Raw genomic sequence first — 115,343 nt, 5'->3', positions numbered from 1 at the left:
CACGTCCCAGGGGAATGCGAGGTGAACGCGGCCGAGCGCGTCGGTGTCGATCTCCTCCGCCGGCGCGCCCGTCACGATCGCCGATTGCACGCCGTCGATGCGCGGCTTCGGCGTGATGCGCGGCAATCGGAAGGGGATATCCTTCGGAATGACCTCCACTGTGGATTCGAGGACGGGTTCGTCGGCGCTCCACGTGATCGATGTTGCCACGACGAACCACGCCCCCGCGACGCGTGCCCGACCGAACGCGCGATCCGATTCAACGAACGTGACCGCGCGGCCAGGCACGAGCGCGATCGCGTTCGTTCGAAGCGTGAGCGTCGAGGCGTCTGCACGCAGGGATTCGAGCCGCCGCTTCGAGGCCCGCTCGCCAGCCTCGGCCGAGCGGAATCCGCCCGGCGCCTCGTCGATCGTCGTCCGTTGCTCGAAGCTCGATCCGGCCATGGCCACGCCTTCAAGCCTGACCCCGGGCCGCTCCGGATCGTAATCGCGCAACGTGACCTTTCCCGGGCGGCGCTGCCGCGCGGCGAGGACGGGCGTGACGAACGGGCGAGGCTCGCTCGCCGTCGCACGCGCGACGATCGCAATCGGATCGGAATACGCGTCGTCGGCGTGCGTCGAATCGTCCGCGAGGACGAGCACCTCGGCCCCGTCTTTCTCCTCGAATCGGAAAAAGAGCCCGTGCTCCTCGCAGAGGCGGCGCACGAACGTCGCGTCCGTCTCGTCGTATTGAATCGCCCAATCGAGCGGCGGATACGTCGCCGCGAGCCGCACCTCGATCTGCTCGTATCCCGCGGCGCGCGCGAGCTCGGCGATGATCTCGGGCGCGCTGCGATCACGGATCACCCGCGGAAACCGCCGCAGCTCCAGCAAGGCGAGGTGCGGGCGCACGGTGGCGCGATAGATGCGCTCGTTCCCGTGATCGGTGGCGACGAGGACGAATCGCGTCACGATCCCCGCAAAACGTCGATCTCCCGCCTCGGTCTCGAACCGGAGCACGCACGGCCCGCGCAGCACGTGCGAGGGCAATACGACGGGGGAGGGGGGACCCGAAAAATCGAGCTCGTAGCTCCCGATTTCGCCGAGGCGCTCCTTCCCCGCGACCCGCACGAGGCGGAGCGGCGGATCCCCGGGGAGCGCGGCGGAGACGTTCGTCACGGGAGCTCCACGCGCGCCGCGAAAATGCGGACCAGCGCGGCCATATCGATGACGAGCTTGTCCCCTTCCAGGCGAAGCGCGCCGCCCGGCTCGAACGCGAGGGATCCGCCGGGCACTTCGATCACGATCGATTGATCGGCCCGCATGCGCAAGTGTTTTGCTTCGAGCGCGAGCGTGCCCCGCGCGTCCTTTTCGACGGCGCTCGTGACCTGGAGCGCGCCCGCGATCCGCGGCCCGTCCGGCCCGTCCACGAGCACGACCGTGCGCCCGCCTCGCAAGCACGCCTCGGCGAAATCAGGTGCGACGGCGCCGTCGAGGCGCGCCGTAAGGTGGCGGCCCGAGGCGAGGCGGACCCGATACACACGCTCCTCGCCGTCCGCGGACGCCGCCATGGCCATTTCGATGCGGCCGGGGTGAAGCCCCGGACCGAGGAGGGCGCTCGCCTTGTTGCGCCCGCGCCGCGCGCTTTTTCCTTCAGCCATAACGTGACACTCCCTCCTCGACGCTCGCGACCGCGCCCTGGAAGTCGCCCTGGATCTCGATCGTGCCCGGGGTCATCTTGATCGTCATTCCGCCCGCCTCGAGGACGAGCTTTGCCTTCGCCTCGATCGCGATCTCGGCACCCGCGATCGTCGCATTCCCTTTCACCTCGTGCGTGAGCGTCCCAAACGCCTCGGCCACGTTGCCGCCCGCCTTCACCTGGCGCGACGTGTAGCTCTCCGCATACACACCGAGCACGTCGAGCCCATATCCACTCGCGGTCACGTTCATCGGGCCGCTGACCTTCACGACGGCCGCCCCGCCCACCGCGATCGCTTCGGAGATCCCCGCGGTCATGTTCATCGAACCGCCGACGACGAGCGTCCCGGCGCCCTCCGTGTGCACGCTCTGGTGTTCGAGCGGCGCTTCGGTCTTTGCCCCGCCCACGATCCGCACGAGCCGCGGCGCCTTCGTGACGGAATCGCCGCCAATTGAAAAGAGGCGCGCCCCGGCCACCGAAATGCTCTCCGCGCTCGCCCACACGGCGAGATCCGCGTTCGTCGTGAGGGCGCGTTCGGCGCCGACCGAGAGGGAATGCGCGCCGTCCACGGCCGTGTTCAGGTTCTCCTTGACGAACAGCTCCCGCGACCCGCCCACCACGCGCCCGACATCCCCCTGCACCACCGAGACCTTGTCCTTCTCGGAGAGCTCTTGATAATCCCCGGAGGATTGAATCGAGAGTCGTTCCGCTCCCGCGGTGTCGCTGATGCGGATGAAATGGCCACGCTCGCCCGCCGGCGTGGTCTTCGTCCCGAGGTGCGTCTCCACCTTTTGCGCGGGGAGATGCAGCGGCGGCCGTTCGGCGCCGTTGTAGAGGCGGCCGAGCACGAGGGGCGACTCGCACGCGGCGTCGGAGAACGCAACGACCTGCTCCCAGCCGATACGTGGATGAAATGCCGCGCCCGCGAGGGCCGGCGCGACGACGCGGGCCGGCGTGGATGCTTCCTCGGCCCAGCGCAGGAGAAGCGAGGTGCGTCCGTACGCGTCCACCTCGATTTCCTGCCCCGATGGGCCCGTCGCAATCGCGGTCCCCATACCTCCGCGCGGCAGAACCTGCGTACGGGCAGGGCGATGGGTCGAAGAGGTGGGCACGGCGCGGAAGCGCGCGAGATAAACGTCGCCGACTTCGTGTGTCACGGCGAGCACGAGATGCCGGCCGTCCAGCCCCGCGGCGGGGCATCCTTCGACGGTCACGATCGATCCGGCGGCGACCATTGGTGCCGTCGCCTCGCCTTCGAGCACGGCAGCATCCGCCCGCCATTCGCCGAGCCGGATCGCCGCGAGCTCACGCGCCTCCGCGGGCGAACGCGCGTCCCGCGAGACCTCGTACCTTTCGAGCGAGCCTTCCCCGCTCTCGCCCTCGATGTCGAGCTCGGGCCGCTCGAAATCGTAACCTCGCAGGCGCGCGACGTCACTCGCCGCGCGGCGCACCCTGCGAGCGGCACAGAGCGCGGGGCCTCCTTCGAGCCCCGCGCCCTCGTGGTAGCGCAGCACCACCCCGAAATCGTCGAACGTGGCCGGCTCGTCAGCGATCCGCACGACGTTCCGCTCGCCCGTCGACGGATACCACGACAACCCTTCTTCCGCGAGGATCCGCGCCGCGAAGGCGAGGTCACTCTCGAACGACTGAATCCATTGCGCCCGCCGGGGCGGCGCGCGCCGCGCGTGGTTCTCGACACGGAGCCCGTGCGCTTCGAGGACCGTCCGCGCGACCTCGACGGCGCTCGCGGCCGGGAACACGCGCTCGTCACAGCCGTCTCCGGCCTCCGCCACGCGCGCCACGATCACGATCTCGCTGTGCCCCTCGTGATCCTCGAGGCGATCGACGATCCCCTCGAAGCGCCGCTCCACCCCGGCGATGCCGAGCACGAGCCAGGCAGGCTCCCCGAGGACATCGAGGCCTGCCACGGCGACGGGCTCGCCGTGCTCGAAGACGTCGCAATGGATGCGCGCGACGAATGGCGCCCCCACCCGTTCCTCGACGGTGCACGCGAGGCCGACGATCCGCGAGGAAACTCCCTGCACGCCGAGCTCGATCCACGGACGCTGCTTCATCCGCCCACCTCGCCGCCTTGGTCCCGCTTGACCGTTCCCTCGATCGACGTCGTGCCGCTTTTCGCCCGGAGCGCGCCGCCCGTGATCGAAAGGGCCCCGGCCGAGAGCGCGCCGGAGACGTCGATCTTGATCTGCGGCGCCGCAATGCTGAATTTGCCGCCCGCCCGGAGCTCGACCTCCCCCGACGCGAGCTTGCCCGTAGGCGCCGCGATCCCATGATCGGCGGCGGCGTTCTCCGTCACCACGCCCGCCGTGCTGCGCTTGCCGCCCTTCACCGACTCCGCATACGCACCCGCGCAGGTGACCACGCGCGCGCCCCGACAAACATATGTCCGCGCCCCCGCCACGCTCTCCGTCACCGAGAGCCCCGCCGAGACGAACTTCGACCCGCCCACGATCCGCGAAAACGTGCCCGTCGTCTTCGTGTTCGACTGGTTGCATTGCAGCACGTACGCGCCGCCGACGGACTCCTCGTATCCACCGCCGGCGAGCACCACCCGGTTCCCCGTCACCGCGACGATCTCGGCCGCCATCGACTCCGCATTCGCGCCGTCCACGGCGACGTGAATGGGGTTGCCCACGTCGAGGCGCTGGCTCCCGCCGATCGTCACGTCCTCCGCGCCGCCCACGTGCGCCGAGAGGCCGAGCCCGACCACGTGGGCCTCGTCGCCGTCCGTCGTCTGTGTATAATCGCCGCCCACACGCACGCTGAGATCGCGGCTCGCGTGCACGAAAAACGCCTCCGCGCCTGCGTCGTCTCCGAAGCGGATCTCCTGCGTCGTGCCGTCCCAGGGGCTCGTCCACGATTGCAAGGCCGTGACCGCGCGCCCCGAGGGCAGGACGTACGGATGCACCGCCGTCGCATTGTAGAGGCGGCCGAGCACGAAGGGCCGGTCGGGGAGGCCGTCGAGGAACGAGACCGCGACCTCGAAGCCGACGCGCGGGATCATCATCGCGCCGCCGAGCGGCCATTGCATCGCGCGGACCCACGAGGACGACCGATCGTCGGTGATGCCCGATCGATCCCATAAAAACCGCATCTTCACGCGGCCGAGCGGATCCGTGTGGATCTCCTCGCCCGGCGGCCCCGTGACGACCGCGCTCTCGACGTGATGAATCCGTGGCTCCTTCACGATCGCAGGCCGAAACGGCGGGCGCTCCTCACCGCCCTCGCCGCGCGTCGGCCGGAGGACGACCTCATTGCGATAAGGTGTCCCTTTCCCGCCGTCGCGGAGCGGCCGCGCGAACGTGTGACGCACCTCCGAGACGAGGAACCGTTGATCAAAAAGGTCCGCGCCGCCGCCCGCGACCTCGACCAGCCGACCCGGCCTTAGGCGCATGCAATCACTCGTCGCCGTAACCTTCACCTCGTCGCGCCGGAGCTGCTCCAGCCTGCGCCTCGCCCGCGCCGCAGCCGCGCGCGCGTCGGGCACGAGGGCTGGGTATTCCATCCATTCGAGCGCGCCCTCGCCGGCCTCGCCGTCGAGGTAGACGTCCGGGTGATCCACATCGAAATCACGAACGAACACCCGATCGTGGGACAACCCCGCCTCCCACGCGAGCGAGAGGAGCGCGCGCACGCCCCTCGCGCGCGTGGCGCCCGGTCCGGCGAAAGGGAGGCGCGGATCGCCGTCGATCCCCTCGTGCGAGGCCGTCCCGTCGCCGAAGAACACGCGCCACGCGCCGTCCTCGGCCGTCTCGGTCCAGAACGAGATGCCCTCGCGCGCGAGCAAGCGGCGCACGAAATCCCACTCGGCCTCCCCGTGCTGCGTGCAGAGCGGAACCAGCGGATATTCCCCCGAGAGCCTCGCCACGATCCCGTCGCGCGGCACACCCGCGCCCGCGAGGACCTCCGTGACGACCTCTTCGGACGTCTTGTCCTGAAAAACGCGATACCCTGCCCGGAGCGCGAGTGGCGCGAGTGGATCCGCGAGGCGGAGGGAGAGGGCACGATCGCGCCCCCGGCCCGCCTCCTCGGCCACCTCCATCACGACGAGCTGGATCGCGCGCGCCGTGCCCTCCTCGGGATCGGAGAGCACGACGACGCACGGGGCGCGGACGAGGGCCTCGAGATCGACCTCGCCCGCGGTCCCCACGACGATCTCGAACGACGCGCGATCGTCCATGATTTCGCGCCCGTCGAGCGAGAGGACCACGGTCTCGCCGAGCGGCTCGCAGGCGAAGGCGACGTCCTGGGTCGTCACGAAGAGCAATTCTACAGGAGCGTGCGTACGACCACAAGCGTCGCCGTGATGGCTCGGGGTCTGCATGCTCCCCCGCATGCCTGCGCTCGTGAAGATCGGCATTTCCGCGTGGACCGAGCGGACGCTCGTGTCCTCGGGGTTTTATCCGCCCGGCGCCCGGACGGCCGAGGCGAGGCTACGCCATTACGCGTCCTTGTTCCCCATCGTCGAGGTCGATTCCACGCATTACGCGTTGCTCGCCGAGAGAAACGCGGAACTCTGGAGCGAGCGCACGCCCGAGGGGTTCACGATGAACGTCAAGGTCACGGCGCCGCTCAGCGAGCATTACATCGAGCCGCGTGGCCTGCCGAAGGACATGCGCGACGCCCTGCCGCGGGAGGTCCGTGAGAAACGACGCATCTACCCGCAGGACCTCGGCGACGCCTTCCTCGACGAGCTCGCGGCGCGCTTCGTCTCGGCCCTCCGGCCCCTGAAAGCGAGCGGCAAGCTCGGGCTCGTGCTGGTCCAGGTGCCGGTGTGGTTCACGTTCTCCTCGGCCTCGCTCCGGCGCCTCGAACGAACACGCGCGCTCTTTCGTGGCCATCGCCTGGCGATCGAATTCCGCAACGCCGGCTGGCTCGGCGAGCGTCATCGGGACGAGACGCTCGCATTCCTCCGGGAGCAAGGGCTCGTGTACACATGCGTGGACGAGCCCCAAGGCTTTGCCTCGTCGGTCCCGCCGATCGCCGAGGCGACGACGGATCTCGCGCTCGTCCGTTTCCACGGCCGCAACGTCGAGACATGGGAGAAGAAATCGGCCAGCGCCGCCGAGCGTTTCGCCTACGAATACGAAAAGGCCGAGCTCGCGAGCTGGGTACCGAAAATCGTGGGCATGTCCCGACAGACGCGGGAGGTCCACGTCATCATGAACAACTGCTATCGAGATTGGTCCGTGCGGAGCGCGGTGGATCTGACGGAGCTGCTCCGGAGAGCGGGCGCCCGCATCGCCGAGCCGCGGGCGCCGCTCGCCGCGTGATCGTCACGGAGAAAGGACGACCGCCGATTTCGCGGGCACCGTGAGCGTCAGCATGCCGCCCGCCGGGACGGTGACGTTCGGACCGCCCATCGCGTCCTTCAAGACGGTCCCGGCCGCGAATCCGAGCGTGGCGGCGTCCACCGTCATCGGCGCCGGCGCGCCCGACCGCGTGAGCGCGACGATCGCCCCCGTCGCCCCCGCAAGCTTTCGCCCGATCACGAGCGTGTCCTCCGTCGCGCCGAGCGAGACGTACTCCCCCCGCCGGAGCGCCGGAATCGCCTGCCGCGCCGTACCGAGCTTGCGCACGAACGTGAGCGTCGCCTTCTCCTCGGTCGAGAGCCCGTTCTCCGGTCGCCACATGAGCCGGTTGTTCGGATCCGCTCCGCCCCACTGCCCATATTCGTCGCCGTAATACATGAGCGGCGCGCCCGGCAGCGCGAGCAGCCACGCCATCGCCACGCGCATCCGCTCGTAAGGCACGGCGTCCGACGGCGCGAGGGCCGTGTTGTCCCACTGGTTGCCCGGGATCCCCCGGTCGCCGTCCGCATAATCGGCGAGCGACACGAAGCGCGGCGTGTCGTGGCTGCCGATATAGGGCGTCATGATCGCGCTCTTCGGCCATTTCTGGAGCCCGTGCTGGGTCCAGTAATCGGCGTGCAGCATGCCCTTGTCGCCGTACGCGAACGTCCGGTACGACACGCCGTGGTAGAGCACGAAGTCGAACTGGCCGTCGAGGCCAAAGGGCCCGATGTACCGGGCGATCGTGCCATAGTTCTCGTCGTTGCAGGGGTCGCCGCAGTCGTTCCACCCCATCGCCGTCTCGCCCATCATGAAATAATGGGTCCCCGCCTTCTCGAACGTCTCGCGCACCTCGACGGAGAGGTTCCGCGTCGCGACCTCCTCGACGTGCTTGACCGCGTCGACACGCAGGCCGTCGAGATCGAACTCGTCGAGCCACCACACGGCGTCGTCGACGAACTGCGCGTTCGCCTCGGGGACCGAGTGGTTGATGTCGGGCATGTAATCCGCGAAGAGGCATTCGAGCGCCTTCGCCGTCCAGTCGCAGTTCGCCGTGCCGCAGACGCAGCCCGTGCGGAACCACTCCGGGTGTGACTTGAAATATTCGTGCTCGCTGTGCACGTGGTTCACCACGTAATCCTGCAGGATGCGGATCCCGTGCGCATGCGCGGCCTTCACGAGCGCCCGCAGCGCGTCCGGGCCGCCGAGGCGCGGATCGACCTCGCGCGCCTTGATCGGCCAGTAACCGTGGTACCCCGTGACCTTGTGCACGCCGTCGGCCGCGAGGAACGCGTCCGCGGGGTTCGTCTGGAACGGCGTGAGCCAGATGGCGCGAATGCCGAGCTTGTCGAGCTCGCCCTCCTCGATTGATTGCCGCAGGCCCACGAGATCGCCGCCCTTCCAATCGCCGCGCGCGTCGGCGCCGGGCGTCTGCGGGGCATTGTTCGAGGGGTCGCCGTCGCGATATCGATCCGTGAGGACCATGTAGACGACCGCGTCGTTCCAGGAGAACGGCTCGGCCTCGATCCAGAAGGGCAGGTGCACGGGCTCGCCCACGCGCCCGCTCTTGCTGCGCGGCCGGAGCGTGACGCGGTATTTGCCGTCGGCGAGGCCCGCGAGCGAGAGAAGAACGTTCCCCTCGGGCGAGACCGTGGCCATCGGCGCCGCGAGGGGCTTTTTCGTGCCGTCTTCGAGCAGCGTCACCTCGAAGCCCGTGGCGTCGGCCCCGCTCGCGTCGGCGCCGTCGACGTACCCGAGATCGGCCGTGAACGCGCCCTGACCCGGCGCCGTGCGCGTGGCCTTCGTCGTCTTCACCGCGAGCGTGGGCAGGTTGCAATCTCGCACCTTGACGGCGCTGTTCTCGATGCCGCCGAGGTATTTGCGGCGGCCCTGCGCCGGGTCGAGGATCCATTGCGTGCCGCCGCCCGCGTCCTGGTAGACGAGCTTGTACCCGTGGAGCCCCGGCGGGAGCAGGACCGTGGCCTTGTACGCGCCGTTCGCGTCGGGGCCGCTCATCACGGGCGCCGTGGCGAGGTCGAAGCCTTGCCATTCGCCGGGCACGCGCGGCGCGGTCGCGCCGGAGGGCGGGACGAACGTGAAGACCGTCGGGCAAAGCGCGTCGCCGCCGCCGCTGCCGCCCGCGCCGCTGCCGCCCACGCCGCCGCTGCCGCCTGCGCCCGCGCCGCCGTTGCCGCCTGCGCCTGCGCCGCCGCTGCCTGGGCCTGCGCCCCCGGGGCCGGTGCTACCGGGGCCCGTGCTGCCGATGCCTATCGTGCCCGAGGAGCCCCCCGCGCCGAGCTCGTTGCCGTCGCTGCACGCGACGAACGCGAAAGGAAGGGTCAGGAGTGCGAAAAGGGAGGAAGGGGTACCGCGCCACATGGGCGCAGACTAGAGCCCGGCCGGCCCGGCGTCACCCGCCGTTCGTCGCGTGCGCCTCGGGCGCGTCGCTCGTGGCCCACGGGGCCTTCGCGAGGCCGTCGAGCGTCCAGGGTTCCTCGAACCCCTTCCGCAGCACCTTCGCGAGCTGGCCGAGCTGCGCGCCGTCGATGAAGCGGTGATCCACCGTCGCCGTGATGGTCACGAGCGGCCGCGGGACGACCTTGCCCGCGACGACCGCAGGTTGCTCGCGCACCGCGCCGACGAGGATGAGCACCGGCACCCGCGCGAACGGCGTCGGCGGGGCATATCCCTCGTCCACGCCGAACGCGCCGACGTTCGTGATGATACACGAGCCGAACGGGAAGGGCTCGAGCCCGAACGCCGCGACCCCGAGCGAGCCCGTCAAAAACCCCGTCGTCCAGAGGATGGGCTTGAGCAGCCACGAGGGCAGCGCCCGCACGATGCCCTTGCTCTTCTCGAAATCGGCGTCCTTGCCGCCGCGCAGCTTGCCCACGCCCTCGGCCAACGCCTTCGCGATGTCCGCGACCGATTTCTCGTCGGCGCGCGGGATCTTCGTCTTCGCGAGGTCCCGCCCATCTTCCAGCGCCACGAGGAACGTGACGTCCACGGTCTCGTGCGGCACGTATTTGCCGAGGACGATGCGGCCGTTCAGCCCCGGCGCGGCCTTCATGGCCATCGCCGCGGCTTTGCCGACGATGTGGCCGACCGTGACCTTCTCCCCGGTGGTCTTTCGCAGGTGCTCGACGTAGGCGACCGCCTCGCCCGCGTCCATGACCAGCTTGCCGTAGATGTTGCCCTCGCGCGGCGAGGACCATGTGGCAATGGCGAGCTTGCGCCTCGTCGAGTTCATCTCGTCCCCCGGGGAAGTGGGTTACCGTCCTCTTCGATTACACCACGAAATCGAGCATCTGCACACGCGTCAAATGCTCGCTGAGCCTCTTCGCGTACTCGTCGATGAGCAGATCGAGCTCGACGAGCACCGCGCCCTCGCCCGCCTGCCGCACCTTGCCGCTCACCGGGATCTCGCCGTTCGGAATCACCAAAACGAAGCTCACCTCGTCGCCCACCTTCGCGTCGGGCAACGAGACGAGCTCGAGATACCGGTCCGACATCGCGCTCACGGGGATGAGCACGCCCGCGTCGAGGCGGACCGAGGTCGAGAGCGCGTAGGCCGGCGTGACCATGTAGTGGACGCGGCGGTTGTGCTCGATGAGCGTGTCGAGCGTCTCGCAGACCGCGCGGCTGATCGGCGTCTCTTCGGCTTCGAGCACGCGGTCGCGCAGCTCCTTCATGGCCTTCTGCGTGCGGATGATGTTCGCACGCATCTCGCCCTGCCGCATCGCATCGCGGTGGACCTTCTGCGCCACGATCTTGAGCAGGTTGTGATAAAAGGGGAACGCGACGTCGCCGTGGTTCTCGAAGAAGCGCAGGAGCGCGACGACGCCGATGCGGTAGAGCTCGGACGCCTCGGTCGCGACCGCGCGGGTGTTGCGGTAGAGCCCGGTCAGCGCCCCGAGCTCGCCGATGGGCGCGATGGGCGCGAGCCGGAAGCGGACCTCGCCGGCCTGCTCCAGGGCGATCTCGCCCGCGGCCAGGAGCCACAGGTGCTTCGGCTCGGTGCCGGCCTCGAAGAGCACGTCGCCGGGCGCGAGCGTGACGCGCTCGAGACCCTCGATGAGCTCGGCGAGGTGGGCCTCGGTGATGCCCTCGAAGAGGGGAATCGCGTGGAGATCGGCGGGTCGCATCGTCATGACTGGTCCTTGTCGCCGCGGACCCGAGGGCTCACCGCGGCGCGGGGGGGCGCATCCTCGCATGGATGTGCCGTCCGCGCGAGGGGCGTCAGCGCTTGCCGCGCGCGCGGAGCCCCGCGCAGAAGCGCAGCGCGTCTTTGAAGCTCTGGAGCGTGCGGATCTGCGCGAGGTCCACGTCGATCCCGACGAGCGTCTTGGCGACCGAGGGACGGATCCCGGTGATGATCCCCTCACAGCCGAGGAGGCGCACGGCAGAGGCTACGCGCACGAGGTGCTGCGCCGTCGCCGCGTCCACCGTCTCCACGCCCGTGAGATCGAGCAGCGCGAAGCTCGCCTGCTTGTCGACCACGGCTTCGAGCAGCGCCCCGAGCATCTGTTCGGCCCGCGCCGCGTCGAGCGTGCCCACGACGGGCACCGCGAGCACGTCCTGCCAGACCTCGAGGATCGGCGTGCCTAGCTCGGCGATCGCTTGTTTCTGCGACGCGATGAGCTCGAGTTGCGCCCGGAGCTGCGCCTCGAACCGGAGCTCTTCCGTCGCGTCCTCGGTCGACGCGCATGCGCCGATCACCTCGCCGAACGGATCCCGCAGCGGCGCGTACCGCATGCGGAGCTGGGTGTCGCGCAGGGGGCGCTCGACGACGTACGCCTCGCCCGAGAGCGCGCGCCGCATGTCGCCGACGAGGTCCGGCCTCTCGCGGTAGATCTCGAACAGGTTCTTGCCGACGAGGTCCGCCGCCGTGCGGCCCATCTGCCGCCCGAGCGCCCCTTCGAAGAGGGTGCACGTTCCCTTCTTGTCGAACGCCCAGATGCAGATCGGCAGGCGATCGACGCACTCCGTGATGGCCTTGGATTTCTTGGAGAGCTGAAGGTCCTCGCCGTCGTGCACCGCGAGCGACTGGAGCCCCTTCACGGCGCCGCTCGCGTCGACGAGCGGCGTGTAGACGTTCCGCCAGTGCGCCTTCTCGGTGACGTCCTCTTGGATGAACGTCTCGCCGGCGAGCGCGCGTTTGACGATCGCATGCACCTTCGAGTCCGTCGGGTAGAGCTCGAACACGCTCTTCCCCACGGCCGCCCCGGGGGCGAGGCCGAGCAGCGCGAGCCCCTTGCCGTCCGACACGAGGACCTTGCCCTCCGCGTCGCACGACCAGACGATCGCATCCATCTTGCGGAAGCAGTCGAGCAGGATCCGCGCCTTGCGCTCCTCCGCCTCGTCGCGCGTCACCTCCGCCGAGGCCCACAACGATCGCTCGTCCGCCCGCCAGAACGTGAGCCTCGCGCGCTCGCCTTCTCCTTGCCGCGCGAGGCGCACGTCGAGCGAGGTCGTCGCCTCCACGCCGAAGGCCGCGCGGCGCGCCTCCGCGAGCGCGGCGTGATCCTGTTCGTGGATACGCGCGTCGAGCGCGCCGCTGCCCACGCGCGCGTCCCACGCGGCGTTCGTCGCGAGCATCTCGCCGGAGATCGACACGAGCGCGAGAGGTGTCGGGCAGCCGTGAAGGAGCGTCTCTGCACGGGGGAAATCCATGCGCATCAAGCCTCCACCCTCCGGGACGCATGACGCGGCACCTCGAGCCGGTGCGATGCGCATGGCCCCCTCCATAGGCCATGGTGCCTGCCCTGCTCGTCCGCTCGCAATGAAGAATCGAGCGGTTTTCGTGCCCTCGTTACTTCCCCGCGAAGCGCGGCGGGCGCTTCTCCATGAACGACGCCATCGCCTCGCCGAGGTCCTCGGACGCGAGGAACGCCGCGTTCCAGGCCGCGACGTAGGCGAGCCCGTCGGCGACCGACTTGCCCTCGCCATGATCGAGCACCGCTTTGACGCCGCGCACCGTGAGCGGCGGATTGGCCGCGATCTCCAGCGCGAGCTTGCGCGCCCCCGCCTGCAGCGCCGCCGCGTCGTCGAAGAGCTCGTTCACGAGGCCGATCGAGAGCGCGCGCTCGGCCGAGAGATCCTTGCCCGTGAACGCGAGCTCCCGCACGAGCCCCTGGCCGAGCAGCCGCGGCAGCCGCTGCAGGCTCCCGAGATCCGCCACGATCGCGATCTTCGTCTCGCGCACGGAGAAGTACGCGTCGCGCGTCGAGAGGCGGATGTCACACGCCGCCGCGAGATCGAGCCCTCCGCCGATGCAAGGCCCCTGGATGGCCGCGATGACCGGCACGGGGCAAGCCGCGACGGCGTCGAAGCCGCGCTGGTAGCGCTGGATGAGCCCGAGCAGCTCCATCCGATCCGCCGCGCCCCCGCCCCCGAGGTGCGGGCCGAGATCCGCCATCGCCGCGCGCAGATCGAGCCCGAACGAGAACGCCTTCGCCGTCGACTGCACGACGACGGCGCGCAGCCCCTTCTCGGCCGCGAGGCGCCCGAACAGCGCTTCGAGCTCGACGAAAAGCGCGGGCGGCATCGTGGGCCGGAGGAGGGTGACGGTCGCGATCGCTTCGGAAATCTCCAGGGAGACGAACTCACTCATGCGGCGAAGCTAGCAGAGGAGGTCGGCTGTACGTCAGCCACGATCCGCTGCACGATCCACCGCCGATTCACCGCCAGAATTTCGGCGTGCTCCTCCCACTTCACCGCGCTGCCTCGGACGTCGTATGCTCGGCGCGATGGCCCAGGACGTCTTCGGGATCGCCGGCACGACGCAGGGCCCTTTCTCCATCGAAGAGGCGGTGGCCGAAGGGGGGTTCGGCGTCGTCTACCGCGCGCTCCACGGAGCGTTCCGCGCGCCCGTCGCGCTGAAGTGCCTCAAGATCCCCACGATCCCGGAGGACCTGCGCGCCGGCTTCCTCGAACGATTCCGCGAGGAGGCCGAGATGCTCTTCCGGCTCTCGGCCACGATCTCGGAGGTCGTGCGGCCGCTGCATTACGACGTCATCACGCTCGACAGCGGCCTCATCGTCCCGTTCATCGCGCTCGAGTGGCTGGAGGGGCGCACGCTCTGGTCGCTCATCGACCAGCGCGCCACGGACGGCCTGCCGCCGCTCGGCTACCTCGAAGCCGCGCGCCTGCTCACGCCCGTCGCCCGCGCCCTCGAGATCGCCCACAACTTCCCCGGGCCCCAGGGCGCGATCTGCGTCGTCCACCGCGACATCAAGCCCGCGAACATCTTCCTCGCCGAGGTCCACGGCACCGAGTACGTGAAGATCCTCGATTTCGGCATCGCCCGCGCCCGCGACGCGGCCTCCGTGATGGCCGGCGAGATGACGCAAGCGGACACGGCCACGCCGCTCGCCTTCACGCCGCGCTACGGCGCGCCGGAGCAGTGGGCGCCGAAGCGGTTCGGCACGACCGGCCCGTGGACCGACGTCTGGGGCCTCGCGCTCGCGTTCCTGGAGACCATCGCCGGCCGCGTGGTGATCGACGGCGACGCGGTGGCGATCATGGGGACCGTGCTCGACGAGAAACGAAGGCCCACGCCGCGGAACGAGGGCATCGCCGTGCCCGACGCGCTCGAAGCCGTCTTCCGCCGCGCGCTCGCGGTCGATCCGCGCGAGCGCCCCGGGAGCGCCGGCGCGTTTTGGGACGAGGTAGAGCAAGCCCTCGGCACAGGGCCGCGCCTCTCCGTGCCCACGGGGCATCGGTCCGGGATCACGCGGGCGCCGGCGATCGAGGCGCCTCAAGGCGATTCGCGCCGCTCGTCGGGCTCGATGCGCGCCGTCTCCGTGCCGCCCGCGAGCCTCGACGTCGCCTCCACGATGCTCGCCGACAGCCCGGCCGAGGGCGGGGGCCGCATCTCGCGCTTCCCCGAGCCGCCCGCGCCGTCGGTCCGCGCCCGGGACGCGGCGGCGATCGACGTCGACTGGGGCGCGAGCGGCCCGAGCGCGCCGCAGCGCCGATCGAGCACGTCGATGCCGGCCGTGCGCCTCGATCCGCCGGCGTCGCCGCCGAGCTCGCGCGTCTCCTCGGTGCCGAAGCCGCGCGTGTCGGCGGTCCCGCGCGAGCCGCTCCCGCGCGAGCCGCTCCCGCGCGAGCCTCTCCCGAGCGTGTCGAACGAGCCTGCGCCCGACGTCCGCAGCATGCTGGGCGGCCCGGTCGCGCTGGCCGGCGCGGGGGTCATCATCCGCGTGCTCGACCAGATCGCGGGATGGCTCTGGCTCGGAGGCGAGCGCGTGGGGCTCGGGCCGCTCCGGTTGTCCTACGTCGCCGCGATCCTCATCGGCGCCGGGGCGCTGCTCGCCCTCGCGCGCCTGCTGCGCCATTTGACCCGGTAGGTGTCCTGGAGGCGGGGGTCGTTGTCCTACACGCTCCGGGCGATCGGCGCGAGCGTGCCTTTCACCACCCGCACGTAATCGGTCGGCGCGAGGAGGATTTGCAGCCCCCGCATGCCTGCTGAGACGGACACCACGTCGTGCAGCTCGATCGTCTCGTCGACGACGACAAAATAGTCCTTTTTGCCGCCGATTGCCGTCACGCCGCCGCGCACGTAACCCGTGAGCGGCTGGACCTCCTTCAGCGACACCGTATCCACCTTGCGATCGCCCGTGGCCCGCGCGAGCGCTTTCAGATCGAGCTCCTCGTTCCCGGCGAGCACGGCCATGAGCACGCCCGTCCGATCCCCTCGACAAACCAGGGTCTTCCAGACCTGCTCCACGGGCAAGCCGATCTTCTCGGCCACGGTCCCGGCACGGAGATCCTCGGGATCGACCTCGTACGCGCGGAGCTCGTAGGCAATGCCGAGCGTATCGAGCAACCTCACCGCGTTCGTTTTCATCGCACGCTTTCAACGCTTGGGGGCTGCGCTCGGACGAGCCGAGCTACGCCCCCAAACCCCCGGCGGCCTCGGCCCCCGACAGGTCCCGGAACATATCGGTCGAGAAATAACGCTCCATTCGGTCGCAGAGCACGGTCGCGATGTCGTGCCCCGGCCCGAGTTTGCGCGCGAGCCTGCGCGCCCCGGCCAGGTTGAGCCCGCTCGACGGGCCCACCGGGAACCCTTGCGCCACGAGATCCCGCGCCGCGCGAATGGCCTCCGCGTCAGGGACCGGGAGCGAGACCACGCCACCCACGGCCTCCTCGTCGAGGATCTGCGAGAGCCCGTCCACGACGCCCGGGATCCCGCCGCAGATCTCCGGCTGCCCTTCGAAACACACGCCCCGCTCGGGCCGAGGCCTGCCGATGACCGCCTTTTGCCCCGACTCGAGGAGCGCCCGCGCGATGCCCATGAGCGTCCCGCCGGTCCCGACGCCGGCGACAAACCCGTGGATCGTGGTGCCGACCTGGGCGATGAGCTCGGGGCCCGTGGTGCGCTGGTGGGCGAGGGCATTCTGGGGATTCTCGAATTGCCGCGGCCAGAAGACACGCGTGTCCTCTTCGGCCATGCGGCGTGTCTCTTCGATCGCGCCGAGCACGCCGAGCTTCTGCGGCGTGAGGACGACCTCGCCGCCATAACGACGGATGATGAGCAAACGCTCGCCGCTCACGCCCTCGGGCATGACCGCGCGGAATCGCACGCCGATCATGGCGCAGGCCATGGCGAAGGAGATCGACGTCGAGCCGCTCGACGCCTCGACGACGATGCTGTCGTCCCGCAGCGCCCCGCGCTCGACCGCGCAGCCGAGGATGAAGCTCGCGATGCGGTCCTTCGTGGAGCCGCTCGGGAGCATGTACTCGAGCTTGATCCAGAGGGTACACCCCGTCTCCTCGTCCCGGAGCGGGACCGTGGGCGTGCCCGCCGCGAGCCGCGCGAGCCAGGCCTTCATCGAGCGTCGGACCATGGGGCGCAGGCTAGCCGAGGTCGCCGGAATTGTCCTACCCGAACGGGAAAACGAAGGCCGCGCCGCTCCTCACCGCGGCTCCGTCAGCTTGCTGTGCACGAGCACGTTCCGCCCCGACGCCTCGAACAAGATCGCGAGCCGCGTCGTCTTCGCGCCGAGCGCCTCCGTCAGCTTCGCTCGTTCTTTCTCGTGTTTGCAGCCCGCGAGCCGCTCGCGCAGCGCCGCGATGTCCCGCAAGAGCTCTACCTCCTCCGGCGCGCTCCCCGCGATGCGCTGGATCCGCGCGGCCATGCGGTCCTCCTCGGGCAGGCCGGCGAGGTCGTCCGCGGGCATCGGCTTGCCCTTGCCCGGCAGGTCCTCGAACGCGCCCCGCGCCTCCGCCTCCCGGATCCGCGCCTCCACGAGCACATGAAAATCCCTGGAACGCACGCCTCGTCTCCTTGTTCGGCCACCCCTCGCGCACGTCGTGGGGGCGCTTGCGCGCGGGTCAAGCCCCCCGTGGCCGTTCCGGACGCGCCCGCCGGGCGAGCCGAAGCGCAGACCTCCGAAGCGGCTGGTCAGCGCCCGTGATCCATGTATGCTCCGCCGCGATGCGCCACAGCGCTGGGGACGCTCCTCGTCCATCCTCGGGCAGGCGGCTCGGGCCACCTTGCCTCGTCCGGCTCGTTTGCTCGTTTGCCGCGGTCGCCCTCGGCGTCACCTCGAGCGTGGCGGCCTTGGCCGAAGAGCCCTCCACGGCTGCGCCCGCGCCTGAGCCCACCCCGAGCCGGGGGAACCTGCGCCAGGCCAAGAACTTCGTCGGCCTCGGGCCGCTCTTCGGCATCACGGGCCACACCGACGGCACCATCTCGGGTGCCCTCGGCTTCGAGCTCTCGTACGTGCGTTACCCCGTCGAGGCGTTCGCGTTTGGCCTCGGCGCCTTCGCGCAGGCGCAGTCCGTCGGGTTCACGCACGGCCGCTGGGCGTTCGGCCCGCAGATCAACTTCATGATGTTCGGCGCCGAGCTCGGCGCGTACCTCGAAGAAGGCTACGGCAACCGCGCCACCACGATCGGCCTCCACGCCTCGCCTTTCGTCTCCATTGGCTTCTTCTCCGCGGCCTTCCGGATCGGCGTCCCCGTCAGCGCCTTCTCCGAGGGGACGCCGTACGGCCTGGATCTCGGGCTCATCTGCGCCATCAAGGCGCCCATCCCTCTCGACGGCCAGCTCTTCGGCCTCGCATTCCATTGATGATCGACGATATCGCGGACGAACAGGACGAACAGGAAGACCACGAGCCGAAAGCCCCCGAGCAGGCTCCTTTTTCCGACGACGACCTCCGCGTCGCCCTCGACGTGCTCGAAGCCGTGGTGCGCGACCGGGCCGTGCTCGCGGACGTGCCTCGCGAGGCGCGCGTGCGGCTGCTCGAAGCGGCCGGGCGGGTCTCACGGCCCGATCGCGCCGAGCAACGCCGGCTCGCGAAGGCGCTCCGCCGCAAGGATCGCCTCGCCGTGAAGGCCGAGGATGCGGCGCTGCTCGACGCGACCGGCATTCGCGCGGGCCGCCGCGCGACCGTCTTCCAGACCCCGCCGCCGAGCTTCGGCGCCTTGCCGGGCCCCGCCGAGACGCCGCCGCCCGCCGAGCTCAGCGACGCGCGCAAGTGTTACGTCTGCAAAGCCGAGTTCCGGAAGATCCATTTCTTCTACGATCAGCTCTGCCCGCCCTGCGCCGAGCTCAATTATCAGAAACGCACGCAGGCGGCCGACCTCCGGGGCCGCGTCGCGCTCGTGACCGGCGCGCGCGTGAAGATCGGCTACCAGGCCGCGATCCTCCTCCTCCGCGCCGGCGCGCGGGTCGTCGTGACCACGCGGTTCCCCCACGACGCCGCGCTCCGGTACGCCCGCGAGAGCGATTACGAGGCCTGGGCCGAAAGGCTCGAAATTCACGGCCTCGACCTGCGCCTCACCCCGAGCGTCGAGCGGTTCGCGCGGTTCCTCGAAGGCCACCTGCCGCGGCTCGATTTCATCATCCACAATGCCTGCCAGACCGTGCGCAGGCCGCCGGGCTTTTACGAGCACCTGCTCGACACCGAGCTGCAATCCCCCGATCGATTGCCGCCCGAGGCGGCCCGCCTCGTCGCGAGCCACGAGGCCGAGCGCGCCGCGCAACGAGCGCTCGCCCAGGCCAACGAGGTCGCGCTCGCCCCGCGCGCGGGCTCGCTCGCCTTGTTCGAGGGCTCCGCCGCGCTCTCGCAGATCCCGCTGACGGCCGAGGATCACGCGCTGCGCGGCCGGGTCGATCTCTTCCCCCGCGGGGCGCTCGACGCGGATCTCCAGCAGATCGATCTGCGCGACAAGAATAGCTGGCGCCTCGCGCTCGCGGAGGTGCCCACGATCGAGCTCCTCGAAGTGCACCTCGTCAATGCCATTGCCCCGTTCGTGCTGAGCAGCAAGCTGAAGGGCCTCATGACGCGGCACCCCTCGCGCGACAAACACATCGTCAACGTCTCGGCGATGGAGGGGCAATTCTACCGCGAGCACAAGACCGACAAACACCCGCACACGAACATGGCCAAGGCGGCGCTGAACATGCTGACGCGCACCTCGGCGCAGGATTACGTGAACGACGGCATCCACATCAACAGCGTGGATACGGGGTGGGTGACGGACGAGGATCCCGCGGAGATCGCGGCGCGCAAGCAATCGATCCACGGCTTCCACCCGCCGCTCGACATCGTCGACGGGGCGGCCCGGATCGTGGACCCGATTTTCGAGGGGGTCGCCACGGGAACCCACGCATTCGGGCAATTCTTCAAGGATTACAAGCCGACGCCCTGGTGACGGCGCTTCTTACCGCGCCACAGCAAGCGTGTTCAAGGGCGCGCCGACCGCGCGGCCTCGCGGAGAGGTGCGAGCGTTCTGCCTGGTGATCGAGCTCATACGCCCTGGCCCGCCTGGCGTTGGGTGTGACACGACCGGCCGCGTGTGGAGGTGTCCTTCGCCACGAGGGCGTGCCAGGAGCGCTGGTTCCATGCTATGGGGATTCAGGGGGCTGCCGATCGCAAGTCATGGGTGGGCCCATTCCCTGCGCGCCCCTTGCCTGGCGCCCGCTCTGGGCGGCGAGCTTTCCCATGAAGGACGCGTCCCCGTTCGAGATCACCCAGACACTTCACGAGGGCAGGGGCACCCTCGTGCTCCGCGGGGTCCGGACGGCCGATCACCTTCCCGTGATCCTGAAGGTGCTCGACCCGAGGCGCAGCCGCCCGCGCGATCTCGAGCGCTTGAAGCGGGAATACGAGATTGGAAGGCAGCTCGACTTGCCGACCCTCGTCAGGCCGCTCGCGCTCGAGACGCACGAGGGAATGCCGGCGCTCGTGCTGGAGGATTTCGGCGGTCAGTCGCTCGACCACTTCCTCGGCGCGCCCTTGCCCATCGAGCGGTTCCTCGACCTCGCGGTCCATATCGCGGCGGCCGTCGGGGCGCTCCATCGGCGTGGCGTCATCCATAAAGATCTGAAACCCCAGAACATCCTCGTCAACACGTCCACCGGCCAGCTCAAGCTCGCCGGTTTCGGGCTCGCGGTATGCTCATCCCGCGAGCGCCAGGCAGCCCGGAGCCCGAGCCTCATCGAGGGCTCCCTGCCGTACCTCGCGCCGGAGCAAACGGGGCGGATGAACCGGGCGATCGACAGCCGCGCCGACCTCTATGCCCTGGGCGTGACATTTTACGAAATGCTCGCCGGGCGCCTGCCCTTCGAGGCCGCGGACCCGCTCGAATGGGTGCATTGCCATATCGCCCGTATCCCGCAGCCTCCCGGAACGTGGGTCCCGGAGTTGCCCGAGGCCCTCTCCGCGCTCGTCATGAAGCTCCTGGCCAAGATGGCGGACGATCGTTACCAGACCGCCCGCGGCCTCGCGCACGACCTCGAGCGGTGCCTTTCCGAATGGCGTGCCAAAGGCAGGCTCGAACCGTTTGTCCTGGCCGAGCACGACGTCTCCGGCCGCTTCGAGATCCCCCATAAGCTTTATGGCCGCGGGGAGGAGATCGCCGCGCTGCTGCGTGGGTTCGAGCGTGTGGTCGGCACGGGCTCCCCCGAGCTCGTCCTGGTCTCGGGTTACTCCGGCATCGGAAAATCGGCGCTGGTCCGGCAGCTCTGCAAGCCGATCGTTCGCGAGCGGGGCTTCTTCGTTTCAGGAAAGTTCGACCGGTACAAGCGCGACATCCCCTATTCCACGATCGTACAGGTCGTCCGGGAGCTCGTGCTCGAGATCCTCGCCGAAAGCGAGGAACGGATCGCTCCTTTCCGTGAGCGGCTCATGGGCGCCCTCGGGATCAACGCACAGCTCATCGTGGACGTGATCCCGCAGGTCGAGCTCGTCATCGGCAGGCAACCGCCGGTCGCCGAGCTTCCGCCGCTCGAGGCGCAGAACCGGTTCCGTATCGTGTTCCGGCATTTCATCGGAGTGTTTGCCCGCAAAGAGCACCCCCTTGCACTCTTCCTCGACGATCTCCAGTGGGCCGATCCGGCGAGCCTCGCGCTCCTCGAGGATCTGGTGGCCCACGCCGAAACGGGCCATCTCCTCGTGATCGGCGCATACCGTGACAACGAGGTGACCCCCTTGCACCCGCTCGTGCTGACGCTTCGCAACGTGCGGAATGCGGGCGCGCGTGTCTCGGACATCGTGCTCGGCCCGCTGTCCAGGGTGCACCTCGCCGCGCTCGTCAGCGACATGCTCCACTGCCGCCCCGAGGAAGCCGCGCCGCTTTTGGACCTCGTCCACGAGAAGACGGCGGGCAACCCCTTTTTCACGATCCAGTTCCTCACCGCGCTGCATGACGAGCGCCTGATCGAGTTCGACGAACGCGCGAGCGCGTGGCAATGGGACGTCGCGAAGATTCGAGCCAAGGGCTTCACCGACAACGTGGTCGAGCTGATGGTTGGCAAGCTCGCGCGGCTCCCTGCGCGCACCCAGGAAGCGCTGAAACAGCTCGCGTGTCTCGGGAGCACGACCGACGTCGCCGTCCTCTCGGCGGTGAGCGGCCGCTCGGAGCAGGCATCACACGAGGATCTCTGGGAGGCCGTCCGTGGGGGGCTCGTCCTCTGGATGGATGGGGCGTACAGTTTTCTTCACGATCGCGTCCAGGAGGCGGCCTATTCGCTCATCCCCGAGGAGCAGCGGCCCGAGGTGCACCTGCGGATCGGCCGGCTCCTTTTGGCGAAGTTGCCAGAAGAGGTGATCGCGGAGCGCGTCTTCGACATCGCGAACCAGCTCAACCATGGCGTCGCGCTCATAACCGATCCACGCGAAAAGGAGACGCTCTGCCGGCTCGACTTTCAGGCTGGAAGAAGGGCGAAGGCCTCGATTGCGTACGCGTCGGCGCAAAGCTATCTGGCCCAAGCGACGCCGCTCTTGGCGGCGGACGCCTGGCGCACGCAGTACGAAGAAACATTCGCCCTCTACATGGAGCGGTCCGAATGCGAGTACCTCGTCGGCAACTTCCAGCGGGCCGATGAGCTATTCGACCTGATATTCCAGAACGCGCGCTCCAATCTCGACCGAGCCAGGGTCTACCGGCTGCGCATCAGGTTGTACCAGGTCTCGGGGCGATATGCCGACGGGGTGACGGTCGCACTGGAAGCCCTGCGGCTCTTCTGCGTGACATTGCCCGCGTCGAACGAGGAGATCCAGGCCGCAGTCGAAGCCGAGAACCGGGGCATTTCGGCCAGCCTGCGCGGTCATCGGATCGCCGACCTCCTCGACGCGCCGGTGGTGAGCGACCCCGATGGGAGGGTGCTCATCGGCCTGCTCGTCGACTCGATCCCCTGCGCGTACAATGCGCGACCGGAGATGTTCGCTCTGCACGTCGTCCAAGCGCTGAGCTTCTCCCTGCGGTATGGGAACGCCGAGGAAACCTGCTTCGCCTACTGCGCCTACGGCATCATGTTGGCGTCGGTCTTCGGCGACATTCCGTCCGCCTACGAGTTCTCCGAGATGTCGCTGCGGCTGAACGAGAAGTTCAACGACGCCAAGCTCAAGGGCAGGCTGCTCTTCATGCATGGCGGCCACATCCACTCCTGGCGGAGGCCCATCGCGACCAGCGTTCCGATCATGGAGCAGGCTTTCCTGGCCTGCTTGGAGGTCGGTGATCTGGTTTTTGCCGGCCTCGCGACCGTTCTGACGGTATGGCTGGTTCTGGAGACCGGCAGCCCGCTCGACGAGGTCCTCAGAGTGGCGCAGAAATACCTCGCATTCGCCAGAGAGAGCCATAACGATGCGGTATTTCATACGATCCAGCTCGAACAGCAGTTCGTTGCGAGCCTGCAAGGACCGACGCTGGAGCCGGCAAACCTCGACGATCGAGCTTGCGACGAAGCTGAAAGTCTGGCCTTGATCACGGGGGCGACGTTCGGCTGCGGGATTGCCTTCTACCATGTCATGAAGCACGTCGCCGCTTTTACCGACGGACGGTATCGCGAGGCCCTCGATTCTGCGGCCCGAGCGGCGACAATGTTGGGGGCGGTCATGGCGCAGCCCATCGAGGCCACGCATCACTTCTACCATGCGCTCACTTTGACCGCGCTCTACCCGCAGGCGCCTGCCCCGCAGCAGCGGGAGTTCGCGTGCACCCTCGAACGGGGGCTGCAGAAGCTCAAGCTATGGGCGGACAACTGCCCCGAGAACTATCTGAACCGCTACGCTCTCGTGTCGGCCGAGGTGGCTCGCATCGAGGGCCGAGACCTCGACGCCGAGCGCCTCTATGAAGAGGCCACTCGCTCGGCGCGCGAGAACGGCTTCGTTCACATCGAAGCGCTCGCCTACGAGCTCGCATCTCGGTTCTACCGGGCGCGTGGGTTCGTCCTGTTCGCCGATACGTACCTCCGCGAGGCGCGCGCCTGCTACGCCCGCTGGGGCGCTGATGGCAAGGTGAGACAGATTGACCAGCAGCATTCCCGCCTCCTCGAACCGAGGTTGCCCGCGCCCACCGCCACCTTCGCAGTCCGGTCCGAGCAGTTCGACCTGCTATCGGTGACCAAGGCCTCGCAGACCATCTCGGGCGAGATCCTCTTCGACAAGCTGGTGCGCACGCTGCTCACGGTCGTGCTCGAGCAGGGCGGAGCGCAACGAGGCTGCCTGATTCTTTGCCGGAATGGTTGTTCTTCGATCGAGGCGGAGGCGTCCCTCGAGGAAAGAGGCGCGGCGACGAAGCTCCTGGAATCGCAGCAGATCTCGTCGTCGCTGGTGCCCGTCTCGATCGTCACCTACGCCCTGCGGACGAAGGAGCGCGTGCTCCTCGAGGACGCGGCCGAGGCGGCGAAATATGCATCGGATCCCTACGTCGCCCGCGTGAAGCCGAGGTCACTCCTGTGCTTGCCCATCCTCCAGCAGACCGAGGTGGTGGGGCTGCTCTATCTGGAGAATAACCTCCTCGCCGGCGCGTTCACGCCCGACAGGCTCGTCGCCCTCTCGCTCCTCGCCACGCAGGCCGCGATTTCCCTGGAGAAGGTGCAGCTCCTCCGGAAGGAGCAGGCGGCGCGGGCGGCAGCCGAGGCGGCGGAGCGCCGCGCCATGTTCCTCGCCGAGGCCGGCGCGGTCCTGTCGGAGTCGCTCGATTACCAGGAGACGCTCACGCGCCTCGCGGGGCTGTGCGTGCAATCGATTTCCGACTGGTGCGTGATCGACATCGTGGAAGGCGGAGAGATCCGACGCATCGCCGGCGCCCACAAGGACCCCACGAAGGCGTCGCTGCTCGAGGAGCTCCAGCGGCGGTATCCCCCTCGCTGGGATTCACCCCACGGGGCGTCCAGGGTCCTGCGGACGGGGGCGCCGCTCCTCGTGCCCGAGCTCTCCGACGACGTCATACGAGGCTTGGTCGTCAACGAAGAGCATCTGAAGGTCAGCCTCGCGCTCGGGGCACGGAGCTCCATGATTGTGCCACTCGTGGCGCACGGACAAACGCTCGGGGCGCTGAGCGTCGTCTCGGGCGCGCCGGGACGCCGCTACGTGCGCGCCGATCTCGCGCTGGTCGAGGAGGTCGCGCGCCGGGCCGCGATGGCGATCGACAACGCGCGGCTCTATTGCAAGGCCCGGGACGCCGTCCGCGTGCGGGACGAGTTCCTCACCGTGGCCTCGCACGAGCTGAATACGCCGGTAACGTCGCTCCGGCTCACGCTGCAATCGCTGGACCGGTCCATCCGGGGAAGCCGGTCGGGCGATATGCAGGCGATGGCCAAGCTGGTCGAGCGGGCCCTGCGTCAGGGGACACGCCTGGCCCGGCTGAACAAGGCCCTCGTGGACGTCTCGCAGCTCCACGGGGGCCGGCTCCCGCTCGAGCCCGAGAATGTCGACCTCGCGACCCTCTTCCGCCATGCGCTCGACCAGCTCAAGCCGGAGCTCTCGCAAGCGCGGTGCTCGGTCCACATCCAGGACGGCCCCCAGGTCGTCGGCCATTGGGATCCGGACCGCATCGAGCAGATCCTGACGAACCTCCTCTCGAATGCGATCAAGTTCGGGGCCGGCAAGCCCATCGAGGTTGTCTGGGGCGAGGAGGGCGGGCTCGCGCGGATCGTGGTCGAGGATCACGGGATCGGCATCGACCCGGCGCGGCAGGAGCGCATCTTCGAGTGCTTCGAGCGCGCGGCCTCCGAGAATTACGGCGGGCTGGGGCTCGGTCTGTACCTCAGCCGCCGGATCGCGGAAGCGCACGGAGGCTCGCTCCGGGTCCAGAGCCAGCCGGGGGTCGGATCGTCGTTCACCCTCGAGCTCCCTCGTGTCGGCCGCCCTGCGCCGTGGAGCGATGCGCCCAGGCACAACGACGAGGGCGGGGCGCCGGCGTAGCTCGCTTAGACCCGCGCCGCTCGGATGGCGTGGCGGAGGGCGGCGCGGAGCGAGCCGAACGTCTTGACGGAGAATGGCACGCCAAGCTCGACGAGCGTGCGCGCCATTCCCGGCCCGAGGCCCGAGACCAGGCATTCGCTGCCGATGAGGCCGGTCGCGCGGACCATGTCGCCGAGGTGCGAGGCAATCGAGGCGTCCATCGTCGACGCGCCCGTCAAATCGAGGATCGCAAAGCGCGCACTGCTCCGCACGATCGCATCGAGCAGGCTCTCCGTCATACGGGTCGCGCGCGTGGCGTCGATCCCGCCGACGACCGGCATCGCGAGCACGCCGTCCCAGAGATCGAGGACCGGCGCCGAGAGCTCCTCGATGGTGGCGGCCTGCGCGCGCGCTCGCTCGCGCATCTCCTCCTCCTCCTTCACGCGATCGGTCACGTCGTTCACGAGCGAGGCGACGCCGACGACCTGGCCCTCCTCGTCGACGAGCGACGTATTCGTCCATTCGCACGTGATGCGCCGGCCATCCTTGGTGATGTTCTCATTGCGGGCGCGTACCGGCCCCTTGGCCTGCTTGATCTGCTCCCAGACGTCGGCCACGTAGGGGCGGATCTCCGGGGGCACCATGAGCTCCTGGCCGTAACGGCCCATGGCCTCCTCGCGGTGCCAGCCGAAGATCGACTCCGCCGCCGGATTCCAGTCTGCGACGCGGAAATCGGTGTCCCACTCGATCATGCCGAGCGGCGCTTGATGAAAGTGGAGCGCGAGCCGCTGCTGCGAGCGGTAGAGCGCCTCGCGAATGCGCTTTTGCCCCGTGACGTCGATACCGACGCCATAAAAATACTTGAACGCGCCGTCGTCGTCGTAGACCGGCCTTCCATGCCACTCGACGAGCAGCTCGCGGCCGCTCCGGGTGATGACCCGGTTTTCATTGTACGTCGTCCCGCGCGACGACACGAGCTCCCCGAAGATCCTCCGGAGCACCTCGTGATCACGCACCGGGACGAACATCGTCGCGTAATCCTGGCCGATGACCTCGTCGCGTGTATACCCGAGCGCGCCGAGCATCGTGCCATTCATGTACACCGTACGACCGCTTGCATCGATTCCGACCACGAATGTCGGGGAGGTATCCAGGATCTCGTTCGCAAGCAGGGGTTCCGCGGCGTCCGGCATGGTGGTTCGTGCGCCGCCCGCGTTTCACCAGTACAGGCGGCCACGGTACGTTACAGGAGGGCTTCCAGCCACGCAAGGCTCGTCGCCGCCCCCGCGACACGGCATTCGTATCGCGGGACACGCGTTGTTTCATTGACGCATTTTGATGTGGGCCGTCGCGGCCGCCTGCTCGCTCGCCTTCGTTACGGGATGTCGTCGAGCCCACCCGGCATCGGGTAGGGCCACGTGCTCGCGTGCGTGCCGCCGTCGACCTCCAGGATTTTCCCCGTGATCCACGAGGACGCGGGCGAGGCCAGGAAAAGAACCGAAGCCGCGATGTCTTCGGGCGTGGCGAGGCGGCCCATGGGCGTTTTTGCCGTCATCTTCTCCAGCAGGTCGCCGGCCCCGACGAATGCTTCGAGCGCGTCCGTCATCGTCGCGCCCACGGCCAGCGCGTTGACGCGCACCCGCGGCGCCCATTCGTGGGCGAGCAGACGCGTCATGTGGTTCAGCGCGGCCTTCGCGGCCCCGTAGGCGACGAAGCCCGTGTCCACGCAGTGGCTCATCACGGACGAGATATTCACGATTGCGCCGCGCGTCCGCGCGAGGTGCGGCGCGGCGATGCGGGAGAGGTGCAACGCCGAGACGACGTTGAATTGGTACGACGCGAGCATCTCCTCGTTCGACAGCGCGATCGCGATCCTCGGCGGATACCCGCCCGCATTGTTGACGAGCACGTCGAGCCGGCCGAACTCCTCGAGCGCGCGGGCGAGCAGCCGGTCGAGCTCCGCGCCCGCTGTCACGTCCGTCGGCACCACGAGCGCGCGCCGCCCGCGCGCGCGGACCTCCCGCGCGGCCTCCTCCAGCACGTCCGCGCGCCGCGCCGCGAGCACCACGTCGGCCCCCGCCTCGGCCAGCGCAATCGCGGCGCCGCGCCCGATCCCACGGCTCGCGCCCGTGACGATCGCGACCTTGTCGTTCATCCGGAAAACATCGAGGATCATGGTCTCATCTACCCCTTGGCTTTCCGCGGCAGGCGCGGGAAGAGCGCCGGCACGCGGTTCATGTGATCGGCATATCCGGGCCTGCGCGCCACGGAGCGTTTGTCCATCAATGGGATGCTGACGAACACGAACAGGCAGGTGATCCAGGCGGGCCCGACGAGCGGATAACGGGCGCCCGGATCCGCGGCGAGGGCGAAGAGGAAAAGCCCCCACCAGAACGTGATTTCGCCGAGGTAGTTCGGGTGGCGGCAATACGCCCACACGCCCGTATCGAGGATCCGCCCCGGCCCGTTGTTCCGGAGCCGGAACGCGCGGAGCTCCGCGTCGGCGCGCGTCTCCAGCACGATCGCGAAGGTCGTCACCACGAAGGCCGCCGCGTCGAGCCACGAGAGCGGCTGCGTCCCCGTGCCGAGGGCCGGGAAGAGGGACAAACAGCCGAGGAACACGCAGACCGTCGGCATGAAGTGGAGGCCCAGGAAGCTCACGAGCCAGTACGCCCGCCCCATCGAGCGGCGCAGATCCACGTACCGAAAATCCTCATGGCCGAGCCCGTGCCAGCCGCGCGCCCAGTTCCACGTGAGCCGCGCGCCCCACGCGAGCACGAGCGCCGTGACCAAGATGCGCCGCGACATCGGCGCGCCCGCCGCCTCCGGCGACATCGCAATCGCCGGCGCGATCACCATCGGCGCGACGCTCCAGTACGCGTCGTACAGGCTCGAATTGTTGCACAGCACGCTCGCCACGAAGACCACGACCGTCGCCGCCGCGTCTGCCGCGGCAAAGGCCACGATCGACGAATGCCCCGGCGCGACCGCGCGGTACACCAGCCATCCCACGACGGTGCCCGCGACGTAGGCGAGCGTGACGATCCCGAAATCCCGGGCACGATTCCCGGCTTTGCTCATGTCGCTTCCTCCGGCAAACCCGCCCGGGCGAGCCGGGCGGTCCCCTATAGCGAGACCGCCGGCGCGGGACCAGAGGTCAGCAGGCTTCAGATCTCGAAATCGGCCGGATACTCGTCGTCCCCGGGCTGGCTGCCCGCGGCGATGACGCGGGTCTCCGGGGGTTTGACGGCGACACGCGAGCGCTTCGGGATGCCCCGCGTCAAAAAGACCGAGCCGCCGACGACGCTGCCTTGCCCCACCACGGTCTGGCCGCCGAGCACCGTCGCGTTCGCGTAGAGCGTGACGGCGTCCTCGACCGTCGGATGGCGCTTCGTGTCGCGAATGACGCGGCCTCGCTCGTCCTTCGGGTGCGACATCGCGCCGAGCGTCACGCCCTGGTAGATCTTCACGTGGCCGCCGATGTGGCTCGTCTCGCCGATCACGACGCCCGTCGCGTGATCGATGAAGAAGCTCTCGCCGACGGTCGCGCCGGGGTGGATGTCCGCGCCGCTGCGAGAATGGGCCCACTCGCTCATGATGCGCGGCATGAGCGGCACGCCGAGCACGTAGAGCTCGTGCGCCACGCGATGCACCGTGATGGCGAGCAGGCCCGGGTACGAAAGGATGACCTCGTCCAGGCTGCCCGCCGCCGGATCTCCGTCGTACGCCGCCTGCACGTCGAGCAGGAGCGTGTCGCGGATCTCGGACAGACGGCTGAGCAGCCGGCACGCGATGTGCCGGCCGTACTCGGCGCAGCCGCCGGCCTCTTTTTCCTCCGCGGGGTCGCGCTCCGACTCGCCGGCCCAGCAGAGGCATTTCTCGATTTGCGTCGCGAGCTTCTCACGCAGCGTCGAAACGAGCGTGACGACGTGGTAACGAAGGTTGCCCTCCGTCAGGTCCTGGCGCCCGTAATACCCGGGGTAGAAGACCTGGAAGAGGAGCTCGATGATCTCGAAGATCTCCTCGCGGGAGGGCAGGAATTTCTTGCCGATGTAGTGGCCGCGGCGATCGCGCTCGTAGCTCGCGATCAGCCCGTCCACCACTTTGCCGAGGCCGTTTTCCGGATCGCCCATCATGCAACGCTCAGGGGCTCTGCTCGGCCAGCCGAGCTACGCCCCCGAACCCTCTCTTTCACGTGGCCGTCGCCTTTTCCACGGCCTCGAACATGCCCTCGAAGAGCGCGGTCGAGAGGTAACGCTCGCCGGCGTCCGGCAGGACGGCCACGATCGTCTTGCCCTCGAACGCGGGATCACCCGCGAGCCGGAGCGCCGCGACCATCGCCGCCCCGCACGAGATACCGGCGAGGATGCCCTCCTCGCGCGCGAGCCTGCGCGCCATGGCGATCGACTCGTCGTTCGTCACCGTCTCCACCCGATCCACGAGCGAGAGATCGAGGTTTCGCGGGACGAACCCCGCGCCGATCCCCTGGATCTTGTGCGGCGACGGCTTGACCTCTTGCCCCGCGATCGTCTGCGTGATGACGGGCGAGTGCGTGGGCTCGACCGCGACGGTCACGATCTTCTTGCCCTTCGTTTGCTTGATGTACCGCGAGACGCCGGTGATCGTGCCGCCCGTGCCGACGCCGCTGACGAGGACGTCGACCTCGCCGTCGGTGTCCTCCCAGATCTCGGGGCCCGTGGTCTTCTCGTGGATGGCGGGGTTCGCCGGGTTCTCGAACTGCTTCATCAGCACGTACTTGTCGGGCTGCGTCGCGGCGAGCTCCTCGGCGCGGGCGATGGCGCCCTTCATGCCGAGCGGGCCGGGCGTCAGGATGATCTGCGCGCCGAGCGCGACCAGCACCTTGCGCCGCTCCATGCTCATCGTCTCGGGCATCGTCAGCACGCACGGATACCCGCGCGACGCCGCGGCGAACGCGAGCGCGATGCCGGTGTTGCCGCTCGTGGCCTCGACGATCGACATGCCGGGGCGGAGGGCGCCGCGCTCCTCGGCGTCCCACACCATCGCGGCGCCGATGCGGCATTTGACCGAGTAGGCGGGGTTTCGGCCTTCGACCTTGGCCAGCACGGTCGCGCGCACGCCCGCCGTGAGGCGGTTGATCTTGACGAGGGGCGTGCGCCCGATGCTGCGTGAGTTGTCTTCGTAGATACGCGCCATGGGGCGCGGACTCTACCACGCTCGTCGCGATCCGGGAGTTCTCTCCGCACGAAGGGTACGAAGGAAGCGGACGCGCGCCCCCCTCACTTGACGCGCGAAGGCGGCCGCCGTACGGCCCATAACCCAGAAAACCCATGCACAAGATACGCTTGCTCGTCCCGGTCTCCGCGCTCCTCCTCTCCGCCTGCGGAAAATCGTCGGATTCGGTGCCCGCGCCGGCAGGCTCGGCCGCGCCCGCGGCGACCTCGGCGGCCGCGCCCGCGCCCGCAGCGAGCGCCGCCGCTGCGCCTGCGGAGACGAGCGCGTATTCGATCGTGCTCGAAGCGCCGGACGCGATCGCGATCACGGCGATGAAGGGCGGCGCGCTCCTCTCCGTGTCGAATCTCCATCTCCCCCTCGGCGAGGGGCCGCTCGTGCAGGACCCTGCGTTCATGAAGGGCCTCAAGAAGGGCGAGCCCTCGTACGGCATCGGCGGCGAGTGGCCGAAGTCCGCCTGGATCGGGGCGGTCGACGAAGACGCCAAGGCCAAGGTCTACAAATGGTTCGACTCCCTCGGCGGCCGCTGGGAGCCACAATCGATCCTCCGCGAGGGCGAGATCGTGCACGGCATCGCGACGATCGGCGACAACGTCGTCCTCGCCATTGCAATGCCCTCGAACGACATTCGGATGGCCCTCGTCGGCGGCAAGGGCGGCGTGCTCCCGGCGCCCACGGCCGCGAAAAAAGCGGCGCCGGTCGGTGAGGGCGAGGGCGCCGAGGAGGCGCCGAGGGATACGCCGCCCGAGGACGACAAGAGCTGCAAGGTGAAGATGAGCTCGACCGAGCCCTACTTCTTCACGGGCACGCCCACGGGCGAAGCCTTCGCGGCGGGCTACGAGTGCCAGGACGGAGGCGGAAAGGGCGCGCCGATGGTCGAGCGCTGGGAAGCGAAGAAGGTGCGCGGCACGGTGGAGCCGCTCCCCGCGCCGGCCTCGGGCTCGCTCAAGATCAGCGGCCTCGTGGCCGTCTCCGCGACGGACGTATGGGTGTTCGGCAATGCGGGCGGAGCGCCGTACTTCGCGCACTGGGACGGCAAGGCGTGGGCGCTCGAAAAGGCGCCGTCCGAGAAGGAGATCAACGACTTCATCGTGATCGAGGGCGGCGCGTTCCTTGCCGCTTCGAAGGATGGTTTGTACACCAAGAAGCCCGGGGGTACGTGGGAGGCCGTGGCGCTGCCGAAGAAGCTGGAGGGCTTCGAGCCCGGGGCCGTGTACGCGCGCACCGCTAGCGACGTGTGGGTCTACGGCAGGGCGGGCAGCACGCGGTACCTGCTTCGTTCGACGAAGGTGGACAAACCCGTGGTCATGCCCTCCGAGAAGGAGGTCCAGGCCACGCTCACCTCGAACTTCCGTTACCCCGCGACGCCGCTTTGCGTAAAACCCTACGCCCACCTCTTCTCGATCGGGCCGAGCGCGGCGCCGATCCCGAAGGAATTCCCCGCGGTGAAAAAATCGTTCGAGGGCAAGAAGTTCGACGGGGCGAAGCTCGTGGTGGAGGACGACGGCCGGAGCCTCTTCGTGGGCGCGAAGGCCACGAACATCGAGCAGGCCGAGGCGATCGTGAAGGCGTTCGCCGAGGCGAACCCAAAGATGACGCCCCGCGTGTTCTGCCACGATCCGCTTGTCAAGAAGGACGTCGACTGGCCCTGAGGGGACCTGCGGAAGGGGGGGTCGCGCCGGGGCGGACAGCCCTGGGTGGGGCCTGGGGCAAAGCCCCAGCGCGGCGTCTCCGAGGCCTACGCGTCGTCCGGGTCCCCGCCGAATGCCCTGCATACCTGCAAGATCGCGATCACTCCCCACGGATGGCTGCCTGCTGCGCTGCACCTGGGTCCCCGTCCATGCGTCCGCCGACCTCGGGCGTTGTGAAATGCTGCTCCCTGGGCGCGTCCTCCGCCCTACGGCGCCGCAGGTGGCCCGCTGCGCTCACCTGCACCTGCTCGACGGCGCGGCAGGTCCCCGAGCGTGCTCCGGAGACGCCGCCCTGCGGCGCTGCAAGTCTCCCTCCGCGAGGCCGCCTCCCGTTCTACGAGACCGCAGATCCCCGCGTGCGCTCTGCGCCCCCCGTCCTGCAGCGCCGCGACCTTGGCTGGCAGGGCTCATCGCCCGTCTTGACCCTGACTGTTCGATGAACTGCGCATCGCGCAGTTCATCGACCCCGCGTCCAGCGCTTGCGCTGGTCGGGGCCCAGGGGCGGACAGCCCCGGTGGGGCCTGGGGCAAAGCCCCAGCGCAGCGCCCCCAAGAGGCGACCCACGGAATCCTTCTACTGGCAGAACTCCTGCGTGCACACGCCGCCGATGGGCGCGCAGATCCCGCAGCTCGCGTTGCAGCAATACTCGCCGGGGCCGCAAATGTTCTCCCGGCAGCGCACCCCGCCCGGCTCCGGGCGGCCCCACGCGCTCCTCAGGCAGCCGCAGCCACATTCGTCGTAGAAAGACCTGGAACCCGGCTCGCAGCGGAACAGAATGGCTGCGCATCGGTCAGGGTCTCGGGAGACGTAACGTCGCCGCGGGTTCGCGCAGCGGGCGCCCGTCGGTTGTCCCGGAACACATACGCCGATGCAATCCGCGCCGCCTCGGGCGGGATCACAATCGTCGCCCGGCAGATCGATGCACCGCAGGTTGCCGGGACACCGGAGCCCCGCGAATCCGCCGCAACGCGGGAGCCTCGCGAAATCCTGGATGGAGAGCGCGTCCTTCGCCGCTTCGAGGTCCTCTTCTCCATCCGCGGCCGTGACGGGGAGGCCCGCCTCGAGCTCGTCGTCCGTTGGTTCGCCGGCCACGCAGGCGCTCCCCATGATCGCGGCGCCGAGCGCGAGCCCGAGCAACGCAAATCCCTTGGTCCACATACGGTACCTCCCTTTCACGTGCGGGGGCAACCCTCGGACATGCCGAGCGACGCCCCCAAACCCCCTCGGGGCCCGCTCGGGGAGACGAGTGGATCCCCCCATTTCCTGGATCGAGCACGACGCGTACCGTTCCCCGTGCGTGCATTCGGCGCCCGCGTGTTCAGGAATGGCACAGCGCGCGCGACACGGTTGGCAAATCGGGCGACATGGGAGAGCCGATTCGAGGGCGCTTCCATTGACACGGCATTCCGTCACCCAAGGAAACGATCGAGGTGAACCATGAGAAAGCGCATGGGGGGGACGATGCTGGCCTGCATGATCGGAGCGGCGTGCGTGCTCGCGGGGGCCTCGGCGCGCGCGGAGGCGCGCGGGGCGCCGGGGAGCGAGGCGCGCGCGGGGACCTCGGAGGCGCGAGGCGCCCTCGCCGCCGAGCCGACCCTGTGCGCGCGCTGCATGCGCGGGTGTCTGCGCGGCGATTATCGATGGTGGCCGTTCAACTGCGAGACGCTCTGCGCGGTGCTCCTGTGCCGGCCCGAGCGGTGGGTCGGCCCCGACGGCGAGGGGACGACGCGCGTGGTTCAGCCCTGAGGGGGCCGTTTTTCGAGGGCAGAGGCCGTGCGCGCGAACGTGGCATTTCCCTGGAAACACGTGACCGAGGACCCGCGCGGATCCCACGGATGGTAACGTGATACGTCGACGGGCGCCTCGCGCACCGTGGTCCCCTCGGGGGTCGTGACGTACGCCGTCAGCGCGTGGGTCACGTCGTCGGCGAGCAGGCGGCTCGAAAGGACCTGGAAATGGGCGCTCCACGCGCTGTCCTCGGCGCGGTGGCACCATCCCTCGGCGATCGAGAGCGGGGCAATGACGTCACACACGGCGTCCGGCGGCGCTCGCATCTCGCAGGCCCGGCCCTCGGGGGTGATGTCGATGCAGGGTTTGCCGTCGAGGAAAAGCTCGATGTGGTGGGCGTTCTCGCCGCCGGGATTCGAGACGAGCGCGTCGAAGCGGACGACGAGGCTCGTGAAGCAGCCGTCGCCCGGCGCCTCCGCGTCGCGCGTGGGTTGGGCCTGCGAGCCGAGCGAGACGAGCAGAGCGACGGCCGCGGCGAATGACGTTCCATGTTCGTACATGTCCCCTGCGCATACCAATTTCCATGCCGGTTTCCGTCCGCTCCTTACCGTTTGACAGGCAGGCGCGCCGGCGCTTTCATGCCGCCGCTGGAAACACGACGATGCCCGATCCTGCCTCGCAGCTCCTCCCATACGACCAGATCAAGCAGCAGCTCGACGCCGGCGCCGTCGCTTGCCTCGCGTCCGCGAGCCCGGAGCTCGTCAACGCGCAGCTTCCTGCGATCTCCTACAAGAAGTCCACGATCACGATCGAGCTCTCGTTTCAGAGCCTGCCCAAGGAGGCGTTTTTCCCCATCGTGGACGTGCTCGCGCAGTACTTCCGGTACTTCACGGAGTTCCGCCGCAGCTATTTCGGGGTCGGGGTCGTCGCGGATCATCACAGCCCCTTCGAGCGCCGGATGTCCGACCGGAAGAAACCGGGCGAGGCCCCCGAGCTCCCGCCGCCGATGAAGGTGACGTTCCGGTTCGACCCGAAGGGGCACGGCGTGGTTTCGTTCGAGAAAGAGGCGCTCCTCCTGCAAGAGGAGATCAATTGTATCCTCGACGTGCTGCGCCGATATGCCTTTCACACGGGCGACGCGGCGAACGCGAGCTCGCCCAAGCAGAAGCTCGCCGAGCTCGGCGCCGTCGTGTTCGAGGCGAGCCCTGCATTTTCGGAGGATCGCATCGCCGGGTACGAGCGCACGAAGCGCGAGGTGCGCGAGACCATCGTCCTGCCGCTCCTGCACCCCGAGATCTTCATGGCCGTCGGCGAAATGGCCCGCACGCGGCCGGGCGCGAGCGTGCCGCGCGCCGTGCTTTTCGAAGGGCCGCCGGGCACGGGCAAGACCACGATGGCGCGGATCATCGCGAGCCAGAGCGGGATCCCGCTCGTCTACGTGCCCGTCGAGTCGATCATGAGCAAATGGTTCGGCGAGTCGGAGAAGCGGCTCGACCAGATCTTCGACCGGGCGGGCGCGCTCCCGCGGAGCATCGTGTTCCTCGACGAGATCGACGCCTTCGCCGGATCGCGCGATCGCGCGATGCACGAGGGGACGCGGCGGATCCTCTCGGTGCTCCTCCGCCAGATGCAAGGGCTCGTCGATACGAGCAATGTGGTGGTGATTGGTGCGACGAACCGCAAGGACGACCTGGATCCGGCGCTCCTCAGCCGCTTCAATCTTTTTGTCCATTTCCCGCTCCCGGACGCGGAGGAGCGGGCGGCCATCCTCGCTTATTATGCGAAGCACCTCGGCCCGGAGGAGCTTCGTTCGCTCGCGGAAAAGGCCGAGGGGCGATCGGGGCGGGAGCTCGAGGATGGGTGCGGCGTGGCCGAGCGGATGTGGGCCTCGCAGATCATCGCGACGAACGCGAGCGTGACGCCGCCTCCGGTGGAGACGTACGCCACGGCGTTCCGGTTGAAATTCCGGGGGTCGGAAAAAGGCGGGGCTACTTGACCTTCGGGCAGGCCTGGAGATCGGACTCTTTGAACTTCTTGCCGTTCTCGATCTCCTTTTTCGTCTCGTCCACGTTGATCTGCGTGGCGTCCTTGACGGTCGTCCAGGCGGCGTCCTTCGTGGCGAAATCGGTGAACATCGCGACGGCGCTCTGTTCGAGCTCGAGTTGCTTCTGGAGCACGGCGATGTAGCCGTCGTCGGCCTGCGTGAGCGCCCCGCAGCCGTTCTTGAGCTGCTCCAGCGTCACGCTGGCCGTGTCCTTCTTGTACTTGGCAACGAGCGCGTCGTATGCCTCGGCCGCCTGCGTGCGCGCGCCCATGGCGATGACGGCCGCGGCGAGGTGCTGGTTGCGCACGAGCTCGTACTGCGCGAACGCGATCGGGGGCGGGGCGCCCTGGAACAGGCCTTCGCGCGCGGAGCTCAGGAACATGAACGTGTAGGGCGCCGTGAGCTCGGTCGACGTCGTCTTCAGCGGGAGCGCGGCGACCTTCGGCTGCAAGCACGCGGCGACCTGCGTCCCGTTCGGGTCCGTCGGCGGCTCGATCGTCACGGCCGGCGAGGCGGTCTGCGTGAGCTTGACCTGGGCCTTCAGGAGGACCGGATCCGCGCTCTTCCAGGGCGCATAACAATCGCAGAAGCTGCCCTGCGCGAGCCGGATCGCGCCGGCCACGTCGGAGGCCTCGCTGACGCCCATCTTGACCGTGGGCATCACGCTGGCGATGTGTTTGTATTGCACTTCGGCCGTGACGCTGTTCGCGGCCGCGGCTTTTTTCTCCCACTCGGGGGCCGTGGCGGCGAACTTGTCGACGGCGGCCTTGATGCATTGCTCGCCGGCGGGCGTGACGTTCTGGCCGGTGATGGCGTGCGCGAGCTTGCCGCCCGAGAGGGTGGTCTTGAGGGCGAGGTTCGTCTCGTCCGCGGGGCCGCGGCTCTTGGGGTCGACGAGGCATTCCATGACGAACGGCCGGGCCGCGACGAGCACGCCGGTGAGCACCTCGCCGTTGATCTTCTCCGGCAGGGCGGGCGCTTGCTGGAAACAAACGCCGAGATCGACGGGGTTGATGTTCACGATGCGCTGCTGCGTGGAGACCGGGCCCGTCGGGCCCTGGGCCTCGCCGGTCTGCGATGCGCCACCACACCCGAGCCCGAGGCCGAGGGCGAGGAGCGGTAGAGCTTTGCGGAGGTGGATCATGGCTTCTTCCAGGTGGTTTTACCGGCGTCCTGCCGGCGGGCGCGGAGCTTAGCGGATGGGCTTGGCAGGGCACAAGCGCGGCGGGCACGATTCTGCCATCGTCCGCTCCGGCGGCCGGAGGGCTGGAAAGGCTCATTTTCCCGGAACCCGCGTGCCTCCTCGGACGTCTGAGCACTTCGGCCCGAGGGATCGCCGGGTGGATCGGACGGAGGTTTCGGGCATGGACGCTTCGAGGCGCGAGGGCAGGGGGCAGGGCGAGGGGCCGGCGGGCGAGGCCCGGAAGGCCCGCGGCGGGGCCGGTGTCGCGCGGGTCGCGCTCGTCCTCGGGGCGGCGCTCTCGGTCGTGGCGGGGCTCGAGTGCACGCCTTCGCATCGCTCGTCCTCGAAGAAGAACGCGCCGCTCATCACGGCCGAAGAACGCCCGCGGTTTCCGCGGAGCCCGCACGCGCACCCGCGCTGGTCCTGGCCGGGCATGGCGCAATTCCAGTCCGCCTACGAGCAGGCGGATCGCCAGGCCAAACCCATTCGCCTCGTCCATGGACGTATCGTCAAGGAGGTGGACGGTGGTCACGTGGAGGTCGACGACGTGGTGCTCTCCGTCGAGCGCGAGGCCGAGGGCGAGACGTACGCGCTGCGTGTCGAATTCGCGGCGACGGACGACGCCTCCAGTGAGGCGCGCCTCGGGAGCCGTTCTGGATGGACGCTCGCGACGGGCTCGATGGAGCGGGCCGAGGCGGGCGTGCCGTTCGTCTTCGAGAAAGGCGCGTCGCGGATCCGGATCGAGCCGGCGTACGTCTCGCCTGCGGGCCGCCTTTCGATGGAGGCGCTCGACGCCTGGGCATACGTGGCCGCGCTGCTCGCGACGGATCCGCCGGTGTACGACGACGAGCGGGCCACGGACGAGGAGGAGGCGGGGGCGAAGCTCGCGGCCGCGCGGGCCGCGGGCGACAAGGAAAAGGCGCTCTCGTATTATCGGATCTGGCGCCCGATGGGGCGCTGCTCGATGGATTCTCGGCCTGCGCAGGTCGCGCGCGAATACGCCGGGCTTTGTTACGACATGGGGAAGCTCGGCTGTTTCCTGCAGCTCCAGCTCCGGATCATGGGGGATCAGTTCGACCGGGTCGCCTATTCGAGTTATGGCGAGGCCGCGCACGCGACCGAGGCCGAGCGGCTCACCGAGACCGGGCTCGACGTGGATACGTTCCTGCTCGGCCTCGTGATCCGGTTCGGCGGGGTCTCGCGTGAGGGGGAGCTCGGCGGATACCGGCTCGTGCGATCGATCAAGGAGTCGGGGCGCGCGGCGCCGATCGCGGCGAGGCTCGCGGCCTGGGCGGAGGATGCCACGCTCGACGAGTACAATCGGCTCACGGCGACGCAGATCCTCGCGCTGCTCGAAGAGGACGCGGCGCTCGCGGACGAGGAGGAGCTGCCCCCGATCGCGCGGTTGTGGCTCGCGCGGCATCACGCGAAGAAGTAATCCAACCGCTATCGCCGCGCTGCGCGCACGGCGGCAGAGCTGGGGCTCGGGGAGGGCCGGCGCAGAACGGCGGGCGCTTGTGCGGGCCAGAGGTTCTCGGCGTGGTGGGCTCGGTGCGGCTGCCGCCCCAAAGGAGGTTCCGCGCCCCACCGTGGAAGAGCCGGAAGCGGAAGCGCTGCGCTCACCCACGTTCCCCTTGACGCACCACCTGCAATCTGCGCTCCTTCCGTGGTGACGGCGAATCCGAGGGGCGCGAGCGAACCGGCGCTTCGTCGCCCGTCACCGCCTCGTGCTCGGCATGGGGCGATGGTGGCGTTCCTGTCGTCGATCTGGAAGGACGTTGACGTCAGCATCCTTCGGGCTCCACAAAGGCTCGCCGTCACAGCGAGAAGCTGCGAGGATGCCCGGCCCGAGACAACGTCCGGCGCGCGCTCGGAGCCGTGCGCGGCAGCGCCGCCATCGAGGTGACCTCTGCATGAACGAGATCGAAAGCACCCTCCGGTCGGCGCTCGCCGACAAGCGCCTGAACGACATTGACGGGACGTACATCCTCACGGACAGGCTCGATTACCCCGCCATCGATCAGGTGTTCCCGCTCTTCGCCGAGCAGCAGTTCTTCCTGGATGAGCTCCTGCGCGACCGAGTCCAAGGCGCAGAGGTCCTGGAGATCGGCCTCGGATCGGGGGTCCTGTCGATAGGCGTTGCGCGCGCCGGAGCCAAGCGGGTGACAGCGCTGGAGATCAATCCTCGGGCGAAGATTTTTGCCGGCTTCAATGCGGTGATGAACGGGGTCGCGGACAGGATCGCGATCATCGACGGGAGCGAGCAGGTCTTCCTCCCCGTGAAGGGGCGCCGCTTCGATTACATCCTGTCAAACCCCCCGTTCGAGCCCACGCCGCCGGGCATGACGTACTTCTATCACTCGGCTGCGGGGCCTTACGGGCTCGATTTCCTGGAGAAGATCTTCCTCGGCCTCGACGCGCACCTCGTGGACGACGGGCACGCGCAGATCGTGACCGCCGCGCCGGGCGACGCGAAGGAGCCGACGCTCCTCGTCGAGCTTGCGCGGAAGATCCTCCCCGGAAAGACACGGATCGTGCGGAACGCCGTCACCATGACGTTCGACGCGATCATGGATCGTTTGGCCGACAAGAACATGGGCACGGTCGAGCAGGTCGACGCGCTGCGAGGGATGGCGCGCCGGGACGGCGTGACGCATCTCCATCTCTGCGTCATCCATTACGATAAGGGGCCGAAGGAGCTGCAGATCGAGACCTCGCAGAAGGTATTCGAGGATATCTGGGATCTCCCCGCCAAGGAAATCACGCTGTAAGGGTGGGCGAGCCTGGCAAACCCTCGTTCCTGGCGAGCCGGGCGGGCGCCTCTCGCGCTCCTCCAGGCGCGGAGCACCCTTTCTCGTCTAGATCCAGAGCTTGAAAGCAGGTAATAGACCGCCTGATGCCCCCGCTCTCGCAAAGCCGGCCCCTCCGTTCGCTCGTCCTGGGCGCACTCTACCTTGCCCAGGGGCTGCCGGCCGGGTTCATCTTCATCCTGTACGTCGTCTTCTTGACCGATCAGGGGCTCGACAATTCGGCCATCGCGGCGGCCATGGGCATCATGTTTGTCGCGTCGGCGCTCAAGATCGTCTGGGCGTCCTTGATGGACAGAATCGGCACGACGCGCTTCGGCCGGCGTCGGCCGTTCATCATCCTCGGCGAACTAGGGATGGGGGCCACGCTCCTATGCCTGCTCTTCCTGGATCCCAAGCGAGACTTCGATCTCGTCCGCGGGGTGCTTTTCCTGCATGCCACGTTCACGTCCATTCAGGACGCGGCCGCGGACGCGATGGCGATCGAGCTCCTCCAGCCGGGCGAGCGAGGGCGCGCGAACGGCGTGATGTGGGCGGCGAGGTGTGCGGGGGTCGCCATCAGCGGCGGCGTGGGGCCGATGATGGTGAAGCGCGTGGGATTCTCGGCGCTCATCGTGATCATCACGATCATCCTGGGGCTGATCATGCTCCTCATGATCCTGGTTCGCGAGCGGGCGTCCGACGAGGCCCCGCCTGCCCACGAGCAGCGCAAGCTGACGCTGGCCGAGCTCCGCGCCTCCTTCGCGTTCTCCGCGCCCCTCGTGGGCATCGCCATTGCCCTGCTCATGCCCTTCGGTCCTGCGCTCATCGGCACTGTGTTCACCCGCCTCCTGCGCGCGGATCTGAAGCTCTCGGTCGAGTTCATCGGCGTGCTCGCGGGCGTGATCGAGCCCGTCTCGGCCATCGTCGGCGGGCTCCTCGGCGGGTTCCTCGCCGATCGCTTCGGGATGCGCTGGGTCGCGGGCGGCACCTTGGTCCTGTTCAGCGCGACGCTCGGGGTCTTCGGCCTCATGCCCCACCTTTGGACCGCCGAGGTGTTCCTCGTGAGCGCTGCGATCGCCGTGCAGTTCTTCGGCTCCTCGGCGAGCGCCGTGATGGTCGGCATTTACATGCGGCTCACGAACCCGGCCGTCGGCGCCACCCAGCTCGCCCTCTTCACCGCCATGTCGAGCCTGACGGGCGCCGTCGCCGCGCCGCTGGGAGGCCGGATCGCCGATACCTGGGGCGCCCCGGCCGTGTTTTGCGTCGCGGCCGTCCTTCAGCTCTTCTTCACGGGCCTTTTGCCCTTCTGCGATCCGCGCGCGGCCGAGGCTCGCTTCCGCACCACCGTTGCATGAGGAACGCTTTCATCCGTCGATAGCCGGGAGCTTCGTTAATGAGAATTCTTTCCTGGACTGTGGGCATTGCCGTCGCCGGGGTTGTCGTCTCTTCCAATGCTCTCGCCGCGGGGAGCGGTGTGCTCACCGGGACGATCATCGACGCGCAGACGAAGCGCCCCGCCGAGGACGTGGTCGTCACGGTGGCGTCGCCGGCGCTCCAGCAGGAGCAGACGGTCGTCACGGACAAGGCCGGGAATTTTCGCATCCCCGAGCTGCCGCCCGGGATCTACACGCTTCGGCTCGACAAGGAGACGTACCGGCCCTCGAGCCGCCCCGGCATCGAGATCCGCATCAACACGACGATCCGGGTGAACAGCGAGATCCTGCCGGAGGAGCTGCAATCGGAGGAGATCGTCGTGGTCGCCGCGCCGCCGACGGTGGATGTCGGCTCGAGCACGACCGGGGTGCACGTCAACTCGGATTTCATCAATCGCCTCCCCGTCGTCTCCACCAGCTTCAAGGGCGCCGCGTCGCGCTCCTTCGAGTCGCTGGCCGAGGTGGCGCCGGGCGTGCAGGTGGACCGCTACGGCGCATCGATCAACGGGACCACTTCGCCCGAGAACCAGTACGTGATCGACGGCGTCTCGGTGAACAGCCCGTCCCTGGGCATCCTCTCGACGCCGCTCGCCGTCGATTTCGTCCGCGAGGCCAACGTGATCACGGGCGGCTATTTGCCGGAGTATGGCCGCGCCGGCGGCGGTCAGCTCGACGTGGTGACGAAGTCGGGCTCGAACGAGTTCCACGGTTCGTTCTTCCTGAGCACCACGCCGGGGATCTTCGGGGCCGCGCCGAAGCTCGTGGCGCGCGAGGGGAGCGCCATTGCCACCACGACGTCGCTCGCGTGGATCCAGAGCTACGGCGCCGAGCTCGGCGGCCCGATCCTGAAGGACAGGTTGTGGTTCTACGTCGGCTTCGTGCCCTCCTTTTCGCGTTATCAGCTCGACAGGCGCCTCCAGATCGTGCGCATGCAAAATGGCGCGCCCGTGGTCGACGAGCGCGGGGGCGTGCAGACGGACGTGCTCCCGGGCACGCAGAGGACGTATTACGCGACGAACACGAACGCGAGCTTCATCGGCAAGCTGACCTTCCAGGCGAGCCCCGATCACAACGTCACCCTTTCGGTCTACGGCACCCCCTCGACGTCGGGCGGCGACGGCACGTTCGGGCTCAAGCCGGCCGACGGCACGGTGGAGCTCAACAACCCCGTGAGCAACGGGATCATCAACGGTACCTTCGGGGCGCTCGCGCACACGTACGTCGCGAACGCGGTCGATACATCGTTGAAATGGTCGGCGGCGTTCAAGAACAAGTCGCTTTTGCTGGACACGACGCTCGGCTGGCACCACGAGGACAGCGCGGTGCGCGGCGCCGACGGCTCACGGCTCGGGAGCGGCGAGGGCCTGTCGAACACCCCGTACGTGCGCTGGCAGCGGACGAGCCCCGGTCCTCGCTCGCTCAACGATTTCGAGGCCTCCGCGGCGACGGCGGCGTGTGATCCCGCCGGCAGTCCCAACGCGATGCTGTGCCCCGTGCGCATCTACGGGAGCGGCGGCCCGGGGATCCTCAGCGAGGCGAGCCTCGATCGCTACCAGGCCAAGAGCGTCTTCACGAGTTTCTTTTCCGGCCTCGGCCATCACCTGGTCAAGGCGGGCGTCGACGTGGAGGGCTTGCGCTACCAGAACCGCCGCGGCGTGTCCGGCGGGAACATGTACCAGGAGACCGGCGCGGTCTATTCCGATTTCGTTCGTTATGGCGTCCTCACCGGCCCGGATCAGGCCGTGACCTGGCCCTACCAGGACGCGACCTCGTCCTCCATCACGGTCGGCGGCTTCGTGCAGGATAGCTGGAGCATCCTCGATCGCGTCACCCTGAACATGGGCATCCGGTATGACACCCAGCTCCTCTACGGGGCTGACGGCGCCCTCGTGATGCGCCTAAACAACCAGTGGTCGCCGCGCGCGGGCGTGGTCTACGATCCCACGCGCGCCGGGCGCGCCAAGCTCTTCGCCAGCTACGCGCGCTTCTACCAGAACGTCCCGCTCGAGATGGTCGATCGGACGCTCCCGGGCGAGCGCCGCATTCTTTCGGTCCACCTGAGTGGCCTCTGTGACCTGAAGGATCCTGCGAACGCAGCGTGCGACGCCGAGGATGGCCGCCTCCCGATCGGGACCGCCTCCAATCCCAACCAGAAATGGATTCCCCTCATCAGTGACAAGGCCATGGTGGATCCCGACATCCGGGCGCCGTCCTCGGACGAGATCGTCATCGGCGGGGAATACGAGGTCCTGTCCAAGCTCGTGGTCGGCGGCCAGTACGTCAAGCGCTACCAGAACCAGGTGATCGAGGACATGAGCCGCGATGAGGGGCAGAACTACTTCATCGGAAACCCGGGCTCCGGCATCGCCAAGGATATCCCCAGGGCCGAGCGCGATTACGATGCGTTCACGATCCACTTCCGAAAGGCCTTCGGCGATACCTGGCTCGCGCAGGGGAGCTACACGCTCTCCTATCTGCGCGGCAACTGGTCCGGCCTCTTCCGGCCGGAGAACGGGCAGCTCAGCCCCAACGTCTCCTCGGACTTCGATATCGTCTCGCTCCTGCCGAACCAGCTCGGCCCGCTGCCGGGCGACCATACCCACCAGATCAAGCTCTTCGCCGCCAAGGATTTCGTGCTCGGTCGTGGGTTCCTCCTCAACGTGGGCGCGTCCTACCGCGCCCGCTCGGGGGCGCCGACGACCTATTTCGGCGCGCATCCGCTCTACGGGATCGATCAGGTCTTCATCCTGCCGCGCGATAGCGGCGAGCGTCTCCCCTGGGTGCACGACACCGACGTCCACGCCTCGGTGGGGCTCCGGCTGGCCAAGGAGAGCACGCTGCTCGTCTCGCTCGATGTGTTCAACGTGCTCGATCTGCAGGCGCCGATCGCGGTGGATCAGCGCTACACGCAGAGCAGCGTCCGGCCGATCCTCGGCGGCACGGTGAAGGATCTCGACAAACTCGTCGACGCGGACGGGAACCCCTTCGATCCGAGCCTCGAGAACCCGAACTTCGGCAACCCCACCGCATACCAGCCCCCCCGCAGCTTCCGGATCTCGGCCAAAGTGACGTTCTGATCGGCCCTGCGCCCTTCAGCGCAGCTTACGCGCCTCCTCCAGCGCGGCGCCGTGCTCCGACGCGAGGAGCGGGTTTTCCCGGAACGCGGCGAGGAGCGCCTCGCCCGCGTCCTTCGCGGCCTCGACGCGCGCCGCCGCCTGCTGCTCCGCGCGCCCTCGAACGAGCAACAAACGCCCGCGCATGACCAGGGCGCGCGCGTGGCGAGGGTTCAGGGCGAGTGCACGGCCGGCCATCGCGAGGCCCTGCGTCACGTCATCCTCGGCCGGCTCGCCCAGGCCTGCGCGCCACTCGGCGGCGAGGGCGCGCGACTCGGCGAGGAGCGCGTGCACCTCCGGATCTACGACCGAATCGGAGATCCACGGCAAGAGCGGAGCGCGCGCGGCCTCGAACATCGCCCCCGCCCCGCGCCGGCGCGAGACGGCGAAACGCGCCGCGAGCAACTCCACCCTCGCGAGGCCGAGGGCATGCGACAACGTCCAGGGGACCGCCGCCACGGCAGCGCGGTAGCCCGACCGGGCCTCCACGAGCGCCGCGCTGGGATCGAGCTTCCTCTGGAGCCTGGACTGCGCCTCGAGCATGGCCCAGAGGCCCCGATACGTGTGCGCCTCGTCGCTCTCGCCGTCCTTTTTGCGTAGTTCCGAAAGGGCCAGCGCGCCCTTCTCGAGGGCGTCGCGCGGATCCGCCCCCGAGGCGAGCGCATACCGTGCCATGAGGCCGTGCGCGGCCACCCGCGCCTCGGCGAACCCTTGCCACGCGGGGTTCAGCGCCGCGCCGGCCTGCACGTCCGCGAGCAGCGCCTCCACGACGGCGGCCGGCGAGCGGCCCTGGTCGACGAGCTGCTCGGCGCGAGCGAGGCGCAGCACGCTGCGCTTGTGGTGTGTCATCGCGGTGGTTGCGCCGAGCGCATCCACGCGGTCGAGGATGCCGAGACCCTCGCGCACCGTGGCCTCGACGTCGACGCCGCGCCAGCGCTCCTGCTCGGCCTGCATTACGTACACGACCGCGGCGGAGTCGGGCATCACCTCGCTGCGCGGGAACTCGCGCGCTCCCTCCTGGTAAATGGTACTTGCGCGCTCGAGGGCCGCGCGAGCGTCCTGGCCGCGCGCCCCGAGGTAGAGGCACTTCGCGCGGAGCGCCGTGCCGAGCACCATGTACGCGCGGAGGTTCGCGCCGCTCGCATCGAGCGCCTCCTCCCCGTAACGGACGGCTTCCTCGATGGCCTCGGCTGGGCGCTCGTCCGCGCGCATCCGCGACGCCACGGCATACGCGTAAAGCGCGCGCAGCTCTGCGCCCACGAGCCGCGCCTTCGTGCTCCCGCCGTCCGCGAGCAGGAGCCGGTCGCACACGGCTCTCCCTCGCTCGAACCAGGGGCGCGGCGATTCCCCCTTGTAACTCGTCGCGAACATGGCGCGCGTGTGGACGCTGCAGGCCGCCTCGAGCACGCGTGGATCGCTGCGCGCGATGTCCTCCGCGACGCGATAGGCGTCCACCGCTCCATCGAGGTACCCGGTCATGGTCGTCCACCAGTCGGGCGCGCCGCCCGTCCACGCGCGCAAGGCGAGCTCCGCGAGCGCGTCGCCCTCGAGCTTCTTCGCCTCGTAAAGCAGCGGCGCTTCCGCGAACGCCGCGCGCGCCTTCGCGATCGTCTCCTCGTATCGCCCCTCGTAGAACGCCACGAGCCCTTCGGCGTAGGCCGGCGCCTCGATGCGCGCGGGTAAGACAGCGCGCAGATACGCGAGCGCAGGCTTCTTGTAACGCTCGATGATGTCCGCGCGTCGCGCGTCGCGCTCCGACTCGCTCGAGCTGCGGACGAGGCCGCCGTCGTGCATCACGTAGAGCTCGAGCAGACTGGTCCCCAGCACGTAATCGAGTTCGGGCGGCGCGTACCCGGCGGCCTTCGCGCGCTCGAGGTGCTGGTAGGCCGCTTCGGGCTCGCCGAGCGCAAGGTAGCCGCGGCCAAGCGCGTAGTGGCCGGGACCCGCGCTCATCGGGGAGGCCGCGGTCATGCGGCGCTCGATGGCCTCGATCTCACGGCGCACGAGCGCGCGCTCCCGCCCGACGTCGTGCAGGGGCATCTGATAGGCGCTGCGCATGAGCAGCTCCATGCCCATGGCGACGCGGCCCATCTCCTGCGTGAGCCGTACTTGCTCGGCGACCGCGCGCTCCTGCTTCACCCACGCGAAGGTCAGCGCGAACGCAACGACGAGCAACGCCGCGACGAGGCGCACGGCACTCCTGTTCTTGCGCAGCATCCAGCGCAGCCCCAAGCCGGGCGCCCGGCGCTGCGCCGCGATCGGCTCGCCTTCGAGAAACCGCCCCAGGTCCTCTGCGAGCGCGCCCGCAGATTCATATCGCTGCGAGGGCTCACGCGCGAGGCACCGCATCACGATGGCCGCGAGCTCGAGCGGCACGCCCTTCACGACGGCCCCGAGCGGCTCGGGATCCTCCTTGGCGAGCCGAAGGACGATGTTCCAAGGGTCGTCATCGACGTAGGGCGGCCGGCCTGCGAGCACGTCGTAGAGCGTCGCGCCCAGGCCGTAGACGTCGGTGCGTGGCTCGGCGGCGCGCGGGTCTCGGGTCACCTGCTCGGGCGCCATGTATGCGGGGGTGCCCATGGCTGCGCCTCGAGCAGCCGGGTCCCAGCTCGAGACCTCGTGCGCGAGGCCGAAGTCCACGACGTAGGGTTTGAACGAGCCGTCCGGCCGCGCCTCGACGAGGATGTTGCCTGGCTTGATGTCGCCGTGGACGAGCCCTTGCCTGTGCGCCTCGTGCACGGCGCTCGCCACGGCGCACATCACCTCGACCTTCTGCGCCGTCGTCATGCGCGCCTGCGCGCGCGAGAGCGGCTCGCCCGCGATGAACTGCATCGCGATGAATGGCTCACCGTCGGCTTCACCCACCTCGTAGACACGGCACACGTTCTCGTGCTCGATGCGCGCCTGCGCGCGTGCCTCCGAGAGGAACGAAACCCGCGCTGCCGGAGCGTCTTTTTTGAGCAGCTTGATCGCCACCATGCGCCCGAGGCGTTTGTCGCGAGCGCGGAAGACGTTGCCCATGCCCCCCGTGCCGACGAGCTCGATGTCCTCGTACTGGGCGTGCAGCGCGAAAGGCACGCCCCGCCGTGGGGGCGGCATGGCGACCGGAGACGTGGTCGTCGGCGCGGGCAGCGTATCGTCCACCAAGACGTCGAGGGTCTCGGCCAGCAGGACGCCGTCTGCGGCTCGTTGGCTCCTTCCGTTTCGTAACATCAGGTGTGAAACGATGCGTTACCAAATCGCTTCGTAGACGGAAAAGTGTATTTTAGCTGTCCCGCCCACGTAGGCTGAACCGCTCCACGCGCCGACGCATCATGATGCGCGTGATCCCGAGCAGCCGCGCCGCCTCGGCGATGTTGCCTCGTGCCGCGGCGAGGGCCTCTTCCACCAACGCCCGCTCCGTCGGCTCGAGCGCCGCGAAGCGCGACGCAAGGGAGCCGTCCGGGCGTTCGGTCGCAGGGGAGCCAAGCGACACGAGCGCTCGGCCGACCGCGACGCTCAGATCGTCCAGTTCGACCGACGGGCCTTCCGCATGGATGACCGCGCGCTCCACCTCGTTTTTCAGTTCGCGCACGTTGCCCGGCCAGGCGTAGGCCGTGAGGGCAGCGAGCGCGCCCGGTGAGAAGCCCGTGAGCCGCTTGCCCAAGTTGAGCGCCGCCGCCTCCAGGAACGTCTGCGCGAGCAGCGTGATGTCGGCGTCCCGCTCCCGCAGGGGCGGCACATCGATCTGGAGGACGTTCAGCCGATAGTAAAGATCCTCGCGGAACCGCCCTTCCGCGATCTCCCGCCGCAGGTCCTTGTGCGTCGCAGCGAGCACACGCACATCGACGTGCAGCGGCACCTCGGCGCCGAGCGGCAAGAGCTCGCCCTCCTGCAACACGCGCAGCACCTTGGCCTGGGCCGACAGGCTCAGATCGCCGATCTCGTCGAGCAACAGTGTCCCCTGGTGCGCGAGGACGAACTGGCCCCGCCTGCTCTGCACCGCGCCGGTGAACGCGCCTTTCTCGTACCCGAAGAGCGCGCCCTCGAGCATCGTGTCTGGGATGGCCGCGCAGTTGACGGCGATGAGGGGCCGCTGCGACCGCGGCGACGCGACGTGCAGCGCCCTGGCCACCAGCTCCTTGCCCGTCCCGCTCTCGCCCCGGATGAGCACGTGCGCTCCCTGGGCCGCGGCGCACCTCGCGACCTGCACCCGCAGCTTCTGGATGGCGGAGCTCTGGCCGACGATGTCGTGGAGCGGCCCATGCCCCGAGGTCGCCTCCGCCAGCACGCGCGCCCGCTGGTAGCGCTCCGCGGCGTCGAGCGCCGCTGCGAGCAGCCGCGCGAGGGCGTTGAGGAAGTCGAGGTCCTCGGTCCCGAAACGCTCCTCGCGGCTGCGATCGTCGACGTACAGGAAGCCCAGCACGCGGCCTGCGACCTCGAGCGGCGCGCCCATGGCGGACAGGATGCCCTGCCGTGCGAGCGTTCGCGGCGCGTCGCGGGTGCGGCCGTCGCGGACGATGACAGACTCGCGGCGCACGACCAGCGCGTGCATGATGGTGCGGCTCACGACGATCTCATCCGTGAGCGAGCTGTCGCTCCGGCCCCGCGTGAGCCGCCGATGGGGAGCGCCGTCGGCTCCGTCCCCGAGCGCCACCATGGCCCGTTCGCCGCCGGCGAGCTGGAGGATCGCCTCGAGCATGCGGCCGATGACGACATCCGGCTCGTCGAGGGCGCCGATCGTACGCGTCAGTGCGTAGAGCAAGGTGAGGCGCTTGTTGGGTGGACCGAGCTCGATCGTCGCCTCGCTCAGCGCGGGCTGGGCATAGATGATCTCCGGCGCTTCCTGCGCCTGGAAGACGAGCGTCACGGGGCCGATGTGGATGTGGTGGCCGTCGAGGAGCTTGCTCTCCTCGATGCGCACGCCGTTGACGAACGTGCCGTTGGCCGAGCCGAGATCGCGCACCGTGAAGCCGTCGGGGCCGTGCTCGAAATGCGCATGCTGGCGCGACACAGGCTGATGGCCAAGCAGCAAATCACATTGCGCGTCACGGCCGACGATGAGGCTTTCATCGAGAGGGACGGCGACGGGACCCTGTCCAGGCTCGTAAACGATCAGGTGCGGCATGACGCGCGTCCGCCGGACGATGGCAAAAGTGGCCGCGTGTGTCGAGGGCCACGCGATGCCGTGTCGTCAAGAAAATGCGCTCACGACCTCGATCTTGCCGGAGCACGCGGGGCCGCCGAGGCGAGCGACGGTCGAAGCGGCAACACGTTCGACGGCGAGCGCGCCCCGCTTGCCGAGCGGCGTGTTCGTCTGATCGGTGAGCAGCTTCGGCGGCCGCACGACGAGCCCGCTCACCATGCGATACTCGCCCACCGCTGTCCGGACGAGCGCCTCCGCCGCTGCCTTGGCCGCATTGTAATGGGGAAAGTCGGCGGGGAGAGCCTCGACGTACTGCGACGAGACGAGCGTGAGCCACCCCTTCGCTTGCTGGAGCATGGGAAGCAGCGCAGCCATGGGGCAGCTCACCATGGCCACGCTCTTCGTGATGAAGTCGTTCACGCGCGTGACGGCGGAGGTCTCGAGCCAGGAGGGCTGAATGGGCGGCGAGGCATTGCAGACGAGGATGTCCAGGCGCCCGTGATCACGCTGGATCGCTGCATGCGTCGCGCGCCAGAAATCCGGGTCGCCGGCATCTCCCTGCACGAAGCGCAAGCGGCCCGGAGCGCCCGCGAGCGCTTCTTGCAGACGCGTGGCCTCGTCGCTGCTGCGCAGATAGGTCGCGACGACCGTCGCTCCCTTGAGCGCGAGCCCTTGGACCAGCGCGGCGCCGAGCCCGCGGCTGCCGCCCGTCACGAGCGCCGTTTTTCCTGCCATCGTCTCGTCGCGCCCGACATACCGTTCGACGTCGGCGACGCTCGCGACCGGCGAGTCCTCGCGCACGACGACATCGAGCGTCACGTCGGCGATCCGGACGCCTCCAGCGTGGAGCGTCGCTGCGATCCGGTGCGCGCCGCGCGGCGTCGTCCCGGTGATGCGCGCCTCGTACGCAAAGGGCCCGGGTGCGACGGGAGCGCCCGTGTATTCGACGAGTAAGCCCGCGAAGAGCGCGCGCTCTCCCGGGAGCTCCATTCCGACCAGGTAGCTCGACCAGAGGAGCACGGCGAGGGTCATCGCATCGGCGAGCGGCGGGCGCAGGCCGAGGAGCGCCGAGAGGCGGTGCAGCGCTTCCCACGAGGGGGCGTACGTGCCTCGTACCGTCCTCCCCTGGTGCATGTCGCCCGCCCCGAGCCGCACCGGCTCGGCGCGCGCGGGTGAGCTGCTTGCGGGGGGATCGGCGTGGGGGAGCGCCGTCGCGGGTCTGGTCCGGATGCTCGCATTGAGCAGCGGGCGCCGCCCGTCGAGCACGAATGCCATCGCGCGCTCCGGGCCCGACTCCTCGGCACGCGCCGTGTAGGTGACGTCGAGGACCGCCGCGCTGACGAAATCGAGCTGAATGGAGGAGACAGCGCGATCCTCCCGCGCCGGCAGCTCGGCGAGCGCGGCCAGCCCCGAGAGCACCCCGAAGACGACGCGCTCGCCAAACGGCGCTTTTCGTGCGTGATCCTCCGAGAGATGGAGCGGGTTGCGATCGTGGCTCGCGTCGCTGAACGCGGCGAGATGCGCGGGGGTGAATCGAAGGGTCCTCATCGTGAGGCGCCCATCGTGCCGCGTAGCGCGCGCACGTCAATGGGAGGTGACAGCGTTTGCCCGGACACGCGCGGAGGATCAGTTGATCCTTTGCGCGGATGATCAACTGATCCATGTGGATCGATTGATCCATCCACCCCGCACCGAGGCAATCCTGCCCTTCATCGCTGCCTGGGTACGCATGCGTCTCGAACGCAGACGTGCGGCACATCCCTTGCTGGTATCCGACCAAGCGAGAAGGTGCACCCAGGTATGGGCGATACGGCAGTTCAGGTTCAGCCAGGCTCCACGGTCATCGTTGCTGGCACATTCACGAGCGAGCCGGTGGGCGACATCCTGGCCTTCTGGCTTTCGAAGCTCGGCGTCGCGGCCGAGATCCACTTCGCGCCGTACAACCAGATCTTCCAGGAGCTCCTCGACCCTACGAGCGCGTTTGCCCGGAATGGCCGAGGCGAGAACGTTGTCCTCCTGCGGCTCGAGGACTGGCTCGCCGAGGGCGGGTCCCCCGAGCCGCCCGAGGAACGCCTCGCCCGCACCGCTGAGGAGCTCAAGCACGCCCTGGAGACCCGACCGCACCGGGTTCCGCACCTGGTCATGTTTTGCCCGGGCAACCCCTCGGCCGACGCTGGAAGGCGCTCCCTGCTCGCGAAGGCGGAGTCGACGCTCGCCGCTGCCCTCGGCGCGATGGACGGCGTGCACGTCGTAACGAGCCACGAGCTCTTCGCGGCCTACCCCGTCGAGGACTGGTACGATCCCATCGGGGAGACGAACGGGCACGTCCCCTACACGCGGTCCTTCTACTGCGCGCTCGGGACGATGATCGCCCGCAAGCTCCGCGTGCTCGAGCGTCCGCCGCACAAGGTCATCGTGCTCGACTGCGATCAGACCTTGTGGCACGGCGTCGTGGGCGAGGACGGGCCGCTCGGCGTGGTCGTCGATGCCCCGCGACGCGCGCTCCAGGAGTTCGTCGTCGCACAGCAAGCCAGGGGCAAGCTCGTTTGCTTGTGCAGCAAGAACCAGGAAGAGGACGTCCTCGCCGTCTTCACCGAGCGTCGCGACATGCCGCTGGAGCGCCGCCACCTCGTGGCCTCCCGCATCAACTGGCGACCCAAGTCGGAGAACGTGCGCGACCTCGCGCGCGAGCTCGGCCTCGGCCTCGACAGCTTCATCTTCATTGACGACAACCCGGTCGAATGCATGGAGATGAGGGCGCACTGCCCCGAGGTGCTCACGCTCGAGCTTCCCTCGGACGCGAGCCGCATCCCGTCGTTCCTCGGGCAGGTATGGGCGTTCGATCAGCTCGCGGTCACGGAGGAGGACCGGCGGCGGACGGAGCTCTACCAGCAGGACATGCAGCGCTCGAGCTTTCGCGAGAGCGCGTTCACGTTTGCCGATTTCCTCGCCGGCCTCGAGCTCGAGATCGACATCGCCCTCCTCGATCCGGGGCAATTGCCGCGCGCAGCGCAGCTCACCCAGCGCACGAACCAGTTCAACACGACGACGATCCGGCGCAGCGAGGCCGAGATCCAGGCGCTTTGCAGTTCCGGCGCGCTCGAGGGCCGGACCATCACGGTCACGGACCGCTTCGGCGCGTACGGGCTGGTCGGCCTGCTTCTCTTCGGGCAGCAGGGCGAAACCATCGTGGTCGACACGTTCCTCCTGAGCTGCCGGGTGCTCGGTCGTGGCGTCGAGCACCATGTCCTCCGGCACCTGGGCGCGCTCGCCGCCGCGCGTGGGATCAACGGGATCGACGTCCGCTTCCAGCCCACGAAAAAGAACCAGCCCGCGCGCGATTTCGTGGAGAGCCTGCGCGGGGAGACGATCGACGGCGGCGATGGGTCGTGGACGTCGCGATGCCAGGCCTCGGCGCTCGCTGTCCTCGCCTTCGAGCCGGGCGCGTCGGACGATGGCTCCCCGCAAGCAGACGATCGTGGAGCGCCCGCCGCAGCGCCAGAGAGGGGAGGAGATTCCGCGCGCGTCCTCGAGGAGATCGCGCGTGAGCTGTCGTCGGTCGACGATATCCTCGCGGCCGTACGTCGCCGCAATCAGCCGCCTCCTTCGAGCGCCGCGGGCGAGGAGCCCCGCACGCGCCTCGAAGCCACGGTCGCCGAGCTGTTCGCCGAGGCGCTCGGCGTCGCGTATGTGGGCATGCACGACGACTTCTTCACGCTGGGCGGCAACTCCCTCGGCGCCGTCATCGTGTTGAACAGGCTCCAGCCGGAGATCGGAGACATCCTGGCCCTCGATGTCCTGTTCGAGCACAGGACGGCCGCCGCGCTGGCCGCGTACCTCGAGACCCTCCGCGACCGCGGCGACGCCGGCGCGAGGGCGCCCTCGACAGCGGACGATATCCTCGTGATCAAGCCCCAGGAGCGGCCGCGCGAGATCCCGCTCTCCTTGGCGCAGCAGCGCCTCTGGTTCCTGGACGAGCTCGGCGCCGCATCGGCCTACAACAACTTCTCTGCTTTACGGATCGCAGGCGACCTCGACATCGTGGCGCTGCGATCCGCGCTCGGCGAGATCGTCCGGCGCCATGAGAGCCTGCGGACGACGTTCGATGCCGCGAATGGACTGCCATACCAGCGCGTCGACGACGCGGCCGCGCTCTCCGTCCCCCTCGTCGATCTGCGTCACCTGCCCGGCGACGTGCAGGAGCGCGAGATCGATCGGCTCTCGCGAGAGGAGGCTACGCGCCTCTTCGATCTCCGCCGCGATCTCATGCTGCGCGCCACGCTGCTCGTGCTCGGCGAACCGGGAGCCGCGTCGCGCGATCATGTCCTGCTCCTGACGATGCACCATATCGTGTCGGACGGGTGGTCGTACCGCGTGCTGACGCGCGAGCTCGGCGCGCTCTATTCGACCTTCCTCGAGGGGGACGGCGTCAAGCTCCCGGCACTGCCCATTCAATATGCGGATTTCGCCGTCTGGCAGCGCAATTGGATGAACCTCGGCGCATTGACGGCGGAGGCGTCCTACTGGAAGAAGCAGCTCGAGGGCGCGCCCGGGCTCCTGCGGCTGCCGACGGATCGCCCGCGTCCTCCCATCCAGAGGTTCCGCGGGAGTCGCGCGGATTGCCATATCGACGCGGAGACCGTCCGAGGCCTCCGGGAGTTCGGCCGGGGAGCGGACGCGACCCTCTTCATGGCGCTGCTAGCGGCCTTCGAGATCCTCCTTCATCGCCATAGCGGTCAAGACGATCTGGTCGTCGGCGCGCCGATCGCGAACCGCTTCCGGCAGGAGCTGGAACCCCTGATCGGTTTCTTCGTCAACACGCTGGCGCTCCGGGCCGATTTTTCCAGGGATCCGACGTTCCTCGAGCTGCTCGTCCAGGTGAAGGCCACGACGCAGGACGCGTATGCCAACCAGCTCCTGCCGTTCGACTGGCTCGTCGACGAGCTGAAGCCGGAGCGCGTGCTGAGCCATAACCCGCTCGTTCAGGTCATCTTCGCGCTGCAACCCGCGTCGATGGGCGACCTCGCGCTGCCGGGACTCCACGTCCGTGAGCTCCCCATCGACGTGCACATCAATCGCGCGGATATCGAGGTGCACCTCTTCGAGCGCGGCGACGAGGTGGTCGGCTATTGGCTCTACGACGCCGATCTCTTCGACCACGACACGATCGAGCGGATGAACACGCAGTTTCGCACGCTCCTGCGCAGCATCGTCGCCCATCCCGAGGGGCGGGCCTCCGAACTCGCCTTGCTCACGGACGAGGAGCGACGCCAGATCCTCGTCGAATGGAACGACACGGCCGCCGATGTCCCGGAGGACCGCTGCATTCACGAGCTCTTCCAGGAGCAATGTCGGCGTGTCCCGGACCGCGTCGCGCTGGTCTTCGACGAGGGGCACGCCGAGACACGCCTCACCTACCGCGAGCTGAACGCGCGCGCCAATCGCGTCGCGCACCACCTGCGGAGCATGGGCATCACCTCCGGGACCATCGTCGGTTTGTGCCTGGAGCGCTCGGCGAACATGGTGATCGGGATGCTCGGGATCCTGAAGGCAGGGGGCGCCTACCTGCCGCTGGATCCGAATTACCCCCACGCCCGCCTCGCGTTCATGCTGTCGGACGCGCGGCCGCCCGTCATCCTCACCGAGGAGCGGTTCGCCCTGGGTCTGCCGCGCTCCGACGCCCGGAGCGTCTGCCTGGACCGCGATCATGCGGCCATTGCATCGGCGAACGCCGACGACCCGAAGAGCAACGTCGGCCCGGACGACCTCGCGTACGTCATCTACACGTCTGGATCCACCGGGACGCCGAAGGGAGCGCTCCTCGATCATCGTGGGCTCGTCAATTGCACCGAGGCGCAGGTCCGACAGTTCGGCCTGACGGAGCGCGACCGCGTCCTGCAGTTCGCATCCCCGAGCTTCGACGCGTCCACCTACGAGATCTGGATGGCCCTCCGCGTCGGCGCCTCGCTCCACACCGGCTCGGTCGACACGCTCGCGCCGGGGCAGGTCATGCTCGATTTCCTGTCCCGGCATCGCATCACGATGATGGCCATGACGCCCTCGACGCTCGCCGCCCTCCCTCCGGCCGAGCTGCCCGATGTCCACATGATCCAGGTCGCTGGCGAGACGTGCCCGCCGGAGCTGTTCCGGCAATGGGGAAAGGGGCGACGGTTCGTCAATCTCTACGGCGCCACGGAGGCGTCCGTGTGGTCGACGACGGCGTTCTGCGACGATCCCACGCGGACGCTGCCGGTGGGGCGACCCATCCCGAACATACGAATCTACGTCGTGGATCGACGGGGCAACCCGGCGCCGATCGGCGTCGCGGGGGAGGTATGGATCGGCGGCGTGGGCGTGGGGCGAGGTTACCTGAACCGGCCCGACCTCACGCGGGAGAAATTCATCGATAATCCCTTCGCGAAGGGGCGGGTATACAGGACGGGCGATCTCGGGCGCCTGCGCGCCGACGGCAATCTCGATTTCTTGGGTCGCATCGATCATCAGGTCAAGGTCCGCGGCTTCCGCATCGAGCTTGGCGAGATCGAGGCGGCGCTCTGTGACGAGCCCCAGGTGAAGGAGGCGTCGGTCGTCTTGCGAGAGGACAGGCCCGGCGACAAACGCGTCGTCGCCTACGTCGTCCCCCGCAGCCGCGACGAAGCCGCGCAGATCGAGCACGTGAAGGATTGGCAGCGCCTCTACGCGGAGGCATATGGTCAGGGGACGGAGGATGGCTCGGCGGACTTCGGCTTCACGGGGTGGAATTCGAGTTATACCGGTGAGGCCATACCCGCCCCGGAGATGACGGAGTGGCTCGAAGGGACGATCGCCGATCTGCGCGCCCTCCGGCCCGAGCGCGTGCTGGAGATTGGTTGTGGGTCGGGGCTCCTCCTCGCCCGGATCGCGCCCGAATGCGAGGCGTACCTCGGCACCGATTACTCGGCCGAGGCGCTCGCCCACGTGAAGCGGCTGCTGCACGCGATGGGCGAGTTTCCCGGGGTGTCCCTCTCCCACCGCGGCGCGGACGATTTCCAAGGCGTCCCGGAGGGCACGTTCGACCTCGTCGTGATGAACTCCGTCGTGCAGTACTTCCCGAGCGTGGATTACCTGCTCCGCGTGCTCGAGGGTGCCATTCGCGCGACGAAGCCCGGCGGCACCATCTATCTCGGGGATCTGCGCAACCACTCCTTGCTGTCGGCGCTTCATGCGTCGGTCGAGCTTCACCGGGCCCCGGACGAGCGCACGCGCGCCGAGATCGCCGCGCGCGTCGAGCAGATGGCGCGCGACGAGGACGAGCTCTTGCTGGCCCCCGAATTTTTCCTCTCCCTCCCCCGATTCGTGCCGGGAATCGAGGACGTACGCATCCGGTTGAAGCGGGGGCGCATCCACAACGAGCTCAACCGCTTCCGGTACCAGGTGCTCTTGAGCGTCGGAGCGTCGCGTGAAGGCGGCCCGGATGCGCCCTCGTTCGAATGGCGCGACTATCAGCGGGACGGGCTGTCCGTCGCCGATCTGCGGAGGCACCTCGAGGGGCGGCGGGATGCGGTCGTGGGCATCCGCAACATTCCGAACGCCCGTCTTTGGCGCGAGGTCCGCGCGCTCGCGTGGCTTTCCGCCGATCATCGAGAGACCGTGCGTGCGCTCCGGCAAGCGTGCGCCGGCGAGCCTGCCGGCGTCGATCCGGAGGACCTCTGGGCGCTCGGTCGAGAGTTCTCTTATCGCGTCGACATCGGCTGTGCCGAGGATCCCACCTCGACGACGATGGATGCGGTCTTCGTGCGCGAAGGTGCTCCCGCGCCGCGTCTGTCGAGGCACGTGGATACGCAGAAGCCACTCGCCGCCCATGCGAATGATCCGCTGCTGGCGAAGCTCCGGCGCACGTTTCCGGCTGTGCTGCGGCAAAGCATGATGGCGCGCCTGCCCGATTACATGGTGCCGTCGACGTTCGTCATGCTGAGCGCGCTCCCCTTGACTCCGAATGGCAAGGTCGATCGCGCGGCCCTGCCGCCGCCGGCCGATGGATTCTGCGCGCCGCCTGCGACGAGCGTCGCGCCACGCAATCCGACGGAGGCCGCGCTCGCGCGCATCTGGCAGGAGGTGCTCGGCCTGCACACCGTCGGCATCGACGCCGATTTCTTCGAGCTCGGCGGCCATTCGCTCCTGGCTACCCAGATCGTCAGCAGAATCCGCGATGTGCTGGAGGTGCACATCTCGGTGCGTGCTCTTTTCGAGCGACCCACCGTGAGCAAGCTCGCCGAGCTTGTTGGCTCGGCGCGGCTCGCGCGGCAGCTCCAGCAGCGACCCCCCGCGGAAGCCTCGGCCGTGCGCGAGGAGATATCTCTATGAGCGGTATCGTCAAGCTACTCGAGGATCTCCGACGCCAGGACGTCAAGTTCTGGCTCGACGGCGCGGAGCTGCGGGTGAGCGCGCCGCCCGGCGTGCTCACCCCCGCGCTCATCGCGGAGCTCCAGCGAAGCAAGCCCGAGCTCTGCGCGCTGCTTCGCGGCGAGGCGGCGACCCTTCCGACTTCGACCATCGAGACCGTTCCCCGCGGCGGCCCATTGCCGGCTTCCTTCGCGCAGCAGCAGCTATGGGTGCTCGACAAGCTCGGCCAGGGCCTCGCCTACCATAGTCAGTTCGCCGCGCGCATCGAGGGGCGCCTTCACGTGCCCGCGCTCGAGCAGGCGCTCGGCGAGGTCGTCCGGCGCCACGAGAGCCTGCGCACGACGTTCCTCCAGGAGGGCGGCGAGGTGCGGCAGATCGCGGCGCCTCCGCGGGCATTTTCGCTGATCGTGACCGATCTGCGCGCGCTCGATCCGGAGGCCAAGCGCGCCGCCCTCACGCAATGGATCGAGGCCGATGGCGGCGAGGTGTTCGATCTTTCGCGGGACGCGTTGCTCCGCGGTCGCATTCTGCGACTCGACGAGGAGGAGGCCGTCCTGCTCCTGTCGATTCATCACATCGCGTTCGATGGCTGGTCGATCGGCGTGCTCTCGCGCGAGCTCGACGCGCTCTATGACGCGTTTCGCGAGGGCCGTCCCTCGCCGCTCGCGGAGCTCCCCTTCCAGTACGCCGATCATTCGGTCTGGCAGCGCAGGGAGCTCTCGGGCGCGCGGCTCTCCCGCGAGATCGAGCATTGGCGGGAGCGGCTCTCCGGCGCGCCGACCCTGCTCGATCTCCCGATTGCGGTGGAGACCGCCGCGGGCCCGGCGCGCCCGAGCCAGCGCGCCGGGACCGTGACCTTCCGCCTGGGCGTGGAGGTCTCGGAGGGGCTCCGGCGCATCGCCCGTGGTGCGGGTGCGTCGCTGTTCATGACCACCCTGGCCGTCTTCCAGGTGCTGCTCGCCCGTTATACCGGCCAGCTCGACGTGCTCGTCGGCACGCCGGTCGCGAATCGCAACAAGCAAGGGATCGAGTCGCTCATCGGCTACTTCGTGAACACGGTCGTGCTCCGCGCCGATCTCTCGGGCGAGCCCACGTTTCTCGATTTGCTTACGCGTGTGCGGGAGACGACGCTCACTGCGTTCGAGCACGAAGAGCTGCCGTTCGAACGGCTCGTGGAGGCGCTCCAGGTCGAGCGGGTCGCCCACCGGAGCCCGCTCGTGCAGGTGCTCTTCGCGGTGCAGAATGCGTCGGACGGCCGCCTCTCGCTCCCAGGGCTCCGCGTCTCGCCCTTTCCCCTCGAGCAGCGCTGGTCGCGCATGGATCTCGAGGTGGACCTCATCGAGGAGGGCCGGGAGATCTCGTGTGTCTGGGTGTATGACCGGGGCAAGTTCGAGGCGGGCGCGATGGAGCGTATGGCGCTCCATTTCCAGAACCTGCTCGCCGCCGTGGTCGCAGAGCCGACCCGGCGCGCGCTCGAGCTCCCTATCTTGTCGGAGGAGGAGCGGGACCGCATTCTCGTCGCGTGGAACGGGAGCACGGCCGCATATCCCGACACGAGCTGCATCCATGAGCTCTTCGAGGCGCAGGCGGCGCGGACGCCGGATGCGACCGCGGTCGTCTTCGACGCGGCGGGGCCGGACGACGAGCGTGGGAGCCTCACCTACCGCGCTCTGGACGAGCGGGCAAACCGGCTTGCGCACCACCTCCGCGCCCTGGGGGCCGGGCGCGGCGCCCTCGTGGCGCTCTGCGTGGATCGATCGCTCGAGCAGATCGTCGCCATGCTGGGCGTGCTCAAGGCGGGTTGCGCCTACGTTCCCATCGACCCTGCTTACCCCGAGGAGCGCAAGGCCTTCCTGCTCGACGACACCCGGGCGAGCGTGCTCCTGACGCGCGCGCGCCTCGCGGACGCGTTGCCGCGCTTCGAGGGGAAGGTCGTCCTGCTCGACGCAGACGCGCTCGATATCCATCCCGCGAGCGCCCCGGCTTCGGTCACCGGGCCAGACGACCTCGCCTACGTGATGTACACCTCCGGCTCGACGGGGGAGCCCAGGGGCGTGCTCATCGAGCACCGCTCCGTGGTCGGGCATTGCGAAACGTACCGGCGTATCCACGAGCTATCGCCCGCGGATCGCGTCCTCATGCTCGCATCCTATCATTTCGACGCTTCGGTCGAGCAGCTCTTCCCGGCGCTGCTCTGTGGAGCGAGCGTCGTCGTATCCGAATGGGACATGGAGCCCCTCCGCTTCTCGCGCAAGCTCGTGGAGCTCGGCGTGACCCTGCTCGATACCAGCGGGGCCCATTGGAGGGGCCTCACGGACGCGTGGCTCCGCGATCCGTCGCTCATGGCCTGGAGCCCGCTCCGCACGCTGGTCATTGGCGGAGACGTGATGCCCGCCGACGTGCTCGAGCCGTGGTGGCGCACCGATCTTTCGAGCCGGGTGCGGCTCTTCAATTGTTATGGCCCGACCGAGGCGACGGTGGCTGCCACCGTGCACGAGGTGCGGCGCGAGCCCGGCCCGGATGCAGCGCGGATCCCGATCGGCAAACCGCTTGCCAATCGCACCGCGTACGTACTCGATCCCCTCGGCAATCCCGTGCCCGTGGGGGTGCCCGGGGAGCTTTACCTGGGCGGGTTCGGGCTCGCGCGCGGGTACTTGAATCAACCCACACGAACCCAAGAGAAATTCGTCGAGCTCGATCACTTGCCGCCGCCGCCGCCCGGACCCGGCGGCGCGCCGAGGTTCCGCAGGCTGTACCGGACCGGCGATCGGGTTCGCTGGCAGCCGGACGGCTCGCTCGATTTCGTCGGACGCGCCGACAATCAGGTCAAGATTCGCGGTTATCGCGTCGAACTCGAGGAAATCGAGGCGCACCTGCGGCGGCAGCCCGTGGTGAAGGACGCGACGGTCATCGTGCACGAGGCGGGCGGCCACAGGTCCCTGATCGGCTATGTCGTGCCCGCGGGCGCCATGCGCGGCGCGGAGATCGAGGCCGCGCTGCGGGCGTCGCTGCCGGAGCACATGGTCCCGTCGCGCATCGTGGAGCTCGATGCGATCCCGCGTATCACCACGAGCGGCAAGGTGGATCGGAGCGCGCTGCCGGACCCCGCGGCGAGCGAGGCGCCGGTGTTCGTCGCGCCGCGGACCCCCACCGAGGCCGCGCTCGTCGCCATCTTCGCGGAGGTGCTCGGCTGCGAGCGCGTCGGCGTGCATGACGATTTCTTCAACCTCGGCGGGCACTCGCTCAACGCGACGCAGGTGATTGCCAGGGTGAATCAGGAGTTCTCCGTGCGGCTGCCATTGCAGCAGATCTTCGAGCACCCCACACCGGCGGGGCTCGCTACATGCCTCGGCGCCACCGCGCTCGCGCGCGATCTGCTGGCACCGGACATCGCTTCAGGGGCGGGGAAGCAAGGCGACGGTGCGGAGGAAGAGGGGGACCTGTGATGCACGTGAAGCAGAGGGGAGGGAACGAGAAGATGTACGAGATCAAGCTGGTCAACATGCCCTTTGCGGCGGAGCACCTGCCGTCGCTCGCGCTCACCCAGCTTCGAGCGGTGGTGAAAAGCGAGCTCGGCGAACGTGTCTCGGTGGAGAACTGCTATCTGAACCTCGACGTCGCCCGGCACATCGGCTCGATCTATCACGAGATCGAGGACTCGATGGTGCACCTTCACACGGGGCTCGGCGACTGGCTCTTCCGCGGAATGGCGTTTCCCGAGGTGGACGACAACGCGGACGCGTATTTTTCCCGTTGCTACCCGCACCGCACGCCGGAGCGGAGCGCGCTCATGGCGCAGGTCGTGCCCATGCGCAAGGAGCTGGACCGCCTCCTGGATGAGCTGCTCGAGCAGTATCGGCTCCACGAGGCGGACCTCATTGGCTTCAGCTCGATCTTCATCCAGAACGTGGCGAGCCTGGCGATGGCGCGAAAGATCAAGGCCCGCGCGCCCCACGTGATCACCGTGATGGGCGGCCCGAACTGCGAATATCCGATGGGGGCCGTGCTCGTCGAACAGGCGCCCCAGATCGACTTTGCCTTCTCCGGCCCGGCGCTCAAGAGCTTTCCGCAATTCGTGAAATACATCCTGGATGGGGAGCCGGAGCGCTGCCAGGAGATCAGCGGCGTCATCTCCCGCAAGAACCTGGACCTGTTCGTCGCCAAGGAGAAGAACCTCGTCCTTGCCAAGAGCCTGGTCAAGGTAGGCTCCTACTTCCCCTCCAAGCGGGTGAAGGTCCTCGAGGACGGTGACGTGGACGTGGCCTCGGCCGCGGTCACGCACGCGGGCAGTGACCGCCCTGTTCTGCAGCAGGTGGGCGAGGAGCTGCCCCTCGATTACCCGATCGAGCTGGATTACGATGCCTACCTCGACGAGTTCGAGCGCAAATTGCCGGACGCGCCCGCGAAACCGACGCTGCTCCTGGAGACGTCGCGCGGCTGCTGGTGGGGCGAGCGCTCGCATTGCACCTTCTGCGGCCTGAACGACCTCACCCTGGGCTACCGGGCGATGACGGTGGACCGGGCGGTTGCCGAGTTCGACAAATTGTTCCGGTATGAAGGCCGGGCGTCGCGCCTCCTGACCGTGGATGTCATCATTCCCAAGGAATTCATCAGCGACGTGCTGCCGCGCCTGAAGACGCCACCGTCCATGGAGATCTTCTACGAGGTCAAGTCCAGCATCTCGGAAGAGGACGTCCAGAGGTTCGCGAATGCGCGGGTGAAGGTCATCCAGCCCGGGGTGGAGGCGCTCGCCACTTCGACGTTGAGGCTGCTCAAGAAAGGCGCCACCGCTTTCCAGAGCATCGCGCTGCTCAAGAACTGCACGCTGCATGATGTCATCGCAAGCTGGAACCTGCTGATCGGCGTGCCGGGGGAAAAGGAGGAAGTCTACCGGAAGTATGCCGCATGCATTCCGCTCCTGATGCACCTGCCGCCCCCCTCCGATGCCTTGCAGGTTCGCTTCGACCGCTTCAGCCCCTATTTCAACTACGCGAAGGACTACGGCCTGAAGCTCGCACCGATGGATCATTACGGGATGATTTACCCGTTCGATCCGAGCAAGATCGTGGACATGGCTTATTTCTTCCGGGATGAGAACTACGAATCGGAATATTTCGTCTATCTGGCGAAATGGTTCAGCGAGATGCGTAGCCTCATCGCGGTCTGGCAGCAGCGCTGGCCGATCACCGACCCGAAGGCCCGGGCGGAGCTCTATGTCCGGAAGGAGGGCGAGGATCTCGTGATCCGCGACTCGCGCTCCGGCCATACCGCGGAGTATCCGATCACGCGCACGACCTGGGCCGTGCTGCGGGAGCTGGAGAAGCCGATGAGCGCGGATCGGGTGGCGGACCTGCTCCGTAAGACGATGCCCGAGCTCGACATCGGCCAGGAGATTGCCTTTATGACGAGCAAGGGGCTGCTCTTCGAAGAGGACGGTCGTTATCTGAGCCTGGTCCTGCCCTGCCGACCGCCGTATGAGCCGGAGGCCGACGTGCGTCGCATGGATATGAGCCGTTCGGATACGAGCCAGGCCAGGACCGTTCTGGTCTTGTAGGGCACGGGCGAAAAGGCGTGTGAGCACGGCGGTGGACCGCCGCGCGGACCTGGGAGCGGGGGCAGCGGAGAAAAGCGAGCTTTGACGAGCATCGAGCAACTTCTGGCGGACGTTTACGCAAAGGGCGTGCGGTTCTGGGTCGAGGAGGATCGCCTCCGCTGGAAGGCCCCGCAGGGCGTCGTCACGCCCGGGCTGCGCGAGGAGCTCTCGCGGCGCAAGCCTGAGATTCTCGCGTTCCTACGGAAGGCGCCGGCGGAGCACGGAAATACGCTCCCTCTCGCGCGCGCATCGCGGGACGCAGATCTGCCGCTCTCCTTCGCCCAGCAGCGGCTCTGGTTCCTCGATCAGATGGGCAGCGGCACGGCCTACAACATGCCGAGCGCGATCCGGCTGCGCGGCGCGCTCGACGTGGAGGCGCTTTCGAGGAGCCTCAGCGAAATCGTGCGCCGCCACGAGAGCCTGCGCACGACGTTCGCCGTGCAGGGCGACGACGCCCGCCAGGTGATCCACGATCCCGTGCCTGTCGCGCTGCCTGTCATCGATCTCCGCGACCTGCCGCCGGAGCAGCAGGAGAGCGCGGCGCGCAGGGTCGTGCAGGAGGAGGCCGGGCGTCATTTCGATCTCTCGTGCGATCCAATGGTCCGCGCCGCGCTCGTCGCGCTCGGCGAGCCCTGTGCGCCTGCGCGTGATCACCTCCTTTTGCTCACGATGCACCATATCGCGTCGGACGGCTGGTCCGTGGGCGTGCTGGTGCACGAGCTCTCGACCCTGTACGGCGCGTTCGCCGAGGGGCGTCCATCGCCGCTGCCCGAGCTGCCGATTCAATACGCTGATTTTGCCGTATGGCAGCGGCGTTTGCTCGGAGGTCAGTTCCTCGCCGCTCAGATCGCCTACTGGAAGCGCGCGCTCGCCGGCGCTCCGGTGCTCCTCGCTTTGCCCACGGACAGGCCGCGCCCCAGGGGCGCGACGTTTCAGGGCATCACCACGCGCTTCGAGGTACCCACCGAGGTCGTGGCCGGTGTGCGCGCGGTCGGGCAGGGCGAGGGCGCGACGCTCTTCATGACCCTGCTCGCCGCGTTCCAGGTGCTGCTGTCACGGTGGAGCGGCCAGGACGACTTCATCGTCGGCGCCCCGATCGCGAATCGCCACCACCACGAGCTCGAGCCGCTCATCGGGTTCTTCGTCAACACGCTCGCGCTGCGGGCCGAACTCGCCGACAACCCCACCTTCCTGAAGCTCCTCGGCCGGGTGCGAAAGACGACCCAGGAGGCGTATGCCCACCAGGACATGCCGTTCGAACGCCTCGTCGAGGAGCTCTCGCCGGAGCGCAACCCGGCCGTGAATCCGCTCGTCCAGGTGGCCCTGGCGCTGCACAACACGCCGGAGGATGCAATCCACCTGCCGGGGCTCGAGACCAGCTTCCTGGACGGCGAGAACCGGCTCGTGCGCCTCGACATGGAGCTGCACTTCTGGGAGCGGAACGGGACGCTCGACGGCCATTGGGTCGCCAACACCGACCTCTTCGACGCCGCGACGGTCGAGCGGATGATCGGCCATTACCAGACGCTGCTCGCCGGCATCGGGGCCGCGCCGCACGCGCGTGTCGGGGACCTGCCCCTCGTCACCACGATCGAGCGGGACCGCATCCTTTCCCATGGTCATGGCCCCACGGTCCAAGTCCCGTACGAGGGCGGCGTCCACCGCTTCTTCGAGGCGCATGCCGAGCGCGCCCCCGACGCGATGGCGCTGCTCTTCGACGACGGCAGAGAGGTCTCGACGCTGACGTACGGCGCGCTGAACGAGCGCGCCAACCAGCTCGCGCACCACCTGCAATCGATCGGCGTCGGCCCCGAGACGATCGTCGGGCTCTGCCTTCCGCGCTCGCTCGACCTGGTCGTCGGCCTCCTCGGTATTCTCAAGGCAGGCGGCGCCTATCTCCCGCTCGATCCGGAGTACCCGCGAAAGCGCCTCGATTTCATGATCGAGGACGCGCGGCCCTCCGTCCTGCTCACCGAGGCGCGGCTCGCCGAGGGGTTTGGCCGTCCGGGCCTCCGGATCGTTGGCGTGGATCGGGACGCCGCCGCCATTGCCACCGCGAGCCGCGAGAACCCCCGGAGCGAGGTGGGGCCCGAGCGCCTCGCCTATGTCATCTATACCTCGGGCTCCACCGGTCGGCCCAAAGGCGTGCTCCTCGAGCACGGCGGTCTGTGCAATGTCACCGAGGCGCAGGCGCAGATGTTCGAGCTCGGGCCGGGCGACCGCATGCTGCAGTTTGCCTCCCTGTGCTTCGACGCCGCCACCTTCGAGATCTGGATGGCCCTGCGCGTCGGGGCCACGCTCTGCCTCGGCACACGCGACGTGCTGGCGCCCGGCGAGCCGCTCCAGCGATATCTCGAGCGCCATTGCGTCTCCGCGGTGACGCTCACGCCCTCCTCGCTCGCGGCCGTCCCCCCCGCGAAGCTGCCCCATCTGCGGCTCATCACCGTGGCGGGCGAGGCCTGCCCCGCGGAGCTCGTGCTGTCGCGGGCGCCGGGCCGCCGTTTCTTCAACCTCTATGGCCCCACGGAGGCGACGATATGGTCGACCGCGATGCGGTGCACACCGCAGGCGGGCGCGCCGCCCATCGGCCGTCCCATCGCCAACACCCAGGCCTACGTGCTCGATCGCAGTGGCAGCCTGGCGCCGATCGGCGTGCCGGGAGAGCTTTGCCTCGGCGGCATCGGCGTCGCGCGCGGCTACCTGAACCGGCCCGAGCTCACGGACGAGCGTTTCATCCGGAATCCGTTCGGCAAGGGCAGGCTCTACCGGACTGGCGATAGGGCTCGCTTGCGCCCGGACGGTCAGCTCGAATTTCTCGGCCGCGCCGATCAACAGGTCAAGATGCGCGGCTTCCGTATCGAGCTCGGCGAGATCGAGGCGGCGATCACCGAGCACCCCGCGGTGCGGGAGGCGGCGGTCGTCGCGCGGGAGGACAGCATCGGCGAGGCGCGGCTCGTCGCTTATGTCGTGCCGGAGGCCGGCGACGAGGTGGCGCAGGCCGAGCACGTCGAGCAATGGCAGCGCTTGTACGAGGAAACCTACGGCGAGGAGCCTGCCTTTGCCGACCTGACCTTCAACATCACCGGCTGGAACTCGAGCTACACCGGGGCGCCCATCCCCGCGGCCGAGATGGCCGAGTGGGTGGAAGCCACCGTTGCCGAGGTGCGCGCGCAAAAGCCCGCGCGCGTGCTCGAGATTGGCTGCGGCTCCGGCCTGCTCCTCGCCCGCCTCGCCCCGGATTGCGAGAGCTACTGGGGCACCGATCACGCCGGCAAGGCCCTCGCCCACGTCCGGCGGATGCAAGACGTCCAGGGAGGCCTGTCCCGCGTGACCCTCCTGCAGCGCATGGCCGACGATTTCACGGGTATCCCCTCGTGCTCGTTCGACCTCGTGTTGTGTAATTCGGTGGCGCAGTATTTCCCCAGCGCCGACTACCTGCTCCGCGTCATCGAGGGCGCGCTCGGGGCCGTGAAGCCCGGCGGCGCCATCTACCTCGGCGACATTCGTGACCTCACCCTGCTCTGGGCCTACCACGTCTCCGTGCAGCTCTCGCGGGCGCCGGACGGCATGGGGCGCGGGGAGCTTGCCGCCCTCGTGGAGCATCGGCTCCTCGACGAGGAGGAGCTGCTCGTCGATCCGGCCTTCTTCCACGCGCTCCGCGGCCAATTTCCCAAGATCGAGGACGTCGAGATCCGGCTGAAGCGCGGGCACCATCACAACGAGCTCACCCGCTTCCGGTACCAGGTGATCCTGCGCATCGCGGAGGACGGGGCCGCTGCCGGGCGCGCGGGCCGACCCAACCCGACGCGCTTCGAGGACTGGCAAAGGGAGGACTGGACGATCGAGGGCCTCCGGCAATGGCTCGTGCAGACGGGGCCGACCTGCGTCGGCCTCACCAACGTGCCCGACGCCCGCCTGCGGGACGAGGCCTGCGCCATCGAATGGCTTTCGGGCGCGCACGACCAGCGCGTGGCGGATCTCCGCCGAGCGCTCGCGGAGGCGCCGCCGGGCGTCGATCCGGAGGCGCTCTGGGCGCTCGGTGACGAATTGCCTTATGCGGTGCACGTCACCCGGCCGAGCGCGGGCGAGCCCGGCACCATGGAGGTCATCCTGCGTCGCCACGGCGCGAGCGGAGCGGTCCAGAAAGCCGCAGAGACGCCGCAGCCCCGTCCTCGGCCCTGGCCGACCTATGCCAACAACCCCCTCCTCGGCAAGCAGCACCGCCGCGTCGTGCCGGTGCTGCGCGAGGCGCTCGCGGCGAAGCTGCCCGATTACATGATCCCCGCGACCTGGGTGACGCTGGGCGCGCTGCCCCTGTCGCCGAGCGGCAAGATCGACCGCAAGGCGCTGCCTTCGCCGGTGCCGCGGCGGGACGCGTCTGCGGCGGGCTACGCGCCTCCCCACACGGGGGGTGAGGAGACCGTCGCGCGCATCTGGGCCGACGTGCTCAAGGTCGATCGGGTCGGCGTCCACGATAACTTCTTCGATCTGGGCGGTCATTCGCTGCTCGCGACCCAGGTCGTGTCGCGCATCCGAAGCGCTTTCGGTGGGGAGCTGCCCCTCCAGGTGTTCTTCGCGAAGCCCACCGTCGCCGAACAGGCTTTGCACCTCGCGCCGTACGGCAAGGACGCCGCAGCGGGCGCGATCCGGCCCGAGCCCCGTGAGGGCCCGATTCCGCTCTCGTTCGCCCAGGAGCGGCTGTGGTTTCTGGATCAATGGGGGACCGGCGCTGCTTACAACGTCTTCGGCGCGCTGAGAATGAAGGGCGACCTCGGCGTCGAGGCGCTCGAGCGTGCGCTCGGCGAGATCGTCCGGCGCCACGAGAGCCTGCGAACGACCTTCGTCATGGAAGGCGAAGCGCCGCGCCAGATCATCCACCCCGCGCCGGCGCTTTCGCTGCCGCCCGTCGATCGGACCCACATCCCGGACGAGCAGCGCGATGCCGAGGTGGAGCATCTCGCGCAGATCGAGGCGCGAAGGACGTTCGATCTCGCGACCGAGCCCATGCTGCGCGCCTCGCTGCACCGATTCTCGGCTACGGATCACGTGCTCTTCGTGAACATGCATCATATCGCCGCCGACGGGTGGTCGATCGGCGTGCTCACGCGCGAGCTCCGGGCGCTCTACGCCGCCTTCCTGCGCGGTGAGCCCTCGCCGTTGCCCGAGCTTGCCATCCAGTATGCCGATTTCGCCCGCTGGCAGCGCCGCTGGCTCGAGGGCGACGCGCGAGGTGCGCAGCTCGCGTACTGGAAGAAGAAGCTCGCGGACGCCCCTGTCCTCCACGGACTGCCCACCGATCGGCCCCGCCCCCCGGTGCAGCGCTACCAAGGGAGCATGGTTGCGTTCCGCATCGAGCCCGAGCTCACCCTGCGCCTCAAGCAGCTCGGCCGGAATGCGGGCGCGACGCTCTTCATGACCCTGCTCGCGGCGTTCCAGGTTCTGCTCGCGCGCCTCTCTGGTCAACCGGACGTGGTGGTGGGCGCGCCGATCGCGGGCCGCAATCGGGAGGAGATCGAGCCGCTCATCGGGTTCTTCGTGAATACCCTGGCGCTCCGTTCGAACCTCGCGCAAGAGCCCACCTTCCTTGAATTCCTTGCGCAGGTGCGCAGGACGGCGGAGGAAGCATTCAATCACCAGGATCTGCCCTTCGAGCGGCTGGTCGAGGCGCTCTCGCCGGAGCGGCACGCCAATCACAGCCCGCTCGTGCAGATCACGTTCGCCCTGCAGAACGTGCCGGACGTGGAGTTTGCCCTGCCAGGCCTCGCCGTCACGCCGGTGGACGTGGACCTGCACCTCACGCGGACGGATATGGAGCTGCACGTGACGGAGCTCGAAGGCGGGCTCACCGGCCACTGGCTCTATGACACCGACCTCTTCGACGAGGCCACCATCCGGCGCTGGAGTGGCCATTTCCAGGCCCTGCTCGGCGCCATCGTGGAGCAGCCCGAGGAGCGGGTGGGTCGGCTCCCGCTCCTCACGGAGGCGGAGCGACGCCGCATCCTGGTCGAATGGAACGACACCGCGACGGAGTATCCCGCGGACAGGTGCATTCACGAGCTGTTCGAGGAGCAAGTTGGAAGGACCCCGGACGCCGTGGCCGTCGAATACGGTGGTTCGTCGCTCACGTACGCCGAGCTCGACACACGGGCCAACCGGCTGGCCCATCACCTTCGCAAGCACGGCGTCGGCCCCGATGTGCTCGTGGGGCTATGCGCGCAGCGGTCTCTCGAAATGGTGATCGGGATGCTTGCGATCCTGAAGGCGGGCGGTGCCTATGTGCCGCTGGATCCGTCCTACCCTGCCGAGCGCCTCGCGTTCATGCGGGAGGACGCCCGGACGCCTGTCGTCGTTCACGCGCATGTCGCCGATCGCTTGCAGACGCGCAGCGAGAGCTTCATCGCGCTCGACCTCGATGACGAGCCGTGGGCGACCGAGCCGAAGACTCCACCCGAGAGTGGCGCTCGCTCCGAGCACCCAGCTTATGTGATCTACACGTCGGGCTCGACGGGGCGACCCAAGGGGGTGGTGCTCACCCATCGCGGGCTTGTGAATCACATGGCGTGGATGATTCGCGACCTCCATTTCACGCCGACGGATCGTGTCCTCCAGAGGACGCCGATCAGCTTCGATGCGTCCGTCTGGGAGTTCTGGGCTCCCTGGCTCGTGGGTGGATGCCTCGTCATCGCGGGGCCCGAAGCGCACAGGGATCCAGAGGAGTTGATGAAGCTCGTCGAGGAGAGGCGCGTCACGGTGATGCAATGCGTCCCTTCGCTCCTTTCGGCGATGCTGAGTGGCCACGGTGCGCGGCGTCCCGCGACCCTTCGGCTGATATGCTCGGGAGGCGAGCCGCTCACGGCATCGCTGTACCACGGGCTCATTCGGTGGGCCGGCTGCCCGGTCTGGAACCTTTATGGACCGACGGAGACGACGATCGACGCCACCACCTGGGTAGGCCATGAGGATATCTCGGCGCCCGTTGCGCCGATCGGTCGGCCCGTCGCCAATACCCGGGTCTACGTCCTCGATCGATACCTGACGCCTGCGCCCATCGGCGTGGCTGGCGAGCTGTACGTCGGCGGCGTGCAGCTCGCTCGCGGCTACTTGAACCGGCCGGAGCTGTCGGCGGAGAGGTTCGTCGAGGATCCTTTCGCGCCCGGCGAGCGCCTCTACAGGACGGGTGATCTTGCGCGCTTTTTGCCCGATGGCAATCTTGAATTTTGGGGGCGCATCGATCATCAAGTCAAGATCCGGGGTTTCCGGGTCGAGCTCGGCGAGATCGAAGCGTCCTTGTTATCTCACCCGTCGGTCCGCGCGTGCGCCGTCCTCCTGCGCGAGGACGCGCCGGGGGACCAGCGACTCGTGGCGTACGTGGTGACGGACGATGAGCGTTGCACGCGGACCGCGCTGCGCGAGCACCTCCGCGCGACATTGCCCGAGTACATGACTCCGTCCGCTTTCGTCCTGCTCGATGCAATGCCTCTTGCGCCCAACGGCAAGGTGGATCGCAATGCGCTGCGTGCACCCGTGCAGGAGCCATCGGACTCTGCTCGTATCGCCCCGACCACGCCCACCGGACGTGTGCTCGTGAGCTTGTGGCAGGAGATCCTTCGCGTGAAAGGTATCCGTCCGACGGACGATTTTTTTGCCCTCGGCGGGCATTCGCTCCTCGCGGTGCGCCTCCTCGCCGCAATGAAATCGGCGCTGGGGTATGCGCCCGGGGTGGCCACCTTCTTCCAGAATCCGACCCTCGAGGCGCTGGCCGCCCTGGTCGATGGCACGAGGGAGCGGCCCCCGCCCGCCGTCGATCTGCGCCCCCGCCTGCGTGCGGAAGGGGAAGCAGCGTATCCCGGCCTCTCTAGCACCGAGCGACGCCTGTGGTTTCTGGAGCGCCTCCACGCCGAGGCGCGCTCGTATCAAGTGCCCGGCGCCTTGCACATCGCGGGCCCGCTCGACGTTGCGGCGCTCCGCGCGAGCCTGTTCGCGCTGGCCGCGCGCCACGAGATCCTGCGCACCACCTATCCGGAGGTCGCAGGCGCCCCCGTTCGCGTGGTATCGGCGGAGCCCGCCCTATCGTTCCGCGTCGAGGACCTCTCCGCGCAGCCCGCCGAGGAGCACGAAGCCACGCTGCGCGCCATGGCCGCCGCCGAGGTCGGCGCGGCGTTCGATCTCGAGCGAGGCCCCCTGACGCGCGTTATCGTGGTCCGCGTGTCGGCGGAGGAGCACGTCCTCCTCGTGCACCAGCACCACATCATCACCGACGAGTGGTCGAGCGGCATCTTCCTGCGCGAATGGTCCTCGCTCTACGAGGCCCGCTGCCGCGGCGGGGAGGCGGCGCTGCCCCCGCTCCCGTTCCAGTACGCCGATCACGCGCGCGCCGAGCAGGAGGCGCTTGAAAATGGCGCATTCGAAGCGTCGCGTGCCTTTTGGAAGGCGCGGCTGTCCGGGATGCCGCGGCTCGACCTGCCCATTGTGCGCGCTGCGGCCCGTATGGAGCCGGGACCCGAGGCGCTTCTGTCGTTCCGCTTCGAGGCGGACGCGTCCCGCGCGTTGCGAGCGCTCGCCCGCGCTTCGGGCTGCACGCTCTTCATGGCCTGGTACGCCGCGCTCGCGGCGGTGCTCGCCCGCTATTCCGGGCAAGCCGATTTCGGGATCGGCGCCGTGGTCGCGAGCCGCGAGACCTCGGGCACCGGCGAACTCCTCGGGTTCTTCACCAACACCGTCGTCCTTCGTGCCGAGTTCGGCGACGATCCGACGTTCCGGGCGTGGCTCGCGCGCGCGCGTGCGACGGCGATCGAGGCGTACCGCCATCAAGCACTGCCCTTCGATGTCGTGGTGCAGGACATGGGCGCCGCGCGTCGCCCCGGGGAGAACCCCCTGTACGACGTCAGCTTCTTCGAGATCACCGACGAGGAGGGAATGGCCGAGGGCTGGTCGCCTCACCCCGCCGCGCTCCCCGAGGCCATCATGACGGCGAAGGACGCGCTGGGTGTCGTGGTCCATCACGACGTCGAGGGCACCAGCGTGACCCTCTCCTTCGACACCTCCCGCGTCGAGCGCGCCGCAGTCCAGCGCCTCTGGGGTCACCTCCATGCGCTCCTCCTCGACGCGATAGAGAACCCCGACAAGCGCATCTCGGAACTCCGCCTGCTGACGGAGGCAGAGCGGCATCAGATCGTGGTCGAATGGAACGATACGGCGGTCACCTATCCCCGGGATCTGTGCGTGCACCAGATGATCGAGGCGCAGGTCGAGCGCACGCCGGACGCGGTCGCCGTGGTCTTCGAGGACAGCACCCTCACGTATCGTCAGCTCGATATGCGGTCCAATCAGCTCGCGCATCATCTTCGAGCGCAGGGAGTCGGTCCGGAGACGTTGGTCGGCGTGTGCATGGAGCGCTCGCCGGATCTCGTGGTGGCGCTGTACGGCATCCTCAAGGCCGGCGGCGCCTACGTGCCACTGGAGCCGACGTATCCTTCCGAGCGGCTCGCGTTCATGCTGGAGGATGCCCGGGTCTCCATCCTGCTCACGCACGGTCGCCTGAGCGAAGTCCTGGGAGCCCACAGCGCACGAGCGATTCGCCTCGACGCGGACTGGGGAGACGTCGCGCGAATGAGCTCCGATGCGCCGCAATCCTTCGCTCGCCCGGAGAATGTGGCCTATACAATCTACACATCGGGATCGACAGGGCGGCCGAAGGGAGCGATGAACACCCACCTCGGCCTCGTCAATCGCCTGCTGTGGATGCAAGGTGCGTATCGATTGGGGCCGAGCGACGTCGTGCTGCAGAAGACCCCGATGAGCTTCGACGTCTCGGTGTGGGAATTCTTCCTGCCGCTCGTCGCAGGAGCGCAGCTCGCGCTGGCGCGACCTCGAGGCCACATGGATCCATCGTACTTGATCGATGCGATCCAGCGTCACGGCGTCACCATGGTGCACTTCGTGCCGCCCATGCTGCAGGCATTCCTTTCGGCGGCGGACGTGGAGCGTTGCGCGTCGCTGCGGTGGGTCATCGCGAGCGGGGAAGCCCTGCCGCTGGAGCTGGAGAGGCGGTTCTTCAAGAAGCTCGGGGCCGAGCTCCACAACCTGTACGGCCCGACCGAGGCGGCCATCGACGTGACCGCCTGGGCTTGTCGCGCGGAGAGCACGCTTCCCTTCGTGCCGCTCGGGCGTCCGATCGCCAATACGCAAATCTATGTACTGGATCGGTGCCTCGCTCCCGTCCCCGTGGGCGTGCCGGGCGAGCTGCACATCGGCGGTGTGCAGCTCGCGCGCGGCTACCTGAATCGGCCCGAGCTCACCGCCGAAAAGTTCATCGACAATCCCTTCATCCAGGGCGGGCGTCTGTACAAGACCGGCGATCTCGCTCGCTTCTTGCCCGACGGTAACCTCGAGTTTCTGGGCCGCATCGATGATCAGGTCAAGATTCGCGGCTCTCGCATCGAGCTCGGAGAAATCGAATCTGTGCTCGGGGAGCATTCCGAGGTTCGCGAGGCGGTCGTGGTCGCGCGGGAGGACGAGCCGGGCGACAGGCGGCTCGTGGCTTACGTCGTCCTTGCGCAGGCGGAGGCGCACGCGGAGGAGGCCGCGCTCGCGCGCATCCGACAGGCCCTCCGTGAGCGCCTGCCCGACTACATGATCCCGGCCGCCCTCGTGCCGCTCGGAGCGCTGCCCCTCTCCCCGAACGGCAAAGTGGATCGCAGGGCCTTGCCTGTGCCGGCCGCGTCGCGCGAGAGCCGGGGCGCCGAGCTCGCGCCGCCCCGCACGGCGACCGAGGAGAGGATCGCCAGGATCTTTTGCGAGGTCCTGAAGCTCGAGCGCGTGGGCGTCCATGACAGCTTCTTCGAACTCGGAGGCCACTCCCTGCTGGTGGTGCGCGTGGCGGCGCGCGTGCGCGCCGAGCTGGCGCTCGATCTACCCCTCCAGGTCCTCTTCGAGAGCCCGACCGTCGCAGCGCTCTCAATGCGGATCGACAACTACCAACTCGTACAATCCATGCAATCCTCGCCCGGCGCTCCGCTCGACGAGCAGGAGATCTTGCTATGAAGCCCGTCGACGTCCTCCTCGCCAATCTCGCCAGGGACGGCGTCCGCATCGCCCTCGAAGGCGATAACCTCCGCGTCACCCCCCGCTCGGCGCTCACGCCCGCGCTCGTGGAGGAGCTCAAGGCGCGGAAGAGCGACATCATGAGTTTCCTGCGCCGGGGCACTGCCGACGCCGCGCGCGCGATCCCGAGGGCGCCCCGGAGCGGCCTCTTGCCGCTCTCCCATGCGCAGGAGCGCCTGTGGTTCTTGAGCCGGCTCGAGGACGACAGCGCGACCTACAATATGTCGATGTGCCCGCGCCTGCTCGGCAAGCTCGACGCCGCGGCGCTGGAGCAGAGCCTCCAGGAAATCGTGCGGCGCCACGAGATCCTGCGTACGACCTTCGTCCTGATGGAGGGCGCGCCTCGGCAGAACATCGGCGCGCCGGCGTTCCGATTGCCCATCGTCGATCTCTCGGCGCTCTCGCCCGCGGATCGGGGAGCGGAAGTCGCGCGGCGGGTCAAAGAGGACGCGGCGCAGCGCTTTCGGCTCGACGAGGAGCCGCCCTTCCGGGCCACCCTGCTCCGGCTGGGCGAGGCGGAGCACGTGCTCCTCCTCAACATGCACCATATCGCCTCGGATGGCCTGTCCACAGCCGTCCTGATGCGCGAGTTCGGCGCGCTCTACGCCGCGTTCCGCGAGGGCAAGCCGTCGCCGCTCCCCGAGCTGTCCATCCAGTATGCCGATTACGCCGCCTGGCACCGCGCACACCTCTCGAGCGAGGTGATGGCGGACAAGCTCGCTCACTGGAAGCGCAAGCTCGAAGGGGCTCCGCCGCTCCTCTCGCTGCCGCAAGACCATCCGCGCCCTCCGCGAGCCGTGTTCGAGGGCGGATCCGCCGCGCGGCTGCTCTCCCGGCCGCTCTCCAGCGCGCTTCGGGCGCTCGGCCAGCAGCACGACGCCACGCTGTTCGTCACCCTTCTCGCCGCCTACCAGCTCCTCCTCTCCCGCTGGTCCGGCGAGCGCGACATCGTCGTGGGCACGCCCGTGGCCGGACGCTCCCACGTCGAGCTGGAGGGCCTGCTCGGCCCCTTCTTGAATTCCCTGGTGCTGCGCACGGACCTTTCCGGCGCTCCCACCTTCGCCGAGCTCCTCGGGCGGGTGCGGCGGGTCGCGCTGGACGCTTTTGCCCACCAGGACGTCCCCTTCGAGAAGATCGTCGCCGAGCTCTCGCCCGCGCGTCATTTGAACCATGGCCCGCTCTATCAGGTCATGTTCAACATGGTGCCGGCCGCGACGGGGACGCTCGAGCTGCCGGGGCTCCGGGTCGAGGAGAGCGTGGACCAGGGCGAGACCGAGGCGAAGCTCGACCTCACCCTTTACGCGGTCGACGTCGAGGACGGCGTCGTGCTGCGCACGGTCTACAACGCCGCTCTATTCTCGGCCCCGCGCATGGAGCACCTGCTCGACCAGTATGCGCACCTTCTCCAGCAGATCGTCGAGGATCCGAGCAGGCCCATCGACACCTATTCGCTGGTCACGCCGGCTGCCCGGGCGCTCTTGCCCGACATGAAGGTGACCTTGCCCCAGCCGAGCTACCCGCCCGTCCCCGTCGAGGTTGCGGCGTGGGCCGAGCGCACGCCGGATCAGATCGCGCTCATTCGCGGCACGGACACCTGGACCTACCGGGAGCTCGCCCAGAAGGCCGCTGGCATCTCGAGCGCATTGGTGGAGCTCGGCGTCCAGGCGGGCGACATCGTGGCCGTCTGGGGGGGCAAGAGCTTCGGCCTCGTCGCCAGCATGCTCGGCATTCTCGATGCCGGAGGCGCCTTCCTGCTCCTCGACCCGCGCCTGCCCCGGCCGCGGCTCGCCACCATGCTGGAAGAGTCGGGCGCGAAATACGCCATCTCCTTGACCAGGGACGACCGCGAGGCTGCCTGGCTCTCGGCCCGCCATCTCCGCGAGCTTTTGGTGCACCCGCGGCACGGCCTCGAGCGCCCCGACGGGCCCCGCCTGCCGCTCGGCGCGCGCCCGCCGTCGCCGGATACGCCCGCCTACGTCTTTTTTACCTCGGGCACCACCGGCGTGCCGAAGGGCGTGCTTGGCGTCCACAAGGGCCTCGCCCATTTCTTGAGCTGGGAGCGGAAGCAGTTCGGCGTCGGTCCGGGGGATCGCGTCGCGCAGCTCATTGCCCTGTCGTTCGACGCGGTGCTGCGCGACGTGTTCCTGCCGCTCACGAGCGGAGGATCGCTCGCGCTGCACACGGACGACGATATGGTGGACGGGCGCCGCCTCGCCGATTGGATCGAGCGCGACGGGATCACGTTCCTTCATACCGTGCCCTCCGTGGTCGAGACCTGGCTTGCGGACATCCCGGAGGGCCGCACGATGCCCAGCTTGCGGTGCGCCATCATCGCCGGCGAACCGCTCCGCGACAGCTTGATCCGCCGCTTCCGCGAGCGGTTCCCCCGCTGCCGCGTCGTGAACTTCTACGGGACCACGGAGACGACGATGTCCAAGTTCTTCTTCGACGTCCCGGATCCGCCTCTGCCCGGCGTCCAGCCCATCGGCTTCGCGCTGCCCGAGACCCACGGGCTCGTGTTGCGGGACGGCCGCCTGTGCGGCGTCGGTGAGGCCGGCGAGATCGTGATCCGCACCCCGTTCCGCACCAAGGGCTACCTCAACGGATCCGAGGCCGATCGCCGCCGCTTCGGCAAGAACCCCCACACGGACGATCCGGAGGATTTGCTCTATTTCACGGGCGACGTCGGCCGGTATCGCCCGGATGGGTCCATTTCGATCTTCGGCCGTGGGGACGAGCAGGTCAAGATCCGCGGCATCCGCGTCGAGCTTCGCGCCATCGAGGCCGTGCTCGCGCAGCACCCGGACATCGAGCGCGTCGCCGTCACGACCGTCGGCGAGGGCGCGCGGAAGCAGATCGTCGCGTACGTGGTCGGCCGCCGCAAGGAGGGCAGCCAGGTCGCGACGGCGCCCTCGGCGGCCACGCTCCGGCATTTCATGCAGGAGAAGGTCCCCGATTACATGATCCCCGCCACGTTCGTGGCGATGGAGACGTTGCCGCTGAACACGAGCGGGAAGATCGACCGCCGGGCGTTGCCGCAGCCGGACGAGAGGACCGCGCAGCGACGCCTGCACATCCCGCCCAGGAACGTCGACGAGCACAAGCTGCTCGAGATCTGGGAATCGGTCCTCGAGGTCGCGCCCATCAGCGTCCGGGATAATTTCTTCGAGCTCGGCGGGCACTCGCTGCTCGCGGTGCGGCTGATGGCGAAGGTCGAGGAGACGTTCGGGAAACACCTGCCGCTCAGCGCCGTCTTCCAGCACCCCACCGTGGAGGAGATGACGCAGCTCCTGCTTCGATCCGACGAGAGCGACCTCTGGGCGCCGCTCGTGCCCATCAAGCCGCGAGGCAGCCGTCGCCCGCTCTTCTGCATCCCCGGTCTCGGCGGCAATGTCGTCGCATTCCACGACCTCGCGCAATACCTCGGCTCCGATCAGCCGGTCTACGGCCTGCAAACCATGGGCCTCGACGGAATCACCGAGCCTTACACGACCATCGAGGAAGTCGTCACGCGGTACATCGCGGAGATCCGCGCTGTCGCGCCCCAGGGGCCTTATCGCATCTGCGGCCACTCCTGGGGGGGCCGGGTGGCCTTCGCGATGACGCAAGATCTCGTCCGCGCCGGCGAGAAGGTGAGCCTCTGGGTGTTCGACTCCAGCTCGCCCGACATGGCGGCCAATCCGCTGGTGAAGCCCTTCGAGGAGAAATTCGTCATTGCGGACCTCATCTTCGGCATTGGGGTCACCTTCGACGAGGATTTTTCCATCACCCCTGAGCTCCTCGAGCCGCTCCCGTCGGACGACCGGTTCGGTCTGCTCCGGAGTTGCCTCGAGAAGGTCGGCATTCTCGCGCCCGGGACGAGCCTCAAGCACGTGCGCGGATTGCTGAACGTCTTTCACGCCAACCGACAGATGAACTACGTCCCCCGGGACATCCTGCCCACGCCGTTCGTGTTCTTCGTGGCCGAGGACGAAGGCGAGGAGCTTGGCCGAAAGAAGATCGCGGGCTGGACGCAGCTCGTCCCCGTGACGGCCGTTCACGTGCCCGGCGCGCACGTCAATTTGATCGAAGAGCCGCACGTCCAGTCGATTGCGCGTCGGATGGCGGCAGATCTCGCCTCGCTGGACGCGGAAGACGCCTGAAGGCACAGGAGCGGTGGATATGCGTGGAATACCGGCCCCTACACTCGGCATCCTCGGCGGAATGGGCCCCGTGGTCTCGGCCGAGCTCATCAAGACCATCTACGAATACAACCCGACGCCCACCGAGCAGGAGGCGCCGCAGGTCGTCCTGTTCTCGCTCCCCTCGGCGCCCGATCGCAACCAGAGCATCCACACGAAGAACGAAGGGCCCTTCCTCGCCTTCATGGAGGCGCAGCTCCGGAGGCTCGCGCCGCTCTGCGATCGCATCCTGATCGGCTGCTGCACCGCCCATTACTCGCTCCCCAGCATACCCGAGGAGCTACGGCAGAAGGTGCTATCCATCATGCACATCGTCGATCGCGCGCTCGAGAAGAGCGACGAGCCCGGGCTCCTCATCGCCAGCACGGGCGCCTATGACAAGCGCCTCTTCCAGGACGGCTGCAAGAACGCGGACCGGATCATCGAGCTCAGTCGCCCGGATCAGGAGATCGTCATGGGGCTCATTTTCGAGGTCCTCAAAAAGGGCAAGGATCCGCAAATCGCGCTGCCCACCGTCGAGCGGCTCCTCGACAAATACGGGACACGCACGTTCGTCTCCGGGTGCACGGAGTTCCACCTCGTCGCGAAGATGCTCGACGCGCAGCCGGGCAACACGATTCGCGCGATCGACGCATTCAGCATCGTCGCGCGCGAGTTCTTCGACATCGTTCGCCCTTCGGGCTGAGATGGATCGGTAGGGCGGGCCCTCGAGCATGACTGCGATCGAACTCCCCAGCGTGGACCTTCTCGTGGCGTCGTGTCGCGGCACGCCCATCGTCCAGCCACGCATGGGCTTCAGTGATATCGCGGTCATGCGAGGCGGCCTCCTCGACGTGAAGAGCCTGCCCTTCCCGACCATGGGCACGATCACGCTCGACAGCTTCACGCGCACGGGCCACCTGGGCAAGGCCGCGGAGGCCGTCCGCAAGAGGCAGCCCCTCAATGGCTTCCCGCTCCTCGCGTACCCGGCCGCCGTCGTTCGCGACATGCTCGCCGGGATTCATGGCCCCGGCTTCCCCGTGCAGGTCCGTCATGGGACACCATTACCACTGCCCATTTTCCGCGCGCTCCGGGAGATCGGCATCGGGGCGACGGAGGGCGGCCCGGTCTCGTACTGTCTCCCGTACGGTCAGGTTCCGCTGGAGAAGAGCCTCGCGAGCTGGGCCGCGAGCTGCGAGCTTTTCGCCGAGATGGGGGATCTGGACCACCCTGCGCACCTGGAGAGCTTCGGGGGCTGCATGATGGGGCAGCTCGGCGCGCCCTCGCTGCTCGTCGCCATCAGCTTGCTCGAGGCCCTGTTCTTCGAGCAGCACGGGGTTCGCTCGGTGTCCTTGAGCTACGCGCAGGGCACGAACCTCGCGCAGGACGCGGGCGCCATTGCCGCGCTGCGACGGCTCGCCGGGAAACATCTGCGCCATCGATTCCACGTGGTGCTCTACATGTACATGGGGCTCTTCCCCCGGAGCTTCGAGGGGGCGCGTCACCTCATCGATAGCTGCGCGATGCTCGCGAGGAGGACCGGCTGCGAGCGCCTCATCGTCAAGACGGCCTCGGAGGCGCACCGTATCCCGACGATCGAGGAGAACCTCCTCGCGCTTCGCTGGGCCAGCGAGAGCGCGCGCCTCGAGATCGAGCCGGCCACCGGTCCCGCCGACGAGCACGAGGAGATCACGCTCGAGGAGGCGTCTTCCATCGTGGACCGGGTGCTCGACCTCCACGCGGATGTCGGGGTCGCGATTCGCGAGGCGTTCCGCCGCGGCCTGCTCGACGTCCCGTATTGCCTGCACCCGGATAATCGCGGTTTGGCGCGCACGATGTTTGCGCCCGACGGGGTCGTCCGCTGGGCCGATGTCGGCGAGCTGCCCGTCCGCGCTCCGAAGCGCGGTGCAGCAAGCGCGCGCGGCCCCAGCTCGGCTGGGCTGATCGACGCGCTCTCGTTCTACCGGCGCACGCTGGATCCCGGCGAACGAGAGGTCGTCGAGGCACCCGACTCGCCCGAGCCCGTGGCGAGGGGGCGCGCCGTCCTCACGACCATCCCCTCGGATTCGCATAGCTGGAATTTGATCTTCCTCGAGCTCTTCCTGCGCGAGCATGGATACGAGGTCACGAACCTCGGCATGTGCGTTCCCGTCGAGGTCACGCTCGAGGTGTGCCGCCGCGAGGAGCCTGAGCTTGTCGTCGTCTCCACGGTGAATGGGCACGGATATCTGGAGGGCGCCGAGATTGCGCGCGCCGTGCGGGGCGAAGGCGTGCTCGCCGGGGTCCGACTCGTGCTCGGGGGGCTCATTCATTCCGATCCGGAGATCGCCGAGCAGCAGACCGCGCGGCTCTGCGAAGCCGGCTTCGATCATGTCTACCACGGCGACGCAGGGGTCGCCGCGTTCCGCGAAATGCTCGCGGGGGAGCGCTCACGTACGTCCGGTAGGGCAGGGCGGCTGCGTATCGCCATGCCGCCGGACGACATCGCGCTCGAGGATGCACAGGAGCATGAGGCGTCGTCCCGGCACGAGGCCGATGTGCCGCGCGTGCGGCGAGTCGTTCCCCCACCGAGAATATCTTGAAGAGGGCAAAGCGCCACTTTTCATCACGCAGCCTGGAGGCTTTCGATGTACGTGCTAGGGATCAACGCTGCATACCACGAATCGGCCGCTTGCCTCGTTCAGGACGGCCAGATCGTCGCTGCAATCGAGGAAGAGCGCCTCTCGCGCAGGAAGCACGGCAAGGACGCCGAGCCCTCGAATGGCCAGGTGCTGCCCCTCCTCGCGATTCAGCATTGCCTGGACGTCGCGGGGATCAAGCTCGGGGACGTCTCGTGGGTGGGATACTCGCTGGAGCCCCGGGCGCGCCTCCAGAACAAGCACTTCTCGGATCGGGTCGTCCCGGGCGGCTGGGGGAGCGCAGCGGGCGAGCAGCTCTTCTTCGATCTCGTCCAGCGGGTGCCCGCGGAGCTCCTGTCCATGGGAATGACCGGGGAGTTCAAATGGGTCGGCCATCACCTCGCGCACGCCGCGTCGGCGTTTTACCCCTCGCCGTTCCAGGAGGCAGCCGTCCTCTGCATTGACGGGATCGGGGAGACCGGTTCGACGTTGTTCACGTACGGGCGGGGAGCGAGGATGGACGTCCTCGACGAGATCGCATATCCATCCTCGCTCGGGTTTCTCTGGGAAAAATTCTCGAAGTTCCTTGGATTCTCCGACTACGACGCGTGCAAGGTCATGGGCCTCGCGTCCTACGGCGATCCGGCCAAGTACCTCCGCCCGTTCGAGCGGCTTCTCACGCTCGAGCCCGAGGGGCGATTTGCGCTCGACGGCGAGGCGCTCAGGTTCCGCGTCGAGGACTATGTCCCAATCGAGGCGATGTTCGGCATCTCCAGACGCAAGAAGGGCGATCCGATCCTCGCTGCACACGAGGACATCGCCGCCGCGCTGCAGGAGATCACGAACCGGACGCTCACGCACATGGTCGGTCACCTGGCGAAGCGGACCGGTTCGAAGAACCTTTGTATGGCCGGAGGCGTCGCGCTCAACTGCGTTGCCAACCGTATCGCCTTCGAGGCGAGTCCCTTCGAGCGGCTCTACGTGCAGCCCGCCGCGCACGACGCGGGGACGGCGCTCGGGGCGGCGCTCTACGTCCGGCACGCCATGCTCGGCCATCAGGAGCGCTTCCCTGCGCCGCACCCGTACGCGGGCCCGCGCTTCGACGATGCCGCCATCGAACGCGCGCTCGTCGCGGCCGACGTTGTCTACGAGCGCGTACCCGACATCGAGAGGAAGGCCGCCGAGCTCATCGCTGCAGGCAACATCGTCGGCTGGTTCCAGGGCGCGATGGAATTCGGCCCCCGCGCGCTCGGCAATCGCAGCCTGCTCGCCGATCCGCGCAACCCTTCGATGAAGCGGATCCTGAACGATCGCGTCAAGCATCGCGAGGAGTTCCGCCCCTTCGCGCCGAGCGTGCTCGCCGAGGAGGCGGGGCAATGGTTCTGCATCGAGAAGAGCACGCCAACCTCCGACTTCATGCTCCTCGCCTATCCGGCGAGGCCCGAGCGCAAGGACAGTATCCCCGCCGTCGTGCACGTCGACGCGACGAGCCGCATACAGACCGTCCGCGCGGAGACGAACCCGCGCTACCACAAGCTCATCTCGGCGTTCCGCGAGATCACGGGCGTACCCATGGTCCTCAACACGTCCTTCAACGACAACGAGCCCATCGTCTGCACGCCCGAGGATGCGGTCGCGACCTTCAAGGGGACGCGCATCGACGCGCTCGCCATCGGCAATTTCCTCGTCGAGGCGCGCCGGCAGTCGGGAAAGACGGCCGACGGTGCGTCGCGCGAGGCGCCGGTCGTCCCTGGCGGCATGAGCGCGGCCGATCTGTTCAATGGGTTCGTCGGGGCCAATGTGATCCGCGCGCTCCAGCACCTCGATGTCCTCGACGCCCTCGATCCCGTCGTGCCCGCGGACGTCGACGCGCTCTCTCGGGCGGCGGGCGTGGCCGCCGAACGGATCACGCCGCTCCTCGCCGCTGCGACGTCCCTCGGAATCCTCGCCCCGCGCGGCGGGGGGTACGTCCTGACCTCCACGGGGGTCGACGTCCGCCAGCACGTGGGCTTCTTCATCTGGGCCGTCGGAGGCTACGGTCGGATGTTCGCCGAGCTCGGTGCCCTCGCGCGGTCCTCGGAGCCTCGCCCGATGGATCTCATCGATCGCGGCGACGTCGCGCTCGGCTCCGACCTCTGCAACACGCGCCTCATGCGGCAGACCATCCTCGACGCGTTCGTCGCGCAGGACTTCTCGATGATGGTCGACCTCGGTTGCGGGAACGCGGGGCGCCTCATCGACATCTGCACGGCCAAGGCCGGCGTGCGCGGCATCGGCTTCGATCTCAGCGCCGTCGCCGTTGCGCTCGCCAAGAACAACGTGGCCGCGCGCGGCCTGTCTGATCGCGTCGGCGTCCACCAGGCCAACGTCCTCGATATGCAGCAGCTCGAGGAGCTCGCTCCCGAGATCCGGAAGGCCGATCTGGTGACGTCGTTCATGATGCTGCACGACCTCTTCAATGCGGCCCCGCCCGCGGTGGTGCTCCAGGGGATTCGCCGCGGTTTCCCCGCTGCCCGGCGATTCCTGTTCGCGGACACGTTCCGCATGCCGGAAGGTGAGGCAGGTGTACGACCACCCATCTTCAACCTGGGTTTCCAGTTAACCCACAGCGTGATGGCGCTCGACCTGTTCACCCCCGCCCTGTACCGCGAGGCGTTCGAGGCAGCCGACATGCGCCTCCGGCAACAGATTGCGCTCGGCGTCCCGAACACGTATCTCTTCGTCGTCGACGCCGCGTGATACGAGGTGCTCGATCGGACGAACGCGATGACCATCGTTGACCTGATCTTCAAGGACGCGAAGGCGGAGCGCGGCAAGATCTTCTTTGCCGCGACGGCGGCGGGGCTCGCGAACACGCTCGTGCTGATGCTCGTCAACTCCGCCGCTCAAGCGCCGGAGAAGGCGGGGGCTCGCGCGTTCTTCCTGTTCGTCGTGTTCATCGCGACGTACGTCCTCGCGGCGAGGTACGTCTTCCACCGCATGACGGACATCGTCGAGGAAATCCTGTACCGCATCAAGTGCAGGATCGTGGAGAAGGTCGAGCGCGCGGAGCTCTCGGGCTTCGAGCGTATCGGCGCGTCCGAGATCTATGACCGGGTCACCGAGAACGCCACGATGATCTCGGGAGCGGCCGGGCTCGTGACGAACGTCCTGCAGCAGGCGATCATCTTCACGTTCGCCGTCCTCTACATCGCGTGGCTCTCGTTCCCGGCATTCGCGCTTCTCGCGCTCCTCATTGCGGCCGGGCTCGCCCTCTACTGGTCGCGCAGCGAAGGGATGGGCGACCTCCTGAAGGCGCTCGCCAGGACGCGGCTCACGTTCTTCGATGCGCTCACGGACCTTCTGAAGGGATTCAAGGAGGTCAAGTTCAGCCAAGCGCGGAGCAGCCAGGTCCGGGCCGACATCACGCAGTCCGCGGCGTTGCTGCGCGACGTCAGCCGGAAGGCCAACCACCTTTTCGACGAGAACTTCATCCTCGCGAGCTGCAACCTCTTCGTGCTGCTTGGCGCCCTGGCCTTCGTCCTGCCGCGGCACATGCAGGTCGAAGCCAGCGCGCTCTCGAAGCTCATCGCGGGCGTGATGTTCCTGTGGGGCCCCTTGCAAGGCGTCGTCTCGGGATATCCGGCATACGTCCGGTCCAATCAGGCGATCGCCGAGATCGAGGCGCTGGAGAGGAAGCTCGACGAGGCCGCTGGAGCAGCCGCCGTGCCCGATGAGCATGGGGAGGATCCCTGGAAGGGCAACCTCGGCGTGATCGAAGCGCGGGACGTTACCTACGAGTATCCACGCGCGAACGGTGATGGGGCGTTCCACATCGGCCCGCTGAACCTCTCGATCCAGCCCGGGGAGATCGTGTTCATCGTCGGGGGCAACGGGAGCGGGAAGTCGACCTTCGTCAAGGTCCTGACGGGGCTCTACCCACCGACCGGAGGGACGCTTCGCGTGGGTGGTGTGGAGGTGCGATCCGAGAATGTCGCAGCGTATCGCGAGATGATCACTGCCATCTTCTCCGATTTCCACCTTTTTGCGAAGGCGTACGGCCTCATCGGTATCGACGAGGGCTTGGTTCGACGCCTCCTCGTCCAGATGCAGCTCGAGGGCAAGACTTCATTCGAGGGTGATCGTTTCACGCGGCGCGATCTGTCCACGGGCCAGAGGAAGCGCCTCGCCATGATCGTCTCGCTGCTGGAGGATCGGCCAATCTTCGTCTTCGACGAGTGGGCTGCGGATCAGGACCCGGAGTTCCGCGCCTATTTCTATGAGGAGCTGCTGCCGTCGCTAAAGCAGCGCGGCAAGACCGTCATCGCAGTCAGCCATGACGACCGTTACTTCCGTTGCGCGGATCGTGTCATCACCATGGAACTCGGGATGATCCGTTCTATCGAAGCAGGCTCATCCCGCCCCGCGTTGGTGAAGTCCATGAACGCCGAGTAGTGGTTTCCTCGGTGACAGTGAAGCCTTTCTGAGGCAAAGATCAAGGAAGGAGGCACCATGGCAACCGAAAGTACGCATCCGAAGCAGTCCGCCAGGCCGGACAAGGACGAGCCGAAAGTGGAGGTCAAGGAGAGCAAGGCCGAGGCGAAGGCGGAGGCCAAGCCCGAGGCGAAGGCGGAAGCCAAGCCCGAGGCGAAGGCGGAAGCCAAGGCCGACCCGAAGCAGGAGGCGAAGGCGGCCGACGGGCCGTCGCTCGTCGGCCGCGCCGAGTCGATCATCCGTCGCAACGTTCTCTGGTCGATCGGTGCGGGCGCGGTGCCTCTGCCCGGACTCGATGCCGTGGCCGTGACGGGCGTCCAGGTGAAGATGCTGGCCGAGCTCTCGCACCTCTACAGTGTGAAGTTCACCGAAGACATCGCGAAGAAGCTCGTCGGGGCCCTGCTCGGAGGCGTCGGAGGCGTGACCCTCGGGGCGGCCCTCGGGGGAAGCCTCGCCAAGCTGGTTCCCGGCGTCGGTACCGCGCTCGGCCTCGTCACCATGCCCATCGTCGCAGGCGCATTCACCCACGCGGTGGGGAAGGTCTTCCTGATGCACTTCGAATCGGGAGGCACCCTCCTCGACTTCGACCCGTACGCCATGCGCGCTCACTTCAAGCAGGAGTTCGAGAAGGCCAAGGAGACGGTGGCGCAGATGCACAAGAACGAGCGAGCGAAGGCCGACGCAGTTCCCTGACCTCGAGATCTCATGGAGCTGGCCCCTTTCTTTCAGTATGGCCTCCCGATCCTGACGGTGCTCGCCGTGGGGCTCCTCGGGAATACCCGACGTATCGGGTTCAGGGGGGCCATTCTTCTGTCGGTTCTCCTGACGCCCATCGGGGGATTCCTCATCGCCCTTATCTCGGGGCCCAAGCCTATCCGGGAAGAGCCAGAACGCGCCCCTCACGCTGGAGCGCCCCCTCCCACGTGAAGTCGGGATCACCCCGTCGAGACTGCCCATGGCCAAGAACGAACCGCTGACGACGCCGGCGAGCCGTCCTGCCGCCGCCCCTCCTGCGCCTTCCCTTCGAACCCGGCTCGCGATGCGGCTGCAGCAGGCGCAGTTCGTCGTATACACGACGCTGGTCCTCGTCCTGCTTTCTGTTGGTTTCCTGTGGCCGCGTATCTTCATCTCCATCCCCGCCGGTAGCCACGGGGTCATGTACCGCTTCTTCAGCGGCGGCACGGTGACGAATCGCATATGGGACGAGGGGCTGAACGTCATCCCCCCATGGGACAAGCTGACGGTCTACGAGACGCGGCTACAGCAGAAGACGTTGAAGTTCGATGTCCTCAGCGAGGAGGGGCTCGACCTGGGCGTCAAAGTCTCGGTGCGGTATCGCCCGAACAAGGAGATGCTCGGATTTCTGCACCAGGACGTGGGCGCAGACTATTTCGAGCGCCTCATCCAGCCCGAGGTCGAAGCGCACGTGCGACGTACGTTCGGCAACCGGCCCGCGAATGAGATCTACTCGAGCAAGCGTGACCTGCTCCAGGAGCTGGGCCAGATCCCCGTTCTCGGGAGGCTCGACGACGCCGGCGAATCTCTCCTATCGAACCCCTACGTCACCCTCCAGGAGCTCAAGCTCATCGACATCGAGCTCCCGGACGTTGTGACGAGCGCGATCGCCGAAAAGTACAAGCAGGAGCAGCTCATGCTCGAGTACCGCTACAAACTCGAGCGCGAAGAGAAAGAGGCCGAACGAAAGCGCAAGGAGGCCTCGGGGATCCGCGATTACAACCTCATCGCGAGCAAGGTGAACCCGGACCTCCTACGCTGGAGGAGCATTGAGGCCACGCTCGAGCTAGCAAAGTCGCAGAATTCGAAGGTCATCGTCCTTGGCGGAAATCAGGGGGCGCAGATGCTCCTGAACGTCGACGGCGCGATGGGCGCAGCCCCGACGCCACCTGCATCGGAGACGCCCGCCCCCTCACCCCCTCCGGCGCCCGCGCCTCCGCCGGCACCCGCGCCCGCCCCGGCGCCCGCGCCCGCCCCGGCGCCCGCGCCCGCCAACCCCTGATCCATCACCTTCGGCGCCGACCGGTACACGGAGCGACGCTCAGTTCCTGCCGGTCGCGTCTTCCCAGAGCCGGATCAGCTCGTTGACGAGCTCGCCGTCGACGCGCGGCGGCTCGACGATGGGGGTATCGAAGGTGATCCCGTAGCGCCGAAGACGCAGGAACGGGTTCGTCGTGGAATAGTAGCCGCGAATGGATACGACGGGGTTGGCCGGGCGAAACCCATGGTCGATGGCTTTTTTTTGCATCTCCTCGCTGTGCAAGAAATCGATCCATTTGGTCGCGGCGAGCCTCTGTGGATCGGTGAGACTCGCGGGTCCGTCGAGGAGCACGACGGGGTGCTGGTTCATGATGGTCGGCGTTGGATAGATGACGCGCATGTCGTGCATCACGTTCACGAAGCCGTCGATTTGGTCGAGGATCGGGAACGTGAGGTGCTCGTACGTCACGACGGCGTCGTAGCGTGACGGACCCACGTTGAACATCGTCTCGGCGAGCAGCTTTGCGGAGTTCGGCGCAGCGTCGAGCCCGCCCTCACAACGCTTCAGCCATCGACCGAGCGCTTGCTTTCGCTTTGCGAAGGCGCGCTTGAAATCCGGCACCGCGATGTCCGTCGACACGACGCTCCCGTGGCGATCGGCCTGCGCTTGGGCGTCGGATATCGCTTTCGCCACTGCGTCGGGCCGCTCTTTCGGGGGCAGCACATAATCGTAGGCCATGAGGTAGAGGCTCTCGAGACCGGAAGCGGAGCGCGTCGGCGACGTATGGCCGAACTTGACGACCCCCCATTGCCGGAGCTCGTCCAGCGTCGGGAAGGGCGCGCGGTAGACGTTTTTGGGGACCTCGGGCGTCTCCTCGGCGCGTCTCCTCGGCGCCGCCGGTGCGGGCGTCTTCTTCCGCGGTGGAGCGGGCAGGATGGACTCGTACCAGTCGATCCAGCGGCCGGGGATCAGGTCCTCGGTCGCCATTCCCGAGGGATCCGCCTGCGGCGGCACGAACGCGCACAGGAGGTCGACCCATGGCCCTTGCTCCGAGGATCGGGCTGACATGATGGCATCCACGGCCTGGAGCCGATCTTCCCAGATCAGGACGACCAACGGCGACTCGACGAGCGAGCGCTTTTGATCGACATCGAAGAGCGGTTTGTCCTGGTTTTTCTCCTTCCGCCACCGGGTATCCAGGTACCGGACGACGAGCTCGTCGGCGGGGGCCCAGAGCGTGGGCTGCTGCTCCCCCGCGAGGATGGCGTCGGCGGATTCGATGTCGCCCATCACCGAGAGCTGGACCTGGATGTTCGGGCAAAGTTTGGCGTAGCGATCGGCGGCCTGCTCCACCCAGGCGCGTTTATCGTCGCTGGATAGCATGCTGATGACCACCGGGCGCCCATCCTTCGTGGGCGGGCCACAAAGCTCGGTCTTCACGGAAGTGGTCATCTTGGCATCGACAATCAGCTTCGTCTCCGCGTGGGACATGCCGACTTGATCGCGCACGAAGCGATACGCCACCCCCCCGAGCAGCCCGAGCACGACGAGGAGCGTCAGCGCCTCGCGCGATTGGCTCCTCTCGGCGGGCGTGGCCGCTTTGGCCTGCTTGGATGATTTTGCCACCCGCGGAGTCTAGACTCGATCGTCCCCGGAGAGAAGCGCGATCGAGCATCGCGGATAAGATGCAACCAGCGTCGCCCCGGTCACGGCGCCAGGAGTTCGCCGGGCCGCCGCTCTCTCTCGCTGTACGACCGCGTGTACAGGCTTGGCGGGCATCGCTTTTTGGACCGCGAATGGCGAGCGGTCTGACGTGACCGCAGGATGAGCGCTGCGTGGTGAACCCATCCTGCGGTCGCGGGACGATTTCGCGAGGAATATCCGGATGGCCTCCAGGTGGATGCCTTGCTCAATCGGCCGTATTTCCCGACCGCCGCCTTACGCGCGCGGATGTCTGCGCAGGAAGAGATAGGATGTACCAATGCACCTTCGGCACGGCGTCGATAGAGGATTTTCGGACATCACATTCACTCGAATCGGATCGGCCGCACGTGGATCGGTGCATCCACAGCCGCGCGCCAGTACGGCTCGACGTAGATCAACCGCCGCAACGAAAACCCGGGACCATGGGCCCGGGCATGTACTGGATCTCCGCGGATACGTACGTGAGCGCGTCCGGGCCTTTGCCTGGGCCCTACCTGCGCACCGTGGTCGTGGTCGACGGAACGGGCGAATCCCCGGCCCCATCGGCCAAGCTCGTGATACGCTCCGCACCAATGGCCCTCGTTGCCCACTGGCCCGTCCCCATCACGACCGTCGGACCCTCGAAGGGGGGAACGGCCGTCTTCCGTCACGCTGGAAAACTGCATCTCACGTGCGTGCTCAAGGCCACGTTCAAGCTCGTTCCCAACGAGCCGATGCAGTCTATCGCCCCGGAAGAGCTGTTCCGCGCCGAGATGCACCACCGCGACAACCCGACGCGCAGCATTCGCGCCACGAGTGATGTCGTGCCGCACCTGCCGCGCGTCGATATCGTGCTTTCCGGGCACGCTTGCGCACCCGCGGGGACCACCGTGACCCGGCAGGTCGTGCGCCTCGCTGTCTTCCATGGTCGTGCGCTCTTCGACAAGACGTTGCACGTCTACGGCGATCGCAAGGGCGCCGAGATCACGCCCTTCGACAAGATTCCCCTCGTCTACGAGCGCGCCCTCGGCGGCATCGGCTTCCGGCCGAACCCGCACGGAACGGGCAAAGCGCCCGGATCCGTGCCGCCGAACATCGTGTACCCGACGGACGGGAGCCTCGTCGCGGGCTTCGGGCCGATCTCGCGCGCGCTCGCGCAACGCAAATCGCTCCTCGGCGCGCTTTCGCCCCTGGCGCTCGATCAGCCCGTGCCGGAGATCCCGGCCGAATTCGATTGGAGTTATTTCCTGGCCGCGCCGCCCGATCAGCAGATCGAATCCCTCGTGGGCAACGAATGGATCGTGCTCGAAGGGCTGCACCCGGAGCATCCGCGGATCTCGTCGCGCCTGCCCACCGCGCGGGGCCTCGTGACGCTGTTTGGCCTGTCGTCGAGCGCGCCCGAGGCCGCGCGTACGGTCGCAATGCGGCCGGACATCCTGCGCATCGACGCCGATACGCTGCGCTGTTCGCTCGTTTGTCGTGTCGTCGTGCCGCTCGACGACGAGCGAGCCCTCGGCAGTTTGCGGGTCGCGGCCGGCATCGAGACCGAGGGGCGCCCGCTCGCGCACCTCTTGACCCCGCCGCCGGTACCGGAAAAGAAGGGGCCATCCCTGGTCGGCACGGTCGACGACCTGGCGACGACCACGGCCCGCAGCGATACGTGGTCGCGCGGCGGCGACGAATCGACGATGGTGCTCGAAGACGTGATCACGGGTCCTTCGAATGCCATGCCATTCGCGCAGAGGCGCGAGGAAAACCCGATGGAGGGGACGTATGCCCTCGACGGGGATGCGGCCGTGGCCGCGCAGTATAAGCCCGCCATTCCATTTGCCGGAGGGGCCCAAGCCGCTTCGCACGCGGGCCGGGGCGCTCCGATTCCAGGCGCGCCGTGGTCCAAGGTCCCCGTCGAAACCGCCCCGATGCCGATCGTCGAGGAGGCGACGCGGGCCCTCTCGTTCACGGCCGATCTGGCGAATCTCGATTTTTCGGAGGTGGTCGCCGAGCCGCCGCCCCCGCCGCCGAGCGCGCGCGCGCCGAGCCCCGAGCCGGCCGTTGCTGCGCCTCCCGCTTCTGCTGCGCCTCCGGCTGCTGCTGCGCCTCCGGTCGCGGCGACGCCTCCGCCGTTGCCGCCGCGCCCCGCGCGGACCGATCCGTGGGCGGAGTCCCCGAAGGAGCCGAAGGTCGAGATCCCGAAGCCCCCGCCGCCGCGGATCCCGCCGAAGCCGGCGGTCAACAAGTCGCTGTATGGTGGGTTTGGGCCCCCCAAGAAGAAGAGTTAGTCAGGACAGACGGGCGCGGGCCGCGTCGCACGCGGCCGCGAGCCACGCGGGGCCGAAGTCGCCTTCGAGCACGACGTCGGGCGCGACGCCGACGCCGTCGATTGCAATCCCGCCCGGCCCGGTGCAATGCGCGGCCGTGCGATAGGCGAACGAATCCTCTTCGCCCGGGACGAGGCGCTGCGCGCTGCCTTTTCCGTGCGTTCGGTGGCCGACGACGAGCGCGCGGCCGTGGGCCTTCAGGGCCGCGGCGAGGATTTCCGCGGCCGAGCCCGTCCCGCCGTCGACGAGCACGACGAGGGGCATCGTGTACGATGCGGGCAAGTGCGCGTGGTGGACGAGCTCGTCCCCTTCGGCGTCCTCGATCCGGACGATCTCTGCGCCCTCATCGAGGAACGTCGCCGCCCACGCAATGAGCGCGTCGAGGTCCCCGCCCGGGCAACCCGCGAGATCGAGGACGAGCGCGCGCGCGCCTTTTGATTCGAGATCGCGCGCTGCCGCGTGAAAGCGGCTCGTGATGTCCGTCGTGACGACCGCGACCCGCACGTATCCGATCCCGTCGTCGAGCATCGCGGCCGTGAGGGGCGCCGTTCCCGCGCGGCCGAGGATGGCATCGCCGAGGGCCGCGGCGCGCGCGGCCGAGACGTTGTCCGGCGAGGTCGCGGCGGGGGAATGTGCGTACGTGTAAAACACGTTCACGGCGCTCGGGACGACGACCGCGCCGAGGGCGTTGTTCCCGGTGTTGCCCATCGTCGGGCAGGTCAGGTTGATCGCGGGCATCCTGTCGACGAATACGACCGGATTGCCCATGATGTATTTGCCCGGGCCCTTGACGGTCCAGTGTGCCGTGCCGGGTTCGTCGCCGGAGGTCATCGCGATGATCGACCCGAGGTTCAGCGCGTGGACGCCCGAGACCTTGACGATCGGCGAGAACACCGAGGCCTGCGCGTTCATCGCGATGTTCGGGTACGGAATGGGGACGGGGCCGACCGGCGTCGGCGTGAGGCACACGTCCGGAAACCCGAAATTCATCCCGACGCCGCGGTTCGATGCAGGGAGCATGGCAGAGCGCCTCCTAGCCCAGGTGGACTTCCTTGCCGTTGATCGAGACTTTTTCCTCGGTGAGGATCGTCGCGCTCTTCGCCTGTGAATGCATCGAGCCCTCGACGACCGTGTGCGTTTGTCCCGCTTGCACACTGAGGAGCTCCGTGACGCGCTGGCGCATGGTGGTGAACGCCTGGACGACCTCGGAGGCGATCGTGCGAATCTTCTTCGTCGTCACGGAGAGCTCGGGCGAGGCGATCTCGACCCCGCGATCCGCGGCGATCCGGAGCGTCCCTGCGGCGCGGAGCTCCGCGTCGGCGGGGAAGTGCAGGACCGCGGGGCCCCGGGCGTGCACGACGCCGATGATCCAGTGACCCTCGGCATTGCCAATGACGAGCACCTCGTCGCCGGGGACGGGTTCGTACGTATACGCGAGGGCAAGACGCGCGTGGACCTTGCCGCCTTTCGGGAGGTCGACCTCGATTTCGGCGGGGTGGACGGACGCGACCGTCGCCGGGCCGAGGTAGAGGCCCTTGTCCGCGGTTTCTTCGATGCGCAATCGCGCCACGTTCGACATCGGGGTCTCCTTCAGGTTCCTTCGCGCGGCGGGGGCCTGTACGCCTCCGCTTCGAGCCTATCGAGATCGGTGCGGCGGACGCCGAGCACGTTCGTGCCCACGAAGAGCGCGCCCGAATCCCGGACGTTGTGCAGGTTGGCGTGGGAGAGGTTCGCCGTCGAGAAATCGGCCTCGCGCACGTCGGCGTGGGAGAGGTCCGCGTGGGTGAGCTTCGCGCCGCCGAAGATCGCGCCTTTCGCCTTCGAGCGCACCCAGAGCGTCTCGCGCAGATCCGCGCCGCCGAAATGGGCAAAGCCCGCCTCCGCACCCGAGAACGTCGCGTGCCGGAGCCGCCCACCTGTAAAACGCGCCCCCGCGGCCGCAGCGTCCCCGAAAAACGCGCCCTTCGCTTGCAACCCCGTGAGGTCGGCCGTTTCGAGCCGCGTACGCGCAAAACAGGCCTGCGTGGCCGTGGCGTTCGTGAGCTTCGCGCCTGTCAGATCCGCGTCCGTGAAATCGGCATGCGTAAAATCGCAGCCGGCGAGGTTCATGCCGCGGAGGTTCGATTTGAGAAACGAGCAGCGGTGCATGGAGAGGCCGGCGAGGCGGAGGTTCCGGAGGTCCATCTCGCCGAAATCCACGGTCTTGAACGTGGTCCGCTCGAGCTTCGCGCCTTCGAGGCTCGCCCCGCGGACGCTCGCGCCCCACAAGAATGCGTGCGAGAGGACCGTCCCCGCGAGGACCGCCCGATCGAGCTGGGTCATCACGAGCCGCGCGCCTTCGAGGCTCGCGCCCGAAAGATCGGCGTCGGTGAGCGTCGTCATTTCGAGGTCTTGCCCCGCGAGGTTGACGAGGCCGAGCTTGGCGCCCGGGAGGATCGCGCGCTTCAAATTCGCGCCGGTGAGATCCGCGCCCGTGAGATCGCCGCCCGACATGTCCGCCATTTCGAGGTTCGCCCCCGCGAGGCGCGCGTCGCGCAAGCAGATGCCCCGCAGCGAGGCGAAGAAGAGGTCTTTGCCCGCGAGATCCGCGCGATCGGCCTCGCCCGCCTCGGCCGGGAGCACGGTTCCATCCTCGCGACTCCGATCGAGCTTGCTCAGGATCGCCCGGTCGAGCTGGCATTTGCCGAGGACCTTGGGCAACGTCGCGCCCCGCAGATCGGCGTCGTGGAAGAGCACCACGTCGAGCGTCGCGCCGTCGAGGTTTGCCCGGACGAGCCGCGCGCGCGCGAGGACGGTCTCCGTCATGCGAACGCCGTGGAGGTTCGCGTCCGTGAGGTTTGCCCCGAGCAACACCGTGCGGTGGAAGGCGGCGCCCTCGAGATCCGCGCCCGCGAGGTTCGCGCCTTCGAGCACGGCCTCCGAGAAGTCCGTCTTCCAGAGCCGCGCCCGCGTGAGGTTCGCCCGCGGCAGGACGGCGCGGCGCAGATCGGCCATGGCGAGGCTCGCGCCCGCGAAGCTCACGCGTAGGAATTTTGCGTCTTTGAGGAGCGCGCCTTCGAGGTTCGCGCTTTCGAGCGAGGTGTCGATGACCTCGGCCTCTTCGAGGTTCGCGCCGCGCAAGGAAGCGCCGTCGAGCCGCACGCCCCGGAGCTTGGCCTTCGCGAGTTTCGCGGCGCCGAGGTCCTGGCCGCGGAGATCCACGCCGTCGAGGGTCTTGCCCTCGAAGCTCTCGCCCGATCGGAGGCGCGCGGCGAGCTCGGCCGGGCTCACGCGCCACGCTCCAGGGTGGATTGTTTCAAGTTCGCGCCGTTGAAATCGGCGTCCTTGCCTTGCGCGGCGGTGAAATTCGACTCGTAGAGGTTTGCCTTCACGAACTTCGTTCGGCTCACGAGCGCCCTCGAAAAATCAGCCTGGAAGAAATTGGCCTGTGTCGCGTCCACACCGTCGAATTTCGCCTTGTAGAACCGGCTACCCGGGAGGTTCGCCCGGACGAACGAGGCCGCAGTGGCGGAGACGCGGGTGAAATGGGAGCCAGGGAGATCGGCGTGGGAGAGGTCGGCGTCTTCGAGGTTCGCGCCTTCGAGGAGGACCTTCTCGCCGGAGGTGTCCGCGAGCGAAGCGAGCACGAGGTGCGCGTCGTGGAAACTCGCGCCTCCGATGCGCGCGCCGGTGAGCCGCGCCTTCCGGCCGCGAACACGCGACAGGAGCGCGGAGACGAGCGAGGCGCGCTCGAAGGAGGCGCCGTCGAGGATCGCCTCGGTGAAATCGGCGCGCTCGAAATCGGCCCCTTCGGCGCGGGCGCCCACGAGGTTCGTTCGGGTGAACACAACATAGGGGCCGCTCGCGTGCGCGAGCGTGGCGCCTTCGAGGTCCCCGTCCTCGAAAAAGGCCGTTTCCAGGGACGCGCGGGTGAAATCGGCATGCTTGGCGCGGACACGCGCGAGGTTCGCGCGCCGGAGATCCGCCGAGACGAGGCGCGCGCCTTCGAGGTTCGTCTTGAAGAGCACGGCGTCGCGCAGGTTCGCGCCCGAGAGATCCGCGCCGGAGAGGTCGGCGCGCGTGAGGATCGCGCCTTCGAGGTTCGCGCCGCGCAAATCGAGGCCCCGCAGATCGCGTCCCGTGAGGTCCTGCTCGGAGAGATCACGCCCCGGCCCGGGTTCGTCCGTCGAGACGGGGCCCGTGGGCGGGCTGTAGGCGGGATCCATCTCCTTCCAGCGGGGGTCGTGCGGGACGGCCTCGAGCTCGACGATCTTCTTTTCGATCTTCGCGCGTTCGTCCGCGGAGATATCCTTGTCCGAAAGGCTCTTCCGGATGCGCGTGGCCTCCTCGAGCATGCCGCGCATGCTCTTGCGCAAGCCGAGCGGCGGCAGGACGCCGGGCTTCCGGATCGTCATGGAGGGCGGCGCGTCGTCGAGCGATTGCGCGGCCTTCGCGAGCTCGGGCTCGATATCGCGGTGCTCCTTGGTCTTCTCGCGCGCCCCCGCGATGCTCTTGCCGACCTCCGCGACCATGCCCGCGCCGAACGCGCCGAGTTTCTGATCGAGCTTCGCCGAGACGGGGTCGAGGTCCGCGCGCAAGGGGGGCAACTCGCCGCGCCGCTCGGCCTCCGCGCGGGCGATGACGTCGGCGAAATCGGGCGGCATGGCCGCGGCGAGCCCGACCGGGTCCTTCTCGAAGGCGAGGAGGATGTCCCGGTAATGGGCCTCGGGCAGAGGTTTCGTGCCGAGCTGCTCCTGGGCGACGAGCATCGTGCGGATGTCCTCGAAATCGTGCTCGCGTACCTCGACGACGCCGCGGAACGTCAATTCGAGGACGTTGCGATCGAGGTCGGCGAGCAAGGTGTCGAGCGACATCGGCACCTCGCGGAAGCGGCCGGCGTCGTCGTGCACGAAGGCGCGGACACGCGTGCCGGGCAGGCGCGTGCGCAGCGTGGGCTCCGTGGCGGAGAGGTTCTGGAAGAGGAGCTCCTCATCGCCGCGCAGATACCCGGGGAGCTGCTGATCCGGGGGCGCGGCGTGGAAGTGCGTCCAGTCGAAATCCTCTGCGTAAAACGGCGATCGTTTGTCCTGCCAGGTTTTTCCGTAGTCCTTGCCGAGCTTGCCCGCGCGGGTGGGCCAGAAGGGGCTGACGGGGCCGAACCCTGCCGGAATCGGGCGATCCCCGCGGTTCCGGACCGGCACATCGGGGTATTCGACGCTAGGCAGCTCGTCGCCGAGCCCTTTGCCGACGGGGTTGTCCGGAAAACCAGGGCCGCCGAACGCGTTCGCCCAGGTGAGCGGCATCTTGGTGAAGCCGAGCGGGGCCGAGGGGACGGCGCCGGGGAGTTTGTCGGACCAGGCGCGCCGCCCGACGACGCGCAACGTCTTCGACCAGGCGCCGACGGCGAACCTGACGAGGCATTCGGTGAGCGGGACGCCGCCGGCGGCGTGGCAATGGCCCTTGAAGAAGACCTCGGCGTTCAGCTTGAAATCAGCGAAGTCGCTGGCGAAGAGGGATTCTCCCGTGCGGTCGTCGTCCCCGTCGACGAACGTCTCGCCCGAGAGAAACCGCTGATCGATCGTCTCCTCGACGACCGTGAGCGCGCCGCCGGGCCCCACGGCATACGTCGCGCGGACGACGACGGTCATCTCCGGCTGCGGCGGGCGCCGCGAGGTGAGCTTCGTCCCGACGAGGAAGGGGGTGAGGTTTTTCCGGAGCATGCGCAGGCGCCTACATCCCGAAGAAGATCGCCGCGCCGATGTACTGGTGCGTCAGCGCCATGTGCGTTAGCTTGATCGCCGCGTGGACGGTCTTCACCGTCGTCACGAGGTTGTCGAGCGCCGTCGTCAGGCCCTTGAGCTTGAGCGTCTTCGTATCAGGATATTTGTATTCCCACTCCGGGCCGATCTGGAACGTGAGCTTGGTGCCGAGGAAGATATCGGTGTTGTGCAGCGAGAGCTCGAGGCTCCCGTGGTGCGCGCTGATCAGGAGTTCTTCCTGCGCCCCGGCGATGGTGATGTCGGCTTGTGCCCCGACGACCGTGACGCTGCCGAGCGCACCCGCGATCGTGGTCTCCATCTGCGCGCCGACATTCGTCATCGCGTTCGAAGTGACGATGTTCGTGATGCTGTTCGACGCCACCGCGTACGTCTCCTCGTGCATGGCCGGCACGGGACGGTCGATTTTGCCGGTCTTGGAGGTGATGATGGCGTCGCAATACGTGGTCTCGCTGATGTTGCCCGCGACGTCCGTCAGCGAGCTCGTCGTGTCCGCGTACGTCTCCTCGGTGATCGAGGGGACCCGCTTGGCCGAGCTGCCCGTGTAGCTCTCGATCTTGCTCGCCCAGGTCCGCTCCACGATCGCGGGGTTGCCGTAGGGTTTTTCGAGCGTCTCGTGCCATTCCACGGGGTTCTCGGACCCCACGACGCACTCCTTGTGGTTTCCGTACCAGTGCTCGTAGAAGTCGCCGGCGTAATCGCTGGTCTGATTGAAATTGTTCGTGGTGTTTTCGAGGTGCCAGGTGCCGCGTTGCCCGAACATGCCGGGCCGGAACTCCACGCGCACGCTCGCGCCGGGCATCGAGGCGGGGCCGAGGTCCTGGACGTGGCCGCCCGAGAGATCCCAGCCACCCGCGCCCTCGGGGTCGTCCTGGCGGCTCATGACGACCATCTTGTAGTTGCCGCGGATGACCTCGACCTTGTCGCCGTAGGTCGTGGTGATGCGATTGCCGTCGGTATGATCCCACCAGCCACCGCGCGTGAGCAGCGCCTTGCTTTGCTCCATGCGGTCGGCCTTGTGGCGCGATTGATTGTCGCGGTCATCTGGCCCCGTCGGTGGGTCGCCGATGCGCTGATCGTCGAGGAAAACGCCCCGGTCCTCCGTGGACAGGACCTTGTCATCGTCACCCTTGACCTCGTAGGTCCCGACGCCGGCGTTGCTCGTGACGACCTCGGTCCCATCCGGCAACGTGAAGGGGCCGCCCTGGCTCGCCGACACGGCGAGCGCCACCCGCGCAAGCTCGTTCGCGCGTTTCGCCGCCGGATCTTTCTCCGGTTGCTCGTGGAAGGCGCCGAGCCGCAGGAACGAGCTCATCGTCTGGCCCCGGCGATCGCCGGCGGGAATCAGCTCTGATGCTTCGTTCGCCGGGTCCTCAGGCACCATGCTGGCCGGCTGCCCGACCGGATCGGTCGCGAAATCGGGCACCGAAATCAGAAGATACTTGCCCGCCGCCGAAACCTCGTCCGCCATGTGCTCGCGCCTCCTGCGGAGGAAACGCTAACAGAGCGCGCGTAGAGCTGTAAAGCTATGAAGTCGAACGTTCAGCTCGACATGCGCTCGCACGCGCGCCGGAGCTCTTCGAGCTTCTCGGGCGAAAGATGCAGCGTGATGCGATCTTTTTGATCCCCGTCGCGGTAGCCGAGCGTGAGGACCGCGATCTTCGCGGCCCCCGCATCGCCGCGGCTCGAAGCAAGGACCGCGTCGAGCCGCCATTCGATCGATTCGAGGACCACGCCGTGATCGGTGAGCGTGTCCCGGTAAGCGGCTGCCCCGAGGCTCGCGCGCACCGCGTCATACCGCGAGAGCAAGATCGGCGCGATCACCGCGGCCTCCGGCGAGAGCGCGCCGCCCGCGAGGCGCACCACGTCCTCTTCGAATCGCCCGCGCTCGAGGCCTCGCGCGCACGCCTCGCGGACGAGGAAACGCGAGGCCTTGAGCGCGCGCGCGAGATCGTCCGGCGGGGCCTCGAAGGCGCGCGCGAAGGTATCGAGCGTGGCCTCGACCGTGGCAGGCAAAGGATCGGGCAACGCCGGGCCGAGCGCATCCCAAAATCGCGCGCGGGCCCGCTCGGGCAGCCGCGCGAGGGTCCTGAGATCATCCACGATCGCCTCCGGCGCAGGCTTGCCGCCGAGGCAAAACAAGGGGACCGTCATCCGCCGCCGCTCACGATGAACGCATCCTTCATCTCGATCAGAATGCCCGTCGCCGTCTTGATGCGGTGTGCCGGAGCGCAATTCGCCGCAACAGGCGAGGGCGTGATCGGGTTCGGGACGGTATGCAAGATGATGGGCCGGTCCGGATCCCCGTCGATGAAGCCGATGAGGACCTCGGTCCCCGGCTTCAAGGGGTGATGGTGCCCGTAGTTCTGGCCGGAATGCGGCTGGGCCATACGAATACGACGAGAGACGAATTGTCGCTCCCCCGATTGCGACGTATCGAACATCATCCGGACGAGGTAACGACCCTCGTCATCGAGGCGCGCAAAGAGGCTCTCGGTGCCTTCCATCTCATGCGCGATAACGCCATTGACAACGCCGTGAATTTGGGGCTTCGGCGTGACACGCGCGGGCCGGAACGGAACGGTCCCCTCGATGGCGCGGAAGGTGTTCGTGTACGGGACCTCTTGCTTGCCGCCGAAGAGGGCCACCGGCTGGCGCGCCGCGTGCTCGATTTCCGTAACGAGGAAGCTCGCGTCGCCGAGCTTGGGGTGCCCTTCGAGCGTGAAGCGGCCGCCCGCGCGGACCCAGCCGAGATCACTCTCCAGGCCAAAGACGCGGTGCGTCGCCTCGGTCTGCTCGGCGCGGATCTTCGCGAACCGCAAGGCCTCCACGGGCGTCTTGCAATGCGTGCCGTACTCGACGAGGCCGCCGCCGAGCCCGGACGGCGCGTCGGCGCTGCCCGTGGGATCGACGAGCGGTATACGATAGTTGTAATCGTGCACCACGTGGGCCCGCGGCACGAGGCGGGTCGTCGCCTCGATGTGGAAGATGTCGCGGCGCTCGCCGCGCGCCCGGAACGGCGCGTGCTCGTGCCCCGGCGCCACGGGAAAACCCTGGTTGTCGTCCGTGAAGACGATCTTGTCGCGGTCGCCCTCGTGCTCGAAGAAAAACGTGATGCCCTCGTGCTCGGCGAGGCGCGAGACGAACGCGAGGTCGGTCTCCTTGTACTGCACGACGAACTCGCGCTTCGGGTACGTCGCGGTGAGCCGCATCTCCACGTCGTCCGCGCCGAGCCCCACGAGCTCGAGTTTCTTCTGGATGATCTCGGGGACCGAGAGCTCCATGAAGATCTCCTGCGTGCGCACGAGCGAGAGGCGATGGGCGCGCGGGACGAGCTGGAAGTAGTACGAACGGGTGTCGGGTTCGGTGTCGATACGGTCGCGGATCTCGGCGATCATGCCGTGGATCCGGCGTACGTCCTGGCCCTGTGTTTCAAATACGAGCGTCGCCATCGCGCCCTCGACGAGGGCGAGGTCGAGGCCCGGAGGCTTCGTGCTGACAACGCCGATGGAGAGGGCGAAGAGCTTTCCGAGCGATTCGCGGCCCGAAAGCTCGAAAACCTGCAAATCGTCGCAGGGGAAATCATCGGACTCGATCCGGAGGTGGACGAGGTCGTCGGGCATGGGGAGAGCACACCAAATGGCGGGGTGACCGTCAAGACAAGAACGGTGGGGCTTTCAGATGTCTCTCCCCGACGGCGCGGCAGTCGTGTTAGCCTCTCGTGCAGCCCCGATCCCGGGGCCTTTCGCGCAGGACGACGAGATGAGCGCCTCAAAAACCCATAACCTCTCGGTCGAGCTCGCGTCGGGCGACGGCTTCGATGTGCGCGAGTTCTCGGTGAGCGAGAAGATCTCGCAGCTCTTCGAGGTGCGCCTCGTCGCCCTCAGCGACAACCCCAACGTCGATTTCGAGGCCATCGTCGGCCAGCCCGCACGCTTCGTGATGCACGGCGGGCACGGCGAAGGCGCAGCCCCGCGGGTCTGGACCGGCATCTGCAACGAGCTCGAGCAGCTCGGCGCCGAGGAGACGGGCCTGTCGTCGTACAACGTGTCGATCGTGCCCACGCTCTGGCTCGCGACGCAGCGCCGGAACCACCGCATGTTCCAGCAGCTCTCGGAGCCGGACGTCGTCGTGAAGATGCTCTCCGAGTGGGGCATCGAGCCCGTCCTCAAGATCGACAAGGGCGCCTACAAGAAGCGCAAGTACCGCGTGCAGTACGCGGAGACCGACTACGCGTTCATCTGCCGCATGCTGGAGGACGCAGGGATCAGCTTCTACTTCGAGCCGTCCGAGGAAGGCTCGAAGCTCGTGCTCTCGGACGCGCCGCAGTCGAACGCGCCGCGCAAGTCCATCGCGTTCCGGGACAACCCCACGGCCGCCGATCGCGAGCACGTGACCGTGGTGCGCATGGCGCGCAAGGTGCGGCCCGGCAAGTACACGATGCGCGACGTCGATTACCGCCGGCCGCCCTCGTACAACCTCGCAGCCACGGCCTCCGGCGCCGAGATCCCGCTCGAAGACAAGCTCGAGCGCTTCCACTACACGCCCGGCGCGTTCCTCTTCGGCGCAGAGAAGGGCGACGACACGCCGAGCGCCGACGACAAAGGCAAGGCCCGCACGGACGAGGCCGAGGGCGCAAAGCTCGCGCAGAAGCGCCTCGAAGCAAAGCGCGGCAGCGGCACAGCGATCTCGTTCTCGACGAACGTCATCGACCTCGCGCCCGGCGTGGTGACGAGCTTCCTCGATCACCCGCGCGCAGACCTCGCGTCCGACAAGAAGCTGCTCGTCGTCGCGTCGCACATGGCAGGCACGTCGACAGGCGAGTGGTCGCACCATTGCGAAGCAAAGAGCACGAAGTCCCCGCACCGCCCGAAGGCCGTGATGCAGCGGCCGAAGGTGAACGGCGTGGAGAGCGCGACCGTCGTCGGCCCCGCCGGCGAGGAGATCCACTGCGACGAGTTCGGCCGCGTGCGCGTGCACTTCCACTGGGATCGCGAGTCCAAGATGGACGACAACAGCTCCTGCTGGATCCCCGTGAGCCAGCCCTGGGGCGGCGCAGGCTACGGCGGGATGAACCTGCCGCGCATCGGCCAAGAAGTGCTCGTCGACTTCCTCGGCGGTGATCCCGACCGGCCCGTGATCGTAGGCCGCGTGTTCACGAACCTGCAAAAGGTGCCGTGGAAGCTGCCGGACAACAAGACGCAGAGCGGTCTGCGCTCGAACTCGACAGGCGGGAGCGGCGGCTACAACGAGATGATGTTCGAAGACGCGGTCGGCAAGGAGCTCGTCCGCTTCCAGGCCGAACGCGACTACAACAAGCTGGTCAAGCGCGACGAAAACACGACCGTCGGCAACGATCGGACGAAGGTCATCCAGCGCGACGAGAACGTGACGATCGGCAACGATCGGACAAAGACGGTGAAGGCAAACGAGACCGTCAACATCGGCAAGAACCTGATGAAGACGGTGCAAGCCAGCGAGCGCGAGGTGACTGGCGTGAACCGCAGCGTCGTGGTCGGCGTGAACCGCTCGACGCAAGTCGGCGGGATCGACTCGACGATGGTCGGCGGGACGCACTCGGTGCAAATCGCGCCCCCCGGCGAAGGTGGCGGCGGCGCAACGACCGCGCACGTGATGGAGCACGACAAGATCACGCTGGGCACCCCAGGCGGCGCAAGCATCACGCTCGAAGGCAACAAGGTGACGATCACCGCAACGACGATCGAAGTCGCAGGCTCCGGCGTCGTGAGCGTGACGTCCTCGGGCGGCGACGTGATCATCAAGGGCGGCCCGATGGTCAAGATCAACACCTGAGCAGCACGCGATCCAAACGAGAGGCGGCCCGGACGAACCCGTCCGCGGCCGCCTCGGCGTTCCATGCAGGAGCGTAGCGCCGGGGTTTCACCCCGGACCCCGACGAGGGGTTGTCCACCCCTCGACCCGGACCAGGGCCAGCCCTGGACCTCTGGGCATCGACTGCGCGAAGCGCAGTCGATGCGGGGAAATTGTTTGTACCTGTCCGCCCCCCTTTGCAGGGCCAGCGTTGGACCTCTGGTGCATCGACCGCGATGCGGTCGATGCAGAGGCGCAATTTAGAACTGGATGTTCTTGGGGACGGGCGGCGCTTTTTTCTGCTGCGTCGTTCGCACGGGCGTAGGCGTCGTCTTCGTCGTCGCAGTTGCAGTTGGGGTCGGCGGCGCTTGCGGCTCGGCCGTCGTCGTGGACGTGGCCGAGGGCGTCGGCATGGGCGCGGGCGCAGGCGGCAACGCGGGATGCGCCTCGGTCTGCGCAGCAGGCACGCCCGCAGGCGCAGCAGGCTCGGAGAGGAGCGCACGCACGACGAAGAACGAAGCGACGAGCACGAGCGCCGTGCCGACAGCGAACAGCACCTTCCGGTTCGATCCGCCGCGCAGGTGTTTCCGCTCCGCCGCATCGTTCGCATCACGCACGACGCCCGGAAGCACGAGGCCCGGCGCGGAAGGCGTGACGGGCAGCGCGACCGGCGGTGCGACCGGCGCCGCGGCAGCGTTCGCTGCTGCGCGCGCGGCGACCAAGCCCGAGACATCCATCGGCTGCACCGTGAGCAGGCGGCGCATCTTCGGCGCGAGCCACTCGCTCTGGAGAGACAACCCCGAGATGTCCTGCTGGATCCCGCGCTCGAGCGCCCAGCCCGCGAGCGCGACGCCCATGTCGCGCAGCGACTGCCAGCGCGCGCTCCGATCCTTGGCGAGGCCGCGCTCGATGATCGCCCAGAGCGCAGCGTCGCCCGTGCCGAACGCATGCGTGGGCATCGGCGTGTTCGCCACGATGGCCGCGATGAGCGCGTTGTAGTTCGGCGCATCGAACGGGCGGCGGCCGGTGAGCGTCTCGTAGAGCAGGACCGAGTAGGTCCAGACGTCGGTGCGATGATCGATGTCCGCCTCGCCGCGGGCCTGCTCAGGGGACATGTAGTCGGGGCTGCCGAGGACCTCACCGGCGATCGTGACATGCCGCTCGACGTCGTCGCGCAGCACGCGCGCGATGCCGAAGTCGAGCAACTTGGGCACGATCTTCCCCGACTCGTCCGTCGTGAGCATGACGTTGTCAGGCTTGAGATCCCGATGGACGATGCCCTTCAGGTGCGCCGCCGCGAGCGCCGCCGCGACGGGCAAGAGCGTCTGGAGCGCGACGCTCGGCGCGAGCCGTTTCTTCCGCGCGAGGATGGCGGAGAGCGACTCGCCCGTGAGCAGCTCCATCACGAGGTAGGGATCACCGACCTCGGTTTGTCCGAAGTCGAAGACGCGCACGATGCCGGGATGGCCGAGCTTCGCAGCGGCGCGCGCCTCCGTGAGCAGCCGCGCGGAGGCCTCCTCGGTGGCGCGATCGCGGCGGATGAGCTTGAGCGCGATGTCAGCGTCGAGGCTCAGGTTCCGCGCGACCCACACCGCGCCCATGCCACCCTGGCCGAGCACGCGCTGGAGCTGGTACTTGCCGCCGATGATGTCGCCAGGAGCGTACGCGACAGGGCTCGCCGCCGCGCCGTCGCCTTGCGGAGCTACGGCCGGCGAGGAGCGGCGCTGCGCTTCGAGCATGCTCGGCGTGACGGCGGCGAGGCCCGAGGACGAGCGGCGAAGCGGGTCGTGCCCCGGCGGGACGACCGCGGGCAAACCCGACGCCGAACGGCGCAGCGCCTCGGCGCCTTGCGGCGGCGCCCCGGGAAAACTCGGCGACGACGAGCGCCGAAGCTCCCCGTTCATGCCCGGCGGCGCCCCCATGCCCGGCGACGAGCTCCGCCCGGCCGAGACGGCTGCAGGCGGAGGAGGCGGCGGAGGCGCGATGAAGGGGAGCGGCGGGGCCGACGTGCGGCCCGGGTTTGGCAGAGGCGCAGGGGGCGCGGAGGCGGGAAGGGGAGCGGGAAAAGGAACGGTACCGGCAGCGGGAGCGGGAGCGGGAGCGGCAGCGGCAGCGGGAGCGGCAGCGGCAGCGGCTGCGGGCGCCGGGATGGGCGGCGCGTTGAATCCACCTGCGAGCGTCGCGCCGAGCTCGACCTCCCACTCGGCCTCAGGCGTCGGCGCAGGCGTCGGCGTAGGCTCGGCGGGCGCGGGCGCCCCGCTGCTCGGAGCGCGCGAAGGCGCTGCCGGAGCGGCGGTAGCTACCGCCGGGGAGCTGGGCCTGGGAGGTGCGGGCATGCGGCCGATCCACGAGCCGACGAACGAGCTCGCGAGGCAAGCGTACACCGGAACGCTGCGAATGGGCGAGACCTCGACGAACGGAGTGCACCACGAGCCCCGCGGCCGTGACCTCAGTCGGCCCGCTCGGCTTCGATCGCGTGGCGGAGTCGTTCGCCGAGGGACGGATCCGCGGACGTGCGCGCGAGCATCTCGCGCTCGATGCGGAGCATGGAGGCGCGCGGCAGGCCGAGCTCGGCGAGCGTGCGCTCGGCGTGCCCACGCTCGCCGGCGACGACCAGGCGCGCGTACTCGGCCGGGGTGATGGGTCCCCGCTCTTCTTCGAGGCGCGCGACGTACGCGGCGTCGAAGGCCTTGAGCAGGCGCGTCTTGCCGCGCTCGGACTCGGCGCGGATGGCGTCGGCCCAGTGGCGCTCGAGGTCCGTATAACGAGCGAGATCGAGCTCCTCGGCTTCCAGGATCTCGGCGCGCTCGTCACGGCGGCGCGCGATCGACGCGGTGATCTTCGCGCATCGCTCGATGGGGTAGTCGTCGAGCGGGAGCGCGGGCGCGGGCGGCGCTTTCGGGGCCTCCGCCGCGGGCGGATCCGGAGGCAACGGTTCGGGCGGCGGAGGGAGCGGCGGCGGGGCCACGCGCGCGGCCATCTCGGCCGTCGCCAGCGGGCCGATCATCGCGGGCGCGTCGACGGTCTCCGGGTCGTCCAGAGCGACCGGCGCAGGGACGGGCGCAGGCGGTGCGACGGGCGCGGGCGCGATGGGCGCGGGCGGCGCGAACGGCGGAGGCGCTCCCAGCGGCGCGATGCCGAGCCGCGGCACGATGGGCGGCGGCGTGGGAGTTTGCACCGGCGGAGGAGGCGCCGCGGGGGCCGTGGGGGGCAGAGGAACGCCAACCTCGTGGGCCGACCGAAGCCCTCCGCCCTGGGGCGGCGCGACAAACGGCAGATCGTGCCGCGACGGAGGCCGCACCCGCGCGGGCTCGGGGGGCACCTGCGGTGGCACCGGCGGCGGCGCGAGCGGCGACAGGAACGGCAGATCCCGCGCCTGGAAAGGCATGGGCGGGGGAGGTGGTGGCGGCGCGAAGGGCAGCAGCGCTGGGGCCCCCGGCGCAGGCGGCGGCGCTTGCGTCTTCGGCCGCGCGAACGGCAGCGGATCGGCGCCCGGCCCATCCAGACCGACGAACGTCACCTCCTCATCGAAGTCCGGAGCCATCGGGAACACGCCCGACTCGCGCGGCGGCGGCGCGGACGCCGTGCTCGCCATGAAGGGCATGATCGGGTGCGGCCCCGACGGCGCGTACCCCACGGTCGTGACCGATCCATCGGGATCGTCGGGCGCGATCGCGATCGCGTGCAGATCCGGGGACACGAGCGCCGCGCGTGCGCTCGCCCAGCCGGGGCCCGCCATCGTCACGACCACACGACCGGCCTCGGCCGGATGCACGAGCGCCGCGCGCCCGCGCCAGACCAGCGTGCAGATCCCACGCGTCGTGTCGAACCACAACGTGTCGGCCGTCAACGCGATCGCCTCGCGGCGACCCGACGCCCGCTCCATCACCACCTCGGGCCGGAGCCCCGGCAGGTTCGTCACGAGCCGCGCGTGCTCCGGGTGCAACCCTTCGAGCACGATCCGTTCGTCCGGGCGGATCTCCGGGATCTCTTGATCGGGCGGCGCGACGTTGAAGAAGAGCGGATCGAGCCCCTCGGGCAGCGGCGCCTCGTGCCAGTGCGCGAGGGAAAACCGCCCCGCGAAGGGGCCGAGGCGCGCCTCGCGGGCAGGCCACGTCGCCGCGATCGGCCCGTATCCGATGGGCTCCATGAGATCCGCAGGGCCCGTCACGTGCCGCCCCGGCGGCTGCACGTTCGGCAGCTTGATCGCGCCGAACGTATCCATCTGATCGAGCCGCATGCCCACCGGGTTCGTCGTCCCGGGCCCGCCCGCGGCGCGCTCGTAGCGCAGGCGAACCCGCGTCACGCGCGGGCCTTCGCGCAGCTCGCCCATCGGCGTCACGTGCCGATCGCCGAAGACCTCGATCGCCTTGTCGATCTCGCCCACGCAGAGGCGCGTGAGGATCGATCGCACGGGCACGTCGTTCGGCGCGAACGCGTGGCCGACGAGCACCACGTCGGCGCCGCGCTTGTGCGGCACGAGATCGCCGGGCGAGTACACGCTGCGCCGCGGATCGTCGTCCCAGAAGTTGTCCTCCTCGTTGACGTCCTCCTGCGACTCGTGCAGCACCGACGCGCCCGGGGTGAGCAGGTACGTCGCTTTGCAGACGACGAGCAGCGCGTGCCTGCGCTCCGCCGTGACGAAGGGACGCGCGGCGACGCGGAGCGGGCAATACGAGACGATGTCCATGTCGGGACGGGGCGCGCCTGTCTAGCCGCGGCTGTAGCGCGCGTAGGCGTTTGCCATCTTCGTGTGGTAGTTGTTCGACGCGTAGTCCTCGCCGTTGTAGCCGCGCGCGAACGAAGCCCAGTTCTTGCTGCGAATGTGGCGAACGAGGTTGTTGCCGCGGCAGAAGCCGAGGAACGAGCGCATGTGCTGCGCCTCCGACTCGTACATGTCGTAGACGAACTGCCGCACGCTCTTCCAGCCGACCAGCTCGTGGTTGAAGCCCATCACCTGGAACATGCCCCAGGAGGCGCTCTTCACCGCCGCGTCCGGATCGAGCGCGAACGCCTCGCGGATCACGACCCACTGATCCTTCTTGTAACTCGCGCGCCGGAGCGGGCTCTTGTACGGCGCCGAGAGGTGCGGGTGGCTGCGATCGTAGCGGCCTCCCGTCAGCCGCTTGAAGTGGTGGATCTCGAAGAGGATCTTCGGGCGCTTCTGATCATCGAAGCCAGTGCGCCCGCCGGACTCGACCTCGGCCACGGCGCGCACCGCCGCCGACTCGCACTGAAGCTCGCGCGCGGCGGCATCAAAATCACCGGCCGCGAGCCTGCGCGCAGGGCCCCGCACGGGCAGCTCCCACGGGCCCGTCGCGGGCGGCGTGCCGAGCGAGCTCCCGCCTTCCGCGGGCGCCTGCGGCTGTTGGGGTTGCGGCTGTTGGGGCTGCGGCTGCTGCGGCTGCTGCGGCTGCGGCGTCCCGCCTCCGTTCGATTTCCCCGGCAGGTTGAGCTTTTGGCCCGGCGAGATCTGGTTCGGGTTCCGGAGCTGCGGGTTCGCCCGCATCATCTCGTCGACCGTCGTGCCGTTCCGGCTCGCGATCGCGCCCAGCGTGTCGCCCGAGCGGACGGTGTACGTGCTCGGCGCCGCCGCGGGGGAGGGCAGGGCGCCGCCGCCCCCGCCGCCGCCGCCGGGGAGCGTGAGCTTCTGGCCCACCGAGATCGCGTTCGGATTCGAGACCTGCGGGTTTGCCGCCATGATCGCCTGCACCGTCGTGCCGTTGCGGCTGGCGATCGCACCGAGCGTATCCCCCGATTTGACGACGTAGCTCATCGCGAACCTGTTCGTCCGCCGAGGGAGCGCGCTCTCGCAGGAGAGGAAAGAAGCCTTCGCCCGGACGTAGAAAGACGGATATCACAGCCCCGCGCGCGAACCAACCGCTTCGCGCCCCGGCGCGCCCATCACGTCACTTCGGCTTGGCCTGGAAGTCGAGCGACACCATTGCGTCCTTCGACACCTTCTTGCCGAGCGTCGTGAGCTCGTCGGCGGTCTTCTGCAGGATCACGCCGAGGGCATTGCGCGGGCGCACGTCGTGCTCGTCGAGGTTCACGGCGACGGGCTTCGTCGACTTCACGCGGACCGCCGCCACCTTGTCGCCCTCCATCACGAACGTGACCTCGAGCTCCGCCTTCTTCGGCACCGTGCGCTCGTTCAGGCGGAGGTCCCCCGTCACGTCGAGCTTCATCGTGCGCTCGGCGCCCGTGAGCCCCGCGACGCTCTTCGGCCCCGCCGTCTCGATCTTCGAGAGCTTGAACTCGAGGGTGCGGCGCTTCTGCCGCTCCGCCTCGGCGACGTCCTTGCCGATCCCGAGCCAGTCGCGCGCGTGCTCGTTCTGCAGATCGCTCTTCGTCCGCTCGCCGAACTCCGCCTTCTCGTCGGCGCGCTTCTGCTGGTAGATCACGAGCTTGTCGAGGTCGATCTTCAAGAGCCCCGTCGAGCGCGTCACGTCCTCCGGATCGACGAAGAGCTCGCCGGAGGTCGAGCCGTCCGCCTCGCCGAAGATCTTCTCGATCGGCGCATCCATCGTGAAGCTCACCTTCGCGCCCTGCGCTTCGACCGCGTAGGGTTTGCCCGCCTCGGTCTTCGGCTTCGCGGGGGCGAGCGAGGAGGAGACGGGGGCGGCGTTCGGGTTGGGCTCGTCCTTGGAACACCCGGAGGCGGCGAGCGCCACGAGCGCGACGAAGGGCAGGCAGCGGTGCAGGGCAGGGTGGGCGCGGGACATCCGATCAGCGTACTACGCGGGAAGGTTCACGGGGGGTCCTTCATGCCCTTCTCGGGCAGCTCCTCGCGGAGCGCGACGCCGCCGAGGTTCTGGAGGATGGGGGCGTTCTCGCAGGCGAGGTAACGGGCGATGCCCGTCGTGCTCGTGTTGACGTGGTTGTGCCAGGTCCAGACCGGGATGTAGACGGCGTCGCCGGTCTTCCACTCGATCTTCTGGTCGTGGACCACCGAGTAGCCTTCGCCTTCGAGCACGTAGAGGATCGTCTCGTAGGTGTGGCGGTGCCGGTTCGAGGACTGCCCCGGGTCGAGGTGGCCGATCGTCATGCTGATGCACTTCGAGGGCAGATCGACGAAGAAGACCGGGTGCTTGCGCTCCTTGGAGTACGCGTCGCGTTGCCCGTCGCCCTCGACCTGACGGTGGATCAGCTTGTCCGGCATGACGACACGCGGGCGCGGCGGCGTCTTGTCGAAGTCGGCGGATTGATAGACCTTGTCCTTGGTGTCGGGCTTCGTCGTCATGGTGCCTCCGAGGCGAAAGGCGTGAGCGGCGCGATTGTCAGTCCCGCCGACGAAGAGCGCAAGCCGCATCGGGAAGAGGCGGCGGCGTGCTAGGCGCTTGACAGGCGAGCATGCGGCGGTGTCCGGGCTCGGCGTCGAGAAACCCGCCGCGCCCGCGCCGTGAATCGGGAATACCCGGGGCGTTCTTCGGTTCCACCGCGCCGGAGGGCACACATGCGCTGGAAAAAGGTCCTGTCGATCGTGGCGCTCGTCTGCGGCGTCCTCGTCTTCCTCGTGGCCCTCGCGTTCCTCACGCTCGATCGATGGCTCTACGCCGCCCTCGACCCCGGCCCGTTCGATCCGAGCGCCGCGCCGCCCGCGCCGAACTACGCCGAGCCCTCCGCCTGGGCCGCGCTCCCCACCCGCGAGGATGACGCGGACGTCTCCTTGCCGGAGCTCCCGCCCCTCTCGCCCGGCGCCGCCAAGGCCGACGTCTTTTTCGTCCACCCGACGACCTCCATGGCGAAGCGGTGGAACACGCCGATCGACGACCCCGCCGTCGTCCAGGCGACGGCCCGCGGCGCGACCCTCATCCAGGCGAGCGCCTTCAACGCGTGCTGCGCCGTGTACGCGCCGCGGTATCGCCAGGCGAGCGGCAAGGCCTTCGTACATCCGAGCCCGGACGGCGACCGCGCCGTGGATCTCGCATACACCGACGTCGCAGCCGCGTTCGACGCCTTCCTCGAACGGCGCGGCGAGGGCCGCCCCTTCCTCCTCGCGTCCCACAGCCAGGGCACGGTGCTCGCCGCGCGCCTGCTCCGCGAAAAGATCTGGGGCAAACCCGCCGGAAAACACCTCGTCGCGGCGTACCTGGTCGGCGGCCCGATCCACCCCGCGACGATCGGCGAAGACATCCCGATCTGCGCGTCCGAGGATCAATGGGGGTGTGTCGTCGGCTGGAACGCGCGCGGCCCTCGCTACGAGCGCAACGAATACGAGTTCAAGGACGCCCCCGCGACCGGCGCGCGCATCTGCGTCAATCCGCTCACCTGGAAGAACGACGGGGCGGCGGCGCCGGCGTCGCAAAACCAGGGCGCGCTCTTCTTCGACACGGAGTCCCCCGCGGTCCTCCCAGCGTTCGCCGACGCAGCCTGCCAGCCAGACGGGAACCTCTGGATCACGCAGATGGGGAGCCTGCCAGCCCGCGGACCCGCGAGCGGGATCCTCCTCTGGACCATGGGCCCCGACAACTACCACCCCATCGAGTACCAGCTCTTCTACGTGAACCTGCGCAAGAACGCCGTCCGACGCGTCGAGGCATTCCAGGCGGCCCACGCCTCGCCTTGAGGCGACCTGGGGTGCCGCACCGGGGCGCTGCGCCGGGGCGCTGCCCCGGACCCCGCGGGGGGCTGTCCGCCCCCTCGACCCCGGACCAGGCACGGCCTGGACCGAAGTGGAAGAACTGCGCGATGCGCAGTTCTTCCAACGGGCCGGTGGCAAGACCACAGACGAGGGTCTCGAGCCGGCGACGGGCACGCTGCCGGTTGAACCTGCGGCGCTGTGGCTGTGGTGGGCAGGGTCGTCGCCGGTCTTGCCACCGGCTGTTCGATGAACTGCGCGGAGCGCAGTTCATCGACCCCGGTCCAGGCCGTGCCTGGTCCGGGTCCAGGGGCGGACAGCCCCTGGTGGGGCCTGGGGCAACGCCCCAGCGCGGCGCCTTTACGGGATCCTCCACCCGCTCGCCGTCACCTCGCCGCCCCCCTCCTTCACGGCGAGGTCCACCAGATCGGCCATCCGCCGCGCGATCTCCGTGAACGTATCCTCCGCGTCGGGATCGTCGGGCAGGCGGTCGGGCAGGGTGGGGCGGGTGCGGTGGATATGGTACCGGTCGGACCACCGTTCGCCTGGGAACGCGGCGTGGAGCTCGGACAGGCCTCCGAGCAGCGCGACGAGACTGCCCATCGTCGCCGTGCCGTTGTCGGAGTCCCAGCCGGACAACGTGCCGATTTGCACCGTGCGCGCGAAGTCTCCTTCGCCGAACAGGAGGGCCAAAAGCCCCGTGCCCAGGTTGATCGCGGACTCCGTGAAGCCTCGATACACGAAGCCGCGCACCAGGGCCTCTTCCTGGTACCGCCGCGCGAGGGCGTCGCGCGTGCTCTCCCAGTTGTTCTCGTCGTTCGACGCGAGGTAGGCGGAGAGCACGAAATCGATGACGTCGACGGCCTTCGAGGTGTCCGGCAGGAACGCCTTGGCTTCGCGGACGATCCGCACGATCTCCTCGCGCCGTGGTTTGTTCGGATCGACCGTGGCGGCGAGGGAGAACAAGAGCACGTGGAACTCGGCCGCGTGCGCCGCGTGGCCGCGGGCGGTGGTGCGGATCGGGAGATGCGCGATTTCGAGGGCCCGCGCGGGCATCCCGGGCGCGAGGGCGCCGAAGATCTCCGTCGTGAGCTGCGCGTCGATCTGCAAGGCGTCGGGGTTACGCGCGGGGTGGCTGGTCTCGGGGGGCAGGATCCCGCGCTCCATGAGGTCCCGCGCCCTCCGGTTCGACACCCAGATGAAATCGTTCACGTGGGCCCGCCACCCGTCGCGGATCTGCGCCGGCCGGAGGTGGAGCGTCTGCGCCTCGGTCAAGAGGTGCAGATAGACGTATTCGATGTCGGTGTCGTCGTCCGCCTGCCAGGGATCCTGGAACACGAAATCGATCGGCGCCCCGTCGCGGCCGAGGGGTTTTCCCCAATCGTCGTCCGTGAAGAACGGGCGCGTGATGCGGACGCCTTCGGTCCGGAGCCCCGTCCAGTTCGCGAGGCAGCCGCCGAGCCACATCGCCCGGAGGCGCTCGGTGTACGCGGCGCGATCGAGGTGGATCGACCTCGCGGCGGGCGCGGCCAGGGATTCCCGGGGCTCCGTGGGTTCGGCCCGCGCGTGGCCTTGCTCGCGGCTGCCGTAGCTCGCGAGGCCGGCGATCACCGACAGAACGAGGAGGGCCCCGGCCCGACGTGTGCGCATCCCATGCACCCCGCCCGCGCATTGCAAGCGAGGGACCTCGGCGAGAAGCATGTACGCTGAGACGATGCACCAAGGTTTTTCTCCTCTCGCAGCCGTCCCGTTTCTCCTTCTGTTCCTCCCAGGCTGTAGCGGGTGGCTCCGGGCCGAGGGCGGGTTCACCACCTCGACGACCCTCGCGCAGGGCCGACAAGGCGGGTCGTTGGGCCTCGAAGCCGCCCTCGGTGATCGGGACCTCCCCCTGGCCTTCGACGTCGCGATTCGCGGCAAGGTCACGGAGGGCGCGGGGGACGGCACGCTTTTCCTCGGCGCTCTGCACCTCCACAACCCCGACCCCGTCGGTTTTTATCTCCTCGGCGGCACGAACTTCTTGCAGCTCGGCAGCGCGGATGGGGCTTTTTCGTTCGGCATGTTCTCCCCTGTCGCCGAGGTCGGGATGGTCGTCGGGTTCGCGGCCAAAAGGAAGAACGGCATTCCCGTGAGCGCGCCGGGCATGCTCACCCTCGGGACGCGGATCGAATACGACCTGCGCTTCACCTCGCAGCCCCACGAGGGGTTCTGGACGGTGAACCTCGGCTATGCCGTCGGCGCGGCGCCGCGATGAGGCGCTTTCAGGGGGCGCGACGTCGCTTCAACGTCATGCGGTGGTCCTTGGTGCCGACGACGAGGAAGTCGTCACAACCTTCGGTGTACGTGGTGAACGACGTCGTCCACACCTCCGGCTGGTGCGTGCTCTTGCAGACGGAGTAGGTCGACGTGAGCGTGGTGCCGTTCGTCACGTAGGTCCCTTGCCCCCACCCTTGCAGGTCGGCGCCGTCGAGCGCGGGGATGTCGTAGTCCTTGAAGTTCAACGACGTGAGGCCCGCGTCGTCGAACACGAGGACACGCTGCGTCTTCGAAGGGGCCTCGGCATAAGAGACCTCCGCTTTCACCTGCTCGTACTGGCCCGGCAGGATCACGCCGCCCGTATACGTGGCGTTCCCGCCGAACACGAGGAACGGGATCGCCTCGGCCTCGGGGGCCAGGGGCAACGCGCCGCACTCCGGGTTGGCGATCGAATAGATCATCGGATCGAGCGCCGGCGCGCACGAGCCGCCCCCGCCGCCCGTGCCGCCCCCGCCCATGCCGCCCATGCCGCCGCCGCCCATGCCGCCCATCCCCCCGGGGCCCGCGCCGCCGCTCCCCGTGCTGCTCTGCGAGCCTCCCCCGGCGCCGCCGCCGCCCGCCCCGCCCGTGTTTTCGTA

General features: G+C 68.5%; 65 protein-coding genes and 1 pseudogene (1 of these 66 running past the window's edge). 28 read left to right on the top strand and 38 right to left on the bottom strand.

The genetic code is table 11. The features are described from left to right. The 4 genes in view from QHF89_RS28245 to QHF89_RS28230 are tightly spaced (each overlapping or abutting the next) and all read right to left on the bottom strand, a layout consistent with a single transcriptional unit that may run on beyond the window. A protein-coding gene (locus QHF89_RS28245; RefSeq protein WP_136970828.1) for a type VI secretion system Vgr family protein crosses the window boundary here: on the bottom strand, positions 1-1,158 show its beginning. 1,383 nt of this gene lie to the left of the window's left edge; only the first 1,158 of its 2,541 coding nucleotides appear in the window; its start codon is at positions 1,156-1,158; the stop codon falls past the left edge of the window. Then, a complete protein-coding gene (locus QHF89_RS28240; RefSeq protein WP_284721030.1) occupies positions 1,155-1,640 on the bottom strand; it encodes a hypothetical protein in 486 nt (161 codons plus the stop codon). The genes QHF89_RS28245 and QHF89_RS28240 overlap by 4 nt, the downstream gene beginning before the upstream one ends. Continuing rightward, positions 1,633-3,753 carry a type VI secretion system Vgr family protein gene (locus tag QHF89_RS28235; RefSeq protein WP_284721029.1) on the bottom strand — a complete coding sequence of 707 codons (2,121 nt, stop codon included), beginning with the start codon at positions 3,751-3,753 and terminating at the stop codon, positions 1,633-1,635. The genes QHF89_RS28240 and QHF89_RS28235 overlap by 8 nt, the downstream gene beginning before the upstream one ends. Beyond that, positions 3,750-5,957, bottom strand: coding sequence for a type VI secretion system Vgr family protein (locus QHF89_RS28230; protein ID WP_284721028.1), 2,208 nt, complete (start codon positions 5,955-5,957; stop codon positions 3,750-3,752). Before QHF89_RS28230 ends, QHF89_RS28235 begins: the two co-directional genes overlap by 4 nt. A gap of 64 nt (positions 5,958-6,021) precedes the next feature. Between QHF89_RS28230 and QHF89_RS28225 the strand changes: the two genes are divergently transcribed. Further along, positions 6,022-6,972: a DUF72 domain-containing protein gene (locus QHF89_RS28225; RefSeq protein WP_136970825.1), complete on the top strand. Its 951-nt coding sequence runs from the start codon at positions 6,022-6,024 to the stop codon at positions 6,970-6,972. A 3-nt stretch (positions 6,973-6,975) separates the two neighbouring features. Here the strand turns inward: QHF89_RS28225 and QHF89_RS28220 are convergent, their stop codons facing one another. The 5 genes from QHF89_RS28220 to QHF89_RS28200 form a co-directional block, all read right to left on the bottom strand. After that, entirely contained in the window at positions 6,976-9,369 is a 2,394-nt protein-coding gene (locus tag QHF89_RS28220) for an alpha-amylase family glycosyl hydrolase (RefSeq protein WP_284721027.1), read from the bottom strand. Between the two features lie 31 nt (positions 9,370-9,400). Next, entirely contained in the window at positions 9,401-10,240 is an 840-nt protein-coding gene (locus QHF89_RS28215) for a 2-oxo acid dehydrogenase subunit E2 (RefSeq protein ID WP_136970823.1), read from the bottom strand. A 37-nt stretch (positions 10,241-10,277) separates the two neighbouring features. Next, on the bottom strand, positions 10,278-11,141 hold the full coding sequence (locus QHF89_RS28210) for a Crp/Fnr family transcriptional regulator (RefSeq protein ID WP_136970822.1): 864 nt from the start codon (positions 11,139-11,141) through the stop codon (positions 10,278-10,280). Between the two features lie 88 nt (positions 11,142-11,229). After that, positions 11,230-12,663, bottom strand: coding sequence for a PAS domain-containing protein (locus QHF89_RS28205; RefSeq protein ID WP_284721026.1), 1,434 nt, complete (start codon positions 12,661-12,663; stop codon positions 11,230-11,232). Between the two features lie 139 nt (positions 12,664-12,802). Continuing rightward, positions 12,803-13,603, bottom strand: a complete 801-nt coding sequence (locus QHF89_RS28200; protein WP_136936096.1) for a crotonase/enoyl-CoA hydratase family protein — start codon at positions 13,601-13,603, stop codon at positions 12,803-12,805. Between the two features lie 136 nt (positions 13,604-13,739). On the opposite strand from QHF89_RS28200, the gene QHF89_RS28195 reads away from it, so the two are divergent. Then, positions 13,740-15,344 (top strand): serine/threonine-protein kinase, encoded by a 1,605-nt coding sequence (locus QHF89_RS28195; protein ID WP_136970820.1) that lies wholly within the window; start codon positions 13,740-13,742, stop codon positions 15,342-15,344. A gap of 26 nt (positions 15,345-15,370) precedes the next feature. Here the strand turns inward: QHF89_RS28195 and ybaK are convergent, their stop codons facing one another. The 3 genes from ybaK to QHF89_RS28180 form a co-directional block, all read right to left on the bottom strand. Then, the gene (ybaK, locus tag QHF89_RS28190) at positions 15,371-15,844 is read right to left on the bottom strand and encodes a Cys-tRNA(Pro) deacylase (RefSeq protein ID WP_136936094.1); all 474 of its coding nucleotides are present in this window, start codon (positions 15,842-15,844) and stop codon (positions 15,371-15,373) included. A 43-nt stretch (positions 15,845-15,887) separates the two neighbouring features. Then, complete coding sequence (locus QHF89_RS28185; RefSeq protein ID WP_136936093.1) at positions 15,888-16,847, bottom strand: PLP-dependent cysteine synthase family protein; 960 nt, start codon at positions 16,845-16,847, stop codon at positions 15,888-15,890. A gap of 69 nt (positions 16,848-16,916) precedes the next feature. Then, the gene (locus tag QHF89_RS28180; RefSeq protein ID WP_170229961.1) at positions 16,917-17,276 is read right to left on the bottom strand and encodes a DnaJ family domain-containing protein; all 360 of its coding nucleotides are present in this window, start codon (positions 17,274-17,276) and stop codon (positions 16,917-16,919) included. A gap of 161 nt (positions 17,277-17,437) precedes the next feature. Between QHF89_RS28180 and QHF89_RS28175 the strand changes: the two genes are divergently transcribed. From QHF89_RS28175 to QHF89_RS28165, 3 genes are all read left to right on the top strand, one after another. Beyond that, entirely contained in the window at positions 17,438-18,076 is a 639-nt protein-coding gene (locus QHF89_RS28175; RefSeq protein WP_284721025.1) for a hypothetical protein, read from the top strand. Continuing rightward, on the top strand, positions 18,076-19,665 hold the full coding sequence (locus QHF89_RS28170; RefSeq protein ID WP_136970818.1) for an SDR family oxidoreductase: 1,590 nt from the start codon (positions 18,076-18,078) through the stop codon (positions 19,663-19,665). Before QHF89_RS28175 ends, QHF89_RS28170 begins: the two co-directional genes overlap by 1 nt. A gap of 290 nt (positions 19,666-19,955) precedes the next feature. Further along, on the top strand, positions 19,956-25,661 hold the full coding sequence (locus QHF89_RS28165) for an AAA family ATPase (RefSeq protein WP_284721024.1): 5,706 nt from the start codon (positions 19,956-19,958) through the stop codon (positions 25,659-25,661). A 5-nt stretch (positions 25,662-25,666) separates the two neighbouring features. Here the strand turns inward: QHF89_RS28165 and QHF89_RS28160 are convergent, their stop codons facing one another. From QHF89_RS28160 to cysK, 5 genes are all read right to left on the bottom strand, one after another. After that, positions 25,667-26,833, bottom strand: a complete 1,167-nt coding sequence (locus QHF89_RS28160) for a PAS domain S-box protein (protein WP_136970816.1) — start codon at positions 26,831-26,833, stop codon at positions 25,667-25,669. 182 nt (positions 26,834-27,015) lie between these two features. Next, on the bottom strand, positions 27,016-27,816 hold the full coding sequence (locus QHF89_RS28155; RefSeq protein ID WP_136970815.1) for a glucose 1-dehydrogenase: 801 nt from the start codon (positions 27,814-27,816) through the stop codon (positions 27,016-27,018). Positions 27,817-27,824: 8 nt separating this feature from the next. Continuing rightward, positions 27,825-28,721 carry a DUF1295 domain-containing protein gene (locus QHF89_RS28150; RefSeq protein ID WP_136970814.1) on the bottom strand — a complete coding sequence of 299 codons (897 nt, stop codon included), beginning with the start codon at positions 28,719-28,721 and terminating at the stop codon, positions 27,825-27,827. Positions 28,722-28,807: 86 nt separating this feature from the next. Beyond that, the gene (locus tag QHF89_RS28145; protein WP_136970813.1) at positions 28,808-29,776 is read right to left on the bottom strand and encodes a serine O-acetyltransferase; all 969 of its coding nucleotides are present in this window, start codon (positions 29,774-29,776) and stop codon (positions 28,808-28,810) included. A gap of 55 nt (positions 29,777-29,831) precedes the next feature. Then, complete coding sequence (gene cysK / locus QHF89_RS28140; RefSeq protein ID WP_136970812.1) at positions 29,832-30,815, bottom strand: cysteine synthase A; 984 nt, start codon at positions 30,813-30,815, stop codon at positions 29,832-29,834. A gap of 134 nt (positions 30,816-30,949) precedes the next feature. Here cysK and QHF89_RS28135 point away from each other — a divergent pair, with 134 nt between their 5' ends. Continuing rightward, positions 30,950-32,503 carry a hypothetical protein gene (locus QHF89_RS28135; protein WP_284721023.1) on the top strand — a complete coding sequence of 518 codons (1,554 nt, stop codon included), beginning with the start codon at positions 30,950-30,952 and terminating at the stop codon, positions 32,501-32,503. 612 nt (positions 32,504-33,115) lie between these two features. Here QHF89_RS28135 and QHF89_RS28130 read toward each other — a convergent pair. After that, positions 33,116-33,700 carry a hypothetical protein gene (locus tag QHF89_RS28130; protein ID WP_284721022.1) on the bottom strand — a complete coding sequence of 195 codons (585 nt, stop codon included), beginning with the start codon at positions 33,698-33,700 and terminating at the stop codon, positions 33,116-33,118. A gap of 279 nt (positions 33,701-33,979) precedes the next feature. Here QHF89_RS28130 and QHF89_RS28125 point away from each other — a divergent pair, with 279 nt between their 5' ends. Continuing rightward, positions 33,980-34,288: a hypothetical protein gene (locus QHF89_RS28125; RefSeq protein WP_136931699.1), complete on the top strand. Its 309-nt coding sequence runs from the start codon at positions 33,980-33,982 to the stop codon at positions 34,286-34,288. Here QHF89_RS28125 and QHF89_RS28120 read toward each other — a convergent pair. After that, positions 34,279-34,830: a hypothetical protein gene (locus tag QHF89_RS28120; protein WP_136970810.1), complete on the bottom strand. Its 552-nt coding sequence runs from the start codon at positions 34,828-34,830 to the stop codon at positions 34,279-34,281. The genes QHF89_RS28125 and QHF89_RS28120 overlap by 10 nt on opposite strands. Before the next feature lie 101 nt (positions 34,831-34,931). Here QHF89_RS28120 and QHF89_RS28115 point away from each other — a divergent pair, with 101 nt between their 5' ends. Next, positions 34,932-36,266: an ATP-binding protein gene (locus QHF89_RS28115; protein WP_284721021.1), complete on the top strand. Its 1,335-nt coding sequence runs from the start codon at positions 34,932-34,934 to the stop codon at positions 36,264-36,266. Here QHF89_RS28115 and QHF89_RS28110 read toward each other — a convergent pair. After that, a complete protein-coding gene (locus tag QHF89_RS28110) occupies positions 36,259-37,458 on the bottom strand; it encodes a hypothetical protein (protein WP_136970808.1) in 1,200 nt (399 codons plus the stop codon). The genes QHF89_RS28115 and QHF89_RS28110 overlap by 8 nt on opposite strands. Before the next feature lie 220 nt (positions 37,459-37,678). Here QHF89_RS28110 and QHF89_RS28105 point away from each other — a divergent pair, with 220 nt between their 5' ends. The 4 genes from QHF89_RS28105 to QHF89_RS28090 all read left to right on the top strand — a co-directional run bounded on the left by QHF89_RS28105 (position 37,679) and on the right by QHF89_RS28090 (position 44,796). Then, positions 37,679-38,935: a hypothetical protein gene (locus QHF89_RS28105; protein ID WP_136970807.1), complete on the top strand. Its 1,257-nt coding sequence runs from the start codon at positions 37,679-37,681 to the stop codon at positions 38,933-38,935. A gap of 475 nt (positions 38,936-39,410) precedes the next feature. Continuing rightward, positions 39,411-40,268 (top strand): 50S ribosomal protein L11 methyltransferase, encoded by an 858-nt coding sequence (locus QHF89_RS28100; RefSeq protein WP_284721020.1) that lies wholly within the window; start codon positions 39,411-39,413, stop codon positions 40,266-40,268. A 125-nt stretch (positions 40,269-40,393) separates the two neighbouring features. Beyond that, complete coding sequence (locus tag QHF89_RS28095; RefSeq protein WP_136970805.1) at positions 40,394-41,641, top strand: MFS transporter; 1,248 nt, start codon at positions 40,394-40,396, stop codon at positions 41,639-41,641. A gap of 38 nt (positions 41,642-41,679) precedes the next feature. Beyond that, positions 41,680-44,796, top strand: a complete 3,117-nt coding sequence (locus QHF89_RS28090) for a TonB-dependent receptor (protein ID WP_136970804.1) — start codon at positions 41,680-41,682, stop codon at positions 44,794-44,796. A 15-nt stretch (positions 44,797-44,811) separates the two neighbouring features. Here QHF89_RS28090 and QHF89_RS28085 read toward each other — a convergent pair whose 3' ends face one another. The 3 genes from QHF89_RS28085 to QHF89_RS28075 all read right to left on the bottom strand — a co-directional run bounded on the left by QHF89_RS28085 (position 44,812) and on the right by QHF89_RS28075 (position 51,505). After that, positions 44,812-47,976 carry a protein kinase domain-containing protein gene (locus QHF89_RS28085; protein ID WP_284721031.1) on the bottom strand — a complete coding sequence of 1,055 codons (3,165 nt, stop codon included), beginning with the start codon at positions 47,974-47,976 and terminating at the stop codon, positions 44,812-44,814. Positions 47,977-48,097: 121 nt separating this feature from the next. Next, complete coding sequence (locus QHF89_RS28080) at positions 48,098-49,939, bottom strand: sigma 54-interacting transcriptional regulator (RefSeq protein WP_136970802.1); 1,842 nt, start codon at positions 49,937-49,939, stop codon at positions 48,098-48,100. Positions 49,940-50,005: 66 nt separating this feature from the next. Further along, a complete protein-coding gene (locus QHF89_RS28075) occupies positions 50,006-51,505 on the bottom strand; it encodes an SDR family NAD(P)-dependent oxidoreductase (RefSeq protein WP_136970801.1) in 1,500 nt (499 codons plus the stop codon). Between the two features lie 252 nt (positions 51,506-51,757). Here QHF89_RS28075 and QHF89_RS28070 point away from each other — a divergent pair, with 252 nt between their 5' ends. From QHF89_RS28070 to QHF89_RS28020, 12 genes and pseudogenes are all read left to right on the top strand, one after another. Continuing rightward, positions 51,758-58,300, top strand: a complete 6,543-nt coding sequence (locus tag QHF89_RS28070) for a non-ribosomal peptide synthetase (RefSeq protein ID WP_136970800.1) — start codon at positions 51,758-51,760, stop codon at positions 58,298-58,300. After that, complete coding sequence (locus QHF89_RS28065; protein WP_136970799.1) at positions 58,297-61,785, top strand: non-ribosomal peptide synthetase; 3,489 nt, start codon at positions 58,297-58,299, stop codon at positions 61,783-61,785. Before QHF89_RS28070 ends, QHF89_RS28065 begins: the two co-directional genes overlap by 4 nt. A gap of 5 nt (positions 61,786-61,790) precedes the next feature. Next, positions 61,791-63,893 carry a RiPP maturation radical SAM C-methyltransferase gene (locus QHF89_RS28060; protein ID WP_284721019.1) on the top strand — a complete coding sequence of 701 codons (2,103 nt, stop codon included), beginning with the start codon at positions 61,791-61,793 and terminating at the stop codon, positions 63,891-63,893. An 81-nt stretch (positions 63,894-63,974) separates the two neighbouring features. After that, positions 63,975-74,975 (top strand): non-ribosomal peptide synthetase, encoded by an 11,001-nt coding sequence (locus tag QHF89_RS28055; RefSeq protein WP_136970797.1) that lies wholly within the window; start codon positions 63,975-63,977, stop codon positions 74,973-74,975. Continuing rightward, entirely contained in the window at positions 74,972-79,177 is a 4,206-nt protein-coding gene (locus QHF89_RS28050) for a non-ribosomal peptide synthetase (protein ID WP_136970796.1), read from the top strand. Before QHF89_RS28055 ends, QHF89_RS28050 begins: the two co-directional genes overlap by 4 nt. Before the next feature lie 19 nt (positions 79,178-79,196). Continuing rightward, entirely contained in the window at positions 79,197-79,901 is a 705-nt protein-coding gene (locus QHF89_RS28045) for an aspartate/glutamate racemase family protein (RefSeq protein WP_136970795.1), read from the top strand. A gap of 28 nt (positions 79,902-79,929) precedes the next feature. After that, a complete protein-coding gene (locus tag QHF89_RS28040; RefSeq protein WP_136970794.1) occupies positions 79,930-81,777 on the top strand; it encodes a cobalamin-dependent protein in 1,848 nt (615 codons plus the stop codon). A gap of 45 nt (positions 81,778-81,822) precedes the next feature. Next, positions 81,823-83,502 (top strand): annotated as a pseudogene (locus QHF89_RS50015) (carbamoyltransferase family protein); the annotation flags it as partial. Positions 83,503-83,571: 69 nt separating this feature from the next. After that, on the top strand, positions 83,572-84,552 hold the full coding sequence (locus QHF89_RS50010; protein WP_342763974.1) for a class I SAM-dependent methyltransferase: 981 nt from the start codon (positions 83,572-83,574) through the stop codon (positions 84,550-84,552). 27 nt (positions 84,553-84,579) lie between these two features. Further along, positions 84,580-86,247, top strand: a complete 1,668-nt coding sequence (locus QHF89_RS28030; protein WP_136970792.1) for a cyclic peptide export ABC transporter — start codon at positions 84,580-84,582, stop codon at positions 86,245-86,247. A gap of 57 nt (positions 86,248-86,304) precedes the next feature. Then, entirely contained in the window at positions 86,305-86,979 is a 675-nt protein-coding gene (locus tag QHF89_RS28025; RefSeq protein WP_136970791.1) for a YcjF family protein, read from the top strand. A 262-nt stretch (positions 86,980-87,241) separates the two neighbouring features. Further along, a complete protein-coding gene (locus QHF89_RS28020) occupies positions 87,242-88,303 on the top strand; it encodes a prohibitin family protein (RefSeq protein WP_136970789.1) in 1,062 nt (353 codons plus the stop codon). A gap of 39 nt (positions 88,304-88,342) precedes the next feature. Here QHF89_RS28020 and QHF89_RS28015 read toward each other — a convergent pair whose 3' ends face one another. Then, positions 88,343-89,908 carry a type 2 periplasmic-binding domain-containing protein gene (locus QHF89_RS28015; RefSeq protein ID WP_136970788.1) on the bottom strand — a complete coding sequence of 522 codons (1,566 nt, stop codon included), beginning with the start codon at positions 89,906-89,908 and terminating at the stop codon, positions 88,343-88,345. Between the two features lie 500 nt (positions 89,909-90,408). Between QHF89_RS28015 and QHF89_RS28010 the strand changes: the two genes are divergently transcribed. Continuing rightward, positions 90,409-92,244, top strand: a complete 1,836-nt coding sequence (locus QHF89_RS28010) for a DUF2169 family type VI secretion system accessory protein (RefSeq protein WP_284721018.1) — start codon at positions 90,409-90,411, stop codon at positions 92,242-92,244. Here the strand turns inward: QHF89_RS28010 and QHF89_RS28005 are convergent, their stop codons facing one another. The 7 genes from QHF89_RS28005 to QHF89_RS27975 all read right to left on the bottom strand — a co-directional run bounded on the left by QHF89_RS28005 (position 92,245) and on the right by QHF89_RS27975 (position 101,662). Then, positions 92,245-93,303, bottom strand: a complete 1,059-nt coding sequence (locus tag QHF89_RS28005; RefSeq protein ID WP_136970786.1) for a S41 family peptidase — start codon at positions 93,301-93,303, stop codon at positions 92,245-92,247. 13 nt (positions 93,304-93,316) lie between these two features. Further along, a complete protein-coding gene (locus QHF89_RS28000) occupies positions 93,317-93,862 on the bottom strand; it encodes a DUF3540 domain-containing protein (RefSeq protein ID WP_136970785.1) in 546 nt (181 codons plus the stop codon). An 11-nt stretch (positions 93,863-93,873) separates the two neighbouring features. Further along, positions 93,874-95,553: a pentapeptide repeat-containing protein gene (locus QHF89_RS27995; RefSeq protein WP_136970784.1), complete on the bottom strand. Its 1,680-nt coding sequence runs from the start codon at positions 95,551-95,553 to the stop codon at positions 93,874-93,876. Then, complete coding sequence (locus tag QHF89_RS27990) at positions 95,550-97,982, bottom strand: DUF2169 family type VI secretion system accessory protein (RefSeq protein WP_136970783.1); 2,433 nt, start codon at positions 97,980-97,982, stop codon at positions 95,550-95,552. The genes QHF89_RS27995 and QHF89_RS27990 overlap by 4 nt, the downstream gene beginning before the upstream one ends. Before the next feature lie 10 nt (positions 97,983-97,992). Beyond that, positions 97,993-99,510 carry a hypothetical protein gene (locus QHF89_RS27985; protein WP_136970782.1) on the bottom strand — a complete coding sequence of 506 codons (1,518 nt, stop codon included), beginning with the start codon at positions 99,508-99,510 and terminating at the stop codon, positions 97,993-97,995. A gap of 71 nt (positions 99,511-99,581) precedes the next feature. Beyond that, positions 99,582-100,193, bottom strand: a complete 612-nt coding sequence (locus QHF89_RS27980) for a COMM domain-containing protein (RefSeq protein WP_136970781.1) — start codon at positions 100,191-100,193, stop codon at positions 99,582-99,584. Next, entirely contained in the window at positions 100,190-101,662 is a 1,473-nt protein-coding gene (locus QHF89_RS27975; protein WP_136970780.1) for a type VI secretion system Vgr family protein, read from the bottom strand. Before QHF89_RS27975 ends, QHF89_RS27980 begins: the two co-directional genes overlap by 4 nt. 139 nt (positions 101,663-101,801) lie before the next feature. Here QHF89_RS27975 and QHF89_RS27970 point away from each other — a divergent pair, with 139 nt between their 5' ends. Then, complete coding sequence (locus QHF89_RS27970; protein WP_136970779.1) at positions 101,802-103,853, top strand: type VI secretion system Vgr family protein; 2,052 nt, start codon at positions 101,802-101,804, stop codon at positions 103,851-103,853. A 278-nt stretch (positions 103,854-104,131) separates the two neighbouring features. Here QHF89_RS27970 and QHF89_RS27965 read toward each other — a convergent pair whose 3' ends face one another. From QHF89_RS27965 to QHF89_RS27945, 5 genes are all read right to left on the bottom strand, one after another. Beyond that, positions 104,132-105,775 carry a serine/threonine-protein kinase gene (locus tag QHF89_RS27965; RefSeq protein WP_284721017.1) on the bottom strand — a complete coding sequence of 548 codons (1,644 nt, stop codon included), beginning with the start codon at positions 105,773-105,775 and terminating at the stop codon, positions 104,132-104,134. A gap of 545 nt (positions 105,776-106,320) precedes the next feature. Beyond that, positions 106,321-108,561, bottom strand: coding sequence for a DUF2169 family type VI secretion system accessory protein (locus QHF89_RS27960; RefSeq protein ID WP_136970776.1), 2,241 nt, complete (start codon positions 108,559-108,561; stop codon positions 106,321-106,323). A gap of 21 nt (positions 108,562-108,582) precedes the next feature. Beyond that, complete coding sequence (locus QHF89_RS27955) at positions 108,583-109,647, bottom strand: N-acetylmuramidase domain-containing protein (protein WP_136970775.1); 1,065 nt, start codon at positions 109,645-109,647, stop codon at positions 108,583-108,585. Between the two features lie 133 nt (positions 109,648-109,780). Next, the gene (locus tag QHF89_RS27950) at positions 109,781-110,596 is read right to left on the bottom strand and encodes a YceI family protein (RefSeq protein ID WP_136970774.1); all 816 of its coding nucleotides are present in this window, start codon (positions 110,594-110,596) and stop codon (positions 109,781-109,783) included. A gap of 26 nt (positions 110,597-110,622) precedes the next feature. After that, a complete protein-coding gene (locus tag QHF89_RS27945) occupies positions 110,623-111,114 on the bottom strand; it encodes a cupin domain-containing protein (protein WP_136970773.1) in 492 nt (163 codons plus the stop codon). Between the two features lie 213 nt (positions 111,115-111,327). On the opposite strand from QHF89_RS27945, the gene QHF89_RS27940 reads away from it, so the two are divergent. Further along, positions 111,328-112,440, top strand: a complete 1,113-nt coding sequence (locus QHF89_RS27940) for a DUF3089 domain-containing protein (RefSeq protein WP_136970772.1) — start codon at positions 111,328-111,330, stop codon at positions 112,438-112,440. Positions 112,441-112,812: 372 nt separating this feature from the next. Here QHF89_RS27940 and QHF89_RS27935 read toward each other — a convergent pair whose 3' ends face one another. After that, a complete protein-coding gene (locus QHF89_RS27935) occupies positions 112,813-114,102 on the bottom strand; it encodes an ADP-ribosylglycohydrolase family protein (protein WP_136970771.1) in 1,290 nt (429 codons plus the stop codon). 64 nt (positions 114,103-114,166) lie between these two features. On the opposite strand from QHF89_RS27935, the gene QHF89_RS27930 reads away from it, so the two are divergent. Then, a complete protein-coding gene (locus QHF89_RS27930) occupies positions 114,167-114,703 on the top strand; it encodes a hypothetical protein (RefSeq protein ID WP_136970770.1) in 537 nt (178 codons plus the stop codon). A 7-nt stretch (positions 114,704-114,710) separates the two neighbouring features. Here QHF89_RS27930 and QHF89_RS27925 read toward each other — a convergent pair. Further along, the coding region (locus QHF89_RS27925; RefSeq protein WP_284721016.1) for a hypothetical protein at positions 114,711-115,343 on the bottom strand (633 nt) is incomplete at its 5' end.

This window comes from Polyangium sorediatum (assembly GCF_029946465.1).
In the GTDB taxonomy this organism is placed as follows: domain Bacteria; phylum Myxococcota_A; class Polyangia; order Polyangiales; family Polyangiaceae; genus Polyangium; species Polyangium fumosum.
Note: the sequence above shows the minus strand (reverse complement) of the source record. Positions and strands in the feature narration are given on the sequence as shown.

What these genes read in the sequence shown, in the direction of transcription:
- QHF89_RS28065 (WP_136970799.1), top strand. Translation starts at nt 58,297, where the DNA reads ATGAGCGGTATCGTCAAGCTACTCGAGGATCTCCGACGCCAGGACGTC.
- QHF89_RS28110 (WP_136970808.1), bottom strand. Translation starts at nt 37,458, where the DNA reads ATGATCCACCTCCGCAAAGCTCTACCGCTCCTCGCCCTCGGCCTCGGG.
- QHF89_RS28120 (WP_136970810.1), bottom strand. Translation starts at nt 34,830, where the DNA reads ATGTACGAACATGGAACGTCATTCGCCGCGGCCGTCGCTCTGCTCGTC.
- QHF89_RS28095 (WP_136970805.1), top strand. Translation starts at nt 40,394, where the DNA reads ATGCCCCCGCTCTCGCAAAGCCGGCCCCTCCGTTCGCTCGTCCTGGGC.
- QHF89_RS28175 (WP_284721025.1), top strand. Translation starts at nt 17,438, where the DNA reads ATGCGCCACAGCGCTGGGGACGCTCCTCGTCCATCCTCGGGCAGGCGG.
- QHF89_RS28240 (WP_284721030.1), bottom strand. Translation starts at nt 1,640, where the DNA reads ATGGCTGAAGGAAAAAGCGCGCGGCGCGGGCGCAACAAGGCGAGCGCC.
- QHF89_RS28005 (WP_136970786.1), bottom strand. Translation starts at nt 93,303, where the DNA reads ATGCTCCCTGCATCGAACCGCGGCGTCGGGATGAATTTCGGGTTTCCG.
- QHF89_RS28200 (WP_136936096.1), bottom strand. Translation starts at nt 13,603, where the DNA reads ATGAGTGAGTTCGTCTCCCTGGAGATTTCCGAAGCGATCGCGACCGTC.
- QHF89_RS28115 (WP_284721021.1), top strand. Translation starts at nt 34,932, where the DNA reads ATGCCCGATCCTGCCTCGCAGCTCCTCCCATACGACCAGATCAAGCAG.
- QHF89_RS28090 (WP_136970804.1), top strand. Translation starts at nt 41,680, where the DNA reads ATGAGAATTCTTTCCTGGACTGTGGGCATTGCCGTCGCCGGGGTTGTC.
- QHF89_RS27960 (WP_136970776.1), bottom strand. Translation starts at nt 108,561, where the DNA reads ATGGACATCGTCTCGTATTGCCCGCTCCGCGTCGCCGCGCGTCCCTTC.
- QHF89_RS27985 (WP_136970782.1), bottom strand. Translation starts at nt 99,510, where the DNA reads ATGGCGGACGAGGTTTCGGCGGCGGGCAAGTATCTTCTGATTTCGGTG.
- QHF89_RS27945 (WP_136970773.1), bottom strand. Translation starts at nt 111,114, where the DNA reads ATGACGACGAAGCCCGACACCAAGGACAAGGTCTATCAATCCGCCGAC.
- QHF89_RS28155 (WP_136970815.1), bottom strand. Translation starts at nt 27,816, where the DNA reads ATGATCCTCGATGTTTTCCGGATGAACGACAAGGTCGCGATCGTCACG.
- QHF89_RS28010 (WP_284721018.1), top strand. Translation starts at nt 90,409, where the DNA reads ATGGGCCCGGGCATGTACTGGATCTCCGCGGATACGTACGTGAGCGCG.
- QHF89_RS28150 (WP_136970814.1), bottom strand. Translation starts at nt 28,721, where the DNA reads ATGAGCAAAGCCGGGAATCGTGCCCGGGATTTCGGGATCGTCACGCTC.
- QHF89_RS28225 (WP_136970825.1), top strand. Translation starts at nt 6,022, where the DNA reads ATGCTCCCCCGCATGCCTGCGCTCGTGAAGATCGGCATTTCCGCGTGG.
- QHF89_RS27975 (WP_136970780.1), bottom strand. Translation starts at nt 101,662, where the DNA reads ATGCCCGACGACCTCGTCCACCTCCGGATCGAGTCCGATGATTTCCCC.
- QHF89_RS27990 (WP_136970783.1), bottom strand. Translation starts at nt 97,982, where the DNA reads ATGCTCCGGAAAAACCTCACCCCCTTCCTCGTCGGGACGAAGCTCACC.
- QHF89_RS28205 (WP_284721026.1), bottom strand. Translation starts at nt 12,663, where the DNA reads ATGGATTTCCCCCGTGCAGAGACGCTCCTTCACGGCTGCCCGACACCT.
- QHF89_RS28165 (WP_284721024.1), top strand. Translation starts at nt 19,956, where the DNA reads ATGAAGGACGCGTCCCCGTTCGAGATCACCCAGACACTTCACGAGGGC.
- QHF89_RS28050 (WP_136970796.1), top strand. Translation starts at nt 74,972, where the DNA reads ATGAAGCCCGTCGACGTCCTCCTCGCCAATCTCGCCAGGGACGGCGTC.
- QHF89_RS28215 (WP_136970823.1), bottom strand. Translation starts at nt 10,240, where the DNA reads ATGAACTCGACGAGGCGCAAGCTCGCCATTGCCACATGGTCCTCGCCG.
- QHF89_RS28030 (WP_136970792.1), top strand. Translation starts at nt 84,580, where the DNA reads ATGACCATCGTTGACCTGATCTTCAAGGACGCGAAGGCGGAGCGCGGC.
- QHF89_RS28160 (WP_136970816.1), bottom strand. Translation starts at nt 26,833, where the DNA reads ATGCCGGACGCCGCGGAACCCCTGCTTGCGAACGAGATCCTGGATACC.
- QHF89_RS28210 (WP_136970822.1), bottom strand. Translation starts at nt 11,141, where the DNA reads ATGACGATGCGACCCGCCGATCTCCACGCGATTCCCCTCTTCGAGGGC.
- QHF89_RS27950 (WP_136970774.1), bottom strand. Translation starts at nt 110,596, where the DNA reads ATGTCCCGCGCCCACCCTGCCCTGCACCGCTGCCTGCCCTTCGTCGCG.
- QHF89_RS28040 (WP_136970794.1), top strand. Translation starts at nt 79,930, where the DNA reads ATGACTGCGATCGAACTCCCCAGCGTGGACCTTCTCGTGGCGTCGTGT.
- QHF89_RS28105 (WP_136970807.1), top strand. Translation starts at nt 37,679, where the DNA reads ATGGACGCTTCGAGGCGCGAGGGCAGGGGGCAGGGCGAGGGGCCGGCG.
- QHF89_RS28130 (WP_284721022.1), bottom strand. Translation starts at nt 33,700, where the DNA reads ATGTGGACCAAGGGATTTGCGTTGCTCGGGCTCGCGCTCGGCGCCGCG.
- ybaK (WP_136936094.1), bottom strand. Translation starts at nt 15,844, where the DNA reads ATGAAAACGAACGCGGTGAGGTTGCTCGATACGCTCGGCATTGCCTAC.
- QHF89_RS50010 (WP_342763974.1), top strand. Translation starts at nt 83,572, where the DNA reads ATGAGCGCGGCCGATCTGTTCAATGGGTTCGTCGGGGCCAATGTGATC.
- QHF89_RS28235 (WP_284721029.1), bottom strand. Translation starts at nt 3,753, where the DNA reads ATGAAGCAGCGTCCGTGGATCGAGCTCGGCGTGCAGGGAGTTTCCTCG.
- QHF89_RS28070 (WP_136970800.1), top strand. Translation starts at nt 51,758, where the DNA reads ATGGGCGATACGGCAGTTCAGGTTCAGCCAGGCTCCACGGTCATCGTT.
- QHF89_RS28000 (WP_136970785.1), bottom strand. Translation starts at nt 93,862, where the DNA reads ATGTCGAACGTGGCGCGATTGCGCATCGAAGAAACCGCGGACAAGGGC.
- QHF89_RS27965 (WP_284721017.1), bottom strand. Translation starts at nt 105,775, where the DNA reads ATGAACGGGGAGCTTCGGCGCTCGTCGTCGCCGAGTTTTCCCGGGGCG.
- QHF89_RS28075 (WP_136970801.1), bottom strand. Translation starts at nt 51,505, where the DNA reads ATGAGGACCCTTCGATTCACCCCCGCGCATCTCGCCGCGTTCAGCGAC.
- QHF89_RS27955 (WP_136970775.1), bottom strand. Translation starts at nt 109,647, where the DNA reads ATGAGCTACGTCGTCAAATCGGGGGATACGCTCGGTGCGATCGCCAGC.
- QHF89_RS28100 (WP_284721020.1), top strand. Translation starts at nt 39,411, where the DNA reads ATGAACGAGATCGAAAGCACCCTCCGGTCGGCGCTCGCCGACAAGCGC.
- cysK (WP_136970812.1), bottom strand. Translation starts at nt 30,815, where the DNA reads ATGGCGCGTATCTACGAAGACAACTCACGCAGCATCGGGCGCACGCCC.
- QHF89_RS27940 (WP_136970772.1), top strand. Translation starts at nt 111,328, where the DNA reads ATGCGCTGGAAAAAGGTCCTGTCGATCGTGGCGCTCGTCTGCGGCGTC.
- QHF89_RS28220 (WP_284721027.1), bottom strand. Translation starts at nt 9,369, where the DNA reads ATGTGGCGCGGTACCCCTTCCTCCCTTTTCGCACTCCTGACCCTTCCT.
- QHF89_RS27970 (WP_136970779.1), top strand. Translation starts at nt 101,802, where the DNA reads ATGAGCGCCTCAAAAACCCATAACCTCTCGGTCGAGCTCGCGTCGGGC.
- QHF89_RS27980 (WP_136970781.1), bottom strand. Translation starts at nt 100,193, where the DNA reads ATGACGGTCCCCTTGTTTTGCCTCGGCGGCAAGCCTGCGCCGGAGGCG.
- QHF89_RS28170 (WP_136970818.1), top strand. Translation starts at nt 18,076, where the DNA reads ATGATCGACGATATCGCGGACGAACAGGACGAACAGGAAGACCACGAG.
- QHF89_RS27930 (WP_136970770.1), top strand. Translation starts at nt 114,167, where the DNA reads ATGCACCAAGGTTTTTCTCCTCTCGCAGCCGTCCCGTTTCTCCTTCTG.
- QHF89_RS28135 (WP_284721023.1), top strand. Translation starts at nt 30,950, where the DNA reads ATGCACAAGATACGCTTGCTCGTCCCGGTCTCCGCGCTCCTCCTCTCC.
- QHF89_RS28025 (WP_136970791.1), top strand. Translation starts at nt 86,305, where the DNA reads ATGGCAACCGAAAGTACGCATCCGAAGCAGTCCGCCAGGCCGGACAAG.
- QHF89_RS28045 (WP_136970795.1), top strand. Translation starts at nt 79,197, where the DNA reads ATGCGTGGAATACCGGCCCCTACACTCGGCATCCTCGGCGGAATGGGC.
- QHF89_RS28125 (WP_136931699.1), top strand. Translation starts at nt 33,980, where the DNA reads ATGAGAAAGCGCATGGGGGGGACGATGCTGGCCTGCATGATCGGAGCG.
- QHF89_RS27935 (WP_136970771.1), bottom strand. Translation starts at nt 114,102, where the DNA reads ATGCGCACACGTCGGGCCGGGGCCCTCCTCGTTCTGTCGGTGATCGCC.
- QHF89_RS28080 (WP_136970802.1), bottom strand. Translation starts at nt 49,939, where the DNA reads ATGCCGCACCTGATCGTTTACGAGCCTGGACAGGGTCCCGTCGCCGTC.
- QHF89_RS28185 (WP_136936093.1), bottom strand. Translation starts at nt 16,847, where the DNA reads ATGGTCCGACGCTCGATGAAGGCCTGGCTCGCGCGGCTCGCGGCGGGC.
- QHF89_RS28145 (WP_136970813.1), bottom strand. Translation starts at nt 29,776, where the DNA reads ATGATGGGCGATCCGGAAAACGGCCTCGGCAAAGTGGTGGACGGGCTG.
- QHF89_RS28020 (WP_136970789.1), top strand. Translation starts at nt 87,242, where the DNA reads ATGGCCAAGAACGAACCGCTGACGACGCCGGCGAGCCGTCCTGCCGCC.
- QHF89_RS28195 (WP_136970820.1), top strand. Translation starts at nt 13,740, where the DNA reads ATGGCCCAGGACGTCTTCGGGATCGCCGGCACGACGCAGGGCCCTTTC.